The organism is Brevundimonas sp. MYb52 (assembly GCF_002979535.1).
Classification (GTDB): Bacteria; Pseudomonadota; Alphaproteobacteria; order Caulobacterales; family Caulobacteraceae; genus Brevundimonas.
Genome location: NZ_PCPB01000005.1, coordinates 1 through 115343, shown reverse-complemented (window position 1 = coordinate 115343; position 115343 = coordinate 1). Strand labels below are relative to the sequence as shown.

Annotated in this window: 99 protein-coding genes and 1 pseudogene (1 of these 100 running past the window's edge); 36 read left to right on the top strand and 64 right to left on the bottom strand. The window is 67.8% G+C overall.

Going from position 1 to position 115343, the window contains the following annotated elements:
- The 16 genes from CQ039_RS08190 to CQ039_RS08115 all read right to left on the bottom strand — a co-directional run.
- A protein-coding gene (locus CQ039_RS08190) for a hypothetical protein (RefSeq protein WP_233190267.1) crosses the window boundary here: on the bottom strand, positions 1 to 74 show its 5' end (the start). The gene continues 253 nt to the left of window position 1, outside the view; 74 of the gene's 327 nt are visible here — the first part of the coding sequence; the start codon lies at positions 72 to 74; its stop codon lies off the left edge, out of view.
- Positions 19 to 495, bottom strand: a complete 477-nt coding sequence (locus CQ039_RS08185) for a hypothetical protein (RefSeq protein ID WP_105564058.1) — start codon at positions 493 to 495, stop codon at positions 19 to 21. The genes CQ039_RS08190 and CQ039_RS08185 overlap by 56 nt, the downstream gene beginning before the upstream one ends.
- 113 nt (positions 496 to 608) lie before the next feature.
- Positions 609 to 1079: a response regulator transcription factor gene (locus tag CQ039_RS08180; RefSeq protein ID WP_233190266.1), complete on the bottom strand. Its 471-nt coding sequence runs from the start codon at positions 1077 to 1079 to the stop codon at positions 609 to 611.
- Between the two features lie 80 nt (positions 1080 to 1159).
- The gene (gene gspM, locus CQ039_RS08175) at positions 1160 to 1636 is read right to left on the bottom strand and encodes a type II secretion system protein GspM (RefSeq protein WP_105564056.1); all 477 of its coding nucleotides are present in this window, start codon (positions 1634 to 1636) and stop codon (positions 1160 to 1162) included.
- On the bottom strand, positions 1636 to 2733 hold the full coding sequence (gene gspL / locus CQ039_RS08170) for a type II secretion system protein GspL (RefSeq protein WP_105564055.1): 1098 nt from the start codon (positions 2731 to 2733) through the stop codon (positions 1636 to 1638). The genes gspM and gspL overlap by 1 nt, the downstream gene beginning before the upstream one ends.
- Positions 2730 to 3716, bottom strand: coding sequence for a type II secretion system minor pseudopilin GspK (gene gspK / locus CQ039_RS08165; RefSeq protein WP_233190265.1), 987 nt, complete (start codon positions 3714 to 3716; stop codon positions 2730 to 2732). The genes gspL and gspK overlap by 4 nt, the downstream gene beginning before the upstream one ends.
- Positions 3713 to 4303: a type II secretion system minor pseudopilin GspJ gene (gspJ, locus tag CQ039_RS08160; protein WP_105564053.1), complete on the bottom strand. Its 591-nt coding sequence runs from the start codon at positions 4301 to 4303 to the stop codon at positions 3713 to 3715. Before gspJ ends, gspK begins: the two co-directional genes overlap by 4 nt.
- Complete coding sequence (gene gspI, locus CQ039_RS08155) at positions 4300 to 4656, bottom strand: type II secretion system minor pseudopilin GspI (RefSeq protein ID WP_105564052.1); 357 nt, start codon at positions 4654 to 4656, stop codon at positions 4300 to 4302. Before gspI ends, gspJ begins: the two co-directional genes overlap by 4 nt.
- Positions 4653 to 5060, bottom strand: a complete 408-nt coding sequence (locus CQ039_RS08150) for a GspH/FimT family pseudopilin (RefSeq protein ID WP_233190264.1) — start codon at positions 5058 to 5060, stop codon at positions 4653 to 4655. The genes gspI and CQ039_RS08150 overlap by 4 nt, the downstream gene beginning before the upstream one ends.
- A gap of 124 nt (positions 5061 to 5184) precedes the next feature.
- Entirely contained in the window at positions 5185 to 5661 is a 477-nt protein-coding gene (gene gspG / locus CQ039_RS08145) for a type II secretion system major pseudopilin GspG (RefSeq protein WP_105564102.1), read from the bottom strand.
- 53 nt (positions 5662 to 5714) lie between these two features.
- Positions 5715 to 6929 (bottom strand): type II secretion system inner membrane protein GspF, encoded by a 1215-nt coding sequence (gene gspF / locus CQ039_RS08140; protein WP_105564050.1) that lies wholly within the window; start codon positions 6927 to 6929, stop codon positions 5715 to 5717.
- Positions 6929 to 8431 (bottom strand): type II secretion system ATPase GspE, encoded by a 1503-nt coding sequence (gene gspE / locus CQ039_RS08135; RefSeq protein ID WP_105564049.1) that lies wholly within the window; start codon positions 8429 to 8431, stop codon positions 6929 to 6931. The genes gspF and gspE overlap by 1 nt, the downstream gene beginning before the upstream one ends.
- A 5-nt stretch (positions 8432 to 8436) precedes the next feature.
- On the bottom strand, positions 8437 to 10548 hold the full coding sequence (gene gspD, locus CQ039_RS08130) for a type II secretion system secretin GspD (protein WP_105564048.1): 2112 nt from the start codon (positions 10546 to 10548) through the stop codon (positions 8437 to 8439).
- Positions 10548 to 11420 carry a type II secretion system protein N gene (locus CQ039_RS08125; protein ID WP_233190263.1) on the bottom strand — a complete coding sequence of 291 codons (873 nt, stop codon included), beginning with the start codon at positions 11418 to 11420 and terminating at the stop codon, positions 10548 to 10550. The genes gspD and CQ039_RS08125 overlap by 1 nt, the downstream gene beginning before the upstream one ends.
- A 124-nt stretch (positions 11421 to 11544) precedes the next feature.
- Positions 11545 to 14202: a TonB-dependent receptor domain-containing protein gene (locus CQ039_RS08120; RefSeq protein ID WP_105564047.1), complete on the bottom strand. Its 2658-nt coding sequence runs from the start codon at positions 14200 to 14202 to the stop codon at positions 11545 to 11547.
- Positions 14203 to 14299: 97 nt separating this feature from the next.
- Positions 14300 to 15790 (bottom strand): hypothetical protein, encoded by a 1491-nt coding sequence (locus CQ039_RS08115; protein WP_105564046.1) that lies wholly within the window; start codon positions 15788 to 15790, stop codon positions 14300 to 14302.
- Between the two features lie 302 nt (positions 15791 to 16092).
- On the opposite strand from CQ039_RS08115, the gene CQ039_RS08110 reads away from it, so the two are divergent.
- Positions 16093 to 16866 (top strand): A24 family peptidase, encoded by a 774-nt coding sequence (locus CQ039_RS08110; RefSeq protein WP_105564045.1) that lies wholly within the window; start codon positions 16093 to 16095, stop codon positions 16864 to 16866.
- A 1-nt stretch (position 16867) separates the two neighbouring features.
- Here CQ039_RS08110 and CQ039_RS16610 read toward each other — a convergent pair whose 3' ends face one another.
- Positions 16868 to 17686 carry a hypothetical protein gene (locus tag CQ039_RS16610; protein ID WP_158256006.1) on the bottom strand — a complete coding sequence of 273 codons (819 nt, stop codon included), beginning with the start codon at positions 17684 to 17686 and terminating at the stop codon, positions 16868 to 16870.
- 384 nt (positions 17687 to 18070) lie between these two features.
- Here CQ039_RS16610 and CQ039_RS08095 point away from each other — a divergent pair, with 384 nt between their 5' ends.
- Positions 18071 to 18643, top strand: a complete 573-nt coding sequence (locus CQ039_RS08095) for an OmpA family protein (protein WP_369831554.1) — start codon at positions 18071 to 18073, stop codon at positions 18641 to 18643.
- Positions 18644 to 18685: 42 nt separating this feature from the next.
- On the opposite strand, the gene CQ039_RS08090 is transcribed toward CQ039_RS08095, so the two are convergent.
- Both CQ039_RS08090 and CQ039_RS08085 read right to left on the bottom strand, forming a co-directional pair.
- Entirely contained in the window at positions 18686 to 20305 is a 1620-nt protein-coding gene (locus tag CQ039_RS08090; RefSeq protein ID WP_105564042.1) for an acyl-CoA dehydrogenase family protein, read from the bottom strand.
- 267 nt (positions 20306 to 20572) lie between these two features.
- Complete coding sequence (locus tag CQ039_RS08085; protein ID WP_105564100.1) at positions 20573 to 21511, bottom strand: rhodanese-related sulfurtransferase; 939 nt, start codon at positions 21509 to 21511, stop codon at positions 20573 to 20575.
- A 222-nt stretch (positions 21512 to 21733) separates the two neighbouring features.
- On the opposite strand from CQ039_RS08085, the gene CQ039_RS08080 reads away from it, so the two are divergent.
- Positions 21734 to 23401: an MFS transporter gene (locus tag CQ039_RS08080; protein WP_105690024.1), complete on the top strand. Its 1668-nt coding sequence runs from the start codon at positions 21734 to 21736 to the stop codon at positions 23399 to 23401.
- Between the two features lie 64 nt (positions 23402 to 23465).
- Here the strand turns inward: CQ039_RS08080 and CQ039_RS08075 are convergent, their stop codons facing one another.
- Positions 23466 to 24767 (bottom strand): sugar MFS transporter, encoded by a 1302-nt coding sequence (locus CQ039_RS08075; RefSeq protein WP_105563800.1) that lies wholly within the window; start codon positions 24765 to 24767, stop codon positions 23466 to 23468.
- 169 nt (positions 24768 to 24936) lie between these two features.
- Positions 24937 to 27714: a TonB-dependent receptor gene (locus CQ039_RS08070; protein ID WP_199183606.1), complete on the bottom strand. Its 2778-nt coding sequence runs from the start codon at positions 27712 to 27714 to the stop codon at positions 24937 to 24939.
- A gap of 271 nt (positions 27715 to 27985) precedes the next feature.
- Between CQ039_RS08070 and CQ039_RS08065 the strand changes: the two genes are divergently transcribed.
- Together CQ039_RS08065 and CQ039_RS08060 are read left to right on the top strand one after the other, a co-directional pair.
- Positions 27986 to 29830, top strand: coding sequence for an alpha-amylase family glycosyl hydrolase (locus CQ039_RS08065; protein WP_105563802.1), 1845 nt, complete (start codon positions 27986 to 27988; stop codon positions 29828 to 29830).
- Complete coding sequence (locus tag CQ039_RS08060) at positions 29827 to 31470, top strand: alpha-glucosidase (protein WP_105563803.1); 1644 nt, start codon at positions 29827 to 29829, stop codon at positions 31468 to 31470. Before CQ039_RS08065 ends, CQ039_RS08060 begins: the two co-directional genes overlap by 4 nt.
- Before the next feature lie 7 nt (positions 31471 to 31477).
- On the opposite strand, the gene CQ039_RS08055 is transcribed toward CQ039_RS08060, so the two are convergent.
- Positions 31478 to 32536 (bottom strand): LacI family DNA-binding transcriptional regulator, encoded by a 1059-nt coding sequence (locus tag CQ039_RS08055; protein ID WP_199183611.1) that lies wholly within the window; start codon positions 32534 to 32536, stop codon positions 31478 to 31480.
- 62 nt (positions 32537 to 32598) lie between these two features.
- On the opposite strand from CQ039_RS08055, the gene CQ039_RS08050 reads away from it, so the two are divergent.
- The 5 genes and pseudogenes from CQ039_RS08050 to CQ039_RS08030 form a co-directional block, all read left to right on the top strand.
- Positions 32599 to 34662, top strand: coding sequence for a glycoside hydrolase family 97 protein (locus CQ039_RS08050; protein ID WP_105563805.1), 2064 nt, complete (start codon positions 32599 to 32601; stop codon positions 34660 to 34662).
- 80 nt (positions 34663 to 34742) lie between these two features.
- Positions 34743 to 36209 (top strand): MFS transporter, encoded by a 1467-nt coding sequence (locus tag CQ039_RS08045; RefSeq protein ID WP_233190248.1) that lies wholly within the window; start codon positions 34743 to 34745, stop codon positions 36207 to 36209.
- Positions 36206 to 37147 carry an alpha/beta hydrolase gene (locus CQ039_RS08040; protein WP_105563807.1) on the top strand — a complete coding sequence of 314 codons (942 nt, stop codon included), beginning with the start codon at positions 36206 to 36208 and terminating at the stop codon, positions 37145 to 37147. Before CQ039_RS08045 ends, CQ039_RS08040 begins: the two co-directional genes overlap by 4 nt.
- Positions 37148 to 37162: 15 nt before the next feature.
- Positions 37163 to 39526 carry a glucan 1,4-alpha-glucosidase gene (locus tag CQ039_RS08035; protein ID WP_105563808.1) on the top strand — a complete coding sequence of 788 codons (2364 nt, stop codon included), beginning with the start codon at positions 37163 to 37165 and terminating at the stop codon, positions 39524 to 39526.
- A gap of 141 nt (positions 39527 to 39667) precedes the next feature.
- Positions 39668 to 40927, top strand: a pseudogene (locus tag CQ039_RS08030) (D-amino acid dehydrogenase); the annotation flags it as partial.
- A 65-nt stretch (positions 40928 to 40992) separates the two neighbouring features.
- Here the strand turns inward: CQ039_RS08030 and CQ039_RS08025 are convergent.
- From CQ039_RS08025 to CQ039_RS07965, 13 genes are read right to left on the bottom strand one after another with little or no spacing between them, the layout of a single operon-like run.
- Positions 40993 to 41451: a chemotaxis protein CheE gene (locus tag CQ039_RS08025; RefSeq protein ID WP_105563810.1), complete on the bottom strand. Its 459-nt coding sequence runs from the start codon at positions 41449 to 41451 to the stop codon at positions 40993 to 40995.
- A 10-nt stretch (positions 41452 to 41461) separates the two neighbouring features.
- Positions 41462 to 42052 carry a response regulator gene (locus CQ039_RS08020; RefSeq protein ID WP_105563811.1) on the bottom strand — a complete coding sequence of 197 codons (591 nt, stop codon included), beginning with the start codon at positions 42050 to 42052 and terminating at the stop codon, positions 41462 to 41464.
- The gene (locus CQ039_RS08015) at positions 42052 to 42408 is read right to left on the bottom strand and encodes a hypothetical protein (protein ID WP_105563812.1); all 357 of its coding nucleotides are present in this window, start codon (positions 42406 to 42408) and stop codon (positions 42052 to 42054) included. Before CQ039_RS08015 ends, CQ039_RS08020 begins: the two co-directional genes overlap by 1 nt.
- The gene (locus CQ039_RS08010; RefSeq protein WP_369831553.1) at positions 42408 to 42950 is read right to left on the bottom strand and encodes a chemotaxis protein CheD; all 543 of its coding nucleotides are present in this window, start codon (positions 42948 to 42950) and stop codon (positions 42408 to 42410) included. Before CQ039_RS08010 ends, CQ039_RS08015 begins: the two co-directional genes overlap by 1 nt.
- Positions 42947 to 43336: a response regulator gene (locus tag CQ039_RS08005; protein ID WP_105563813.1), complete on the bottom strand. Its 390-nt coding sequence runs from the start codon at positions 43334 to 43336 to the stop codon at positions 42947 to 42949. Before CQ039_RS08005 ends, CQ039_RS08010 begins: the two co-directional genes overlap by 4 nt.
- Before the next feature lie 9 nt (positions 43337 to 43345).
- Positions 43346 to 44386, bottom strand: coding sequence for a chemotaxis response regulator protein-glutamate methylesterase (locus tag CQ039_RS08000; protein WP_105563814.1), 1041 nt, complete (start codon positions 44384 to 44386; stop codon positions 43346 to 43348).
- The gene (locus tag CQ039_RS07995; protein ID WP_105563815.1) at positions 44383 to 45249 is read right to left on the bottom strand and encodes a protein-glutamate O-methyltransferase CheR; all 867 of its coding nucleotides are present in this window, start codon (positions 45247 to 45249) and stop codon (positions 44383 to 44385) included. The genes CQ039_RS08000 and CQ039_RS07995 overlap by 4 nt, the downstream gene beginning before the upstream one ends.
- Positions 45246 to 45719 carry a chemotaxis protein CheW gene (locus tag CQ039_RS07990; protein ID WP_105563816.1) on the bottom strand — a complete coding sequence of 158 codons (474 nt, stop codon included), beginning with the start codon at positions 45717 to 45719 and terminating at the stop codon, positions 45246 to 45248. Before CQ039_RS07990 ends, CQ039_RS07995 begins: the two co-directional genes overlap by 4 nt.
- A 5-nt stretch (positions 45720 to 45724) precedes the next feature.
- Positions 45725 to 48001, bottom strand: coding sequence for a chemotaxis protein CheA (locus CQ039_RS07985; protein WP_105563817.1), 2277 nt, complete (start codon positions 47999 to 48001; stop codon positions 45725 to 45727).
- Positions 48002 to 48011: 10 nt separating this feature from the next.
- A complete protein-coding gene (locus CQ039_RS07980) occupies positions 48012 to 48377 on the bottom strand; it encodes a response regulator (protein ID WP_105563818.1) in 366 nt (121 codons plus the stop codon).
- Positions 48374 to 48655 (bottom strand): STAS domain-containing protein, encoded by a 282-nt coding sequence (locus tag CQ039_RS07975; protein WP_105563819.1) that lies wholly within the window; start codon positions 48653 to 48655, stop codon positions 48374 to 48376. The genes CQ039_RS07980 and CQ039_RS07975 overlap by 4 nt, the downstream gene beginning before the upstream one ends.
- Entirely contained in the window at positions 48655 to 50613 is a 1959-nt protein-coding gene (locus tag CQ039_RS07970; RefSeq protein WP_105563820.1) for a methyl-accepting chemotaxis protein, read from the bottom strand. Before CQ039_RS07970 ends, CQ039_RS07975 begins: the two co-directional genes overlap by 1 nt.
- A 34-nt stretch (positions 50614 to 50647) precedes the next feature.
- Entirely contained in the window at positions 50648 to 51373 is a 726-nt protein-coding gene (locus CQ039_RS07965) for a TorF family putative porin (protein WP_105563821.1), read from the bottom strand.
- 390 nt (positions 51374 to 51763) lie between these two features.
- Here CQ039_RS07965 and CQ039_RS07960 point away from each other — a divergent pair, with 390 nt between their 5' ends.
- Positions 51764 to 53209 carry a nitrogen regulation protein NR(II) gene (locus CQ039_RS07960; RefSeq protein ID WP_158256003.1) on the top strand — a complete coding sequence of 482 codons (1446 nt, stop codon included), beginning with the start codon at positions 51764 to 51766 and terminating at the stop codon, positions 53207 to 53209.
- Positions 53206 to 53811: a response regulator transcription factor gene (locus CQ039_RS07955; protein WP_105563823.1), complete on the top strand. Its 606-nt coding sequence runs from the start codon at positions 53206 to 53208 to the stop codon at positions 53809 to 53811. The genes CQ039_RS07960 and CQ039_RS07955 overlap by 4 nt, the downstream gene beginning before the upstream one ends.
- 11 nt (positions 53812 to 53822) lie before the next feature.
- Here CQ039_RS07955 and CQ039_RS07950 read toward each other — a convergent pair whose 3' ends face one another.
- Together CQ039_RS07950 and CQ039_RS07945 are read right to left on the bottom strand one after the other, a co-directional pair.
- The gene (locus tag CQ039_RS07950; RefSeq protein ID WP_105563874.1) at positions 53823 to 57203 is read right to left on the bottom strand and encodes a PAS domain-containing hybrid sensor histidine kinase/response regulator; all 3381 of its coding nucleotides are present in this window, start codon (positions 57201 to 57203) and stop codon (positions 53823 to 53825) included.
- A gap of 256 nt (positions 57204 to 57459) precedes the next feature.
- On the bottom strand, positions 57460 to 59133 hold the full coding sequence (locus CQ039_RS07945) for an MFS transporter (protein WP_105563824.1): 1674 nt from the start codon (positions 59131 to 59133) through the stop codon (positions 57460 to 57462).
- 377 nt (positions 59134 to 59510) lie between these two features.
- Between CQ039_RS07945 and CQ039_RS16705 the strand changes: the two genes are divergently transcribed.
- Positions 59511 to 59663 (top strand): hypothetical protein, encoded by a 153-nt coding sequence (locus tag CQ039_RS16705; protein WP_199183607.1) that lies wholly within the window; start codon positions 59511 to 59513, stop codon positions 59661 to 59663.
- A 169-nt stretch (positions 59664 to 59832) separates the two neighbouring features.
- Here the strand turns inward: CQ039_RS16705 and CQ039_RS07940 are convergent, their stop codons facing one another.
- Positions 59833 to 60447 carry a response regulator transcription factor gene (locus CQ039_RS07940; RefSeq protein WP_105563825.1) on the bottom strand — a complete coding sequence of 205 codons (615 nt, stop codon included), beginning with the start codon at positions 60445 to 60447 and terminating at the stop codon, positions 59833 to 59835.
- Between the two features lie 172 nt (positions 60448 to 60619).
- Here CQ039_RS07940 and CQ039_RS07935 point away from each other — a divergent pair, with 172 nt between their 5' ends.
- The 7 genes from CQ039_RS07935 (at position 60620) to alaS (ending at position 71449) form a co-directional block, all read left to right on the top strand.
- Entirely contained in the window at positions 60620 to 61975 is a 1356-nt protein-coding gene (locus CQ039_RS07935) for a DcaP family trimeric outer membrane transporter (protein WP_105563826.1), read from the top strand.
- A 27-nt stretch (positions 61976 to 62002) separates the two neighbouring features.
- Positions 62003 to 63937, top strand: a complete 1935-nt coding sequence (acs, locus tag CQ039_RS07930; protein WP_105563827.1) for an acetate--CoA ligase — start codon at positions 62003 to 62005, stop codon at positions 63935 to 63937.
- Positions 63938 to 64060: 123 nt separating this feature from the next.
- Positions 64061 to 64810: an SDR family NAD(P)-dependent oxidoreductase gene (locus CQ039_RS07925; protein ID WP_105563828.1), complete on the top strand. Its 750-nt coding sequence runs from the start codon at positions 64061 to 64063 to the stop codon at positions 64808 to 64810.
- A gap of 240 nt (positions 64811 to 65050) precedes the next feature.
- Positions 65051 to 66562 carry a CYTH and CHAD domain-containing protein gene (locus CQ039_RS07920; RefSeq protein ID WP_105563829.1) on the top strand — a complete coding sequence of 504 codons (1512 nt, stop codon included), beginning with the start codon at positions 65051 to 65053 and terminating at the stop codon, positions 66560 to 66562.
- Between the two features lie 144 nt (positions 66563 to 66706).
- Entirely contained in the window at positions 66707 to 67786 is a 1080-nt protein-coding gene (recA, locus tag CQ039_RS07915; RefSeq protein WP_105563830.1) for a recombinase RecA, read from the top strand.
- A gap of 401 nt (positions 67787 to 68187) precedes the next feature.
- Positions 68188 to 68670, top strand: a complete 483-nt coding sequence (rraA, locus tag CQ039_RS07910) for a ribonuclease E activity regulator RraA (protein ID WP_105563831.1) — start codon at positions 68188 to 68190, stop codon at positions 68668 to 68670.
- 133 nt (positions 68671 to 68803) lie between these two features.
- A complete protein-coding gene (alaS, locus tag CQ039_RS07905) occupies positions 68804 to 71449 on the top strand; it encodes an alanine--tRNA ligase (RefSeq protein WP_105563832.1) in 2646 nt (881 codons plus the stop codon).
- Positions 71450 to 71527: 78 nt separating this feature from the next.
- Here alaS and CQ039_RS07900 read toward each other — a convergent pair whose 3' ends face one another.
- The 3 genes from CQ039_RS07900 to CQ039_RS07890 all read right to left on the bottom strand — a co-directional run bounded on the left by CQ039_RS07900 (position 71528) and on the right by CQ039_RS07890 (position 74125).
- Positions 71528 to 71875 (bottom strand): hypothetical protein, encoded by a 348-nt coding sequence (locus tag CQ039_RS07900; RefSeq protein ID WP_105563833.1) that lies wholly within the window; start codon positions 71873 to 71875, stop codon positions 71528 to 71530.
- Positions 71872 to 72423 carry a DUF2939 domain-containing protein gene (locus CQ039_RS07895; protein ID WP_105563834.1) on the bottom strand — a complete coding sequence of 184 codons (552 nt, stop codon included), beginning with the start codon at positions 72421 to 72423 and terminating at the stop codon, positions 71872 to 71874. The genes CQ039_RS07900 and CQ039_RS07895 overlap by 4 nt, the downstream gene beginning before the upstream one ends.
- Before the next feature lie 481 nt (positions 72424 to 72904).
- Complete coding sequence (locus CQ039_RS07890) at positions 72905 to 74125, bottom strand: NADP-dependent isocitrate dehydrogenase (RefSeq protein WP_105563835.1); 1221 nt, start codon at positions 74123 to 74125, stop codon at positions 72905 to 72907.
- 193 nt (positions 74126 to 74318) lie between these two features.
- Between CQ039_RS07890 and CQ039_RS07885 the strand changes: the two genes are divergently transcribed.
- Entirely contained in the window at positions 74319 to 75452 is a 1134-nt protein-coding gene (locus CQ039_RS07885; RefSeq protein ID WP_158256004.1) for a DUF1176 domain-containing protein, read from the top strand.
- A gap of 79 nt (positions 75453 to 75531) precedes the next feature.
- Here CQ039_RS07885 and CQ039_RS07880 read toward each other — a convergent pair whose 3' ends face one another.
- From CQ039_RS07880 to CQ039_RS07840, 10 genes are all read right to left on the bottom strand, one after another.
- Positions 75532 to 77322, bottom strand: a complete 1791-nt coding sequence (locus CQ039_RS07880) for a DUF885 family protein (protein ID WP_105563837.1) — start codon at positions 77320 to 77322, stop codon at positions 75532 to 75534.
- A gap of 91 nt (positions 77323 to 77413) precedes the next feature.
- Complete coding sequence (locus CQ039_RS07875) at positions 77414 to 79243, bottom strand: DUF885 family protein (RefSeq protein WP_105563838.1); 1830 nt, start codon at positions 79241 to 79243, stop codon at positions 77414 to 77416.
- A gap of 115 nt (positions 79244 to 79358) precedes the next feature.
- A complete protein-coding gene (locus CQ039_RS07870) occupies positions 79359 to 79604 on the bottom strand; it encodes a hypothetical protein (RefSeq protein WP_105563839.1) in 246 nt (81 codons plus the stop codon).
- 4 nt (positions 79605 to 79608) lie between these two features.
- A complete protein-coding gene (gene fghA, locus CQ039_RS07865; RefSeq protein WP_105563840.1) occupies positions 79609 to 80457 on the bottom strand; it encodes an S-formylglutathione hydrolase in 849 nt (282 codons plus the stop codon).
- A gap of 18 nt (positions 80458 to 80475) precedes the next feature.
- On the bottom strand, positions 80476 to 81021 hold the full coding sequence (locus tag CQ039_RS07860) for a hypothetical protein (protein WP_105563841.1): 546 nt from the start codon (positions 81019 to 81021) through the stop codon (positions 80476 to 80478).
- A gap of 11 nt (positions 81022 to 81032) precedes the next feature.
- A complete protein-coding gene (locus tag CQ039_RS07855; RefSeq protein WP_105563842.1) occupies positions 81033 to 81419 on the bottom strand; it encodes a VOC family protein in 387 nt (128 codons plus the stop codon).
- A 104-nt stretch (positions 81420 to 81523) separates the two neighbouring features.
- On the bottom strand, positions 81524 to 82024 hold the full coding sequence (locus tag CQ039_RS16530; RefSeq protein ID WP_146112117.1) for a hypothetical protein: 501 nt from the start codon (positions 82022 to 82024) through the stop codon (positions 81524 to 81526).
- 110 nt (positions 82025 to 82134) lie between these two features.
- A complete protein-coding gene (locus CQ039_RS07850; RefSeq protein WP_105563843.1) occupies positions 82135 to 82599 on the bottom strand; it encodes a GFA family protein in 465 nt (154 codons plus the stop codon).
- Between the two features lie 66 nt (positions 82600 to 82665).
- Positions 82666 to 83052, bottom strand: coding sequence for a hypothetical protein (locus tag CQ039_RS07845; RefSeq protein ID WP_105563844.1), 387 nt, complete (start codon positions 83050 to 83052; stop codon positions 82666 to 82668).
- A 31-nt stretch (positions 83053 to 83083) separates the two neighbouring features.
- Complete coding sequence (locus tag CQ039_RS07840; RefSeq protein WP_105563845.1) at positions 83084 to 84190, bottom strand: S-(hydroxymethyl)glutathione dehydrogenase/class III alcohol dehydrogenase; 1107 nt, start codon at positions 84188 to 84190, stop codon at positions 83084 to 83086.
- Positions 84191 to 84359: 169 nt separating this feature from the next.
- Between CQ039_RS07840 and CQ039_RS07835 the strand changes: the two genes are divergently transcribed.
- Positions 84360 to 85244 carry a LysR family transcriptional regulator gene (locus CQ039_RS07835; protein WP_105563846.1) on the top strand — a complete coding sequence of 295 codons (885 nt, stop codon included), beginning with the start codon at positions 84360 to 84362 and terminating at the stop codon, positions 85242 to 85244.
- Complete coding sequence (locus CQ039_RS07830) at positions 85241 to 85942, top strand: NAD-dependent deacylase (protein WP_105563847.1); 702 nt, start codon at positions 85241 to 85243, stop codon at positions 85940 to 85942. The genes CQ039_RS07835 and CQ039_RS07830 overlap by 4 nt, the downstream gene beginning before the upstream one ends.
- On the opposite strand, the gene CQ039_RS07825 is transcribed toward CQ039_RS07830, so the two are convergent.
- The 3 genes from CQ039_RS07825 to CQ039_RS07810 form a co-directional block, all read right to left on the bottom strand.
- Complete coding sequence (locus CQ039_RS07825) at positions 85939 to 86262, bottom strand: YnfA family protein (RefSeq protein WP_105563848.1); 324 nt, start codon at positions 86260 to 86262, stop codon at positions 85939 to 85941. The two genes, CQ039_RS07830 and CQ039_RS07825, sit on opposite strands and share 4 nt — an antisense overlap.
- Before the next feature lie 605 nt (positions 86263 to 86867).
- On the bottom strand, positions 86868 to 87656 hold the full coding sequence (locus CQ039_RS07815; RefSeq protein ID WP_105563849.1) for an RNA methyltransferase: 789 nt from the start codon (positions 87654 to 87656) through the stop codon (positions 86868 to 86870).
- A 166-nt stretch (positions 87657 to 87822) separates the two neighbouring features.
- Positions 87823 to 88854: a S1/P1 Nuclease gene (locus tag CQ039_RS07810; RefSeq protein WP_105563850.1), complete on the bottom strand. Its 1032-nt coding sequence runs from the start codon at positions 88852 to 88854 to the stop codon at positions 87823 to 87825.
- Positions 88855 to 89256: 402 nt separating this feature from the next.
- Between CQ039_RS07810 and CQ039_RS07805 the strand changes: the two genes are divergently transcribed.
- Positions 89257 to 89811 carry a 3D domain-containing protein gene (locus tag CQ039_RS07805; protein WP_105563851.1) on the top strand — a complete coding sequence of 185 codons (555 nt, stop codon included), beginning with the start codon at positions 89257 to 89259 and terminating at the stop codon, positions 89809 to 89811.
- A gap of 133 nt (positions 89812 to 89944) precedes the next feature.
- Here the strand turns inward: CQ039_RS07805 and CQ039_RS07800 are convergent, their stop codons facing one another.
- Positions 89945 to 90265 (bottom strand): Mpo1-like protein, encoded by a 321-nt coding sequence (locus CQ039_RS07800; RefSeq protein WP_105563852.1) that lies wholly within the window; start codon positions 90263 to 90265, stop codon positions 89945 to 89947.
- A 47-nt stretch (positions 90266 to 90312) separates the two neighbouring features.
- Entirely contained in the window at positions 90313 to 92301 is a 1989-nt protein-coding gene (locus CQ039_RS07795; RefSeq protein ID WP_105563853.1) for a DEAD/DEAH box helicase, read from the bottom strand.
- A 235-nt stretch (positions 92302 to 92536) separates the two neighbouring features.
- Between CQ039_RS07795 and CQ039_RS07790 the strand changes: the two genes are divergently transcribed.
- Entirely contained in the window at positions 92537 to 92752 is a 216-nt protein-coding gene (locus CQ039_RS07790; protein ID WP_105563854.1) for a hypothetical protein, read from the top strand.
- A gap of 54 nt (positions 92753 to 92806) precedes the next feature.
- Here the strand turns inward: CQ039_RS07790 and CQ039_RS07785 are convergent, their stop codons facing one another.
- Complete coding sequence (locus CQ039_RS07785) at positions 92807 to 93496, bottom strand: helix-turn-helix domain-containing protein (protein WP_105563855.1); 690 nt, start codon at positions 93494 to 93496, stop codon at positions 92807 to 92809.
- Between the two features lie 57 nt (positions 93497 to 93553).
- Between CQ039_RS07785 and CQ039_RS07780 the strand changes: the two genes are divergently transcribed.
- The 4 genes from CQ039_RS07780 (at position 93554) to CQ039_RS07765 (ending at position 95458) form a co-directional block, all read left to right on the top strand.
- Positions 93554 to 93997 (top strand): VOC family protein, encoded by a 444-nt coding sequence (locus tag CQ039_RS07780; protein ID WP_105563856.1) that lies wholly within the window; start codon positions 93554 to 93556, stop codon positions 93995 to 93997.
- Between the two features lie 3 nt (positions 93998 to 94000).
- Complete coding sequence (locus CQ039_RS07775) at positions 94001 to 94477, top strand: SRPBCC family protein (protein ID WP_105563857.1); 477 nt, start codon at positions 94001 to 94003, stop codon at positions 94475 to 94477.
- Positions 94474 to 94965, top strand: coding sequence for a VOC family protein (locus CQ039_RS07770; protein ID WP_105563858.1), 492 nt, complete (start codon positions 94474 to 94476; stop codon positions 94963 to 94965). Before CQ039_RS07775 ends, CQ039_RS07770 begins: the two co-directional genes overlap by 4 nt.
- Before the next feature lie 145 nt (positions 94966 to 95110).
- Entirely contained in the window at positions 95111 to 95458 is a 348-nt protein-coding gene (locus CQ039_RS07765) for a DUF1428 domain-containing protein (RefSeq protein WP_105563859.1), read from the top strand.
- 42 nt (positions 95459 to 95500) lie between these two features.
- Here the strand turns inward: CQ039_RS07765 and CQ039_RS07760 are convergent, their stop codons facing one another.
- Positions 95501 to 96475 carry a DMT family transporter gene (locus CQ039_RS07760; protein ID WP_105563860.1) on the bottom strand — a complete coding sequence of 325 codons (975 nt, stop codon included), beginning with the start codon at positions 96473 to 96475 and terminating at the stop codon, positions 95501 to 95503.
- Between the two features lie 111 nt (positions 96476 to 96586).
- Here CQ039_RS07760 and CQ039_RS07755 point away from each other — a divergent pair, with 111 nt between their 5' ends.
- Positions 96587 to 97075: an Lrp/AsnC family transcriptional regulator gene (locus tag CQ039_RS07755; RefSeq protein WP_105563861.1), complete on the top strand. Its 489-nt coding sequence runs from the start codon at positions 96587 to 96589 to the stop codon at positions 97073 to 97075.
- 81 nt (positions 97076 to 97156) lie between these two features.
- Here the strand turns inward: CQ039_RS07755 and rpoD are convergent, their stop codons facing one another.
- The 3 genes from rpoD to CQ039_RS07740 form a co-directional block, all read right to left on the bottom strand.
- Complete coding sequence (rpoD, locus tag CQ039_RS07750; protein ID WP_105563862.1) at positions 97157 to 99091, bottom strand: RNA polymerase sigma factor RpoD; 1935 nt, start codon at positions 99089 to 99091, stop codon at positions 97157 to 97159.
- 75 nt (positions 99092 to 99166) lie between these two features.
- Positions 99167 to 101053, bottom strand: coding sequence for a DNA primase (gene dnaG / locus CQ039_RS07745; protein ID WP_105563863.1), 1887 nt, complete (start codon positions 101051 to 101053; stop codon positions 99167 to 99169).
- Between the two features lie 126 nt (positions 101054 to 101179).
- Positions 101180 to 102316 carry a patatin-like phospholipase family protein gene (locus CQ039_RS07740; RefSeq protein ID WP_233190247.1) on the bottom strand — a complete coding sequence of 379 codons (1137 nt, stop codon included), beginning with the start codon at positions 102314 to 102316 and terminating at the stop codon, positions 101180 to 101182.
- Positions 102317 to 102509: 193 nt separating this feature from the next.
- Between CQ039_RS07740 and CQ039_RS07735 the strand changes: the two genes are divergently transcribed.
- Together CQ039_RS07735 and CQ039_RS07730 are read left to right on the top strand one after the other, a co-directional pair.
- Positions 102510 to 102776 (top strand): hypothetical protein, encoded by a 267-nt coding sequence (locus CQ039_RS07735; protein WP_105563864.1) that lies wholly within the window; start codon positions 102510 to 102512, stop codon positions 102774 to 102776.
- An 80-nt stretch (positions 102777 to 102856) separates the two neighbouring features.
- Positions 102857 to 103321, top strand: a complete 465-nt coding sequence (locus tag CQ039_RS07730) for a PAS domain-containing protein (RefSeq protein ID WP_105563865.1) — start codon at positions 102857 to 102859, stop codon at positions 103319 to 103321.
- 3 nt (positions 103322 to 103324) lie between these two features.
- Here the strand turns inward: CQ039_RS07730 and CQ039_RS07725 are convergent, their stop codons facing one another.
- From CQ039_RS07725 to CQ039_RS07715, 3 genes are all read right to left on the bottom strand, one after another.
- Positions 103325 to 104293: a hypothetical protein gene (locus CQ039_RS07725; protein ID WP_105563866.1), complete on the bottom strand. Its 969-nt coding sequence runs from the start codon at positions 104291 to 104293 to the stop codon at positions 103325 to 103327.
- A gap of 1 nt (position 104294) precedes the next feature.
- Entirely contained in the window at positions 104295 to 105467 is a 1173-nt protein-coding gene (carA, locus tag CQ039_RS07720) for a glutamine-hydrolyzing carbamoyl-phosphate synthase small subunit (protein WP_105563867.1), read from the bottom strand.
- An 85-nt stretch (positions 105468 to 105552) separates the two neighbouring features.
- Positions 105553 to 106848, bottom strand: coding sequence for an amino acid permease (locus CQ039_RS07715; protein ID WP_105563868.1), 1296 nt, complete (start codon positions 106846 to 106848; stop codon positions 105553 to 105555).
- Between the two features lie 236 nt (positions 106849 to 107084).
- Between CQ039_RS07715 and CQ039_RS07710 the strand changes: the two genes are divergently transcribed.
- From CQ039_RS07710 to carB, 4 genes are all read left to right on the top strand, one after another.
- Positions 107085 to 107789 (top strand): HAD family hydrolase, encoded by a 705-nt coding sequence (locus CQ039_RS07710; protein WP_105563869.1) that lies wholly within the window; start codon positions 107085 to 107087, stop codon positions 107787 to 107789.
- A 270-nt stretch (positions 107790 to 108059) separates the two neighbouring features.
- Positions 108060 to 111359, top strand: a complete 3300-nt coding sequence (locus tag CQ039_RS07705; RefSeq protein WP_158256005.1) for a TonB-dependent receptor — start codon at positions 108060 to 108062, stop codon at positions 111357 to 111359.
- A gap of 216 nt (positions 111360 to 111575) precedes the next feature.
- A complete protein-coding gene (locus tag CQ039_RS07700) occupies positions 111576 to 111851 on the top strand; it encodes a hypothetical protein (protein ID WP_105563871.1) in 276 nt (91 codons plus the stop codon).
- 9 nt (positions 111852 to 111860) lie between these two features.
- Positions 111861 to 115160, top strand: coding sequence for a carbamoyl-phosphate synthase large subunit (gene carB / locus CQ039_RS07695; RefSeq protein WP_105563872.1), 3300 nt, complete (start codon positions 111861 to 111863; stop codon positions 115158 to 115160).
- Positions 115161 to 115343 lie beyond the last annotated feature (183 nt).

The following is a 115343-nucleotide window of genomic DNA, read 5'->3' as shown; positions in this document are numbered from 1 at the left end:
GCGCTTTCGACCTTTCGGCTATTCCACTGATGCAGCAGCGCGCGCGCCGCTTCCATGGTCCATTGCTGCGCCATCACGCCCCTCCTGGGCGAAGCGTCGGGCCGCCCCAGCTTCCCAGATCCCGACGAAGGCCGTCAGGCTGACGAAGGTCCAGGCGACCCATTGCAAGGTGACCGCCGCCCATCCCAACCGCTCGTGAGCGAAAAAGGGGGCCAGATGGCTGAACACGATGATCAGCTGAAATCCGGCGCAGGCGACCAGCCACCAGCGACGACCGTGTTCAGCCAGCGCCCACAGCGCGCCGAACAAGGCCAGATCCACCAGCATCACCCCGACCCGAAAGCCGTCGATGTCCCATCCCAGGACCAGAACCGACAGGACCTGGGCCGCCGTAAGGGCGACCACGGCCAGTCGTTCGACCGTCTCGCCGCGCCACAGCAGCAGGGCGAAGGCGATCAGGTTGGCGAGGATGAGAGCGATCTGAACGGGGTGCATGGTTCGAAATCAGCCCGCGCGTCGACCGGTTCCGCCCTGGGCGGCGCCGACGACCCGTTCGGGACGTTTGCTCATTGGCCTGTCATCATCGATTACCCCGGTGAATTCCGAAGTCACCGCAGGCTTTCGATCAGTTCGAGAACCGGGTTGGCGAGGCTGGCGCCGACCGCGGCGATCAACAGCCAGGCCAGAGACCAGGCAAGGATCAGCCACAGCAGGGAGCCCCCCAGCTTCCTGGGTCGGCGCCAGCCGTCCAACGCGACATATCGTTCATAGAGCGACCGCCGCGTCCCGTTCTCGAGCATCGGCGAAGACGCTGCGGAGACAGCCGCAACTGGCTCAATCGAGACCGGCTCGGATAGGGGGAGTATTTCCCCTGAGTAGTTTTCACTCAGGCGACGCGCAGCCTGCAAACGGTCGGATACGCCCAGCTTTTCATAGGCGCGATGCAGGTGGTTCTGGACCGTGCGCGGCGACAGGTCGAGCCGCTGCGCGATCTCCTTGTCGCCCAGCCGCAGACCCGCGAGCTGGACGACTTCCAGCTCACGTTGCGTCAATTTCGGCACTGAAGATTCCTTGGCCACAGCGCAGCGTTAACGAATCCGCCCCCGTTACGTCCAGACGATAAAATGTATCGCTGATACCGAATAACCGAGTTCACGACCTAGCCGCCGACGACGCCGGTCGCATCCAGGGTCGCATCGGCGTTCTCGATCACCGTCAGGTCCACGACTTCCACGCCATACTCAGCCTTGAGGACCGCCAGCCAGCCGAACAGGGCGGTCGTGGTCACGCCCGGCGCGTCGAACCCCAGGCCGCCCGCCTCGTCCACCGACAGGGTGACGGCCAGACCCGCCGCTTCCGCCGCACTGCGCGCCGCCTGTTCGACCTCGACCAAGGGCATGCGCGCCCCCGCCCTGGCCGGCGTCCGCGCCGCCAAGCCGACCTCGATGCGGCTCAGGGCGACCGTCGCCTCGCCCCTCCGTTCCGCCGCCGCCTCGCGCCAGGCGAAGGCGGGCCGCACGACCAGAAGCCAGATCAGGACGGCCGCGATCAGCAGCCCCATGACCGCCAACATCTTCTGTTCACGCGCCGAACGGCCGCCCCACCACAGGCCGATCGACTGGATCATCCGGTTCATCAGGCGCCTCCCACGCGGACTTCCGAGACGACCTTGCCCTGGTCGTCCACGGTGCTTTCGTCGGTCAGGCTCATGCCCCGCGCGGCCATGACCTGCTGCAGGGCCTCGAGGTCCTGATAGGCGGCGTAGGTGACGGTGGCGCGCACCCCGCCCTCGTCGGCGGTCAGACTGTCCAGTTCCGCGCCTTCGACGCTCTCGACGGCGGCGAACAGGGCGGCGGCGGCGGCCGTCGTCCCGCCCGGCGGCGGGGCGGTGGTCAGGCGGCGCGTGGCCTCGGCCACCGCGTCGGCGGTTGGCGCGATGTCGGGGAAGGCCTGGCGCGCAGCGGCCTCGGCGCGCTGCTCGGCGTCGCGGGCGCGCCATTCATCATGCCCAGCGGCGGCCAGAATCAGGATCAGCGGCGAGATGAGCAGGACCCCCGCCAGCGCGCCCGCCCGCTTCCAGCCGCGTCGGTCGGCCTCGACCCGGCGCCCCGCCCCGGCCAACAGGTTGACCGGCGGGTTCAGGGCGGCGGCGGCCAGCAGGCGCTCGATCTCGTCGGCGCGATCGATGCGTTCCAGCACGCGTCCAGCAGCCACGGCCTCGGCCAGATCGGGCTGGAGGCTGAGCGCCAGTTCGCGTCCGCGCAGGGCCAGGTCGGCGCCGAAGACAGCGGCGCTCAAGGCCCCGTCCTCCGCCGGTTCGGGCAGGACCAGGCTGTCGGGGATCATGACGTCGGCCTTCAGGCCAAGGCTCGACAGATAGTCGCCCCAGGCCTGCAACAGACCGCGCCCGACCACGGCGACCAGCCGCCGCTCGCCCGGCGCCGGAACCGGCCCCAGGGCCGCGCTCAACCGGTCGGCGGGCGCGGCCAGGTCGTCGCGCAACAGATGCAGCGTCGCCGCCGCGACCTGCGCCGAACTGCCCGTGGGCAGGTCCAGCCAGCGGATCAGCACGTCGGCGCCGGGAACCACGGCGACGGTCCGCATGGGCTCGGCCGCAGGCCCGCCCAGCTCGACCACGCCGCGCGTCAGCACGCGCCCCTGCGCGTCCAGCGTCAGGCAGGTCGCCGGCAGGGCCGCCGAGGGCGGGATCAGGATCAGTCGGATGCGGCTCATTCGTCCAGGGTCCAGCGTTGGATGACAGTGCGCGCAGGCCCGACCTGAGGCAGCTCGATCAGTGCGGTGCGGACGGCCCGGCTGCCGCCGAACTCCACATCCACGCGCAGGTTGAAGAAGCGGGTCAGGACCGTCAGTTGGTCCTGCACCGGGATTGGCCATTCGACACCCCGCATCGCCCCCTGCATCAGGAAGGCGTTGGCGTCGCTCCAGCCGCTGACGGGCCGCGCGGCGATGGCGGCGCGGGCCGAGGCCAGGCTCAGCTTGCCGTCCGCCAGCATGACCAGCAGCGGCGCCTGGTCCGGCCGCAGCGTATTGGGATTGACCGGCGACAGGGCCGTGGTCGGCAGGGCGCACAGATAGGGCCTCAAGGTCGCATAGGTCTCGGCGTCCACCCCCTTCACCGCGCGCAATTCGCTGACCTCGGCCAGCAGGGTTCCGGCGGTGCGATGGGGCTTGCTCTGCCCGGCGTAGGCGGCGTCCTCGCCGCCTTGCGCGCGCGGGGTCGTGTCGGTGTCGATCCAGTCGGTCAGGGCGTCGGCGATGGCCCGCATCCGCCCCTCGGGCAGGTTCAGGACGCGGCCCAGAGCGACGAACTGCTGAACGCCTAGAGGCCGGGCGACATAGACCTCCAGTTGGCCCTCGACCACGCTGTTCAGGTTGAAGCAGGCCTGACCGTCGCTCAGACGCGCCGTGATCGAGCCGTCCTCGACCGGGAAGCTCAGCACCCGCCCGTTCCAGTCGGGCTGGATCGGCGTCTTGGCCGGATCGAGGTCGCGCAGGCGGTCGATCTGACGCCGCGCCAGGCTTTCCGCCCCCGCTGCATACCACTGGGCCTGGCTCTGGGTTTCCGCATTCATGGTGCGGCGAACCGAGAAGCGGATGTCGTCCAGCACCAGCACCGCCACCGCCGCCATCACCGCCACCAGCAGCAGGACGGTCAGCAGGGCCATGCCTTCACGGTTTCGCAGACGCGCCCTCATCGCCCGCCCCCGACCACGAACAGCTGGCGCACCGGGCCATAGCCCTCCAGCGTCAGATCCAGACGCACGGCGTCCGGCAGGGGCCGATCCGGCGACGGGATGAAGCGCGGTGTCTCGGCGCCCGCGCTGATGAAGGCCAAGCTTGGGGCGCTGACGCCTTGATAGAGGACCTGCGGCGGGCCGGGCCGGGCGCCGTCCAGATAGGGATAGACCCGCCGCTCCAGCCGATCCTCGACCAGCCGGTATTCGACCCTTTGCAACGCGGCGCGCGGGCGGCCGTCCGGGTTGCTCCACCCGGCGCGGACCAGGACCAGCAGGGGATCGCCCGGCGCCTCGGCAGCGAGGATGGGCGAGGACGCGGGCTGGCCGTTGGCCGCCCTCACCCGGCGCGGTGCGGCCTGACCCAGGTCGGCGCGCAGGGTGGCGCGCAGGCGTTGCAGCTCGGCGGTGCGGTCGGTCGCGGCCTTGACCACGAAGCGGTTGTCGATGCTCTGGCTCAGCACCAGCACCCCCGCCGCCGCCAGCAGGGCGAAGATCAGCAGGGCGATCATCACCTCGATCAGGGTGAAGCCGGAACGGGGTTTCATTGACCCGCCGCCCGGAACAGGACGCGCTCGGCCGCCTGCCCCTCGTCGTCGGAGACGCGGATGTCGATGCGCAGGATGTCGGGGTCGTCAGTGGCCGTGACCGCGCGGGTCCAGCGCCAGTCGCGACCGGCCAGGGCTTCAGACCCGTCGCTGTCGCCGGGCGCCGGGGCGGGCTCGGCGGTCATGGCCTCGACCGCCAGGTTCTCGGCCACGATGCCGCCGAGGGTCCGCGTCTCGGCGCGCGCCGCCGAACGCGTGTTCTCACCGCCGAGGTTCAGCAGGGCCAGCGCAGCCAGAGCGAACACCGCCAGCGCCACCAGAAGCTCGATCAGGGTGAAGCCCCGGCGGCTCATTTCACCCGCACCTCGCCCGCCGCATCGACGGCGACGGTCACAGCGCGCGGGCCGCGCGACAGGGTCAGGCTGGCCGCGTCGGCCACGCCGGTCGGATCGAAGACGACGCGCAGGGGCGTATCTGCCGGCAGGCCGTCTGGCCGCGCGGCGGTGTCCTCGGCCCAGTGTTCCTCACCGAACGGTCCCTCGGTCAGGGGCGACCACTGGACGCCGTCGAAGCTGGCAAAGGCATAGCCCGTCGCCGTGGCCTCGACCGCCACGGCGCGGTTGGTCAACAGGGCTTCCTCGCGCGCCCGCACCAGCCGCGCGGCGAAACGCTCGGCCTCGTCGCCGACGGGCGGGCGCGGGTCAGGCACGGCCAGAACCACCGCCGAGGCGGCCAGCCCCATGATGGCGACCACCATCAGAAGCTCGACCAGGGTGAAGCCGGACCGCGCGACGCCTCCCGCGCCTCGTTTCTGACCTGACCTGCCCTCACCCCCACCCAACCCTCCCCACTCGAGGGGGAGGGCTTTGGCGGCGGACTTCTCAGCCCTGCCAGTTGCCGATGTCGGCGTCATTGCCCTCGCCCCCTTCCTTGCCGTCGGCGCCGAAGGAGAAGACGTCGAACTGACCGCCGTGGGCGGACGGGCGGCGGTACTGGTAGGCGTTGCCCCAGGGGTCTTCAGGCAGGCGGCGGATGTAGCCGCCCTCGCGATAGCGTTCAGGACGGGCCAGACCGGCGGGCGGCGACGTCAGGGCCTGCAGGCCGCTCTGCGCATCAGGGAAGGTCAGATTATCGAGGCGATAGGTCTCGATCGCCTGTTCCAGGGTCGAGATGTCGGCCTTGGCCTTGCCGATCATGGCCTTGTCCTGGGTCGGCAGCACGTTGATCGCCACCACCGTCGCCAACAGGCCGATGATGACGATGACGACCATCAGCTCGACGAGCGTAAAGCCCTGCCGGGCTTTGCGCTGAGAGGCGCTATCGCGACGCGCGCTGCGCGTCGCTGCTTGAGCGCACATGCGGGCGCCGTCGTCGGAAAGGTGGGGTTGCGGTTGGGTCATCGGCGCCTCTTTCACCCCATCGCCAGGGTGTTGATCTGAAGGATGGGCAGAAGGATCGACAGGACGATCAGGGCGACCACGCCGCCCATGACGACGATGATCGCGGGCTCGAGGAAGCTGAGCATGACGGCGGTGAAGGCGCTGAACTCGCGCTCCAGATAGTCGGCGGCGCGTTCCATCATCGGCTCCAGACGGCCGCTGGCCTCACCGGAGGCGGTCATGTGCACCAGAATCGGCGGGAAGACGTCGGCGCGGCGCATGGCGGCGGACAGGCCCCCGCCCTCACGCACGGCGTCGGCCATCATCTCGGTCGAAGCCCGCAACGCCCGGTTGGACACGGTGCGGGCGGTGATGGTCAGGCCCTCCAGCACCGGCAGGCCCGCCGCGATCATGGTCGACAGGGTGCGCGCCATCCGCGCCCCGTGCAGGTCGCGCGTCAGCCGCCCGACGACGGGCAGGCGCAGCAGGCGACGATCGACCGCCAGCCGAAAAGCGGGGCTCCGCATCCCGACGACGAAGCCGCCGATCCCGCCCGCCAGCAGCAGGGCGATCAGCCAGCCCCAGTGTCGCATCAGGTCAGACACCCCGATCACCGCCCGCGTCAGCAGGGGCAGGGTCTGGTTCATGCTGTCGAATTGATCGACCACCTTGGGCACGACGAAGATCATCAGGGCCGTCACGACGCCGAGCGCCACCAGGGCCAGGACGGCGGGATAGACCAGGGCGGTGATGACCTTGCCGCGCACCACCTGATCGCGCTCCAACCCCTCGGCCAGCCGCTCCAGAATGGGGCCGAGCGCGCCGGACGCCTCACCCGCCGCCACGGTGGCGCGATACAGCGGCGGGAAGGCCGCGCCCTGACGGGCCATGGCTTCGGACAGGCGCTGGCCCTCGACCACGCCCGCGTGGACGCCCGACAGGACGGCGCGCACGTCGGGGCGTTCGGCTTGCAACATCAAGGTGCGCAGGGCCTCGTCCACCGGGGCGACGGTGATCAGGGTGGCCAGCTGGCGCGTGGTCAGGGCAAGAGTGCGCGAGGACAGCTTGCGGCTGCGGCGCGGGGTCTTTTCGGTCGCGGCGGCGGCGCCCGAGGTGCGGCTGAGCGACAGGGGCATCAGGCGGCGGCGGGCCAGCGCCGTCTTGGCGGCAGCCTCATCGGCGGCGGTCAGGACGCCCGCGACGGTGCGGCCCGAAACGTCCACGGCGCTGTAGTCAAAGGCGGGCATCAGGCCGCAGCCTCAGGCAGGGGATGAGCCTCGGGCGTCTCCTGACGGGTCACGCGCACCGCCTCCTCGACCGAGGTGACGCCCGCCAGCACCAGGGCGCGCGCCCGGTCCGACAGGGTTCCGCCCTTGGGGAAGGCGGCGTTGATCAGGGCCTCTTCGTCGGCCTCGGCGGCGATCAGGCGGCGGACCTTGTCGTCGATCTTCAGCGTCTCATAGACGCCGACGCGGCCGACATAGCCGGTGTGGTTGCACGATCCGCAGCCTTGCGCGCGCCAGACCGTCGCGCCCTCGACGACGCCGCACAGGCGCGCCGTGGCGGCGTCGGCGGCTTCGGACTGACGGCACTCGCCGCACAGGCGCCGCACCAGACGCTGGGCCACGATCAGGCGCAGGGTCGAGGCCAGCAGGAAGGGCTCCACCCCCATGTCGCGCAGGCGCGTCACCGCCCCGGCGGCGTCGTTGGTGTGGACGGTGGACAGGACCAGGTGCCCGGTCAGCGAGGCCTGCACCGCGACGCTGGCGGTCTCCACGTCGCGGATTTCGCCGACCATGACCACGTCCGGGTCCTGACGCAGAATGGCGCGCAGGCCCGCCGCGAAGGTCATGCCGACCTTGGGGTTCACCTGGGTCTGGCCGACGCCGTCGATGGCGTATTCGACCGGGTCCTCGACCGTCAGGATGTTGCGGGTGGCGTCGTTGAGCAGCGACAGACCGGCATAGAGGCTGGTGGTCTTGCCCGAACCCGTCGGCCCCGTGACAAGGATGATGCCGTTGGGTTCGCGCAGAGCCGTGCGGACGGCGTCATGCGCCTCGGCGTCCATGCCCAGCTGGTCCAGCGACAGGCCGGCCTGATCCTTGTCGAGGATGCGCAGCACCACCCGCTCGCCCGCTCGCGACGGCAGGGTCGAGACGCGCACGTCCAGGGTCTTGCCGCCGAGCGCCAGAGGGATGCGCCCGTCCTGCGGCACGCGCTTTTCGGCGATATCGAGCCGGGCCATGACCTTGATGCGCGACACCAGCAGCGGCGTGATGCGCGGGTTCAGGCTCAAGGCTTCGCGCAGCACGCCGTCCACGCGCATCCGCACGATCAGGGCGTTCTCATAGGGTTCCAGGTGGATGTCCGAGGCGCCGGCGCGCACAGCCTCGGCGATGATGCCGTTGATCATGCGGATAACCGGGGCGTCGTCGGCGGAATCCAGCAGGTCGGCGGCGGCGGGCAGGTCCTCGATCAAGCCGTCGAGGCCGGACGGCATGTCCATCTGGTCGTCGCCCGTCGCACTCAGATCGCCCGCATAGACGTCGGACAGGCGCCGGTCGAACTCGGCCTGATCCATGGCCTGCACCTGCAAGGGCCGCCCCAGGGCCCGGCGGGTCTCGACCAGGGCCAGAGGGTTGGCGCCGTCGCGCAGGCCCACCGAGGCGATGTCGCCCGCGTCCAGCAGGATGACGCCGTTCCGCTTGGCGAACCCATAGGGCAGGGTCGGATTGACCAGGGTGATCATGGCCCTCAGCCCTGCGGCGAGACGGCGTTGGCGGCGGGGGCCAGCGGACTGATCGTCACCTCGCCCACGGGGGCCGTCGCGCCCGGCGCCGGGTTGTCGATGGCGCGCGGCGCGACGGGCGCCTGGGTGCGCATATAGTCGCGCAGCATCTCGTCCAGACTGGGCTCGACGCCCGGCTGCGAGCGCAGTTGTTCGCCGCGCATATAGCCCCAGCGATCGGCGCTCAGCTGCTGGGCGTCGCCCGGGGTGCGGATGATGGTCGGGCGAATGAAGACCATCAGATTGGTGCGTCCGCGCTGGCGGCTGGTGGACTTGAACAGGGCGCCGAGCACCGGCACGTCGCCCAGCCCCGGCACCTTGTCGACCGACAGGCGGTCGTTCTGATCCAGCAGGCCGCCGGCCACGGCGATCTCGCCGTCATCCACGACGAGCGTCGTTTCCAGCTCGCGCTTGTTCAACACCAGATCGGAGGCGCCGCGCGTCAGGACGCCGTTGATGCTGGACACCTCCTGACGCAGGAAGAGGGTGATGGAGCCCCCCGCATTGATCTGCGGCTTGACGATCAGCTTGACCCCGATGTCCTGGCGCTGGGTCGTGCGGAAGGGGTTGGAATTACCGTCCAGCAGGGCCTCGCCGGTGGTGATCGGCACCTCCTGCCCGACCAGGATGGTGGCCTCCTCATTATCCAGCGTCATCAGGGACGGGGTCTGGAGCAGGTTGGAGCCTTCGTCCGACTTGGCCGCATTGATGATGAAGCCGAACAGGCCGTCCGAGCCGATGCGCCCGCCGCCCCCGCCGATGAAGCCGTTGGCGCCGACCAGACTGTTCAGGGCCAGGTCCTGCAGCTGCTTGCGCAGCGGATCGTCCTTGTCCAACTGACCGGCGGCGGCCCCGCCCGCGATGGGGACCAGAGGCGCGGCGCGGTCTGAGTAATTGGTCAGGCCGATGGGATTGCCGTCCGATCCGGCCAGCAGCCACTGGACCCCCAGCTCGCGCACGGCGGTGTCGCCCAGCTCGACCACGATAGCCTCGATCAGCACCTGCTGACGGCGACTGTCGAGTTGGCGAATGACCTCGGCCAGCATCCGTTGCGTATCCGCCGAGGCCGAGATGACCAGGGCGTTGGCGCCGGGGAAGCGGGCGATGCTGGCCTTCTGGCCGGGCGCCGGCGCGGCCGGCGCCGCCACGGGCTGAGCCACAGCGGCTTCGCCGGTTCCGCGCGCGGCGGCGGGCGTCGCCGTGGCGCTGGCCGCCGTCACCGGCTGGCCGACGATCTGTTGCAGCACCGGCAGCAACTGCTCGGCGTTGGCGTGTTGCAGGAAGACGACCTTGACGTCGTCCGCCGAACGGGCGCGGCGGTCGAGGTCCTCGACCAGAGGCCGCACCCGCGCCACGGCGGCCGGGTCGCCGCGCAGGATGACGGAGTTGGAGCTGGCCACCGGCGTCACCGACACCATGCCCTGCCCCGGCTGGCCGCCGGGCGGGGCCAGGACCTGGGCCAGAACCCCCGCGATCTCGGCGGCGGAGGAGTTCTCCAGCGTCACCACGTCGAACGAGGCCCGGTCCACGTCGATGCGCTGAATCAGGCTGCGGATGCGGCTCAGATTGTCGGCAAAGTCGGCGACCACAACGCTGTTGCCGCTGGGGTTGGCCAGGACCTGACCCTGAGCGCCGACCAGAGGCCGGATGGTCTCGGCGGCCGAGGCGGCGTCGATGTTGCGCAACTGGAAGACCTGGGTCGAGAAGCGTTCCGACCCGACCGTGGACGGTCCCTGCGCCGCGCCCTGGGCCGGGCTGATGCGATAGGCGCCAGAACTGGTCGGCGTCACCACCAGACCATTGGCCCGCAGGGTCGAAAGGAAGACCTCGAACAGCTCGCTCCTGTTCAGCGCCCGCTGGCTGGTCACGGTGACGTTGCCGGTCACGGCGGGGTCGACGATGAAGGTGCGGCCGGTGGTGCGGGCCACGTCCTGAATGAAGGCGCGGATGTCGGCGCCCTGAACATTCAGGGTCTGGCGCGCGCCCTCCTGAGCGAACGCAGGCGAGGCCAGCAGCGGGCCTTGAACAGCGATCAGGGCCGACAGGGCGACGGCGGCGAAAGAGCGGTGAAGGCGCATCACTGGCCGGTCCTTATGGTGGTGGTCTGCACCCGGCCGTTCCGCTCGAAGCGGATCTCGGCGGCGCTGCTGCCGGATAGGTCGCCGCCCAGTTCGGACAGGCGTTCCAGACTGTTCAGTTCGGCCCCGTTAACGGCCAGGATGACGTCGCCGGACTGCAGCCCAGCCGCCCTCAGCGCCGCCCCGTCGCCGCGCGCGGCCAGGGTGAAGCCGCGAATGCGAAGCCCGTCCATGCGAGGCCGCAAGGAAGCCTGAGCCATCAGCCGCTGCGGATCGACGACCGGCCCTGTCGGCGCAGCGGCGGAGGCCGCCGCCGAGACCGGAGCGGGCGCGCCGCTGGTCGGGCTCATGACCTGGGCGGCCGCGGGCGGTGGCGGGGGTGTCGCGGCGCCTGCGGGCGTCTCGGTGAAGACCAGTCGGCTGACCGATCCGCCGCGCGACACGGTGACGTAGTCCTCGCCGACCGAGGCCAGGGTCAGGCCGTCTGAAATGGTCTCGCCCACCCCGACCGAAACCTGTCGCCCGTCGGGCAGACCAATGATGGCCGAGCCGCCGTCAGGCCCGCCCGCCCGCACCCCGAACAGGCGCAGGGCGTCGCTATCGGCGCCCGCCGCCTCGGCCAGACTGCTCTTGTCGCCGGTGCGGAAGAAGGCGTCGAAACGCTGAAAGATGGAGGCATCTACGGGCGCGACCTCGACGCGGGCGGCGGCCGTCGTTTCCGGCTGGGGGGCGACGAAAATCCACGCCAGACGTCCGCCCTGCACCGCCAGCAGGGCGACCAGGGCGATCTCGACGCCCGCGCGAACACGCCCCGGCCGCGCAGCGACCGCCGTGCGCGTCTGACGCCCCCATTCCCCGACCCGTGCGATCACGCCCGACGCTCCGAACACCCCCGAAAACGGGAACCCCGGCTGCTTACTCCAGCAGCCGGGGTCGAAGCCTCACGTGACGATGACGGCCTTGAGACGTTGTCGTGACAACGTGGCCGTATGCGGATCAGAAGGTCGTGGACAGGCTGAGCGAGATGGTCCGACCCAGCTTGTAACCCTCGACCACGCCCTTGCCGCCGTTGGCGAAGGACTGGCTGCGCTCGTATTCCTCGCCCAGGATATTCTCGACCTTGGCGCCGAGATCATAGTCGCGGCCGCCGACGGTGAAGGTCTGGCTGGCGACCAGATCCAGCATGATCGGCGGGGTCTCGATCACGTCCGGCAGGCGGGTCGAGCCGGTGATGATGCCGGCGTCCGAAATCCGCTCGCCCTGATAGTTGACCAGCAGGGTGGCGCGGCGACGGGCGGTGGTGTTCTCGAAGCCGAGCTGCAGGTTGCCCAGCCATTCCGACTGACCTTGCAGGGCGCGGGTATAGGCGGCGTCGGTCACTTCGGAGTCCGACCAGGTGACGTTGGCGACGACGAAGACCTCGTTGTTCTGGAACCAGGTCAGGTTCGGCGCCCAGACGTCCATCGGCAGGGTGTAGTCGATCTCGGCCTCGACGCCCTTCAGCGTCGCTTCCTGCGCGTTCTGGAACGAACGGCCGAAGCCCTCGCCGATCGGCTGATAGGTGCGCTCGATCGGGTTGTCGAAGGCCTTGTAGAACAGGCCGATGGTGGCCGACTGACGCTGACCGAAATACCATTCCCAGCGCAGGTCGTAGTTCTGGATCTCGGCGATCTTCAGGTTCGGATTGCCGCGCTCCAGGGTGTTGGAATCGTCGTCCAGGAAGAGGGCGTTCGACAGTTCGCGCAGGTCGGGACGGTTGATCGTCTTGGAGTAGCCGAAGCGCAGTTGCATGTTGTCGGCGAACTCCCAGGTCGCCGTCGCCGTAGGCAGCCAGAAGTCCTGGGCCAGCTTGGCCTTGATGGGATCGCCAGCGCCGGTCTCGCCCAACGGGATGAAGCTGTTCACCTGCTGCTCGGAGTCTTCATAGCGGACGCCGGCGGTGACGCGCAGATCCTTGATGACCTCGACCTCGGCCGAGGCGTAGGCCGCGTTGATCTCCATCGTCGCGTCGAAGAAGTCCGACGGGTCGGTGATGTCGCGCAGGGTATAGCCCGCATTGCCGCCGATGTTGTCGGGGCTGAAGATGATCTCCGGCACGAAGCTGCGCAGTTCGGGCGAGATGATGACCCCCGCCGCCGGCTGGAAGGAGTAGCGACGGCTGGCGAAGTCGCGCTCGCGCTCCTGATGCAGGCCGCCGGCCTTCAGGGTGATCTCACGGTCGGCGATCATGCCGTTCAGGGTGAAGTCGAGACCGAACTCGGTGTTCTCGTCCTCCAGGGCGCTGAAGAAGGTGCGGTTGGAATCCGAACCCGGCGTCATGCGGAAGACGTTGTCCGGCTCCAGACGATAGGAGTATTCGCGGCGATAGGGCGTATCGCGCGACGCCGTCGAATAGGCCGCGCGCCAGTCGATCTGCAGCCGGTCCAGGGCCATCGGCAGCATGAAGACGTGACGACCCGACAACTGGTTCGAGTTCATCTGCTGCTCGATCCAGTTCAGGCGCTGGAAGCTGCGGATCAGGCCGGGGTCGGCCGAGAACAGGCCGCGCTCGATCAGGGCCTGCTGGCGCGTCTTGCGCAGCAGCAGGGTGGTCAGCTTCAGCTCGTGGTTCTCGTTGAACTCGATGCCGAAGGCGCCCAGCGCATTGAGGGCGTATTCCTGCTCGGTGCGCTGGAAACCGCAACCCACAGCGTTCGACAGACCGCCGGCGCTGGCGCAGGCCTCGGGGCTGATCTGATCATTGACGCCGCCGTTGACCTCAAACGAGTTGCGCACGCCCTCGCGGTTGCGGACCTGATAGTCGTAGTCCACCGCGACGAAGCCGCCGAGACGGATGCCGTTCGACAGGTCGATGATCTCGGCGCCCGACAGGTTGAAGCCGAAGTCCGGCATGTTCTTGTCGCCATCGATCGACCAGACGTTGCGCAGCGAACGGCCCGCCGCCTGCAGCATGGCCGGGTTGTTGGCGAAGGACTTCAGCGAGGGGTCGATCTTGATGAAGTTGGGCAGGTTCAGACTGTTGTCGGCGATGCCGATGTTCGACAGCTTGCCGCCCGCGTCCCAATAGAGGCCTTCCTTGCCGGTCGATTCCGTCTCCGCGCTGATCGAGGTGCCGAAGGACAGGAAGCGTTCATTGGGAATGGCGCGCGTCGACAGAGCGATCAGACCGCCGCCGAACTCGCCCGGATACTGGGCCGAATAGGTCTTCTGGATCTGGGCGTTCGAGACCAGCGAGGTCGGGAACAGGTCCAGGGGCACCACCCGCTTCAGCGGCTCGGGGCTAGGCAGGGTCGAGCCGTCCAGGATGATGCTGGAGTAGCGATCGCCGAGGCCGCGCACATAGACATAGCCGTCGCCGACGATGGACAGGCCGGTGACGCGGGCCAGGGCCTCGCCGATTTCCGAGTCGCCCGAGCGCTTGATGTCTTCCTCGGTCAGGATGTTGGCGACCGCCGAGGTCTCGCGCTTCACGTCCGGCACGAAGCGACCGCGCACGACGATGTCCTCGACCGTCGAAACGGCGGGATCTTGCGGCGCGGGGGCCGGAGCCGAAGCGGCGTCCTGGGCCCATGCCCGCGTCGGGGCCAGGGCGGGGGCGGTCAGAACCGTGCTGGCGAGCAGGCCGGCGAGGCCGATCGTGCGGGTAGGCGTCATCTCAAGAAGTCCTTCGGTGCGAGCGCCGGAGAGAAGGAGGAAGGCAAGACGGCGGGCGGCTGATCAGCCGCCCGCCGCTCAAGGATCGAGGCGACCCTTAGTCGTTCAGCCAGCGGGTCCAGTTCAGCGTCCAGTTGGAGGCCGAGTCACGGACAGCGCCGACGTAGGGGGCAGCGTCGAAGAAGGCGTCGACCGTGCGCGGATCGACCGACACGCCGGCGTTCTCGTTGACGCCGTTGATGTAGGCCTTGCCGCCCGAGACGTAGGACGACAGGGTCGAGGCGCCCGTGCGGTTGTTGGCGTCCTTGGTGAAGACGGCCTGGGCCTGGGCGCTGTGGAAGGGCGTCGCCGTCGAGATGTAGAAGGAGCGCAGCGACAGATTGCCGGCGTCCGCCTGGGCATAGGTGGCGGCGTCGTCGATGCGCAGACCGCGCTGGAAGTTCCCCGAGACGACGTGGTTGTAGAGCTTGCCGGCGGTGCCGCGGCGCAGACGCAGACCCGCGCCGGCCGTGGTGTTGCCCACCAGGGTCACGTTCGAGATGGTCGGGGCCGAGCGCGGCAGGATGTCGAAGCCCAGCTCGTTGTTGTCGGCCTCGTAACCGGCGTCGCCGGCGGCCTGCAGCGGGTTCTGGGCGATGACCACGTGCTGGACCTTGCCGTTCCAGCCGAAGGTCCAGTCCAGGCTGTCGTCGTCAGCGCCCGTCAGCACCAGGTGCTTGGCGTTGACCGAGCCGCCGAAGAACTCGACCGTGTCGTCGCCGCCGTTGTGGGCCTGGACGTAGTCGATGGTCGAACCCGATCCGACGCCCCAGAAGGCGATGGCGTTCAGTTCGTTGGTCTCGGTAAAGCGCACGCCGGCATATTCGACGCGGACATACTTCAGCGTGCCCGAGGTGTCGTTCGGCACGTTGCCGCCGTAGAGGCCCGAGCCGCCTTCGGCTTCGGCTTCACAGACAGCCGGCGCGGCCGGGCAGTTGTTGATGACGCCGCGGCCGAGCAGCGACAGGCCGCCCCACTCGCCCGAATAGGGGTCGTCGCGGACGCCGGCGGCCAGAGGCGAACGGGCGTTGGCCAGACCCAGGGTCGTGGCGTAGCCGAGCGCATCGGCGCTGGTCAGGACGATGGGCTGGGCGGCGGTGCCCTGAGCGTTGATGCGCGAGCCACGCTGGATGGCCAGCTGCGAGGTGCGCGTGCCGGCGTAGATCTTGACGCCCGGATCGATCGACAGGACGGCGGTGACGCCGCCGGCCTTCTGGCCGTCGAAGCCGACGTCCTTGCCGACCTTGACCGTGCCGTTCAGTTGATAGGCCGGGCCGGCCGTCAGGGTCAGGTTGGTGGTGATCTCGCCCGAGATGCGGCAGTGCTCCTCGGTGCCGACAGTGACCTTGGTCACATTGGGGTGGGTCGGGCAGGCGCCGTTCGAGCCGCTGCCGCCGTCGCCGCCGCCGTTGTTGCCGCCGCCCGTGCCGGGGTTGCCGCCGGTATCGCCGGGGTTCTGAAGTTCAGAGGTGCCGTCGCCGCCGCAGGCGGCCAGGGCCAGGGCGCTCGCGGCGACCGCAAGCAGGGTTTTCGTCTTGAGAGCGGTCATCGTCTGCACCGTGTCTGAGCCAATAAGACATGCAGGAGGACGTTCGGACGGATTGTCCGAAGTTGGATGATCGGCGCCCGCCTGCCCGGTGCTTCCCCTAGAAGCCGGATGTGACATGGCCGCCGCCGAACCACGACAGATCAGACGCCGTTCCGTGAAGCTGTGGCGCCGCTTGCGTGAAAAGCCGTCCCGATACGGCCTGGATTTCACAATTCATCGGGACATCGCCGACGATTGCCCCTCCCCCAAAACGCCCGCGCCCGCTAGTGCAGGACAGGAACCACGCGCCGGGGAGGCCACCCATGTTGATCCATGCCGCCTTCCTGGGGGGCGTCGGCCTGATCGTCGGCAGCTTCCTGGGCCTGGTCAGTCTGCGCCTGCCGCGCGACGAGGACGTGGTGTTCGAGCGCTCGCACTGCGGCGGCTGCGGCCAGTCGCTGAAGCCCTGGCGGATGATCCCGGTGCTCAGTTGGGCCCTGTCGCGCGGACGCTGTTCCGACTGCGGCGCGACCATCCCCGTCCGCTATCCGCTGATCGAGCTGGGATCGGGCCTGATCGGGGTCTGGGCCGGCCTGCATTCCGGCGACTTCGCTGCGGCCCTGATGACCGCAGTTCTGGGCTGGAACCTTCTGATCCTGGCCCTGGTGGACGCCGAACATTTCTGGCTGCCCGACCAGTTGACCCTGCCCTTGTTTGTCAGCGGCCTGATCGCGGCGACCCTGCTCTATCCCGGCGGTCTGGGCGCGGCCTTCCCCTCGGCCCTGATCCCGCCGCTGATCGGCGCCGCCGTGGGCTTCGGCGGGCTATGGCTTTTGGCGCGCCTCTATAGGCTGGCCCGCGGTCGCGAGGGTCTGGGCGGCGGCGACCCCTTCCTGTTCGGCGCGGGCGGGGCCTGGGTCGGCTGGATGGGCCTGCCCAGCGTCCTGTTGTGGGCCTCCGTCGCCGGGCTCAGCGTGGTGCTGGCCATGCTGATCGTGCGGCGACGCGTGTCCGCCACCGACCGCCTGCCGTTCGGGGTCTTTCTGTCCATCGGCATCTGGCTGACCTGGCTCTATGGCCCGCTCGGACTGGCCTAGATCAGCGCAGCAGGTCGCCCCAGCGCCACTGGCCGGTCCCCAGGGCCAGACGCGGCGCGCCGGGGCCGTCGCCGAGCGTCAGCAGGACATAGCCGCGCACGACCTCGGCCTTGCAGGCGCGCGGCGTGAAACCGACCGTGACGGCCACGGCCTGGCGCACGCCCGCCAGTCCCTTGCCCTCCTGGCCAGGGCTCAGCACCCAGTCGCCGTCCCAGACCAGGATGGCCCGACCGTTGGCGCCCGAGGTGCGATAGGCCTCGGTCAGAGCCGAGCGCACGCCCGGCGCGTCCCGCAGGGCGTTCTGCAGACGGCGCACCATGTCGCACGACCCGCCTGTGCCGGAGCCCGAGCCCCCGCCGCTGCCCGAGCCGCTGCCGTCGCCGGTTCCGCTGCCCGCGCCTGAACCCGCGCCGTTCCCGGCTCCGCCGCCCGCCGTCATGGCGCCGGCCAGGGCCGCGTCGCCCATGAAGACGTAGGAGACGCTGGGTTCCGGGGCGGTGATGGGCACGGGCTCCACCGTCGGCGCGCGCGGCGCCGGGCGACTGGGCCGAGGCGAGGGCCGCGTCGGCGCCGCGCGCTGAGCCTTGGCCGGTGCCTTGACCGGTGTCGGCGTGGGAACGGGCGTCGGCGCAGGGGTCGGCGCGGGCGCAGGCGAACCCCCGCCCCCTTCGTCCGGCGCCGGGACCGGAGCCGGCGGCGGAGGCGGATCGACCAGCGTCACCTCGATGGCTTCATACTCGGGCGGAAAGACCGGGGTCTTGGTCGGGCTCAGGAGGATGGCCGCCGCCACCAGCAAGTGCGCGCCGATGCTGACCGTCACGGTCAGGGCGCGCCGCCGCGCCTTGCGCCGCCCCTGCGATGAAACCGGGGATGCAAATGGAGCAGACTCGTCTTTTCTTGCGCCGCTCAAGCAGTCGGCTCCACAAGCTTCACCGCAATGAAGAATAAAATAGCCAATATAAACATCCCGGCGCGCGACCTCAGGACAGTGAGGCGATCTTTGGTAACCCTTCATCCGCGTCAGCATCATGGCGCCGCGCCTTGAATATGCCAAACTTTGCAAAACCATCGATTTCTAAAGTTTTTCTATGGTTAAGCTGAAACCATGTCCCTCGTTGCGCGTCTTTGCAGCGCCGTTCCCTGCATCTGCGGGTGCAGCAACGCGCAATCCCGGAGTAGCGCACCGGCACGAAGGAGATTCAACTTGATCAAATTGACATCTAAGGCGGTCGCGGCCAGTGCAGTGGTGGTGCTGGTGGGACTGACCGCAAGCGGGTGTGCAAGTCATCGTTTCGTGCGTGACAATGTCGCCGTGGTCGACGAACGCGTCACGCAGGTCGACAATCATCTGACCCAGGTTGAAGGCACCGCCGGCGAAGCCCTGCAGCGCGCCAACGCCGCGCACAAGCTGGCCGAAGGCAAGTTCCTGTATGAAGTGGTCCTGTCGGACGACTCGGTGAAGTTCCCGGTCAACCGCGACGCCCTGTCGCCGGAAGCCGAGCAACGCCTGGCCGAGCTGGTCCAGCGTCTGCGGGCCGAGAACCGCAACGTCTACCTGGAAATCCAGGGCCACACCGACTCCTCGGGCGACACCCAAGCCAATGAGCGCCTGGGCCAGTCGCGCGCCGAAGCCGTGCGCCGCTACCTCAGCGACCAGGGCATCGCCCTGAACCGCATGGCCACCATCTCCTATGGCGAGACCAAGCCGGTCGCGCCGAACAACACCCGCGAAGGCCGGGCGCAGAATCGCCGCGTGGCGATCGTCGTCCTCAGCTAGTCGGCGGCGGCGGTTCGCGCCCGCGAGCCGCCGCCTGTTGTTTCAGGCGGGCAAGGCGCGATCCAGGATCGCCCGCGCATCGATGACCGCCTCGAACGCGCCGTAGGCTGCGCCGCGCGGCAAAAGACGCAGACGACAGAAGGCCCCGGCGACGGGGCTTTCGTGCATCAGCAGCACCGCGGCCTGCGCCGCCAACGCCAACCGCTCGATCGCCAGACGCGCCGCCCCTTCCGATGACGGGGCGAAGTCCAGACTGTCCAGCCAGCGGTCATAGACGCCGTCGCGCCCACGCGCCGCCTCCATAAACCCGCGTAGAGCCTCGACCGCCTCCGGCTCGCGCGCCACCGCGCGCAGCACGTCCAGGGCGATGACATTGCCCGAGCCCTCCCAGATGGCGTTCAGCGGCGACTGGCGGAACAGGCGCGGCATCGGGCCGGTCTCGACATAGCCGGCGCCGCCCAGGCTCTCCATGGCCTCATAGATCATGCCCGGCGCCCGCTTGCAGACCCAGTATTTGGCGATTGGCGTCAGCAGCCGCCCGACCGGGTCGTCCCGGTCGAATATTCCGGCCAGATGCAGCGACAGGGCCGTCGCCGCCTCGCTCTCAAGCGACAAATCGGCCAGGACCGCCGCCATCATCGGCTGGTCGATCAGCCGCTTCTGGAAGGCGGTGCGGTGCTGGGCGTGCCAGATCGCCTGGGCCAATGCCCCGCGCATCTGCTGGGCCGAGCCGACGACGCAGTCCAGCCGCGTGTGCTGAACCATGCGGATGATGGTGGCCACGCCCCGCCCCTCCTCGCCCAGCCTCTGAGCGAGCGCGCCACTATACTCGACCTCGGACGAGGCGTTGGAGCGGTCGCCCATCTTGTCTTTCAGCCGGATCACCCGGAACCCGGCGTTGCGCTGACCGTCCGGCAGCCAGCGCGGCAAGAGGAAGCAGGTCAGGCCGCCCGGCGCCTGGGCCAGGGTCAGGAAGGCGTCGGACATGGGGGCCGAGCAGAACCACTTGTGCCCTGTCAGCCGATACCAGCCGTCCTCGCCCGTCGCTTCGGCGCGGGTGGTGTTGGCGCGCACGTCCGACCCGCCCTGCTTCTCGGTCATGGCCATGCCGAGGGTGACGCCGGTCTTGTCCGACGCGGGGCGAACAGCGGGGTCGTAGCGCCCGCCCCTGATCTTCTCGATCCACGAAGCGCCGACGCCCGGCTCGACCGTCAGGGCCGGGACCGAGGCATAGGTCATGGTCATGGGGCAGCTGGTGCCCGAATCCGCCTGCCCCGTCAGGAACAGGATGGCGGCGTGGGCGACGTGGCCGTTGGCCGTCCCGTCCCAGGCGACGGAAGCCAGGCCCGCCTCCAGCCCCAGTTGCATCAGCTGATGATAGGCCGGGTGAAAGGTCACCTCGTCGATGCGGCGGCCATAGCGGTCGTGGGTGTCCAGCACCGGCGGCACGCGATTGGCCTGAACGCCCCAGTCGATGACCTCGGCCGCGCCGCAGCGGGCGCCCAGCGCCGTCAGCCGCGCTTCATGCTGTCCCCCGCCCGCGCGGCGCACGGCGTCAGCCAGCGCCCGGTCGCCCGTGAACAGGTTGAGGCCCTCCAGCGGCGGCGGCTGGTTGGTCACCTCATGGGTGTCGAGGTCGGCGATAGGACGCAAGGACGACATCGGCGGGCTCCGTTCAGGCTCGGCGCAGAGCATGGCATGGGCGTCGTCCCGCCGCGAGTTCTCCCTCTCCCGATGGGAGAGGGCTTGAGCCTCCAGGAGCGAAGCGATTGGCTAGGCGAAAGGGTGAGGGTTCGCGCTTGAAGTCGGCCGAAGGCCATGGCGCGGCGGCTTACGCCGACTGAGGTCTTCGCCCCTCACCCTTTCGCGCGAGAACGATCGCTCCGCTCTCGTGCGCTCAAGCCCTCTCCCATCGGGAGAGGGCAGGTTCTATTTCGGTCCCGCCCCCACGTGACCGATCCCCAGCCGCGCGGCGATCTCCACCTGCTTGTGGCGTTCGGCATAGCCCTCGCGCTGTTCCTCCGTGCGCGTGTCGTGGCAGCGTTCGCAGCAGACGCCCTCGACATAGAGGGGCGACAGGCGCGCCTCGGGGCTGACCGGCATGCGGCAGCCGCGGCACAGGCTGTGGTCGCCCTCTTTCAGGCCGTGACCGACCGCGACCCGTTCGTCGAAGACGAAGCAGTCGCCGCGCCACAGGCTCTCGGGCTCTGGGATGGTCTCGAGGTATTTCAGGATGCCGCCTTCCAGATGGAAGACCTGCTCGACGCCCTCATTCTTGAGGAAGGCGGTGGCCTTTTCGCAGCGGATGCCGCCGGTGCAGTACATGGCGACCTTGGGCGGATTGGGCCGATCCAGCAGGGCGCGGCCCTCGGTCCGGAACCAGTCGGGAAACTCGCGGAAGGTGCGCGTATTGGGCTGGATCGCGCCCTCAAACACCCCGACCTCGACCTCATAGTCGTTGCGGGTGTCGATGACGATGGTGTCGGGATCGGCGATCAGGGCGTTCCAGTCCTGGGGCGAGACATAGGCGCCGACGCCGTCGACCGGGTCGATATCGGTCACGCCCATGGTGACGATCTCGGTCTTCAGCCGCACCTTCATGCGGTGGAACGGCATGACCTCGGCGGTCGAGTATTTCAGCTCCAGCCGGTCGAAACCGGGCATGGCGCGGATGCCGTCTACGACGCGGGCGACGGCCCCCTCGGGTCCAGCGATGGTGCCGTTGATCCCCTCGTGCGCCACCAGAAGCGTGCCGCGCACCTCGGTTCCACACAGGTCCAGCAGCCGCGCCTGCACGGCCTCGCGATCCTTGATGGTCGCAAAGCGATAGAGGGCGGCGACGCAGACGGGCGAGGCGGTTTCAGACATCGGGGCGGCGGTCCGGGTGGAGGGAAAGACGAAGAAGCGGCTTCTATAGGGGCTGCGACCGGACGCGTCATCGCCGCCCTTTTCGGCGAAGTCGTGATGAAGCGGGCGAAAGTCGTCGCCTCGCCTTGCCAAGCCGCCGCCAAAGGGGTGCAGTAGGGCATCAACCCGCAGTCACCGATCGGGCGCCGCCATCCTGATGTTCCGTTCCAGCCGGTCCGCGTCATGACCGCCCCCGAGACCGCGCCGCGCGCGCACTCCGGCGCCCTGGCCCCGCTGAACCATCCGGTCTTCCGCGCCGTCTGGATCACCAGCCTGGTGACCAATTTCGGGGGTCTGATCCAGTCGGTCGGCGCCGCCTGGATGATGTCCTCCATCGCCTCGGCCCAGATGGTGGCCCTGGTCCAGGCCTCGGTCACCCTGCCGATCATGCTGCTGTCGCTGGCGGCGGGCGCCCTGGCCGATACGGTGGACCGACGCAAGATCATGCTGGCGGCCCAGAGCTTCATGCTGCTGGTCTCGGCCGGGCTGGCGGTCATAACCTATGTCGGTTGGATCACGCCCTGGGTCCTGCTTTGCTTCACCTTCCTGATCGGCTGCGGCACGGCCTTCAACGGCCCGGCCTGGCAGGCCTCGGTCGGCGACATGGTCCCGCGTGAGGATCTGGCCGGGGCCGTGACCTTGAACTCCATGGGCTTCAACCTGGCCCGCAGCGTCGGCCCGGCCATCGGCGGCCTGATCGTGGCGGCGGCGGGGGCGGCGGCGGCCTTTGCGGTCAACGCCGTCAGCTATCTGGGCCTGCTGGTCGTCCTGTTCCGCTGGAAGCCCGATCGGCCCAAGCAGACCCTGCCGCGCGAGGGCCTGCTGGCGGCCATGGCGGGGGGCCTGCGCTACGCCTTCCTGTCACCGCGCGTGACGGCGGTCCTGCTGCGCGCCGTGGTCTTCGGCGTGGGGGCCAGCGCGGTTCAGGCCCTGATGCCCCTGGTGGCGCGCGAGGGCGGCGGCGGGCCCCTGGCCTTTGGCCTGCTGCTCGGCGCCTTCGGCATAGGCGCGGTGGGCGGCGCCCTGTTCGTCGGTCGACTGAGGGCCAAGTATGAGACCGAGACCGTGGTGCGCGTCTCCACCCTGGCCTTCGCCGGGGCGGCCGCCGTCGTCGGCTTCAGCCCCTGGCTGGCCCTGACCCTGCCGGCCCTGATGATCGCGGGCGCGGGCTGGGTGCTGACCCTGTCCAGTTTCAACGTCACGGTGCAGATGTCTGTGCCGCGCTGGGTCGTGGCGCGGGCCTTGGCGCTGTATCAGATGGCGGCCTTCGGCGGCATGGCGGGCGGCAGCTGGCTGTGGGGTTCGCTGGCCCAGAGCCAGGGTCTGGACATGGCGCTCGGCCTTTCGGCGGGGGTGCTGGTCCTGTGCGTCCTGATCGGGCTGAGGGTTCCCCTGCCCTCGACCGCCAACCTGAACATGGACCTGCTGCGGCGCTGGACCGAGCCAGAGACGCAGCTTCCGATCGAGCCGCGCAGCGGGCCGGTGGTCGTGACCATTGCCTATCGCATCCGCGAGGAAGACATCGACGCCTTCCTGGCCGTGATGGACGAGCGCCGCCGGGTGCGCCGCCGCGACGGCGCTCGCCAGTGGCACCTGATGCGCGACCTGGCCGAGCCCGACGTCTGGGTCGAGAAGTACCAGACCGCCACCTGGCTGGATTACGTCCGCCACAACCAGCGCATCACCCAGGCGGACGCCGACATCTCGCAGCGCATCTACGCCCTGCATCAGGGGCCGGACAAACCCGTGGTCCACCGCCTGATCGAGCGGACGACCGCGCCCCTGGCCGCCAACCTGCACGGCGACCGCCACTATGGCGAGCCGCTGACGGACCCGACGCGGTCATCCTGATTCCCATAAGAAAAGGCCGCGCCCGAGCGATCGGACGCGGCCCCTTCCCGTCGATGGCGCGAACCTAGTGCGGCGAAGCGACCGGGCCTTCGCTGTCGCGGCCCTTGGTGCGGGCGCAGACGATGGCGAAGACGGTCAGCAGCAGATAGCCCGCCACCGGCACGAAGAAGCCCAGATGGATGTCGCCCGAGCGGTCGGCCACCTGCGCCGCCAGCAGGGGCAGCAGAGCCCCGCCGATGATGCCGAAGACCAGCAGGCCCGAGGTCGCGGCGGCCGGCGCGCTCGACCGCTCCAGCGTCAGGGTGAAGATGCTGGGGAACATGATGGAGTTGAAGAAGCCGACAGCCAGGGCCGCATAGGCCGCCGTCACGCCGCCCGTCTGGGTGACGATCAGGCACAGGGTGGCCGCGACCACGGTGCAGATGCTCAGCAGGACGCCGGCGTGGATGCGGGTCAGCAGCCAGGAGCCGATGAAGCGGCCGACCATGGCCCCGCCCCAGTAGAGAGCGACCATCTTGCCCGCCTCATGGACCGGAATGTTCAGGATGTCGGGACCGGACAGGAAGTTGGTCAGCATGTTGCCGATGGCCACTTCGGAACCGACGTAGATGAAGATGGCCAGGGCGCCGAACAGGGCCCAGCGCGACTTCAGCGCCGACAGGATGGCGGCGGCGCCGACCGGTTCGGCCGCGTCATGGGCCGGGGCGGCGGCGTTGATCTGCTTGCGCGCCGAGAAGATGAAGGCGGCGATCAGGGCGAAGAAGGCCCCCATGCCCAGGAAGGCGATGTCGATGCTGCGCAGGGACTCGCCGCGCGTGGCCACGGTGACGACCGCGCCGGCGGCGAAGACCCCGCCGGTCAACAGGACGTGCGCGCCCAGCCACGGCCCGACCGTGGCCCCCAGGGAGTTGAAGGCCTGGGAGAAGACCAGGCGGAAGTGCGAGCTCTTCTTGGTGCCCAGCTCGGCCACCAGCGGATTGGCCGCCACCTGCAGCAGGGTCACGCCCGAGGCGATGACGAACAGGGCCAGCAGGATGCCCGGATAGAAGTCGATGATGGTGGCGACCGGCACGATCAGACAGCCCAGCACCATGGTCAGCAAGGCGGCGATGATCGAGCGGCTGTAGCCCAGACGCGTCAGCACCGCCGCCGCCGGCAGCGAGGCCACGCCATAGGCGATGAACCAGGCGAAGGTGGTCAGGAAGGATTCAGTGTAGCTGAGGTCGAACACTCGCCGCACCGCCGCGATCAGCGGGTCGATCAGCGAAGTGGCGAAACCCCAGGCGAAGAAGAGGCTGGTGACATAGGCGAAGGCGAGGCCGGTGCCGCGCACGGCTCCCCCCGTTCCACTTTGCGGTTGGCTCATGGTCGCTCCCCGAAGGACCGCGACGACAGCGCCGCGATATACAAGAACTGTCTAGGCAAGACGGCGCGGCGTCCAGAGCAGGAAGCGCGCCGAAAATCATGCTGAGGCAAAAAAGAGGGGGCCGGCCTCGAAAGACACGGCCCCCAGTCGGCTCAGAAGAGAGAAGGGATCAGAAGCGGTAGTTGACGCCGACCAGGAAGGTGCGGCCGTACTTCTGGAAGTCGATGGTGCGGCGCTCGTCGCCGTTCTCGAAGGTCTTGAACGGCTCGTCGGTCAGGTTGTTGACCTGGGCCAGGATCGACAGACCCTCGGCCGGACCCGACTGGAACTCATAGCCGATCTGGGCGTCGATGATGCTTTCCGCCGCGACCGAACGCAGGGTGCGGCCGTTGCCGAAGCCGGCGACCTCGCCCAGGAAGTCCGACCGGTAGCGGTGCGAGAGGCGGGCCTGGAAGCCGTACTTCTCGTAATAGACCGTGGTGTTGACCACCGTTTCCGACAGACCCGGCAGGGTGGTCGGAGCCTGGGTCGGATCGGGCTGGATCTCGCTGTCGGTCCAGGAGGCGCTGAACTGACCGCCGAAGCCTTCCAGCATCGGATGGATGATTTCGAACGGCGCAGACACCGCGAACTCCACCCCCTTGATCCAACCGCCGTCGCCGTTGTCCGGCGCGCCGATCAGGCCTTCACGCAGGACCGGTTCGGGGTTGCCGACGCCGATCGGATAGCCGGTGAAGTCAAAGACCTGATTGTGGTTGTAAACATAGCTCTCGAGGTTCTTGTAGTAGGCCGCCAGCGAGACATAGCCGCGACGGTTGGCGAAATACTTCTCGATCGAAATGTCGGCCACGTCGGCGATGAAGGGACGCAGTTCCGGGTTGCCGCCGCCGCCCGACCAGGGCGAACGGTTGATGTCGCCAGACTGGGCCAGGGCCGGGTTGTAGCTGTAGTTCCGCGAGGCGCGCATGTCGTCCATGCGCGGGCGAGCCAGGGTGCGGGCCGCCGCGAAGCGGACGAAGAAGTCGTCGCCCGCCTCCACGATGAAGTTGGCGCTGGGCAGGATCTCCAGGTAGTCGACGCCGCCCGCAACGGCCAGGGTCTGGGACACGCCGGGCGCCAGCTGGCTGGCCGAGAAACCGGTCGAGGCCTGGTCCGTATAGACGGCCTGAACGCCGACGTTGCCGGTCAGCGGCATGCCGAACAGATTGTGATCGATGTTGGCGCGGATGAAGGTGGTGGTGACCTTTTCCGAGACTTCCCAGTTGCCGGCGGCGACGTCGGCATTGGGGTTGCGCACCTTGGCCAGGGCGCCGCTGTTGATCACGCCCAGGGCGTCATAGCTGATGACCTTGGAGATGCCGAGGTAGCCCAGGTCGGTCGGGTCCATCAGGAACTGGGTCGGGATGGCCAGATCGCCGCCGCCCGGCACGGCCAGGTAATACTGGTCGTTGACGAAGGACTTCTCGCGTTCCGAATAGTTGACGCCGAAGTCGATCGAGCTGAACGGGCTCTGATGCAGTTGGCGGGTGGTGACGAAGCGGACCGCCTTGATCTCGTCCTCGATGGACGGGGTGTTCATGTAGCCGGCCTGGCCGCCCGGAATGACGTCGCCGCCCCAGCCCTGCGGGCTGGTGATCTTGATCAGGTTCGGATCGGAATAGTCCAGCTGGCTGGTGAAGCGGGTCACGCCGTCGCCGGTCAGTTCGAAGCCCAGGGTGTCCAGGGCGCCATTGATGTTGCGGCCGGTGCCGGCGTTGGTCTCCAGGATGATGTCGTTGCGCTCGACCTTGGAGTAGTTGAGGTCCAGGTTGAACGACCAGTCGTCATTGGCGACGAACTCGGTGTTCCAGCCCAGGGCCGTGATGTTGCTGTCGCGCTTGTTCAGGTCGTTGCGGACCACGCCCTTGATGTTGTCCCAGGTGCCGGCGACGATCATGCCGTCTTCAACGGTGTAGCCGGGGCGCAGCGACGGGCCGGGACGGCAGTCAGCGAGCGAACCGGGGCAGGCGCCGGACGATCCGCCCCAGGCCAGCGGGAACTCGATGCCGCGCAGGACCTGGGTGTTCTTGAACTCGGAATAGAAGGCGTCGATCGTCGAGTGGAAGCGATCGTTCGGGCGCCATTCCAGCACGCCCATATAGCCGTCACGCTCCAGCTCCGACGACATGACGTAGGGCTTGACCCCGCCGGTCAGCAGGTTGCCGTCGCTGTGGGTCGGATAGCCCCAGGCGTTGAAACGCTCCGACTGATAGGGCGACGTCATGTGGGCGTAGCCCAGGGCGATGCCGATGGTGTCGTCCGCGAACTGGTCGATATAGCTCAGCGTATAGCGGCTGCCGTTGTCGGTGGTGCCCGAGTTCAGGGCGCCGATGTCGTTCCACTCATAACGGGCGTTGGCCACGATGGCGCGACGACCGTAATCCAGCGGACGCACGGTCTTCATGTCCACCGTGCCGGCCAGGCCCTGACCGGTCAGGGCGGCGTCGGGCGTCTTGTAGACGATGACGCTGGACATCAGCTCCGAGGGGAACTGGTCGAATTCGACGCCGCGGTTATCGCCGGTCGTCACCATTTCGCGCCCGTTCAGCAGGGCGGTGGTGAAGTCCGGGCCGAGGCCGCGAATGGAGATCTGCTGGCTGCGGCCATCGAGGCGCTGCATGGTCACGCCGGGCAGGCGGGCCAGGGATTCAGCGATCGAGACGTCGGGCAGCTTGCCGATGTCTTCGGCCGAGATGACTTCGACGATCGAGGTGTTGCGGGCCTTGGCCGAGATCGAAGCCTCGATCGAGCGACGGATGCCGGTGACGACGATCTCGTCGACCTGGGTCGCCTGGTCGTCCTGCGAGGCGGTCTGCGCCTGGGCGCCGCCCGCCAGAGCCAGGGTCATGACAACGCCCAAGGCGCCGCCGGTCATGAGGCGCGCACGCCGGGTGAAGCCAGAAGCCATCGTCATCCTCCCATGAGTGTCGCTCTCTGATGAAGCGATCTGACGCAAACTTATGCAAATCTATGACAACCTTGCAAGCCGGTAATGTTTGAGACCGGACCATGTTCGACCAAAACACCCGTCAGATTGGCCTATATTGCGGCGCAACATGGGGGCGCGCCTGGAAAACAAGGCGAAAATGGCGCGGTTGACAGGCCCGTCCGTCGCTGCAAAAACTTGCAAATCGATCTCCCCGGCATCGCATCGGAGAGACAGGACAGGGAGGGCCGCCATGCCCAGGACGCCACGCCGCAGGAAGAGTCTGCTCGCCGCCGCCGCCGGCCTGAGTCTGCTGGGCGCCGGAGCCGCCTCGGCCCAGACGTCGGCCCAGGCGCCCGCCGCCTCGACCCTTGAGGCCATGCGTCAGCGCCCGCCGCAGGACGAGGTCATCTACTTCCTTCTGCCCGACCGCTTCGCCAACGGCGACGCCGCCAACGACCACGGCGGCTATGCGCCGGACCGGCTGATTAGCGGCTTTGATCCGTCCAGCCCCGAATTCTATCACGGCGGCGATCTGGCCGGAGTGATGCAGAAGCTGGACTATCTGCAGGGCCTGGGCGCTACCGCCATCTGGCTGGCCCCCGTCTTCAAGAACAAGCCGGTGCAGCCGACGGTCGGCCGGCCGATGGCCGGCTTCCACGGCTACTGGATCACCGACTTCACCCGCCCCGACCCGCATTTCGGCGAGCCGGAAACGATGAAGGCCCTGGTCGAGGCGGCCCATGCGCGCGGCATGAAGGTCTATCTGGACATCGTCACCAACCACACGGCCGACGTGATCCAGTATCGCGAATGCCCGAAAAACGACTGCGCCTATCGTCCCGTCGCCGACTATCCCTATACGCGGCGCGGCGGCGTGGAGGGTGCGGCGATCAATGACGGTTTCCGCGGCGACGGGGATGCGTCGGACTTCGCCCGGCTGACCGATCCGACCTGGGCCTACACGCCCTACATCCCGGCCGGCGAGGAGACGGTGAAGGTCCCAGCCTGGCTGAACGATCCCCTGCTCTATCACAACCGGGGCGACTCGACCTTCCGGGGCGAAAGCTCGACCCACGGCGACTTCGCCGGGCTGGACGACCTGTTCACCGAGAACCCGCGCGTGGTTCAGGGCATGATCGAGATCTTCGGCGACTGGATCGACGACTACGGGATCGACGGCTTCCGCATCGACACGGCCAAGCATGTGAACCCCGAGTTCTGGCAGGCCTTCGTCCCGGCCATGATGGAGCGGGCCAAGGCCCGCGGCATCCCCAACTTCCATATCTTCGGCGAGGTCTATGACCACGACCCTGCGGCCCTGGCCCAGCACACGCGGGTGGACAAGCTGCCCGCCGTGCTCGACTTCGGCTTCCAGTCGGTCGCCACCGATGTGGCCAATGGCGCCAAGGCGCCGGACGCCCTGGCCAAGCTGTTCGCCGCTGACGCCCTGTATGAAGGCGGGGCTGAGGCCGCGCTGCAGCTGCCGACCTTCCTGGGCAACCACGACATGGGTCGGATCGGCGGCTTCGTGCTGAAGGCCCATCCCCAGGCGCCGGACGCCGAACTTCTGGCCCGCACCAGCCTGGCCCACGCCCTGATGATGTTCAGCCGAGGCGTGCCCACCCTCTACTACGGCGACGAACAGGGCTTCGCCGGCGGCGGCGGCTACGGCGGCGGGCGTCAGGACATGTGGGACGGGCAGGTCGAGACCTATCGCACCGAGCAGCGCATCGGCGGCCTGCGCGACCCTTACGACCGCGGAGCGCCGCTTTATCGCGCCATCAGCGAAATGGCCCGGCTGCGCGCCGCCGACCCGGCCCTGCGTCGCGGCGAGCAGACGGTGCGCGCCGCCGCCGAGGCGCCCGGCCTGTTCGCCATCACCCGCGCCCTGCCCGGCCAGACGGGCGAGACCCTGGTGGTGTTCAACACCGGGACCGAGTCGCTGAGCGCCAACATCTTGGTCGATCCGTCCTCGACCCGCTGGACCGCCGCGCGCGGGTCCTGCCCCGCCGCTTCCGCCGCGCCAGGCGTGGTCCGCGTGACCGTGCCGCCGCTCGACTACCTGATCTGCGTATCCGAAGGCCCTGCCCAGTGACCCTTGCGACCCTCCCCGTCGTCCCCGCTCCGGAGCAGGCCCATCAGGAATGGTGGCGCGGCGCCGTCGTCTATCAGGTCTATCCGCGCAGCTTCGCCGACAGCAACGGCGACGGCGTCGGCGATCTGAACGGCATTACGGCGCATCTGGATCATATCGCCTCGCTGGGCGTAGACGCGGTGTGGATCTCGCCCTTCTACACCTCGCCGATGAAGGACTTCGGCTATGACGTGGCCGATTACTGCGACGTCGACCCCGTGTTCGGGACCCTGGCCGACTTCGACCGGCTGGTGGAGAAGGCCCACGGCCTGGGGCTGAAGGTCATCGTCGACCAGGTCTGGTCGCACACCTCTGACCAGCATGAGTGGTTCAAGGCCAGCCGCCAGGACCGCACCAATCCTCACGCCGACTGGTATGTCTGGGCCGACGCCAAGGCCGACGGCTCGCCGCCCAACAACTGGCAGTCCGTCTTCGGCGGGCCGGGCTGGACCTGGGACGCGCGGCGCGGCCAGTATTATCAGCACAACTTCCTGCCCGAGCAGCCGCAACTGAACGGCCGCAATCCGGCGGTGCAGGACGCGCTTCTGGCCGCGGGCAGGTTCTGGCTGGATCGCGGGGTGGACGGCTTCCGCCTGGACGCCATCAACTTCATGATCAACGACCCGTCGCTGAAGGACAATCCGGCCTTCCCGGCGGGCGGCAAGCGGACGCGGCCGTTCGACTTCCAGGACAAGATCTACAACCAGTCCCACCCCGACATCGCCCCCTTCCTGGAGCGGGTGCGGGCCCTGACGGACTCCTACGGCGACGGGCGCTTCACCGTGGCAGAGGTCGGCGGCGACCACGCCGACCGCGAGATGAAGGAATACACCGCCGACGATCGCCACCTGCACAGCGCCTACGGCTTCCTCTACCTCTATGCCGAGCGAATGCTGGCCGATCTGGTGAAGACCGGCGCGGCCATGTGGCCTGGCACTCAAGGAGAAGATGGGCAGGGCGAGGGCTGGCCGTCCTGGACCTTCTCCAACCACGACGCGCCGCGCGCCATCTCGCGCTGGGCCGAGGGCCGCAATGAGCGCCAGTTGGCCGAGATGCTGATGCTGCTGCTGGTGAGCCTGCGCGGCAACGTCTTCGTCTACTACGGCGAGGAGTTGGGCCTGCCGCAGGGCGAGGTGCCGTTCGATCGTCTGGTCGATCCCGAAGCCATCGCCAACTGGCCGCAGACATTAGGCCGCGACGGCGCCCGCACGCCCATGCCGTGGACGGCGAACGCCCCCTTCGCCGGCTTCTCGAGCGTCGAGCCCTGGCTGCCGGTGGACGCGCGCCATCCCCCGATGGCGGTCGATGTCCAGAACGCCGACCCCAAGTCGATGCTGAAAGCGACGCGCCGCATCCTGGCCCTGCGCCGCGCCTGTCCGGCCCTGCGCATCGGCGAGATGACGGTGCTGACCACCGCGCCGGTCCTGACCTTCACCCGCGAAGGCGGCGGCGAGGCCCTGCTGGCGGCCTTCAACCTGGGCCATGAAGCGCAGGAATGGACCGCGCCTGCGGGCTATGCCGTCGTCGACAGCGTCAACCTGAGCCAGGCTGGCGTCCTGCCGCCGCTGGGCGGCGTCCTGCTGCGCAAAGAGGCCGGCTGAGGTGGGATCAGCCGCCGCAGCTCTCGCGCACGATCAGGTCCGTCGGCACGCGCTCGGAGCGGCCGGCGGCGTCGCCGCCGTGGTCCAGCAGCTTGGACACCATCAGGCGACCGGCCTTCATCGTGTCCTGAGCAATGGTGGACAGAGCCGGGCTGGAATAGCGGCTGAAGGGGACGTTATCGAAGCCGATGACCGAGACGTCGCGCGGCACGCTGCGACCCGCGTGGGTCAGGGCGCGCACGGCGCCCAGGGCGATCTGGTCGCTGGCGCAGACCACGCCGTCGAAGTCTACGCCGCGCCGCAGCAGGGACTCGACCGAGGCCTCGGCGGACTCGACCTCGAAGTGGGCGTCCACGATCAGGGCCGGATCAACCGGCAGACCCGCGCTGGCCAAAGCATCCAGATAGCCGCGATGGCGCTGCATGGCCTCGGGCGGATCGAGGTCGCCCAGGAAGACGATGCGTTTACGCCCCAGTCGGGCCAGGTGCAGGGTCGCCCGACGCCCGCCGTTGATGTTGTCCGAGCCGATCGAGCAATAGAGCTGATCGGGCAGCTCAGCGCCCCAGACGACGAAACGCGCCTCGGTCTCGACCAGGCGGTTGAAGGCCGCGTGCAGGGTGCTCTGCCCCAGGAAGATGACGCCATCGGCGCGGCTGGTGGTCATGGCGGCGGCCACGTCTTCATAGGTCGCCGGGGCCAGATGGCTCATGATCAGGTCGCAGCCGCGCTCGCGCGCCGCCTCGCCCACCCCGGCCAGCAGTTCCAGAAAGAAGGGGTCGCTGAGACGCCCCTCGCGCCCCTGCGGACGCGGCACCACCAGGGCGATGGTCGCCTCGGCGCCGATGGGGCCCGCCGGCATGTAGCGGCGGAACGGATAGTCGTGCTCGCGCGCCAGCTTCCAGATCAGTTGCTTGGTCCGGTCGTTGACCGCCGGGTGGTCGTTCAGGGCGCGCGACGCCGTGGAAATCGAGACGCCCGCCAGTTGGGCCAGGTCTTCCAGTCGCGTGGACTTGCGGCTCAAGGGTCGCGGGCTCCGAAAACAGTCGCTGCAAAATTTGCTGCAAATCTTGCTCTCTCATGCGCCCGTCAAACGGCGTCTGGCAAGAGCCTTTGTTACAGGACGTGATTATGTTGAAACGCCGCTCCTTCCTCGCCCTCGGGACCGTCTCGGCCCTGGCCTTCGGCGCCCCCGCCGTGGCCCAGACGACCTCGAACGCGGTGCGCGCTTCGTCGCCGGGCGGGGTGCTGACGATCGAGATGGCCACCGACAACGACGGGCGCCCGACCTATGCGGTCAGCCGTCTGGGCCGCAAGGTGGTGGACACCTCCTGGCTGGGCTTCCTGCTGACCGACGCACCCATGCTGGAGCGCAACATGACCCTGTCGGCGGGCGCCCCCGTCACGGTGGACGAGACCTGGGAGCAGCCCTGGGGCGAGCGCCGCTATGTGCGCAACCACTACAACGAATGGCGGGTGTCATTCACCGAGAAGGCGGGTCTTCGCCGTCGCTTCGACGTGGTCTGCCGCCTCTATGACGACGGCCTGGGCTTCCGCTACGAATTCCCTGAGCAGGAGGGGCTGAAGACCGTCCGCATCGGCGCCGAACTGACCGAGTTCAACCTGTCCGAGGACGGCGAGGCCTGGTGGATTCCGGCCTGGGAATGGAACCGCGAGGAATACCTCTATAACCGCACCCGCATCGACGCGGTCGGCAGCGCCCAGACGCCGATGACCGTGCGCGGCGACAGCGGCCTGCACGTCTCGATCCACGAAGCGGCCCTGATCGACTATGCGGGCATGAACCTGCGTCGCGCCGAGGGACTGAAGTTCCGCGCCCAGTTGACGCCAGGCCTGACCAACGCCGCTGTGGTGCGGCAGGCCCCCTTCCACACGCCATGGCGCACTCTGCAGATCAGCGACAGCGCCGCCGGCCTGGTCGAATCCAGCCTGATCCTGAACCTGAACGAGCCCAACAAGCTGGGCGACGTCAGCTGGTTCAAGCCAATGAAGTACCTCGGCGTCTGGTGGGAAATGCACCTGGAGCTGAAGTCGTGGGGTTCCGGCCCCAAGCACGGCGCCACCACCGAGAACGCCATCAAGCACATCGACTTCGCCGCCGAGCACGGCTTCGGCGGGGTGCTGGTCGAGGGCTGGAACAAGGGCTGGGACGGCGACTGGTTCGCCAACGGCTCGGACTTCAGCTTCACCGAATCCTATCCCGACTTCGACATCGAGCGGGTGACGGCGCACGGCCGGGCCAAGGGCGTGCAGCTGATCGGCCACCACGAGACGGGCGGCAACGCCTTCCACTATGAGCAGCAGCTCGAACCGGCGATGGCCCTGTATCAGCGACTGGGGATGCACTCGGTCAAGACCGGCTATGTCGCCGACGCCGGCGGCGCGCGGGTGGCCGGACCCGACGGCCGCGCTGTCATGGCCTGGCACGAGAGCCAGCCCATGGCCCAACACCACATGCGCGTCATCGAGACGGCGGCCAAGCATCAGGTCGCGGTCAACGCCCACGAACCGTTCAAGGACACCGGCCTGCGCCGCACCTATCCCAACATGATCAGCCGCGAGGGCGCGCGGGGCATGGAGTTCAGCGCCTGGGGCCAGCCGGGCAACCCGCCCGAGCACGAGGCCAACCTGGTCTTCACCCGCCTGCTGGCCGGGCCGATGGACTATACGCCGGGCATCTTCGGCATGGAGACGCGCAGCCCCGGCGGCATCCAGACCACCTGGGCCAAACAGTTGGCCCTCTATGTCGTCATCTACAGCCCGATCCAGATGGCGGCGGACCTGCTGGTCCACTACGAGGCCAACCCCGCGCCCTTCCAGTTCATCAAGGACGTGCCGGTCGACTGGGCCGAGACCAAGGTTCTGGACGGCGAGATCGGCGACTTCGTCGTCATCGCCCGCAAGGATCGCCATTCCGACGTCTGGGCCCTGGGCGCCGTGTCGGACGAGCATCCGCGCAGCCTGAGCGCCTCGCTGAGCTTCCTCGACGCCGGTCGCCGCTATCGCGCGGAGATCTATCGCGACGGTCCCAACGCCGACTATCGCGGGAAGCGCGAGGACATCGTCATCGAGCAGCGCGAAGTCACGTCCGCTGATACCCTGACGCTGAACCTGGCCCCCGGCGGCGGCCAGGCCATCCGCTTCGTGCCGCTGGGAAGGAAGTCGCGCCGATGAGCGAAGCCGCCCCCGTCCTGTCCGCTGAAACCGGAAGGCCGCGCGCCACGCGTCCCAAGCTGCCCCGACCTCGTCTGTCGATGTGGGCGATCTGGAACATGTGCGTCGGCTTCTTCGGCATCCAGATCGGCTTTGGTCTGCAGAACGCCAACACCAGCCGCATCTTCCAGACCCTGGGCGCCGAGATCGACAGCCTGGCCATCCTGTGGATCGCCGCGCCGGTGACGGGCCTGCTGGTCCAGCCGATCATCGGCCACTTCAGCGACAAGACCTGGGGGCGGCTGGGCCGTCGTCGGCCCTACTTCCTGGTCGGGGCCCTGCTGACCTCGGCGGCTCTGGTAGCGATGCCGAACAGCCCGACGCTTTGGTTTGCGGCGGCCATGCTGTGGATCATGGACGCCTCGATCAACATCACCATGGAGCCGTTCCGCGCCTTCGTCGGCGACAACCTGCCGGAGGAGCAACGCACCACCGGCTACGCCATGCAGAGCTTCTTCATCGGGACGGGGGCGGTCTTCGCCTCGGTCCTGCCGTGGCTGCTGTCGAACGTCTTCCACGTCGCCTCGACGGCGGCGGAGGGGGCTGTGCCCCTGTCGGTCAAGATCGCCTTCTACGTCGGGGCGGCAGGCCTGCTGGCCACGGTGCTGTGGACCGTCTTCACCACCAAGGAATACAGCCCGGCCGAGATCGCCGCCTTCGACGGGGTGGCCGAGAACGACCCGGCCCCGACTTCGCCCGAACGCGGCGCGGGCCTCTATGGCCTGGGCGGCCTGACCTTCCTGGGTCTGGGCGCGGCGGTCGCCGCCGTGGTCTTCGCCTCGGGATGGGAGAAGGAGCTCTATATCCTGGCCGGCGCCCTGGCCGTCTTTGGCGCCCTGCAACTGGCGACCGCCGCCTTCCGCCGGGCGGCGCGCACCAACGGCCTGACCGAGATCCTCGACGACGTCTTCGCCATGCCGGACACCATGAAGGGTCTGGCCGTGGTCCAGTTCTTCAGCTGGTTCGCCCTGTTCGCCATGTGGATCTACACCACGGCCACGGTGACGGCGGTCCACTATGGCTCCTCCGATCCCACCAGCGCCGCCTACAACGCCGGGGCCGACTGGGTCGGGGTGCTGTTCGGCGTCTATAACGGGGTCGCGGCCCTGGCCGCCTTCCTGATCCCGGTCGTGGCCCGGCGGACAGGCCGTCGCGGCGCCCACGCCATCAATCTAGTGCTCGGCGGGCTGGGCCTGATCGGCGTCGCCATGATCCGCGATCCAGCCCTGCTGTGGCTGCCGATGATCGGGGTGGGCTTCGCCTGGGCCTCGATCCTGTCCATGCCCTACGCCATCCTGGCGGGCGCCCTGCCGGGGCGGAAGATGGGCGTCTATATGGGCGTCTTCAACATCTTCATCGTCGTGCCCCAGTTGCTGGCCGCGACCATCCTCGGCCTGATCCTCAAGCACCTGTTCGCGGGTCAGGCGGTCTACGCCCTGATCATCGGCGGCGTCAGCTTCTTCATCGCCGCCGTCTCGGCCCTGTTCGTGCGGGAGCACAAGGCATGAGCCAGGAGACGAAGCTGTCGCGCCGCATGACCCTGGGCCTGCTGGCCGCCCTGCCCTTCGCGGGCCAGGCCGCGGCCGACATCCCGGTCGATGGGAAACTGGTCGAACACCCGGACTTCGCCTCCGCCCACGTCCAGCCCCGCAACGTCACTGTCTGGCTGCCGCCCGGCTATGAAGCGGGGTCGCAGCGCCATCCCGTTCTCTACATGCACGACGGCCAGAACCTGTTTGACGCCTCCAAGGCCAATTTCGGCGAGTGGGGCGTGGACGAGCATCTGGGCCGACTGATCGCCAACGGCCAGGTCCGCGCCCCCATCGTCGTCGGCATCTGGAACACGCCGCTGCGTCTGCGTGAGTATGTCCCCGCCGACCTGATCAAGGCCCTGCCCGCAGACGTCCGCGACGACGTCCAGGCCATCTATGGCGGCGCGCCGCTGTCGGATGAGTATCTGCGCTTCATGGTCGAGGAGCTGAAGCCCTTCATCGATCAGACCTATCGCACCTTGGCCGGACCGACGGACACCTTGGTCAGCGGCTCCAGCATGGGCGGCCTGATCTCGCTCTATGCGGTGATGAAACACCCGCAGGTCTTCGGCACCGCCGCCTGTCTGTCGACCCACTGGCCCCTGCGCATCGACGGTCTGGACGACCCAGCGGCCCTGGCCGTCTGGCGCGACAAGGTGGTCGGGGCCTGGACCCGCGTGGTGGCCGAGGGCCTGCCAACACCCGGCTCGCACCGCTTCTATTTCGATCGCGGCGACGAGACCCTGGATCAGTTCTACGCGACCTTCCAGAGCCGCATCGACGCCGTCTTCCGCGAGGGGGGCTATGGCCCGCGCGACTTCCAGACCCTGTTGTTCCCCGGCGCCCAGCACAATGAGGCGTCGTGGAACGGCCGCCTCGACGTGCCGCTGAAATTCCTGCTGACGCCTGCCTGAGTGAGAGATTTTCCCATGCGTGTTTTCAAGAGCCTGATCCTCGCCGGCGCCGCCGCCTCCGTCCTGACCGGCGCCGCCTCGGCGCAAACCGCTCCGGGCGCGCCCGGCGAGACCCCGACCTGGGCCTATGCCGCCAAGGTGGGCGCAGGCACGGCCTATGAGGCCTATGTCGACGGCGCCTATCGCGACGGCGGGCCGACCGGGACCGTGTCCAAGGTCTGGTTCTCCATCGCCGACGGGGTGCTGACCGAGACCATGTACGGCCTGATCCATGAGGCCCAGATCAAGCAGCTGCGTCTGGCCGTCGTCACCGACAGCGGCCTGGCGGTCGAAGGCGCCGACACCGACTTCACCATCGACTATCTGCACAAGGACGCCGAGGGTCGCCCCCTGTCGCCCGCCTACACGGTGACGACGACGGACAAGGCCGGGCGCTTCGCCATCGACAAGCAGGTCTTCACCGATCCGGACGGCCAGGCCCTGATCCTGCGCGTCACCGTGCGGGCGCTGAAGGGCGGCGTGACCCCCTATGTCCTGCTGGAGCCGCATATGGCCAACACCGGCGTGGACGACCGGGGCGAGGCGGCCGCGACCGGCCTCTACGCCCACGAAGGCGACGTCCATCTTTCCTTGCGTCCCAGCGCCCCGTTCGAGGCCGCCAGCGTCGGCTTCATGGGCGCCTCCGACGGTCTGACCGGGCTGAAGGCCGGCGCCCTGCCCGCCTATTCGACCACGGGGGATGCGGGCGGCAACATCATGCTGACCGGCGCTCTGCCGCATCTGGAACAGGGCCAAACCGTCAGCCGCGACTTCGTCATCGGCTTCGGCGACAGCCGCGCCGCCGCTGAAGCCCAGGCCGACGCCGCCCTGACGACCGGACTGGACGAGGTGCTGAAACGCTTCAACGGCGAGGGCGAGCGGGCGGGCTGGGAAGACTATCTCGCCTCCCTGAGCGAACTGCCCCGCGTCGCGGCCCAAGCGACCGACGGCGGCAAGCTGGCCTATGCCTCGGCCCTGATGATCAAGTCGCTGGAGGACCACACCCACGCCGGCGCCCTGATCGCGTCATTGTCCAATCCGTGGGGCGACACGGTGGACGCGTCCAAGCCTTCGACCGGCTACAAGGCCGTCTGGCCGCGCGACTTCTATCAGGTGGCGATGGCCTTTGCCGCCCTGGGTGACAAGGACACCCCGCTGGCGGCCTTCCACTACCTGCCCCAGGTCCAGGTCGGGCCGAACACCCCCGGCAACAAGGGCGCCGGCGGCTGGTTCCTGCAAAAGACCCACGTCGACGGCACGCTGGAATGGATGGCGGTCCAGTTGGACCAGACGGCCATGCCCATCATGCTGGGCCATCGCCTGTGGACCCTCGGCTGGCTGTCCGACGCCGACATGACCGACATGTACGCCAAGATGCTGAAGCCCGCCGCCGACTTCCTGGTCGATGGCGGTCAGGTGGACATCGACTGGAACCAGAACGAGATCCGCCCGCCCTTCACCCAGCAGGAACGCTGGGAGGAGCAGCAGGGCTATTCCCCGTCCAGCACCGCCGCCGTCGTGGCCGGTCTGACGGTCGCCGCCGAGATGGCCCGCGCCGCGAACGACGCCCCGAGCGCCGCCCGCTATCAGGCCGCCGCCGACCGCTATGCCGGTCAGATCGAGGCCAGCATGTTCACCACCAACGGCGACTTCGGCGACGGGCGCTACTACGTCCGCATCAGCCGCAACACCAACCCCAATGACAAGGCCCCCATCGGCGAGGCCAACGGCCAGATCGCGCCGGCCGAGGACCGGGTCATCGACGGCGGCTTCCTGGAACTGGTGCGCTATGGCGTACGGGCGGCGAATGACGAGCACGTGGTCGCGACCCTGGGCGAATACGACGACACGGCGCGCGAGGACCTGTATCGCGTCCGCTACGACTTCGGTCCGGCGGGCGACCAGACGCCCGGCTGGCGCCGCTATGGCGTCGACGGCTATGGCGAGGACGTGTCGGACGGCAAGGGCTACGGCGTCGGCGGGATCATGGCGCCGGGCCAGCGCGGCCGGGTCTGGCCCTTCTTCACCGGCGAGCGCGGCCACTATGAACTGGCCCGCGTGCTTCAGGCCGGGACCGCCGACGCGGCGTCGCTGAGCGCCATCCGCCAGACCTATGTGCGCGGCATGGAGCGCTTCGCCAACGCCGGCCTGCTGCTGCCCGAACAGGTCTGGGACGGCGTGGGCGCCCCGACCCGCCACAACGAGGCCATGGGCGAAGGCACCAACTCGGCCACCCCCCTGGCCTGGACCCACGCCGAATACCTGAAGCTGCTGCGCTCGCTGGCGGACAAGGCGGTCTGGGACCGCTACGCCCCGGTCGAGACGCGCTTCATAAAGTGAGCAAATAATCGGCCCGGATCAGCGCGATCCGGGCCGAACTGTTTCAACAAGGCGACATGCTGCAGCGCACACGCGCGGCGATGGCTCGACAAACGCAAAAACTGGTCTAGGGATCGACGCGCGGAAGGTTCGCGTAAGGTCAAGACCATGAAGATCGCAGTCCTGGGCGCCGGCGTCATTGGCGTGACGACGGCCCACTATCTGGCCAAGGCCGGCCACGAGGTCACGGTGATCGACCGCCAGAGCGGCCCGGCGCTGGAGACCAGCTTCGCCAACGCCGGCGAGATCTCGCCCGGTTACTCCTCGCCCTGGGCCGCGCCGGGCATCCCGGCCAAGGCGGTCAAGTGGCTGTTCATGCGCCACGCCCCGCTGATCCTGCATCCCCATGCGAACATCGCCACGGTACGCTGGCTGCTGGCCCTGCTGCGCAACTGCACCTCGGCCCGCTATGCGCTGAACAAGGCGCGGATGGTGCGCCTGGCCGAATACAGCCAGGAGGTTCAGACCGCCCTGAACGTCGAGCTGGGCCTGGAATACGACCACCGCACCCAGGGCACCTTGCAACTGTTCCGCACGCAGAAACAGCTGGACGGCATCTACAAGGACACCCAGGTCCTGCGCGAAGGCGGCGTGCCGTTCGAGGTGCTGGATCAGGACGGCTGCGTCGCCGCCGAGCCGGGCCTGAAGGCCACGCGCGACCTGTTCGTCGGGGGCCTGCGCCTGCCCAAGGACGAGACCGGCGACTGCTTCAAGTTCACCAACGCCCTGGCCGATACGGCGACGGGGCAAGGCGTGACCTTCCTGTGGGACACCGCCATCAAGGCTCTGATCACCGACAAGGGCCGCATCTCGGGCGTCCAGACCGACAAGGGCGTGATCACCGCCGACGCCTATGTCCTGGCCCTGGGCTCCTATTCGCCGCAGATGGTCAAGCCGCTGGGCATGACCCTGCCGGTCTATCCGGTGAAGGGCTATTCGATCACCGCCCCGATCATCAATGAGCCCGCCGCCCCCGTCTCGACCATCATGGACGAGAGCTACAAGGTAGCCATCACGCGTCTGGGCGACCGCATCCGCGTCGGCGGCATGGCCGAGATCTCGGGCTACAACAACGTCCTGCCGGAACAGCGCCGCAATACGCTGGAGCACTCGGTGGGGTCGCTGTTCCCCGGCGCGGGCGACCTCAAGGCGGCGTCCTACTGGTCCGGCCTGCGGCCCATGACGCCGGACGGCACCCCGGTCATCGGCGGAACCAAGTTCGACAACCTGTTCCTGAACACCGGCCACGGGACGCTGGGCTGGACCATGGCCTGCGGCTCGGCCCGCGTCATCGCCGACATCGTCAGCGGCAAGGCGCCCGACATCGAGACGGCTGACCTGGGCATCGCGCGCTACGGGTGACCGCGCTCAAGCAGCCTGAAGGACGTTAGCGCACTAAAATCCTTCTCCCCTTGCGGGAGAAGGAATTATGCCTCCTGCCGCGCTTTCGCCGCCACGGAGCGCAGGCCCAGCAGCAGAGCCTCGGTCGTGGCGTCGGCCTTGCATCCGCCCGTCAGGATCAGGCGCATGGCCTGGACGTGGACGGCGACCGTGGGCCAGTTCCAGGCGCCGTTAGCCTGCATCCGGTCGGCCACGTCGCACAGGCTGTAGCCCGCATCATAGAGCGGCCCGGTGTCGAAGAAGCCGGCCGTGTCCAGCAGGGACGAAGCCAGGCGATAGACCTGAGGCTCGCTGTCCGGCGCTGCGGCGGCGACGACCAGTTCCAGCTCGGTGATCGTGCCGGCGATGGTGGTCATGACGTCGTCGCGATGCCGCTCCAGCCGCTCGTTGGCGCGGCGTTCCACGTCGGCGATGGTGCGCCCGCCCGGCTGAGCCATCTGACGCGCCAGGGTGGTCTTGATCTTCAGGGTGCGGGCTTCGGTCACTTGGCGGTGCTCACAGGGCGACTCTTTGCGGCTTCATCAGCATGTCGATGTCGGACTGATCCATGTTCTCCTCGACGGCGGCGCCGACGTGGGCCGAGAGGTCGTCCTTGCGGCGTCCGGCCATGCCCAGGGGCGGGCCAAAGTTGCGCACGCGCCGGTCCGGGCCGACATAGGTCTCGCACTCGACGAACTCGCGCTCGTCGCCCGCCAGCCACAGGATGCGTTTCAGCAGCACCGCCGGGGTCAGAGGCTTGGTGACCACGAAGCTGACGCCGCAGTCGCGCCCCTCGCGCACCTTGGCCTGGGAGGCGTGGCCGGTCAGCAGGATAACGGGGATGAAGCGCAGAGGCGCTGGGGTCTCGCGGCGCAACCAGCGGGCGAAGGCGTAGCTGTCCATCTCGGGATCGGCGCAGTCGATGACGATCAGGTCGACGGCGCGGTTCTGGATGACGCGCACCCCTTCGGTCGCCGAGGCGCACTTGATCTGCTCCTTGACGCCGAAGCCCTGGAAGACCGAGCTGAGCATGTCCAGCGCCTGGGGATTGTCGTCGATCAGCAGGACCGTCGACTGCTCCAGATTGACGCGGTCGGTCGCGCTCATCAGTCGAACAGCAGCAGGTCGCCGGACACGGCGGCGGGCGCAGCCGGCGACGACGGCTTCACGCGATAGGTCAGTTCGCGCAGGCGGTCGGCCATCTCCGCCAGAGGCAGGGCGGCCAGGGCGGTGTCCATCGGCTGATCGGCGGCCAGGGCCCCGGCCAGGCCCGACAAGGCGTCGACGCGCTGGCTCAGGACGTCAAAGGCCTGCATCCGTGTCAGGAAGGTCAGGCGCTGCTCGGGCGGGGCCAGACGCAGCAGCTCGGAGACCAGGCCACCGGCCTCGTCCACGCCCGCGCGGATGTCGGCCAGTTCGGCGGCGACCGCGCTCAGCAGGCCCCTGGCGTCGTCGTCGGTCATCAGAACAGCTCCAGCGCGCCGGCGTCGACGGGCGGCGGCGGCGGCGCCGGACGCGGGGCGACCGCATCCGTGACCGCGCGTTGCAGCGCCCGACCGGTCACCGGCCAGTAATGCAGTCGACGCCCCCCGGCGCCCCTCAGGCTGGAGCCGACGACGGGAATCCCCTCGTCGGCCAGAAAACGCTCGGCAAAGTCGGCGTTGGACGCGCCCACGTCCTTCAAGGCGTCGAACATGCGGCCGCCGCCGAACAGCTTGGCCTCCAGCCGGTCGCGCCGACCGCCCGCCTTCAGCACGTCGTTGATCAGCAGTTCCATCGCATAGGCGCCGTAGCGACGCCCCGCGTCGGTCCCCGCCCCCGCGCCTTCGGGCAGCAGGAAATGGTTCATGCCGCCGACCCCGGCGACGGGATCGCGCAGGCACATGGCGACGCAGCTGCCGAGCACGGTCGAGAGCACGACGTCGGGATCGGACGTCACAAGGTGCTCGCCCTGGCCGACATGGACGCGCCTTTCGGCCGTCAGCTGATCGCCGGCGCGGATCACGTCAGCGGGCCGAACACGCCTTCCAGCTTCTCTTTCAGCTGGGCGGTGGTGAAGGGTTTGACCAGATAGTTGTTCACGCCGAACTGGACGGCGCGCTGCACCAGTTCGCGATCGGCGCGGCCGGTCAGCATGATGAAGGCGGTCTTGGAGGTCGGCGGGTGGGCGCGGATGGCCCGCAGCAGGCCCAGGCCGTCCAGGTTCGGCATGTTGAAGTCGGAGATGACCAGGTGGACCGGCTTGGTGATGATCGAGCGCAGGGCCAGCTCGCCGTCGGCGGCCTCGGAAATCTCGCGCACGCCGATCTGCTGCAGGCTGTTGCGGATCAGGGACCGCATGGTCAGTTGGTCGTCGACGACCAGGACATTGAGAGCGGAGGCGGCAGGCATAGGCGGTCCTTACGCAACAGGCTTTGAGACGTGGGCGCCGGCGGCGCACAGCTCGAGAATGGCGGGGGCGAGACGGGGCAACGACAACTGACGCTCCACGGCGCCCAGCTCGAAGGCGGCGCGCGGCATGCCGTAAACGACGCTGGAGGCCTCGTCCTGGCCGAGCGTCCGCGCGCCGGCCTGACGCATGGCCAGCAAGCCCCTGGCCCCGTCCTTGCCCATGCCGGTCAGGATAACCCCGGTCATGGGACGCCCCAGACGGGCGACCGCGTTGAACAGGACGTCCACCGAGGGGCGATGGCCGTTGACGGTGTCAGCGGCGACCAGGCGGCAGCGCCCGCCCGCGACTTCCAGATGGGTCTCGCCGCCGGGAGCGATATAGACGTGGCCCGGCATCAGCGGAGCGCCGTCCACGGCCTCGGTGACGGTGGCGCCGGACGCCTTGTCCAGCCGGGCGGCGAAGCTCTTGGTGAAGGTGGCGGGCATGTGCTGCGTCACCACGGTCGCCGGGCAGTTGGCCGGGAAGGCCGACAGGATGTTCAGCAGGGCCTCGACCCCGCCGGTCGAGGCGCCGATGGCCAGGATGTGGTTGGGGTCAGCGCGATAGGCGCCGTCGACTGCGCGCGCCTCCCGCGTTTCCAGCGGGCGAACCCGCGACCGGGCGGCGATCTTCACCTTTTCCGCCAGGTCAGCGAAGGCTTCCTGGGCGGGCACGCCGGGCGCGGGCTTGGCCACGGCATCCACGGCCCCGACCTCCAGCGCCGCCAGGGTTACGTCGGTCCCCGCCTGGGTCAGGGTCGAGACCATGACCACCGGCATGGGCCGCAACCGCATGATCTTCTCGAGGAATTCCAGCCCGTTCATATTGGGCATCTCGACGTCGAGGGTGATGACGTCGGGGTTCAACTCCTTGATGGCCGCACGGGCCTCCAGAGGATCGGCGGCCGTGCCGACGACCGAGATCTCGGGATCGCGACGCAGGACGGCGCTGATCAGGCTGCGCATGGTGGCGCTGTCGTCAACGATCAGGACGCGGACGGGATTGCTCATGCCCGGCCTCCCAGGCGATAGGCCGTCAGGCCGCAGGTCTGCAGTTGGGCCGTCGCCGGGCCGCTGACGCGCTCGGAATGGCCGATGTAGAGGGTGGCGCCAGGGGCCATGATCGGGGTGAAGCGGCCCCAGACCATTTCCTGGGTCGCGTCGTCGAAATAGATGACCACGTTGCGGCAGAAGATTACGTCGAACTTGCCGCGCATGGGCCAGTCGCCGATCAGGTTCAGCTCGCGGAAGGACACCAGACGGCGCAGGGTCTCGTCGGCGCTGAACAGGCCGGGTCGGCCCGCGACCGGCGTGAAATGCTTGCGACCGGCGGCCGGGACCGGCGACAGCAGTTCGTCGGAATAGACGCCCGCCGCCCCCTCGGCGACCATGTTGGGGTCGATGTCGGTGGCCAGGATGCGCACGTCCAGATCAGCCGCTTCCGGCAGGACGTCCAGCACGGTCAGGGCCATGGAATAGGGCTCCTGTCCGTTGGAGCAGGCCGCCGACCACAGACGCACGCGCCCGCCCGCCCGCGCCCGCGCCGCCAGTTCCGGCATGACCTGGTCGCGCAGGTGATCGAAGTGGTGCGGCTCGCGGTAGAAACGGGTGACGTTGGTGGTCAGGGCCGCAGTCATGGCCTGACGCTCATCAACGCCCTCGACGCCCTCGATCAGGGCGCAGTAGTCACGGAAACTGCGCAGGCCCAACAGACGCAGGCGCTTGGCCAGGCGGGAATAGACCAGGGCGGCCTTGCCCTCGCTCAGGGCGATGCCGGCGTGGGCGTGCAGGGTCTGGGCGATGTGGCGGAAGTCCTCGGCGGTGAAGACGAACTCGCCTTCGACCAGGGACGCCCGCCCTGAGGCGGTGGTCATGCGGCTTCGGCTTCGCTTTCGGCCGGCAGAACGTGGTTGAGATCGATCAGGCTGATCATGCGGCCGCCCTCGACGGCGAAGATGCCCTGGACGAAGGTCTTCACGTGGTCGCTGGCGACGTCAGGCGTCGGCTGGATGGTCGAGTCCGTCAGTTGCACGATGTCCGACACGGCATCGACCAGCAGGCCGACCAGGCGGTTGCCGATATGGGCCACCATGATGACGTGGCGGGCGGTCGGCTCGTTCGTGGCCAGACCGAAGCGGGCGCCCAGGTCGATGATCGGCAGGACGATGCCGCGCAGGTTGATCACGCCCTTCATATAGGACGGCGAGCGCGGCAGCGGGGTCGCCGGGGTCCAGCCGCGGATCTCGCGGACGCTCATGATGTCGACGCAGAATTCCTGTTCGCCGATGCGGAAGGCGATCAGTTCGCGGTCGGCGCCGGCGACGTTGGAGGTGACTTCGGTCATGGGTCTCAGCTCGCCATCTTCAGTTCAGGACGATTGGGTTTGCGGCGCCCGGCGGTGACCAGGGCGTCGATGTCGAGGATCAGGGCGACGCTGCCGTCGCCCAGGATGGTCGCGGCGGAGACGCCGTCGACGTGGCGATAGTGGGTTTCCAGGCTCTTGATGACGACCTGGCGCTGGCCGTTGATGGCGTCCACCAGCAGGGCGGCGCGCGCACCGGCCTCGGTCTCGACGATCATGACCACCCCGCCGCTCAGAGGCGTGGCGTCGTCACGGAAGCCCATGACCCGACCCACGTCCACCAGAGGCACGAACGCCTCGCGGAAGCGGATGACGGCGTCATGGCCGCCGACATAGTGGATGTCCTCGACGCGCGGGGTCAGGCTCTCGACGATGGCCGACAGCGGCGCCACCAGGGTCTGTTCGGCGGCGTCCACCACCATGCCGTCCAGCACGGCGAGCGTCAGCGGCAGGCTGAGGGTGAAGGTCGAACCCTTGCCCGGCGCCGAACTGATCGAGATGCGGCCGCCCAGGGCCTGAATGGAACGCTTGACCACGTCCATGCCGACGCCCCGGCCCGAGACGTCGGTGACGGTCTCTGCGGTCGAGAACCCAGGCAAGAATATTAGATTGTCGACCTCGTCGTCGGTCAGGACGGCGTCTTCGGCGATCAGGCCGCGATCCACGGCGATGCCGCGCACGCGGGGGCGGTTGATGCCCTTGCCGTCATCAGCGATCTCGATGACGATGCGGCCCGAGCGGTGCAGGGCGGCCAGGCGCACCGTGCCCTCGGCGGGCTTGCCGGCGGCCTCGCGCTCCTCCGGGCTTTCCAGCCCGTGGTCGATGGCGTTGCGCAGCATGTGGGTGATCGGCTCGGCCAGGCGTTCGACCACGGTCTTGTCGACCTCGGTGTCCTCGCCGGACGTGACCAGACGCACGCGCTTGCCGGTCATGTCGGCGACTTCGCGAACCAGACGCGGCATCCGCTGGAACACCGACTTCACCGGCTGGGCGCGGATGGCCATGACGCTGTCCTGAATATCGCGCGTCAGCAGTTCCAGGTCTTCCAGACCCAGGGCGATGTCGGACGAACGGGCCAGGCCGCTTTCCATCACGCGCTGGGCCAGCATGGCCTGCTGGATGACCAGTTCGCCGACCACGTTGATCAGGCGGTCAACGCGGTCCAGGTCGACGCGGATGGTCACCGGGGCGGCGGCGGCGGGAGCCGAAGGCGCAGCAGGGGCCGGAGCGGCATGCGCAACCGGCTTGGGCGCGGCGGCGACCGGCGCGGGCGCGACGGGGGCCGGGGTGGCGACGACCGGAGCGGGCGCAGGCGCCTCTACGGGCGCGGCGGCCTTGGCCAGCAGGGCGGCGATGTCGAACTCGGGTTCGGCGGGGGCGGCGTCCGGCACCGGCAGCGGCGGCAGATCGGTCTCGACCACGGCGTCGCCCAGGGCGGTGATGCTCAGGTCGCAGTCCATCTCGACGAAGTCGAAGACGTCGCGCACGGCGGCCTCGGACGCGTCGCCCGAAAGCGTGATGGTCCAGATCAGATGGGCGTCCTCAGCGTCGAGGGCGTCCAGCATGGGCAGGCCGCTGTCGTCCAGCTCGACCGAGGTCGGCCCCAGACGCGTCAGTTCGCGCAGCAGCAGGCTGACGTCGTTGGCGCTGGCGTATAGGCGCGGATGCGGGCGGAAGACGATGCGCCAACCCACGGTCGGGGGGGCGGCGCTCGACGCGGTCAGGTCGGGCAGGTCGAGCGGCGGCAGATCCAGCGACGGCAGTTCGGCGGGCGCGCCGAAGTCGGCCAGGTCCAGCGTCAGGGGGGTGAAGCCGAAGTCGTCTTCATCAGCGGCTGCGGCGACCGGCGCAGGGGCGACCGAGGCGGCGACGCCGTGGGTCAGGACCTCCAGCTCGGCCACCAGACCGGCGGAACGCGCGGCGTCAACCGGCGCGCCGGTTCCTTGTGCGGCGGCGATGTGGTCGGCCAGGACATCGGAGGCGCGCAGCAGGGTCTTGACCGTAACGTCGTCGCAATCCTTCCGACCCGAGCGCAGTTCGTCCATCAGGGTCTCGAAGACATGAGCGAAGCGAACCAGATCTTCCAGACCAAAGGCCCCTGCCCCGCCCTTGACCGAATGGACGGCGCGGAAGACGGCGTTGATCGTCTCGGCGTCGCCCTGGCCGGTCTCGAGCGCCAGCAGATTGGCTTCCAGGTCGCCCAGCAGTTCGCTGCACTCCTGGAAGAAGGTGACCTTGATGGCCTCGAACGGATCGTCGCTCATCTGGGGGTCCTCAGGCCGCGACGCGACGGACGGCGTCGACCAGCTTGGCCGGGTCGAAGGGTTTGACGATCCAGCCGGTGGCCCCGGCCTCGCGGGCGCGCTGCTTCTTGGCGGCGTCGCTCTCGGTGGTCAGGACCAGGACCGGGGTCGCCTTGTGGTTGGGGTCGGCGCGCATGCCCTCGATGAAGCCGAAGCCGTCCATGCGGGGCATGTTGATGTCGGTGATGACGATGTCCGGGCGCTCGGCCTGGAGCACTTCCAGACCGTGGACGCCGTCCTCGGCCTGAACCACCCGATAGCCGGCGTCCTTCAACGCCAGCATCAGCATGTCGCGCATGGTGCGCGAATCATCGACGGTCAGAATGGTCTTGGTCATGCAACTTGGCCTTGTGCGGCAAGATCAGAGGCAGAAGCCCCGAGGGCGCTCCATTGCGCGATCATAGGCTCGGAAACATTGACGAAGCTCAAAGACTTCCCATCAGAACGCCAGGTCTGAAGCGCCGAGAGCAGAACCTGCAGACACAGGCCGCCCAGCCGCTCAACGGCCGAGGCGTCCAGCGTCGCCGCCTGACCGCGCACAGCCAAGAGTTGCATTTTCAAAGGCTCGGCGGCGCGCAGGTCGAGCACCGCCGGCAGGGCGATCAGGGTCGACATCAGAACTCCTCCCAGCCGTCTTCGACGACCTGCGGCTTCAGGGCGGCGCCGCCGTGGCCCACGGTTTTCAGCGCGGCGATGGTCTGGGCCACCGGCTGCGCGGTGCGGACCGGGGCGGCCTGGGCCGGAGCGGCGGCGACCGGCGCGGGCTTGCGGGCGACGACGGGCGCGGCGGCCTGAGCGGTGCGGAAGCGCGACACCGAGGCGGCCAGGACGTCGGCCTCCTGAGCCAGAGAATGGCTGGCGGCGGTCGACTGCTCGACCATTGCGGCGTTCTGCTGGGTGACCTGATCCATCTGGTTCACGGCGGTGTTGACCTGTTGCAGGCCGGTGGCCTGCTCCTGGGCCGAGGCCGAGATCTCCGACACCAGGCCGTCGATTTCGGCCACGCGACCGACGATGCGTTGCAGGGCCTCGCCCGTCTGACCGACCAGATTGACGCCCTCGCCGACCTGACGACCCGAGGCCGAGATCAGGGTCTTGATCTCCTTGGCGGCTTCGGCCGAGCGCTGGGCCAGGGCCCGGACTTCCGAGGCGACCACGGCGAAGCCGCGACCCGCGTCACCGGCTCGGGCGGCTTCGACCCCGGCGTTCAGGGCCAGAAGATTGGTCTGGAAGGCGATCTCGTCGATCACGCCGATGATGTTGCCGATCTGGGCCGACGACTGCTCGATGGCGGTCATGGCGGCCACGGCGTCGCGCACGACATTGCCGCTGGCCTCGGCGTCGCCGCGCGCGGCCTGCACCACGCTGGAGGCCTGACGCGCGCCGTCGGCGGTCTTGTTCACCGTGGCGGTGATCTCGTCCAGGGCGGCGGCCGTTTCTTCCAGGCTGGCGGCCTGCTGCTCGGTGCGACGCGACAGATCGTCAGAGGCCTGCGAAATCTCGCCCGAACCCGAGCGGATGGCGGCGACGTTGGTGACGACGACGGCCACAGCCTGTTCCAGTTGCGAGATGGCGGCGTTGAAGTCCGCCTTCAGTTGCTCGGCCTTGGGCGCGACCTGGGCCGTCATGCGGTGGGTCAGGTCGCCGCCGGCCATGGCCTGCAGGCCCTCGGCCAGGGCGGTAATGGCGACGCGGTCCTCTTCGGCGGCGCGCGCCTTCTCAGCCTCGACGCGGGCGCGCTCGTCCTCAGCGGCCTGACGCTGGGCCACGGCCTCGGCTTCCAGACGGGCGTTGGCGATGGCGGCGTCCTTGAAGGCCGTCACGGCCGAAGCCATCTGGCCGACCTCATCCTTGCGGCCCATGGCCGGCACGAGGATCGAGGTGTCGCCTGCGGCCAGGCGGCGCATGGCCGAGGTCATGGCCAGCAGCGGCTTGCCCAGCATGTTGGTCAGCATGAAGGCCATGGCTGCGGCGATGATCAGGGCCAGGATGACGCCGCCGATCAGCACCATCCGCACCGACTTGGCGACGGAGTCCTGAATCTCGCCATAGACGCGGCTTTGCTGGGCCTTTTCTTCCACCAGGGTTTCCAGCGCGTCCTCGGCCGGACTGATGTACTTATCCGCCGCGCCTTCGCGACCGACCATGGCGACGGCCTGGGCGTAGGTGGCGGGATCAGCGACCAGGACGCGGCCTGTCTCGACCACGTTCTTGGTCCACTCAGCGGCGGCGGCGCGGGCGGCGCGCACCTCATCCTCGCTGGTGCGGTCCAGTTGAGCGATGCGATCGAGGCTCTTGCCGAAGTTCTCGCCGTGCGCGGCCAGACGCTCCAGATAATAGGGGTCCCGCGACAGCAGGAAGCCGCGATAGCTGCTTTCCTGACGCGCCAGATAGAATTTGGCCGTCTCGGCCTCGCGCTGGGTCGCCGAGGCGCGGACGCGATCCATCCGCGCGCCTTCCAGCGCGTTCACCTGCACGAACACCGTCACGCCCATGGCGACGATGGCCAGGATGACGACGGCGAAGGCCGCCATCAACTTCTTCTCGATCTTCAGATCGCTCAACATGCTCATGTGACTTCTCCCCCCGGATTACTGTTCAATCGACTCAGAGCGCGAACGTCAGCGCGCCCACCAGGCGGCCGTCGTAGTTGTCGCCCAAGGCGTGGCTATCGGTGTCATACCAGCGCACATCCAGCGCCAGCTTGTCGGTCAGCTTGTGCTTCACGCCGAGGTTCCAGGCGGCGTATTCAGCGCCCCCGTCAGCGGTGCGATCGGCGACGGCGACCGAGGCCTTGGTCTTGGGGCCAACCGAAACCGTCCCCTGCAGCTCGACCCACCAGGCTTCCCTGGTCCCCGCGAAACCGTCGGGCGTATAGTTGACGCGCAGGCGGGTGTTGATCGGGCCCAGCTTGCGCGAGGCGTCGGCCTGATATTCCCAGTAGTTGGCGTCGACGCCGGCGCGCGTGCCCGGCAGGTCGCGGTTCACCACCGACAGGTCGAACTTGTAGCCGGCGGCTTCGGGACGCCAGCCGATGGCGCTGACGATCTCGGCGTCCGAGCCCTGCGACAGCTTGGCCGTCGAGGCGAAGACGCTGGCATAGAAGGCCCCGCCCGACACCTCGACCGAGCCGTTGACGCTGGGATCCCCGGCGCTCTTGCCCAGCCCCTTGCCGACATATTCGCTGGCGACGCCGACCTGGGCGTCGATGACATGGGCCTGAACAGCCCCGGCCGCCACAAGGGTGACCAGACCGCCCGCAACCGGGCCGATGATGCGGGAAATGTGACGCGCGCCGTTCTGACGCCCATTGCCATTCATTTTGAAGAGCATTTTTACCTCAGTGATCCTGAGGCCTTCTTGGACGAACAAACGTAGATTTCTGTAAATCCGCCTCTACGTAAAAACCCGCATAGTTCGGAAGGTTCTCCACGCGTCGTCGATGTTCGATCGGACCCCGCTGTCGCTTGCGACAGCTCAAGACACGTCAAGTATCAACAGGATAGAAACTACAGTAACCGCCATTTTTTCGCCTCTATACCTGAACGAAAGCCAGCGACTGAAGGGCGTCAGTTCAAGGTTAATCGCTCAATTGCATTCATCGCATTCAATCTATAGAAGGCCCGCCGTGGCTCGATTCTGTAGAACCCCGTCCGCAGACCTAGCCGGTCTGAGGTTCCAGCAATCCGAGAGGAAGATCCCATTCATCCTGCGATGAAAGACATGCTGGACGCCGTCGCGAGGGCGTCGCGCGGACGCTGGGGCGGATTGCTGCTGGCGGTGATCGCTGTCGGCGTGGCCGTGGCGGCGCGATCCCTGCTCGAGGGGCTGGGCCGCTTCTACTATCTGCCGATGCTGCCGGCCGTGATCGTCACCGCCCTGCTGGCCCGACGCACGGCCGTGGCCCTGGCCATTATCCTTTCGATCGCGCTCAACCTTGCGCTGGTTACGCGCGAAAGTCTCGGCGACGCCGCAACGAACGCCCTGCTGTTCGCCGCCGTGGCCTGGGGCGTGGCCGAGGTCTGCCTGGCCGTGCGCCGACTGAAGGACCGCGCCGACCTCATGGCGCAAAAGCTGGCGGCCCAGGACGCCCTGCTGAACACCGTCCTGACCACCGTGCCGGTCGTCACCCTGCATCTCGACGGGTCGGTCCACCGGATGAACCCCGCCGCGGCCCAGTTGTTCGGCGTCGATGCGGACGCGGTTCAGGGCCGCGCCTTCAACAGCCTGGTGCCGGCCTTCGACGCGGCTGCGGCCTCGCATGACGATCAGGCGGACGGCGTCCTCACCTCCGCCGAGGGGCACTGGAACGGCGTTCGCGCCGATGGCGCGACCTTCCCCCTGAATATCCAGAGCGGCCGGGTGCCCGGTCCTGACGGCCCGGACCTGATCGCCCTGTGCCTGACCGACCTCAGCCGCTGGCACGCCGCCGACGCCCAGGCTCGCGAACTGCACACCCAGTTGAACAAGGTCTGGCGCTTGAACTCGCTGGGCGAGATGGCCGCCACCCTGGCCCACGAACTGAACCAGCCCCTCAGCGCCGCCGCCACCTATCTGCACGCCAGCCAGATGGACATGGAGAAGGCGGGCGCCCTGGGCGACAGCGCCTTGCGCACCACCGAACTGGCCAAGGCGCAACTGTTGCGCGCCGGCGCCATCATCCGCCGGATGCGCGAGCTTCTGTCGCTGGAGGTTCGCCGCCTGGACACCGAGCGCGCCTCCTCGATGATCGAGGATCTGGGGCCGGTCCTGAGCATGATGGGATCGGCCAAGGGGGTGACCATCCGTATGGATCTGCATGCCGAAGCCGATACCGTCCGCGCCGAGCGCATCCAGTTTCAGCAGGCCATCGTCAACCTGGTTCGCAACGCAGTCGAGGCCGTCAGCGACGCGCCCGAGGCCGATGTCGTCATCGTCGGCCGCGCTTTGTCGGACACCCACTATGCGATCAGCGTCGAGGACAATGGTCCCGGCATCGCCGCCGATCAGGTGGAGCGCATGTTCCAGCCGATGACCTCGACCAAGTCCGGCGGCATGGGCCTGGGCCTGTCCGTCACCCGCACCATTGTCGAAAGCCACGGGGGGCGGCTGGTCGTGGCAAAAAGCGCGTTGGGGGGCGCTGCTTTCTCGTTTAACCTGATCCGTGAAACGGTCGGCGAGCATCCATGAGTCTCCACTCCGTATTCATTATCGACGACGACGCAGCGGTTCGCGATTCCCTGCTCGTTCTGCTGCGAGGCGTCGGCATCCGCGCGCGCGGCTTCTCCAGCGGCCGGGACTTCTTTGACGCCCTGCCCGAAGACGCCACGGCCTGCGTCATCACCGACATGCGCATGCCCGACATGGACGGCGCCGACGTGGTGCGCCGCATTCGCGAACTGCGCGGCGCTGCCTGGCCCGTCATCGTCATCACTGGCCATGCCGACGTGCCCATGGTGGTGCAGATGATGAAGGCCGGCGTCGTCGACTTCATCGAAAAGCCCTTCGATCCGCCGCGCCTGATCGAGACGGTGCGCGGCTGCCTGGCCCGTCTGTCCGACCTGGACCAGGCCCAGGGCGCCCGCATCGCGGTCCAGGGCCGCATGGCCCGTCTGACGCCGCGCGAACGCCAGGTCTTCGACGCCCTGATCCACGGCCGCTCCAACAAGGAGATCGCCCTGGACCTCGAGATCAGCCCCCGCACGGTCGAGGTCTTCCGCGCCAAGGTCATGACCAAGATGGAGGCCGACAGCCTCTCGGCCCTGGTCCGCATGGGGCTGACCCTGGGTTAGGCGTTCGCCGGCTAACCCGACAGAAACGCCTTCAGCGCCGCCGGCTTGACCGGCTTGGGCAGCAGGGTCGCGCCCGCCGCCGTGGCCGTCTCCTTCAGCCCCTCGCGGGTGTCCGCCGTCACCAGGCCGATGCGGCGCAGCCCCCGCGCCCGCAGGGCGTCGACCACGCTCAATCCGTCCGCGCCGTCGCCCAGATGCAGGTCGACCAGGGCCGCGTCGAACGGCCCCTGCGCCGCGATGCCCTCGGCCACCGACCGCGCCGTGGTCGTCTGCGCCCCCCAGCGGCTCAGTAGCGCGGTCAGGGCGTCGAGGATGGCCGGCTCATTGTCCACGCACAGCACCCGCAGGCCCGCCAGCGGCAGGCGGGCGTCGCCCTCGACCGGAACGGCGGGCACAAGACGGGCGGCGGCGCGCGGCGCGCTGACGCGGAAGGTCGTGCCGCGCCCGACGCGCGACGCCATCGACAGCGGATGGCGCAGCAGATCCGACAGCTTCTGCACGATGGCCAGACCCAGGCCTGCCCCCGGTTCGTCCACCGGGGCGCCGGGCAGGCGCACGAACTCGCCGAAGACGGTCTCGCGATCGGCGTCGGGAATGCCGCGCCCGGTGTCGCAGACCAGCATCCGCACCGTCTCGCCGTCGCGTCTGGCGCCGACCAGAACCCGCCCCCGGTCCGTGTAGCGGATGGCGTTGGCGGTCAGATTCTGCAGCATGGAGCGCAACAGGTCGGGGTCCGAGGCGACCCACAGGCCCGACGACACGACCGTCAGCCGCAGCCCCTTGGCGCGGGCCATGGGCGCGAACTCGCGGCGCAGTTCGGCGAACAGGGCGTCCAGCGACAGGGGGGCCACGGCGGGCTGGACCCCGCCCGCCTCCAGCTTGGACAGGTTCAGCAGGGCGGTCAGCAGGCGGTGGGCGCTGTCGATCGAACGGTCGGCGTTGGTGGCCAGCCCGCGCCCGGCGGACCCCGGCGCCAGCGACGGTTCCTCCTTCAGGGCGGCGATGAACAGGCGCGCGGCGTGCAGCGGCTGCAACAGGTCGTGGCTGGCGGCGGCGAGGAAGCGGGTCTTGGACGCCGTGGCGTCCTCGGCCAGACGACGGGCCTCCTCCAGCCGTTCGGTGCGGTCGGCGACGCGGGCCTCCAGCCGCTCGTTGGCCTCTTCCAGATCCCGCGCGGCGCGGCGCAGGGCGGTGATGTCGGTATAGCTGGTGGCATAGCCGCCGCCGGGGATGGGCGCCCCGGAGGAGCGCAGGATGCGGCCGTCGGGCTGCTCGCGCTCGTGGTCGTGCGGGATGCGGCGCGACAGGGCCTCCAGCCGTCGTTCGATCCAGGCCTCGATGTCGCCCGCCACGGCGTCGGTCTCGCCGCGTTCGGCGTTCAGGCGATAGACGGCGGCGATGGGCAGGCCGACGTGGACGAAGCCGGGGGGCAGGCCGAACATCTCGACATAGCGCCGGTTCCAGGCGGTCAGACGCAGGTCCTCGTCCACCACGCTGACGCCCTGGTCGATGTTGTCCAGCGTGGTTTGCAACAGGTCGCGGTTGAACTGAACCGCCTGCGAAGCCTCGTCCAGCATCCGCACCACGTCCTCAGGCGCGCGGCCGCCGGCGGCCAGGGCGGCGGCGATGACGCGCCGCGCCGAGGCGGCGCCGATGGCCCCCGCCAGCATCCGCTCGGCGGCGCGGGCCAGGCCTGCGTCAGCGGGGTCGGCGTCGCGCAGCTTCACCTCCGTCTCGCGCGCCCAGGCGGCGAAGGCGCGCTCGGCCCGTTCGTCGCCGATGAAGCGGGCGACCAGAGCCTTCAGATCGCCGACCGAGGCCCCGGCCGAACCGCCGCGCCCCTCCATCCAGTCCGGCCCCAGCCGGTCGACAAAGGCGCGGGCCTGGACCTGATCGATCAGGCGCGGTCGGCTCAGTTTGGATACGGCGATGAAGACCGTCAGGTTCAGCGCCAGACTGAGGAAGACCCCCGCTGCGAACGGGTCGCTCAGCCCCAGCATGGCCGGGATGTTGAGGCCGAAACCGGGGGCCATCTGCGGCGCCGCCAGCATGACCAGCCAGACCGCCATGCCGACCGCCAACCCCGCCAGGGCTCCGCGCGAACGCCCGCCGCGCCACAGCACCGCGCCGAACAGGGCGGGGGCCAACTGGGCCAGAGCGGCGAAGGACACCAGCCCCATGGCCGCCAGACCGCTGGACTGGTCCATGGCCTGATAATAGACCCAGGCCATCAGCAGCAGGGCGACGATGGCCACCCGGCGGATATTCAGGATGGCGCGCGCCATGTCGCCCGCCCGCTCGCCTCGCCTACGGCGCTCAGACGCCAGCAGCGGCAAGACCAGGTTGTTGGACACCATGGCCGACAGGGCCACGGCCTCGACGATGACCATGGCGGTCGCCGCCGAGAAACCGCCGACGAAGACGATGGCGGTCAGGGCCGAATGGCCGGCGTTCAGCGGCAGGGCCAGCACCAGCAGGTCGGGATTGACGTGGGGGGCGAACAGGCCGCCCGCCGCCACCAGAGGCAGGACCGCCAGACTGGTCAGCAGCAGATAGAGGGGAAAGATCCAGCGCGCCCGCTTCACCTGGGCCGGATCGCCGCCCTCGACAAAGGCGACATGGAACTGACGCGGCAGACAGAAGATGGCCAGGGTCGCCACCAGAACAATGGCCCAGAAGCGTCCGTCCAGATCGGGCCAGCGGGCCAGGTCGCCGAGGCTGGCCGTCACGTCGGCGGAGGTCGGGGCGCGGGTCAGAAGGATCAGGGCGAAGACGGCCACGGCCAGCAGGGCGCCCAGCTTGACGATGGACTCGATGCCGATGGCCTGGATCAGGCCGCGGTTGTGCTCGGTCAGGTCGGGGCGTCGCGCCCCGAACAGGATGGCGAACCCGGCCAGCACCCCGGCCATGACCAGAACCGTCAGGCTCTCGGAGCCCGCCACCGGCGTCCCCTCGGTCAGCATCTCGCCAGCCATCGACAGGGATTTCAGCTGCAGGGCGATATAGGGCAGCGACCCCAGAATGGCGACGGCCGCCACCGCCGCGCCCAGCGCCGGGCTCTTGCCGTAGCGCGACGAGATGAAGTCGGCCATCGAGCCGACGTTCTCGCGCCGGGCCGCCGCCGCGATCCGCTTCCACAGCGGAAACAGCACCGTCACCCCCAGGGCCGGGCCCACATAGATGGGCAGGTATTCCCATGCCGACCGCGCCGCCGTCCCCACCGCCCCGTAATAGGTCCACGAGGTGCAATAGATGGCCAGCGACAGGGCATAGAGCGACGGCCCCAAGGCCCCGCCGCGCGTCTTGATCGACGGCCGCTCATACCACCAGGCCACCGCGAACAGGGTCGCCATATAGGCGGCCACCAGGGCCAGGGTCGCGAGGCTGAACATGACCGGCATCTGGGACGGAGCGGGGCTTTGGGACAAGAACAAAAAGAAGGGCGGTCCGACCGAAGCCGAACCGCCCGCAGGTCGAGGATCGCAACCCTCTCCCTCCCCTTCATGGGGAGGGTGGTCGCGCAGCGACCGGGTGGGGAGGGCCAGGTGATGTTGGGCTCGGCGCTTGAACAGCCTCGCCGCCCCCACCCGGCCTCGCCCTTCGGGCTCAGCCACCCTCCCCATAAAGGGGAGGGAGAACATCAGGACCTTACGCGTTCAGGTCGACGTCCTTGCCTTCCTTGACCAGCAGGAAGCCCAGCACGACCGTCGCCAGCGCCACCACGATCGGATACCACAGGCCGTAGTAGATATTGCCTGTGGCCGCGACCATGGCGAAGGCGGTGGTCGGCAGGAAGCCGCCGAACCAGCCGTTGCCGATATGATAGGGCAGCGACATCGAGGTGTAGCGGATCTTGGTCGGGAACATCTCCACCAGGGCCGCCGCGATCGGCCCGTAGACCATGGTCACGTAGAAGCCGAGGATGAAGAGGATCAGCACCACCATCGGCTTGTTGACCAGGGCGCTGTCGGCCTTGGCGGGATAGCCGGCGGTGGACAGGGCCTCGCCCAGACCCGTTTCCCAGATCTTCTTCTGCGCGGCGAAGTCAGCGGCGGGCATGGCGTCGCCGCGGAAGCTGGTGACGACCGCCTGATCGCCGATGCGGACCTCGGCCACGGTCCCGGCGGGCGCCGCGACATTGGTATAGGTCACGCCGGCCTTGGCCAGATAGGACTTGGCCACGTCGCAGGAGTGGTTGAACACCGTCTTGCCCACCGGGTCGAACTGCAGGTGACAGTCGGCGGGGTCGGCATAGACGGTGACCGGAGCCGAGGCGGCGGCGGCGGCCAGACGCGGGTTGGCCGCTTCGGTCAGGGCGTTGAACAGCGGGAAGTAGGTGATCGCCGCCAGCAGACAGCCGGCCAGGATGATCGGCTTGCGCCCCACCTTGTCCGACAGCCAGCCCCAGAAGATGAAGAAGGGCGAGGCCAGCAGCAGGGCGATGGCCAGCATGATGTAGACCAGCGAGGCGTCGACCCGCAGCACCCGCTCCAGGAAGAAGAGGGCGTAGAACTGACCCGTGTACCAGATGACCGCCTGACCCGCCGTCAGACCGACCAGGGCGATCAGCACCAGCTTCAGGTTCGGCCACTTCATGAAGCTGTCCTTCAGGGGCGTAGTCGAGCCCTTGCCTTCAGCCTTCATCTTCTTGAACGAGGGGCTCTCGGCCAGCTTCAGGCGGATCCACAAAGAGACGCCCAGCAGCAGGATCGAGACCAGGAAGGGAATGCGCCAGCCCCAGTCGAGGAAGGCTTCCTCGCCCACGGCGTAGCGGACGCCCAGGATGACGGCCAGGCTGAGCACCAGACCGGCGGTGGCCGTGATCTGGATGAAGGAGGTGTAGAAGCCGCGCTTGCCATGCGGGGCGTGCTCGGCGACGTAGGTGGCGGCGCCGCCGTATTCACCGCCGAGCGCCAGCCCCTGAATCAGACGCATCAGCACCAGGATGATCGGCGCGGCGATGCCGATGGCGGCATAGGGCGGCAGCAGGCCGACCACGAAGGTCGACAGACCCATCAGCAGCATGGTGACGAGGAAGGTGTTCTTGCGTCCCCACAGGTCGCCCAACCGCCCGAAGACGATGGCGCCGAAGGGCCGGACCGCAAAGCCCGCGGCGAAGGCCATCAGGGCGAAGATATAGCCGGTGGTCTCGTTCACGCCCGAGAAGAACTGGGTGGTGATGATCGCGGCCAGCGAGCCGTAGAGATAGAAGTCGTACCATTCGATGACGGTGCCGACGGACGACGCCAGAATCACGAGCCGGTCGTTCTTGTCGACCGTGTGCTCCGCGCCCTCCGCCGCACCCACGGTGCGGTCGGTCATGGGCAGTCCCTTCCTTTAGGGTCGCGTGGCGCGACCGTTTCCTCGCGATCCTGTTGCCGGATCGTCGAGGATGAGACTGACAGCAGGGCGACGGATTTGCAGAGAGCGACTTTGGTCGAACGGCGGCGTGTCTTTCAGAACCCGCTCATCCCGGCGGACGCCGGGATCCAGTGAGAGCCTCGGACGCTACGGTTGGATAGAGCCTTCCGGCCCGTGCCTTTGGCCAAAGCACGGGGCCCCGGCATCCGCCGGGGTGAGCGGGAGAACTGATGTGCAAATAATGGCCCCGCCGCCGTTTCACGGTTGTCGCAGCGGGCGACAGAGGCCACATGAAGGTTTGACGTCGCCGTTCGGCGGCCCGGCGCGAGAGGACATCAATGGCCCGTAAGCCCAACTACAGTTTCGAACGGCAGGAGCGCGAACGCGCTGAGGCCAAGAAGGCCGAAGCCAAGGCTGCCGCGAAAGCCGCCAAGAAGGCCGCCAAGGCCGCCGGTCTGACCGAGGAAGACGCCGAGCCGTCCGAGGACTGATCGTCTGACGAAACTGCGGGTCCTCAGGCCCTGACAAAATCTGCAGCTCAAGGTCATCCTTGACGCCGCGGCTGGCGTCTTCGCGCCCCAGGCTGGATTGATCTGATTCCGCCGAGGGGTGCGACGGCCCAGACCGCCCGGCCTTTTCAGGCGGCCCTGGCCTCCAAAATCAAAGATCGATCGACTGGGCCAGGATCACGGCCTGGGTGCGGTTGTGCACGCCCAGCTTGCGAAAGACGCTGGTCAGATGGGCCTTGATCGTGGCCTCGGTGACGCCGAGGTCGAAGGCGATCTGCTTGTTCAGCCGCCCGGCCTTCAGGCCTTCGAGGATGCGCAACTGCGACGGCGTCAGGCTGGCGATGCGGGCTTCCAGATCACCCTCCTCGGCCCCCGCTTCGCCCACGTCCGGCGCCCAGTTGTCGCCCGACAGTATGGCCTGGATGGCCTCGACCATGACCGGCAGGGCGGCGGATTTCGGAATGAAGCCGGCGGCGCCCAGGGTCAGGGCGCGGCGCACGGTCGGCGGCTCCTCGCTGGCCGAGACCACGGCGACGGGCACGGCCGGATAGTCGGCGCGGATGCGGGTCAGGCCGCCCATGCCCTCGCTATCCGACAGCTTCAGGTCCAGCAGGACCAGATCCGAAACGCCCTCGCCTAGCGTCGCCAGAACCTCGGCCAGACTGGCGCATTCCGCAATCACGGCGCCGGGCGCGGCCTTTTCGACGGCCGATCTCAACGCCGCCCGAAACAGAGGGTGGTCGTCGGCGACGACGATGCGATCCATGAAAATCCTTCCCGCGCGCGGTTCTTTTTCGGGTCGAGGCCGCGCTGTGACGACACCATGCCGCGCCTCGACTTTGGTCGAAACTAGACCAATGGCTAATGGCCGCAAACTGCCTCCGCGCGGAATGCTGCGGTCTCGAGGTTCGCATCAGATGAACCCGGGAGGACATGACATGGGAAGATACCGCCTGCTGGGCGGCGCGGCTGCGGCTGCGCTGCTGTTCGCCCCCGGCGCCGTCCTGGCCCAGGACGCCAATGCGGCCCTCGAGGCGCGCATCGCCCAGCTCGAAGCCGAGCTGAACAGCCTGAAATCCGAGGTCGCCGCCGCGCGCACGCAGCAGACGACCCAGTCTCAGGCCATGGCGCAGGACATCATCCGGCTGGAAACGCGACCGGCCGCTACGCCCGTCTCGGCCCCCGCCGTGCGCGAGGAAGGCTTCCGCATCGGCGACCACACCGTGAAGTTCGGCGGCTTCATCAAGGTCGACGCCTCGGCCTCGAACTATTCCGGCGGCGATCCGGCCAACGGCGACCTGCTGCGCGACTATCACCTGCCCGGCTCCATCCCGGTCGGCGGGGCCGAGGAAGACGCGGCGCTGGACTTCAACGCGCGTCAGACCCGCTTCTGGCTGACCACCGACGGTCTGGTCGGCGGCCACAAGGTCGGCACCCGGCTGGAGATGGACTTCCAGAGCCTGCCCGGAACCGGCGATCAGCGCATCACCAGCGCCTCCAACCCCGCCCTGCGCCGCGCCTTCGTCACCATCGACAACTGGCTGATCGGTCAGGAGTGGACCAACTTCCAGAACACCGCCGTCCTGCCGGAATCGGCAGACTTCGTCGGCGCCGCCGAAGGCACGGTCTTCGCCCGTCAAGTGCAGGTCCGTTACACGCGCGGTCCCTTCTCGGTCTCGGTCGAGAACCCCGAGACCACCGTCACCCCCTTCGGCGGCGGCGCCCGCGTCATCGCCGACGACAACAGCCTGCCCGACCTGACCGCGCGCTACGCCATCAGCCGTCCCTGGGGCGACCTGCAGTTCGCCGGCCTGCTGCGTCAGTTGAAGTATGAGAACCCGGCCAGCGCCATCGACGACACGGCGACCGGCTGGGGCCTGTCCGCCTCGACCAAGATCAAGGTCGGCGCCCAAGACGACATCCGCCTGATGCTGACCGGCGGCGAAGGCATCGGCCGCTACGTCGGCCTCAACTTCTCCAACGACGCGGTGCTGGACGCCTCGGGCCAGTTGGACGCCATCGGCGTGATCGCCGGTTTCGCCGCCTATCGCCACGTCTGGACGCCGGGCTGGCGCTCCAGCCTCATCTGGTCGGCGCAGAAGGTGGACAACGACGTCCTGCTGACCGGGACCGGCGCCAACCGTTCGGCCCAGAGCATCCACGCCAACCTGATCTGGTCGCCGGTCACGGCGTTTGATGTCGGCGCCGAACTGATGTTCGCTGACCGCAAGCTGGAATCGGGACTGGACGGCGACATGACCCGTCTGATCCTGTTCGCCAAATACGGCTTCTAAAAACGCACCACTGGGAGGAAAGCGCGCGTGTCTGATCCGGAACTCTATCCCGTCCCCGCCGACCTGGCCGCCCGCGCCCACATGGACCGCGCCGGCTATGACGCGGCCCGGATCGCGGCGCGCGAAACCCCCGACGCCTATTGGGGGCAGCAGGCCAAACGCCTCGACTGGATGACTTTCCCGTCCAGGATCAAGGACGTGTCGTTCAACAAGGCCGACTTCCGCATCCGCTGGTTCGAGGACGGGGTGCTGAACGTCTCGGCCAACTGCATCGACCGCCACCTGCCCCAGCGCGAAAACGATACGGCCATCATCTGGGAAGGCGACGAGCCGACCGACAGCGAGCACGTCACCTACGGCCAGCTTCATGACCGCGTCTGCCGCATGGCCAATGTGCTCAAGGCCAACGGCGTCCAGAAGGGCGACCGCGTCACCATCTATCTGCCCATGATCCCCGAGGCCGCCTACGCCATGCTGGCCTGCGCCCGCATCGGCGCGGTCCACTCAGTCATCTTCGGCGGCTTTTCCCCGGACAGCATCGCCGGGCGCATCGAGGACTGCGGCTCGACCTTCGTCATCACCGCCGACGAGGGATGCCGCGGCGGCAAGAAGGTCCCGCTGAAGGCCAATGTCGACAAGGCGCTGGAAAAGGTGACCGTCGACGGCGTCCTGCTGATCCGCCACACCGGCGCGGATGTAGCCTTCGTCGAGGGCCGCGACCGGGACTATGAGACCGAGGTCGCCAAGGTCAGCAACCACTGCCACCCCGAGCCGATGCAGGCGGAAGACCCGCTCTTCATCCTCTACACCTCGGGCTCGACCGGCAAACCCAAGGGCGTGCTGCACACCACCGGCGGCTATCTGTTCTGGGCCAGCTGGACCCACGAACTCGTCTTCGACTATCGCCCCGGCGAGGTCTTCTGGTGCACGGCCGACGTGGGCTGGGTCACGGGCCACTCCTATGGAATTTACGGCCCTCTGGCCAATGGCGCGACGACCCTGCTGTTCGAGGGCGTGCCTAACTATCCGACCGTCAGCCGCTTCTGGGAGGTCATCGACCAGCACAAGGTCGAGATCTTCTACACCGCCCCCACCGCCCTGCGCTCGCTGATGCGTGAAGGCGACGCGCCGGTGAAGGCCACCAGCCGCAAGAGCCTGCGCCTGCTGGGCAGCGTCGGCGAACCGATCAACCCTGAGGCCTGGCGCTGGTATCACGAGGTGGTCGGCGAGGGCCGTCTGCCCATTGTCGACACCTGGTGGCAGACGGAAACCGGCGGCGTCCTGATCTCGCCCCTGCCCGGCGCGACGGACCTCAAGCCCGGCTCGGCCACCAGGCCCCTGCCCGGCGTCGAGCTGCAGATCGTCGACGCCGAAGGCGGCGTTCTGGACGGCGCGACCGAAGGCAACCTGTGCATCACCGACAGCTGGCCGGGCCAGATGCGCACCGTCTATGGCGACCACGGCCGCTTCTTCGACACCTATTTTTCGACCTATCCGGGCAAGTATTTCACCGGCGACGGCTGCCGCCGCGACGCCGACGGCTACTACTGGATCACCGGTCGGGTCGATGACGTCATCAACGTCTCGGGCCACCGCATGGGCACGGCCGAGGTCGAGAGCGCCCTGGTCCTGCACGACGACGTGGCCGAGGCCGCCGTCGTCGGCTTCCCCCACGACATCAAGGGTCAGGGCATCTACGCCTATGTCACCCTGAACAAGGGGGTCGAGGCGACCGAGGCCCTGCGCAAGGCCCTGGTCGCCCAGGTGCGCGAAGAGATCGGCCCCATCGCCGCCCCCGACGTCATCCAGTGGGCGCCCGGCCTGCCCAAGACCCGCTCGGGCAAGATCATGCGCCGCATCCTGCGCAAGATCGCCGAGAACGAGATCGGCGCCCTGGGCGACACCTCGACCCTGGCCGACCCCTCGGTCGTCGACGACCTGGTGAAGAACCGGGCCGCCTGACGCCCCCACCGCCTCTCCCCGGAGCAAGCGGCCGGCGTTCCGAAAGGGGCGTCGGCCGTTTCGTTGTTGGAACCGGGGCCACAGCGGCGCTAGACAACCGACGACAGCGAACAGGAGCAGACCATGAGCGGAACCGTCCTCATCACCGGCGCCACGGCGGGCATTGGACAGGCGGCGGCGCGCCGCTTCGCCTCGGCGGGCTGGAAGATCATCGCCACCGGCCGCCGCGCCGAGCGTCTGAACGAACTGGTGACTGAGCTGGGCGCCGACGTGGTCCATCCCCTCGTCTTCGACATCCGCGACGAGGCCGCCATCGATGCCGCTCTGGACGCCCTGCCCGAGGGTTTCCGCGACATCGACGTCCTGATCAACAACGCCGGCCTCGCGCTCGGCACCGCCGCCGCCCAGGACGCCGATCTGGACCAGTGGCGTCAGATGATCGACACCAACATCACCGGCTTGGTGACCATCACCCGGCGCCTGCTGCCGCGCCTGATCGCGCGCAAGGGCGCCATCCTGAACATCAGCTCGGTGGCCGCCAGCTATCCCTACAAGGGCGGCAACGCCTATGGCGGCACCAAGGCCTTCGTGCGCCAGTTCTCGCTGGGCCTGCGCTCCGACCTGCACGGCACCGGGGTCCGCGTCACCTCCATAGAGCCCGGCATGACCGAGACCGAGTTCACCCTGGTCCGCACCAGCGGCGATCAAGCGGCCTCGGACGCCCTCTACGGCGGCGCCCAGCCGATGACCGGCGAAGACATCGCCGAGACCCTGTTCTGGGTCGCGACCCTGCCGCCCCACCTGAACATCAACGCCCTGGAGCTGATGCCGGTCAGCCAGTCGTTCGCCGGTTTCCAGGTGGCGCGGGGTTAGCGCCTTCAATCCTCCCCCGTTCACGGGGGAGGGGGACCGCCGCAGGCGGTGGAGGGGGCGGATGCAGACGCCACCCCTCGACCCATTGTCCATGCCGTCCTGCCCGCCTTCTCGACGAAGCGCGCCTGATCTCGCCCCCTCCACCATGCTGCGCATGGTCCCCCTCCCCCGCTGCGCAGGGGAGGATCACTCACAGCTTCGCCGCTTCCGGGATGACCGCGAGAGGCCTAAACTCCCCTCATGGCCTCGCCCGCGACCGAAACCGAGCTGAAGTTCCGCCTCGGCCCCGGCGCGGTGGTGCGTCTGTCAGGCCATCCTGCGCTGCAGGGACCGCAGACCACGCAGTCCCTGCGCTCGGTCTATTTCGACACCCCCGACGGCGTTCTGCGCGCGGCGGGATGCAGCCTGCGGGTGCGGACCACGCCGGACGGCTTCGTCCAGACCCTGAAGCGCCAGACCGCCCCCGGCCAGACCGCCCGCGACGAGTGGGAGGTCCCGGTCGCCTCCGAGGCCCTCGACCTCGTCGCGCTGAAAGCCACGCCCGCGCACTGGCTACTGAAGGGTCGCCGCCGCGATCTGTCGCCCCGCTTCGCCTCGACCGTGGTGCGCCGCATCCGCATGGTCGAGTGGGACGGCGCCCGGATCGAGGTCGCCTTCGACGCCGGCGAGTTGTCGGCGGGCGAGAAGCGCGAGCCCATCTACGAGCTGGAACTTGAACTGAAGGCCGGCGATCCCGCCGCCCTCTTCGCCCTGGCCCGCCGGCTGGCGCGCGACCTGGCCATCGTCCCGGTGTTCGAAAGCAAGTCCGAGCGCGGCTGGCGTCTGGCGTCGGGCGACAGCCGCAAGCCCCGCGCCGCCGCGCCCACGCCCCTGTCGCCCGAGGCCACGACCGGAGAGGCCTTCCGCCTTATCAGCATGGCCTGTCTGGCCCAGGTCTCGGCCAATGCCGAACTGCTGCGCGTCGTGCGCCGCCCCGAGGCCGTGCATCAGATGCGGGTGGGCCTGCGTCGCCTGCGCGCCGCCGTCGGCGTCTTCAAGCCCCTGCTGGCCGCGCCGGAGCGCCAACGCATCGAGACCGAGTTGAAATGGCTGGCGCGCGAAAGCGACGCCGCCCGCGATCTGGACGTCTTCATCCGCGACGTCTTCCACCCCACGGCTCTGGAGGCCTCCTCGCCCGGTCTGGCGGCCCTGGGCCGTCATCTGCTGACCGCGCGGGGTCAGGCCTATGACCGCGTCCTGACGGCCATCTCCTCGCCCCGCTACGCCCTGCTGATGCTGGAGACGACGGCCTGGATCGAGACGGCGGCCCTGCCGGACGCCCCCGTCGCGCCCTTCGCCGCCGAGGCCCTGACCCGGCTGCATCATCAGGTCGAGACACGCGCCCGCGACCTGTCAGACCTCGACGCCGAGGCCCGCCACCACCTGCGCATCCGCACCAAGCGCCTGCGCTACGCCGCCGAGTTCTTCGCCGACCTCTTTCCCGCCCGTCGCCGCCGCGCTCGCTATCTGAAGGCGCTAGAGCGATTGCAGGACCGGCTGGGCGCACTGAACGACCTGGCCGTGGCGCGCGACCGAATCCCCGGCGAGGCCCATCTGGACGACCCCGAGGTGGCCTTTTCGGCAGGTCGCGTCATCGGCCGGCGTGAGCGCGACGAAGCCGCCCTGCTGACCGCTGCGGTCAAGGTCTGGGGGCGTTTTCATGACGCACGGCCCTTCTGGATCGGACGAAAGTCACGTCAGAAACGGTCGTAGATCGCATTTTGTTCTCGCCGCGCAAATGAGAACATCTTGTGAACCAGAACAAACCATGCACATAGTCCGTCTCACAGAGGGAGCGGGTCCTGGCGGGTCTCTCCCAAAGCCCAGAATGGAATCATGGCAAGGGAGAGAAAACCAATGGCACAGGCGGCATTGAAGCTCGTGGGTAAAGAAGACGGCGAAAAGCAACGCGCTCTTGAGGCGGCGATCGCACAGATCGATCGCGCCTTCGGCAAGGGCTCGGTGATGAAACTCGGCAAGGCCGGGCAGGTGAACGAAATCGAGAGCGTCTCGACCGGCTCGCTGGGTCTGGACATGGCGCTCGGCATCGGCGGCCTGCCGGTCGGGCGGGTGATCGAGGTGTTCGGCCCGGAATCCTCGGGCAAGACGACCCTGGCCCTGCACACCGTGGCCGAAGTCCAGAAGAAGGGCGGCGTGGCCGCCTTCGTCGACGCCGAACACGCGCTGGACCCGGTCTATGCTCAGAAGCTGGGCGTCAACCTCGACGACCTGCTGGTGTCGCAGCCCGACACGGGCGAACAGGCCCTGGAGATCGTCGACACCCTGGTGCGCTCGGGCGCCGTGGACATCGTGGTGGTCGACTCGGTCGCCGCCCTGACGCCGCGCGCGGAAATCGAAGGCGAGATGGGCGACAGCCTGCCCGGCCTCCAGGCCCGTCTGATGTCGCAGGCCCTGCGCAAGCTGACGGCCTCGATCTCCAAGTCGAAATGCATCGTCCTGTTCATCAACCAGATCCGTCACAAGATCGGCGTCATGTACGGCTCGCCGGAAACGACGACGGGCGGCAATGCGCTGAAGTTCTACGCCTCGGTCCGCCTCGACATCCGCCGCACCGGCGCGATCAAGAACCGCGACGAGGTCGTCGGCAACACCACCCGCGTCAAGGTGGTCAAGAACAAGGTCGCCCCGCCGTTCCGCGAGGTCATCTTCGACATCATGTACGGCGAAGGCATCTCCAAGATCGGTGAGATCATCGACCTGGGGGTCAAGGCCAACATCATCGAGAAGTCCGGCTCCTGGTTCTCCTACGACTCCACCCGCATCGGTCAGGGTCGCGAGAACGCCAAGGAGTTCCTCAAGAACAACCCCGACATGGCTCTCGCCATCGAGAAGGCCGTTCGCCAGTCCACGGCCAAGATCGCCGACGACATGCTGGGCGCGCCCGAGCCTGATGAAGGTCAAGATCTGGAGGGCTGATCCCCCTCCGACCACGCTTCCGTCCGTCGTCCCCGCGACCCGCCTACCGACCCCGCGGGGTCGGTCGGACGGAGCCGGCCCGCCCGAGCACCTCGGGCGGGCCTCTTTTTTGTTTGGGACATGGCCGCCCGAGTTCCTCGGGCGGGCCTCTTTTTGTCTTGGGACATGGCCGCCCGATCTGCTGCCTATTCGCCGTCACCCCGGACGCCCCGAAGGGCGATCCGGGGTCCAAGCGCCGGCCTCATGGCAGGGGCGGCGAAAACTCGTCGCCTAGGTTCCGGGTTCGCTTCGCGCCCCGGAATGACGGCAATCAGTGACGGCGCGCCTTTTTCTGTCCGCGCCGACTGTTCCTGCCATCCCTCGCCGGGCAAACTTGACTGCAAAGAACCGGAGCCTCCCCGATGACCACCGCCACCGCCGACCTCTGCGACGCCCACGCCGACGTGGTGAAGGTCTGCCAGATTCCCTTCCGCAGCTTCGGCCAGGTCGCCAGCTTCCACGGCCCGATCCGCACCCTCAGCGTGCTGGACGACAACGCCCTGGTCCGTCAGCTGCTGGAGCGCCCCGGTCAGGGCGCGGTTCTGGTGGTCAACGGTGGCGGGTCGCTGAAGCGGGCGCTCGTGGGCGACAACCTGGCCAAGCTGGCCATCGACAACGGCTGGGCCGGAATCATTGTCCACGCCGCCATCCGCGACAGCGCCGTCATCGCCGCCATGCCCGTGGGCATCAAGGCCGTCGGGACCACGCCCCTGCGCGCCGACCGCGACGCCATCGGCGAGATCGACATCCCCACCAGCTTCGGCGGCGTCATCTTCACCCCCGGCGACTGGCTCTACGCCGACGCGGACGGGGTCATCGTCGCGCCGCACCGTCTGCACGATTAGAGCCCGCCGGGCGGGAAAAGCGCGCACTGGCGCCCCCGATCACGCGCCAGTGATGCGTTCGGCGCAAAATCCCTATATGAGGCGCGTTCCGATCTTCTCCCCGCGCGCCCGAATTCCTTAGAGCGATACGCCCATGACCAGCCTGAAACAGATCCGCTCCACCTTCCTCGACTACTTCGCGGCCGACGGCCACGAGAAGGTGCAGTCGGCTCCGCTGGTGCCGCAGAACGACCCGACCCTGCTGTTCGTCAACGCGGGCATGGTGCCGTTCAAGGACTACTTCACGGGCGCCGCCGTCCCGCCCTACAAGCGCGCCACCTCGTCGCAGAAATGCGTGCGCGCCGGCGGCAAGCACAACGACCTGGACAACGTCGGCTATACCGCGCGTCACCACACCTTCTTTGAAATGCTGGGCAATTTCTCGTTCGGCGACTACTTCAAGGACCACGCCATCGAGAGCGCGTGGAACCTGCTGACCAAGGAGTTCGGCCTCGACGCCAACCGCCTGCTGGTCACCGTCTATCACACCGACGACGAAGCCTTCGACATCTGGAAGAAGGTCACCGGCTTTGCCGACGAGAAGATCATCCGCATCCCCACGGCCGACAACTTCTGGGCCATGGGCGACAGCGGCCCGAGCGGCCCCTGCACCGAAATCTTCTACGACCACGGCGACCACATCTTCGGCGGCCCTCCGGGCAGCCCCGATGAGGACGGCGACCGCTTCGTCGAGATCTGGAACAACGTGTTCATGCAGTTCGAGAAGGAGAACGACAAGATCGTTCGCGAACTTCCCAAGAAGTCGGTCGACACCGGCATGGGTCTGGAGCGCATCGCCGCCGTCCTGCAGGGCGTCCACTCCAACTATGACGTCGACCTGTTCAAGACCCTGATCAACGCCTCGGAAGAACTGACCAGCACGAAGGCCGAGGGCGAGCGCGCCCCGTCGCACCGGGTCATCGCCGACCACCTGCGCTCGGCCTCCTTCCTGATCGCCGACGGCGTGACCCCGTCGAACGAAGGCCGGGGCTATGTCCTGCGCCGCATCATGCGCCGCGCCATGCGCCACGCCCACCTGCTGGGTTCGACCGATCCCCTGATGCACCGCCTGGTGCCGACCCTGGTTCAGGAAATGGGCGAGGCCTATCCAGAGCTCGGCCGCGCCCAGGCCTTCATCGAGGACACGCTGAAGCAGGAAGAGATCCGCTTCCGCACCACGCTCGGCCGCGGCATGAACCTGTTCGACCAGGCCACGACCGACTTCAAGGCCGGCGACATGCTGGACGGCCAGACGGCCTTCACCCTCTATGACACCTATGGCTTCCCGCTGGACCTGACCCAGGACGAGGCCCGTCGTCGCGGCTTCTCGGTCAATGTCGACGGCTTCCAGAGCGCCATGGAAGAACAGCGCGCCCGCTCGCGCGAACACTGGACTGGCTCGGGCCAGACGGCCTCGGCTGGCGCCTGGCTGGCCCTGCGCGACCAGCACGGCGTGACCCAGTTCACCGGCTATGAATCCGAAACCGGCGAAGGCACGGTCGTCGCCATCCTGAAGGACGGCGTGGCGGTTGACGGCGCCGAGGCCGGCGAGGTGGTCGAGGTGGTGCTGAACCAGACCCCCTTCTACGGCGAGGGCGGCGGTCAGGCCGGCGACAAGGGCGGCTTGGTCTGGACCAACGGCGAAGGCCGCGTCCTGGACACCAAGAAGCACGCCGACCTGTTCGTCCACACGGTCCAGGTGGCCCAGGGCGCGGCCCTGACGGTCGGCGCCGTGGTGACGGCTACGGTCGAGCCGGGCTCGCGTCCGACCACTCGCGCCAACCACTCGGCCGCCCACCTGCTGCACGCCGCGCTGAAGAACGTGCTCGGCCCGCATGTCGCCCAGAAGGGCCAGATGGTCGATGCCGAGCGCATGCGCTTCGACTTCAGCCATAACGCCCCGCTGACGGACGAGGAGATCGCCCGCCTCGAGGACGAGGTGAACGCGGTCATCCGCCAGAACATCCCGACCACCACCCAACTGATGAACCCCGAGGCCGCCATCGAGGCCGGCGCCGTGGCCCTGTTCGGCGAGAAGTATGGCGACGAGGTCCGCGTCCTGACCCTGGGTCACGCCCTGTCGGGAGACGGCGCCTATTCGGTCGAACTGTGCGGCGGCACCCACGTGCATCGGACCGGCGACATCGCCCTGTTCAAGATCGTGTCGGAAGGCGGCGTCGCCGCCGGCGTGCGCCGCATCGAGGCCCTGACCGGCGACGCGGCCCGTCGCTTCCTGCTGGATCAGGCCAATGTCGCCCGCCAACTGGCGCAGAGCTTCAAGATCCAGACCGCCGACGTCCCGGCGCGGGTCGAGGCCCTGAGCGCTGAACGCAAGGCGCTGGAGAAGCAGGTCGCCGACCTGAAGAAGCAACTGGCCCTGGGCGGCGGCGCAGGCGCCAATGCGGCCCCGGAAACCATCAACGGCGTCACCCTGATCGCCCGCGTCCTCGACGGCGTGGACGGCAAGGGCCTGCGCGGCGTGGCCGAGGACTTCAAGAAGCAGATCGGGTCAGGCGTCGTCGCCCTAGTCGGCGTCACTGACGGCAAGGCGGCCATCACGGTCGCCGCGACCCCGGACATGGCCGGCAAGGTCAACGCGGCCGACCTGGCGCGCGACGCCGTCATCGCCATGGGCGGCAAGGGCGCCGGCGGCAAGCCCGACTTCGCCCAGGGCGGCGCCCCCGACGGCGCCAAGGCCGAGGCCGGTCTGGACGCCATCCGGGCCGCGCTGAAGGGCTAAGCCTTCTCGCAGCTGAAACAGGAAAGGGCGGCGCATCCGATGCGCCGCCCTTTTTTTGGCTCGGATCAGGCTGGTTGCTTAAGCAGACGTCGCATCCGGCGAAGGAAGTTCATTCAGAAACGCCTCAGAGAAGGCGCTGCCGGGCTCATGATCTTCATCCCAGACATCGAACAGAGTCTCGTTGTAGCGATAGACCTCAATCCGATCGGCAAAGACCTCCAGCTTCAGGTTTTCTACGTCTGCTAAATCCCAATCGACGCAGAACGTCGGCCAATAGCCGGGCCAGATGTTTGGGGCCGGTCGCCCGGTCTGTTGCAGCAGTCCCAAAATATCGTTCATGACGGCCACGGTCGCCGACTTATACTCGCTAGGCCGCTCGGCGATGCAGCTCTCAACCTCGCGCCGCGCCCGCTCCCATTCGGTCACGGGTTCGGCTGGCTCAGATCAATCCCCGCCAGCTTCCAGCCGAACAGGTTGCGGCGCTTCATCAGCAGGGAGACCTGCTCGTCCGGCTGATCATCCCGCTTCAAGGTGACGGCGAAGGTGTCGAGGTCACGATAGCCCCAGGACTGGCGCACCTTCTGGCTCTCCGATTTCGGCTCGACGTCTGGCTCGACCTTGGCCAGGTCGGGTTTGGGCACCTTGCCCTCCTGCACCATGGCCGAGATGGCCTGGGGCGTGACGAAGGCGTCCACCGCGCCCGACACCAGGGTCGGGGCCAGCAGCATGCCCAGACCGGACAGGCCGCCCAGACGATCGTCCTTGCGCATCTCTGAGACCATGCGGGCGCTCAGTTCATCCTTCAGACTGGCGCGGAAGGCGGGAAAGTCGACCTGGCGCTCCAGCGCCTGCGCGTTTCCGGTCTTGGCCGCCTGCACCAGGGACCGCGCCGCCAGCAGGGGCGACGCGGCATAGGCCAGAACGAACGCCGCCACGGCGGCGCCCCCCAGGCGAATAATCAGTTTCTGGTTCATCGGCCCTCCCCTGCCTTACGAACGCGACGGGTAAGCGACATGGCGTGACACGACCTCGAAAACCCCCAAGGACATTAAGGGCATGGTTCGAAGGGGGGCTCAAGGGCGTCGTTAACCCTCAGTGTAATTGCGGGCGCGCAAACCGAACCCGCTGAATTTCATATTCAAGTGTTGTCACCCTTCCCCCTCGAGGGGGGAAGGGCCGGGGATGGGGGTGCTGAGCGCGACATGCCCAATGGAGCGCATGAGGCGAAGGCGAAGACCCAGTCTTCAGCGCCCCACGCGATAGGACCTGCCAACACCCCCACCCAACCCTCCCCCCTCGAGGGGGAGGGCTCTTGAAGCAGTCAGCAAAAAGGCCCGCCGGATTTCTCCGGCGGGCCCATTCTTGGTGCGTAACGCGCTTCGCGCTGCTTGAGCGCGTCAGGCCGCGTCGGGTCGAAAAGGCGGAGCCTTTTGACCGCGGCCCAACAAAGAAGCCTTAGCCGATGTTCGGCAGGGCCTTGCGCAGGTTCTCGGACACCTTGTCCAGGAAGCCTTCGGTGGTCAGCCACGACTGCTGGTCGCCGACCAGCAGGGCCAGGTCCTTGGTCATGAAGCCCGACTCGACGGTTTCGACCACGACGCGTTCCAGCGTCTCGGCGAACTCGAGCAGCGCACCGTTGTTGTCCAGCTTGGCGCGGTGCTTGAAGCCGGCCGACCATGCGAAGATCGAAGCGATCGAGTTGGTCGAGGTCGCTTCACCCTTCTGGTGCTGACGGTAGTGGCGGGTCACCGTGCCGTGGGCGGCTTCGGTTTCCATGATCTGGCCATCCGGGGTCATCAGGACCGAGGTCATCAGACCCAGCGAGCCGAAGCCTTGAGCCACGATGTCCGACTGCACGTCGCCGTCGTAGTTCTTGCACGCCCAGACGAAACCACCCGACCACTTGATGGCGGCGGCCACCATGTCGTCGATCAGACGGTGTTCGTAGGTCAGGCCGCGGGCCTTGAACTCTTCGGCGTAGTCGGCGTCGAACACTTCCTGGAAGATGTCCTTGAAGCGACCGTCATAGGCTTTCAGGATGGTGTTCTTGGTCGACAGATAGACCGGGTAGTTACGGGCCAGGCCGTAGCTGAACGAGGCGTGGGCGAAGTCACGGATCGACGAGTCGAGGTTGTACATGCCCATGGCCACGCCAGCCGACGGGGACTTGAACACTTCGTGCTCGATCACTGCGCCGTCTTCACCGACGAACTTGATCGACAGCGTGCCCTTGCCCGGGAACAGGAAGTCGGTGGCCTTGTATTGGTCGCCAAAGGCGTGACGGCCGACGACGATCGGCTGGGTCCAGCCCGGAACCAGACGCGGCACGTTCTTGCAGATGATCGGCTCGCGGAAGACCACGCCGCCCAGGATGTTGCGGATGGTGCCGTTCGGCGACTTCCACATCTTCTTCAGGCCGAACTCGGCGACGCGGGCTTCGTCCGGCGTGATGGTGGCGCACTTGACGCCGACGCCGTGCTTCTGGATGGCGTGAGCCGCGTCGATGGTGATCTGGTCGTCCGTGGCGTCACGGCTTTCCATGCCCAGGTCGTAGTAGTCCAGCTCCAGATCAAGGTAAGGGAAGACCAGCTTGTCCTTGATCCACTGCCAGATGATCCGGGTCATTTCGTCGCCGTCGATGTCCACGATGGGATTGGCGACCTTGATCTTGGCCATGCTCTGCCTCTGTCTCTAACTCAGGGAAGGAATATCGTGCGGGCGGTATAGCGAGACGCGCGCGCGGGCGCAAAGGCTGAGCGGTCTGATCGGCCTTGCGGCGTAAAATGCCCCACATGACTTGAACCCGCGGCCAGCTTGACCGTTCATGGAGCCCGCCTATCGCTCCCCTCTCGCCGATGAGACGCCAGACATGACGCTTCGCAGCCTGTTGCTGACCGCTTCCGCCGCCCTGACCCTGCCGCTGGTGCTGGGGGCCTGTGGATCGAAGGAAGGCGAGGCGCCGGCCTCGACGCCCGCCGCAGCCGGCTCTGCGGTCGAGACAGCCGCAACCGCGCCGGCCGCCGCGGTCCAGGCGTCGGCCAATCCGCCCAGCATGACGCGCGAGTTCCGCGACTGGACCGCCACCTGCGACAACACCAACCACTGCGTCGCCTTCGGCCCGGCGCATGAGAATATGGGCTTCGTCCTGGTCTCCCTGGCCCCCGGCCCCGAGGCCCGGCCCGTCGTCCACATGGGCGGCTGGGGTCTGGAGGACGGTCAGGGTTCCGTCCACGCCGTCATCGATGGTCGCCGCTATGCGGGCGAAAACGCCAAGATGGACGAGGAAGGCGACGTCATCGCCTTCAAGACCCCCTCGTCCCAACTGCTGCACGACCTGGGCAACGGCGCCTTCATGGCGCTGAAGCGCGGCGACCAGCAAATGAAGGTCAGCCTGGGCGGGGCGGCCGCCGCCTTCCTCTGGATCGACGAGCGTCAGGGCCGGCTGAATACGCCGACCGCCCTGATCCGGCGCGGCGACCGCCCGGCCGCCGAGGTGCCTGCCGCCCCCGCCGCGCCGCGCGTCAGCGTCGCCGCCGCCATCGCCCAGAACGGCCTGGTGCAGGACGACCTGTCCCCGGCCCTGCTGGCCCACCCCAAGGTCAAGGAATGCCTGGCCGAAACCCGCAGGGGCGAGCGGTTCGAGCCGAACGTCGAGGTCTTCCGCCTGGCCAATGACAAGCTGCTGTGGGCCGTGCCCTGCGGCGAGGGCGCCTATAATTTCAACCAGACCTACTTCATCACCCCGGCCGACGGGACCGCGCCCCAGCCGGTTGTCTTCCCCACGGCGACAGGCAACGAGCAGGACCTGGTCAACAGCCGCTATGACCCCAAGACCCGCACCCTGTTCGCCTTCGGCAAGGGGCGCGGCATCGGCGATTGCGGCCGCATGGGGACCTGGGCCTGGACCGGAGAGCGCTTCGCCCTGCTGGACGAGAAGGCCATGCCGAGTTGCACGGCCGTGCCCCAGGACCTGTGGCCGACCACCTGGCGCACAGCGACCTGATCGCCGGTCAGAGCCAATTTGAAAACGGCCCGGACATGCGAACGTCCGGGCCGTCTTTCTTTCAGTCCTGCGCGGCGCCTCAGCCCCGCATCTGGGCTTCCAGCACGGCCAGCGGCAGGGAGCCGTTCACCAACACCTTGTCGTGGAAGGCGCGCAGGTCGAAGCCAGGCCTGGCCTCGGCCTCGGCCCGCAGGCGGGCGATGACGGTGTGGCCGACCTTGTAGGCGCAGGCCTGGCCCGGCCAGACGCAGTAACGGTTGATCTCGCTGTTCGAGGCGTCCAGCGGCTTGGCGCCCGAGGCCGCCATGTATTCGACCGCCCGCTCGCGGCTCCAGCGCTCCGAGTGCAGGCCGGTGTCGACCACCAGACGCACGGCCCGGAACAGATAGGACATCAGGAAGCCGACCCGGCCCAGCGGGTTGTCAGCATAGGCGTGCAGGTCGTTGGCGGCGACCGCCTCGGCATAGAGGGCCCAGCCCTCATTATAGGCCGAGAAACCGCCCGCCCGGCGCCACTGCGGCAGTTCGCCCGACTCGCGCTGCAGGGCGACCTGCAGGTGGTGGCCCGGCGAGGCCTCGTGATAGGTCAGGGTCGGCAGGGCGAACTTGGGCCAGTTCCCACTGTCGCGCAGGTTGATGTAGTAGGCGCCCGGCCGCGAGCCATCCAGCGGCGGCCCCTGATAATAGCCGCCCGGCGCGCCCGACTGGATCGACACCGGCACGCGGCGGATCTCGACATGGGTCTTGGGCAGTCGACCGAAGACGGACGGCAGCTTGGGCTCCAGCGCCGCGACCTGCTGGTTCAGCCAGGCCAGCAGTTCTTCCTTGCCCGCGTCGGTGTTGGGGAAGAGTTGAGCTGGGTCCTTGTTCAGGGCCTGAATGCGTTCGCCGACCGTCCCTTGCGTATAGCCCTGCGACTTCAGGATCAGGTCGATCTCGGCGCTGATTTCGGCGACCTGCTCCTGACCCATCTTGTGGATTTCGGCGGCGCTCAGGGTGGTGGTCGTGTTGGACTTCAGACCGTTGGCGTAGAAGGCCTCGCCCTCGGGCAGGCGCCAGACCCCGGCGTCGTGGGTCGCCTGCGGGCGGATCGCCTCCAGGGCCGCGATCTGGCGAGCCAGGGCCGGCTTGACCTTCTGATCGACGATGGCGGCGGCGCGGGCGTCATAGCCGCTCAGGTTCAGCGCAGCGGTCTTGCGGACCAGCGACTTGACCATGGCCAGCTCGGCGGCAGGCGTGTCGCGCAGGGTGCGGACCTGCGGCAGCATGCGGTCAATGATGAAGTCCGGCGGGATGACGCCCTGCCCTGCGTCCTCACGCACCTTTTCGGTCTCTCCGTCCAGCACGCCGGCGAAGGCTTCCAGCCGCGACAGGAAGGCCTCGGCCCCCGCCGCGTCCTCGACCCGGTGCTGGTTGTCCATGAAGTCCGGCGTCTCGAAATAGGCGCCCGAGAGCTGGGTCACGATATAGGGCGACGGACGGCCCGGCCCCGAGCCGTAGGCGAAGCGCGAGGTCTCGGCCGAGGTCTCGCGACCGAAGGCGGCGATGGCGTAGTTCAGGGCGCCGGCCTCGCTGAGCCCCGTCTGGTCGAAAGCGCGCAGGGTGGACCAGCGGCTGATGGCCTTGTCCCGGTCGGCGCGGATGGCGTCGGGACTGATGGCCGTCAGCTTGGATGACAGACTAGAGCGCGCGCCACGATCCAGACCAAGGTTGGTCGCATATTCGGGGTTGTCGTCGATGTCGGCCTCGAACCAGCCGTCCAGCAGGGCGTTCAGCCGCCCGTCGGCATCATTGGCGGCGGCGTGGGCCAGCGAGGGCGCGACGGCGGCCGTGGCGGCGGCGGTCAGCAACAGGCGGCGGCGGTCGATCATGGTCCAAACTCCCCAAAGAGGCGGGCGCGACGCCGCGCGCCCCCTCAATACTCAGACAATCGTCGGGCCGGCGCGCCCGTAGCTCAGTCGGTCAGGCGGGCGTCCAGGCGTTCATGGTCCGCTCCAGCACCGTCAGCGGCACACCGCCCAGGTTCAGGCCGGTGTCATGGAAGCCCTTGATGTCGAAGCGGTCGCCCAGACGCTTCTTGGCGTCTTCGCGCAGCCTGACCCAGGTGGTGTGGCCGACCTTGTAGCTGGAGGCCTGGCCCGGCCAGACGCAGTAGCGCTCGACCTCGGTGGCGATGCTCGATTCCTGGTCGCCCAGGGTGTCGACCATGTAGCGGATGCCCTGCTCGCGGCTCCAGCGCTTGTGGTGCAGACCAGAGTCGACCACCAGACGCGCGGCGCGGAACATCAGCGACTGCAGATAGCCGACCTGACCGAAGGGGTCGTTCTCATAGAGACCGATTTCGTCGGCCAGCTGTTCCGAATAGAGGCCCCAGCCTTCTGAATAGGCCGAGAAGCCCATGACCTTCATCAGCAGCGGGGTGTCCGGCTGCTCCTGCTGCAGGGCGATCTGGAAGTGATGGCCCGGCACCGCCTCGTGATAGGTCAGGGTCGGCAGGGTCCACTTGGGCCATTCCGCCGTGTCGCGCAGGTTGATGTAGTATGCGCCCGGACGCGATCCATCCAGGGCCGGCGACTGATAATAGCCGCCCGGCGCCCCGGCCTCGATGGCCTTGGGCACGCGGCGGATGTCGCACGGCGACTTGGGCAGACGGCCGAAGTATTCCGGCATACGGGCCTGAACGGCGACCATCTGCTCGTTCAGGGCCTTCAGCAGCTCTTCCTTGGCTTCGTCCGTGTTGGGATAGACGAAGCGCGGGTCCTTGCCGAGGGCGGCGATGCGCTCGCCGACCGTGCCCTGGGTCAAGCCTTGCGCCTTCAACACGGCGTCGGCGCGGGCCGAAATCTCGGCCACCTGCTCCAGCCCCATCTGATGCACCTCGTCCGGCGTCATCGAGGAGGTGGTGTAGTACTGCAGACCGAAGCGGTAGTAGTCCTCGCCCTGCGGCAGACGCCAGACGCCGCCGTCGTGGGTCGCGCCGGGGCGCACGGCCTTCAACGCATCCGCCTGACGCTGGATGGCCGGATAGACCTCCGCCGTCAGAATGGCCTGAGCGCGCGCGGCCCAGTCGCCGGGGATGTTCTTCTCGGCGGTGCGGCGGGCCAGCGACTGGCTCATGACCGAGTCGGCCACCGCCGTGCCGGTGATGGCGCCCATCTGGGTCAGGGTGCGATCGATGACGAAGTCGGGCGGCACGGCGCCGGCGGCGAAGTCCGCCTGCATCCGCGCCCGCTCGTGGTCCAAGCCCTTGGCGAAGTCCGACAGGCGCGACAGATAGGCGTCGGCGTCCTCGGCGCTCTCGATGCGGTGCTGGCTGTCGAGGAAGTCGGGGATCTGCTGATAGGCGCCGCCCAGTTGGCTGACCGTATAGGGCGACGGATACATGCCGCCGCCATAGGGGAAGCCGTCGCCCTTCATCAGGGTGTCGCCGAAGAATTCCAGCGAGTCGTAATAGGTCTGCTCCGTCGCGGTCAGCTGGCTCTTGTCGATGGCCTTCAGGTCCGACATCGACGCCTTGAACTGAGCCTTGTCGGCATCGATCTTGGCCTGTGAACGGTCGCTCAGCTTGAAGCGGGCGCCAGCCATCGGCCCGCGGTCCATGCCCAATGCCGTCAGGGTCTCGGGATCGGACAGGATCATCTCCTGCGCGATCTTGTCCAGCAGGGCCAGGAACTGGGCCGAGGTCGGGCCAGCGGCAGGCGCGGCGGCTTGCGCCAGAGCACGGGCGGCGCCCGAGGTCGCGAACGCGCCTCCCAGGGCAGCGGTCATCAACAGGCGGCGACGGTCCATCATCGGGGCTTCCTCCCAAAAGCAATGGGAGGGGACACTATCGAAGCGACGCCGCCCCGCAAGGCGTCACTGTCCTGCGGCGGACGAAGTTTCGTTCATCCGCCGCCTGGAGTTCAGATCAGCCCGGCTGAACGTGGGCCTTCAAGCAGTCGCGAACGGCCTTCTTCAGGTCGCCCGGCGCATTGGGTTCGTCCACGCCCTCGGCGGCCAGCACGGCCTTCATCGCCGCATCCAGACCCTTGGGCAGGGCCGCGATCACCTTCTTCTGACCCTTGTCATGCAGGCAGAAGCCCACCTCGCTGCACAGGGCGGCGAACATCTCGTCGAAGTCCACGTGGTCGAAGTTGGAAGCGGCGTCAGTCATAGTCTCAGGCTTTCAGGCGGGTCGCATGGAAGGCGACGTGGTCATCCACGAAGCTGGCCATGAAGAAGTAGGAGTGATCATAGCCCGGCTGCATCCGCAGGGTAAGCCGCTGTCCCACAGCCTTGGCCGCCGCGACCAACAGTTCGGGTTTGAGCTGGTCGGTCAGGAAGGGGTCGGCGTCGCCCTGATCCACCAGGATGTCGTCGAAACGGCCCTTTCCATCTGCGTCTTGGGCCGCGCCGCCTTCGATCAGCAGGGCCGCGTCGTGTTTGGCCCATTCGGCGCGATCCTCGCCCAGATAGGCGCCAAACGCCTTCTCGCCCCAGGCGCAGCGCGTCGGCGACGAGATCGGCGCAAAGGCCGAGACGGAGGTGAACATTTCGGGATGGCGCAGGGCCAGGGTCAGCGCCCCGTGCCCGCCCATCGAGTGACCGAAGATGGAGCGCGTTTTCGTCGTGGGGAACTCGGCGTCGATCAGGGCGATCAGTTCGTCGGTGACATAGGTTTCCAGGCGGAAGTGCGGCGCCCACGGCGCTTGCGTCGCGTCGACGTAGAAGCCCGCGCCCTGTCCCAGGTCATAGGCCGGATCATCGGCGACCCCTTCCCCGCGCGGGCTGGTGTCCGGCGCGACGATGATGACGCCCTGTTCGGCGGCGGCCTTGTAGGCCCCGGCCTTGGTGGTGAAATTGTCCTCGGTGCAGGTCAGGCCCGACAGCCAGATCAGGACCGGGAAAGGCCCTTCGCCTGCGGGGACGAAGACCGACAGGGTCATGGGCGTGCCGGTCGTGGCGCTGTCGTGCTTCAGATAGCGCAGGGTCCCGCCGTGAACGACATGGCTCTTGGTGGTTTCCATCAACTCAAACTCCAGAAATCAGTCGGGCCAGACGCGGGCCATGAAGGCGTCGTCCAGTCGGCCGCCGTCCTTCGCAAAATGTGCATACCAGTCGCGCGGGATGGGCGGGCTGGCCCCGGCGGGCGGCGCGCCGCCGCCCCAGGCGTCAAAGCCGACGCCGACCAGGATCGGCCCCTCGCGCACGGCGGGCGCAGGCACGGCCTCGACCGCCTTGACCACCGCCGCAACGGTTTCAGACGAAGGCGCCGGTTCCCCGGTCACGACCCAGGCCTTGGCCCGCCCGCCCGGCTTGACCATCAGCAGCAACATGCCCGAGGCGCCGGGCTGGGCCGGCGCGGCGCGCACCGCCCCCTCGGCCGCAAGCGTCGCGGCGTTGACGTAGGGCGACAGGGCTGCGACCTCGACCCGCGCCTTCATGATGGGATCGGGCAGATAGAGGACCACGTCCTTGCCGACCCAGGCCTCGGCCTTGGCCGCTACGGGCGCGGGCTCGCCCCGATTGCAGGCGGCGAGGCCCATGACGACCGCAAGGGCCATGATCGACGCAGTCGCCGCCTTCTTCATCGCCTCAGTCCTCAGCCCGGCCGGTGAACGGCGCAGATCTTGTTGCCCGACGGGTCGCGCAGATAGGCCAGATGCATGGCGCCGAAGGGGGTTTCGCGCGGACCCGCGGGATCTTCAATCGCCGTGCCGCCCGCCGCCACGCCGGCCTCGGCGAAGGCGAGCACGGCCTCAGGGCTGGCCGCCGCAAAACCGATGGTGCCGCCGTTGGCGTGACAGGCCGCCTCGCCGTCGCGCGGGGTGACCACGCCCAGCATCCCGCGCGACGTCCTGTACCAGACGCCGGGGCGAGGCTGATCCGTGAAGGTTCCCGCTTCGTGGCCCAGGGCCCCGAGCACCGCGTCATAAAACTTGCGCGACGCCTCGACATCGTTGGCCCCGAGCGTGACGTGAGTGAACATGTATTTTCTCCCTGACGCCGCTCCGGCAACCGGCGGCTCGTTTCCATCTAGGTTGATAAAGTTTCTTTTGGCAACGAACCCAATAGCATTCCTATGAAGACAGATCACTCCGCCTTGCAGGAAGTCGGTCTCAATGAGGCCGCGACGGCATCGGCAAGTGCTCGCCTCGCATCATGCTCCCGAGGGTCCGGCGTGGAGGAAACGAAATCAATCCCAGCCCATGATCCGATCTCGATATCGGCTGTGCATTTTCGTTTCCAGATATAGCCGACCACATGCCGCTCGCCATCGGCCTCGATGCGAGAAACAACACGAGGATTATCGCGTACTGAGCTGATGGTTTCCCCCTCTTCCAAGGGTAGCATCTCTCCCGAAGGCCAAACCATAACATCGACAAGCGTGCCGATTTTAGGATCGACTACCCGGTACTCGATCTTCTCTCCACCAACCGCTCGCTTCAGAAATGTCGCACCCTCCGGCATCTTCAAAGTGAAGCCGTCACCCGATACCTCCGCGCCAAGGCGCGGCGCATCCGCTTCCCATGGTGCGCTGCACGCTGAGACTGCCGCCAGCGCAACGCAAGCAAGGTATCGGGAAAGAGCCATCTAGAAAACGAACACCGAGCGGCTCTTGCCCTCACACATCAGCTCCAAGCCCTCGTGAATGCGCCCCAGAGGCAGCGCGCGCGTGATCATGGTCTCTCCTGCAGACGCAATCACCCCGGCCTGGCCCCGTCACGCGCATAGCCTTCCATCAGTCCGGCATAGTCCTCGACCGGCGGGAACTCGGGATAGTGCACCACTGCGCCGGACTGGACGCCCGGCAGGCGTTCCGTCGCCCAGGTGTCCGCATAGGGGACGACCCAGCCCCCGTCATCCAGCAGGCTGGGCCGCAGGTTGACGAAGGCCCCACCGGCGATGCCGCGCGTGAACAGCCAGGTCTTGCACGAGGAACAGAAGTGATGCTCGGGCACAGGATTATGCAGGCCGCCGATCTCGGTCTCGCCCTCGACCGACAGCCCCGAGGCCGGCAGCATCAGGCTGAGCGAATAGGCCCCGCCCGTCAGCTTCTGACAGGCGCGACAGTGACAGGCGGCGGCGACAACCGGCGCCTCGGTGACTCGAACGCGCACCTGCCCGCACAGGCAGGCGCCGGTCCACGGCAGCTTCCAGTCACTCATAGGCCAGCCCTTCCTTGTTAAAAGACGATCACCGAACGGATGCTCATCTACAGTCAGCGCGCCCGCTCAGACATCTGGTCGCCAGACAGAGCCGTCGCCACTGACATCATAGAACCCCACGCCATGCCGCTTGGCGAGGGTGAGCGCCAACTCCTGCGCCACATCAGCGCGGCTCCAGGCAAACCCCGCGTAGATGGCGCTGGGCGCACAGGTGATGTCTGCGGAATCGGACGGCCTGAGCCACGGCCCTGTTCGCGAGGCATGTGGGCCGTTCAACGCCCAGAATCGCCGCCGCATCCCCGCTTCCCAGCGTTGTAGAGCGGGCGAACAGACGGCGGGATCATTGTAATTCCACGCACCGTCCCAACGCATGAAGGCGTCATACCAGGCCTGAAACGCGTCACGCTCGACCGGAGCGGCGGCGGGCTCGAACACCAGAAGATCGTAGCTCATCGCTGCCCCGCCGCCTCATTTCACCAGTCTGTTAAAAGACGATCACCGAGCGGATGCTCTTGCCCTCATGCATCAGGTCAAAGGCCTCGTTGATGCGTTCCAGCGGCAGAGTGTGCGTGATCATGGGATCGATCTCAATCTTGCCGTCCATGTACCAGTCGACGATCTTCGGCGTGTCAGTACGCCCGCGCGCGCCGCCGAAGGCCGAGCCCTTCCAGACGCGGCCGGTGACCAGCTGGAACGGACGGGTGGCGATCTCCTTGCCCGCCTCGGCCACGCCGATGACGATGCTCTCGCCCCAGCCGCGATGGCAGGCTTCCAGCGCCTGACGCATGACCACGGTGTTGCCGGTGCAGTCGAAGGTGTAGTCGGCGCCGCCGTCGGTCAGTTCGACCAGATGGGCCACCACGTCCGACACCTCTTTCGGGTTGACGAAGTGGGTCATGCCGAAGCGACGGCCCCATTCTTCCTTGTCGCCGTTGATGTCGACGCCGACGATCATGTCGGCCCCGACCAGCTTCAGCCCCTGGATGACGTTCAGGCCGATGCCGCCCAGACCGAAGACCACGGCCTTGGCGCCCGGCTCGACCTTGGCCGTGTTGACCACGGCGCCCACGCCCGTCGTCACGCCGCAGCCGATGTAGCAGGCCTTGTCGAACGGCGCGTCCTTGCGGATCTTGGCCAGGGCGATCTCGGGCAGGACCGTGTAGTTCGAGAAGGTCGAGCAGCCCATGTAGTGGGCGATCGGCTGACCCTTGTAGGAAAAGCGCGAGGTGCCGTCGGGCATCAGGCCCTTGCCCTGGGTCGAGCGGATCGAGGTGCACAGGTTGGTCTTGCGGCTCAGGCACGACTTACACTGGCGGCATTCCGGGGTGTAGAGCGGGATGACGTGGTCGCCGACAGCCAGCGAGGTCACGCCCGGTCCGACCTCGACCACCACGCCCGCGCCCTCGTGGCCCAGGATCGAGGGGAAGATGCCCTCGGAGTCCAGACCGTCCAGCGTATAGGCGTCAGTGTGGCAGACGCCGGTCGCCTTGATCTCGATCAGCACCTCGCCGGCGCGCGGGCCTTCCAGATCGACCTCGACGATCTCGAGCGGGCGTTTGGCTTCGAACGCAACGGCGGCGCGGGTTTTCATGATGTAGGTCCTTCGGACGTCCCTATCGCTCGCGACGCGGTCGCTCGCTGCTTCAGGGACAGGCGGTGGCTGAATTGGCGTCAGTTCTACGCCGCACCGCGCTTGGCCGAAACGGCGACAACCGCAAAACATTATTGTCGTGTTGCAACAATCATGATCGAACGTCCCGATGAGCCGCTGGGACGGGATCGACGAATTCACCGCTGTCGCCGAACAGGCCAGCTTCTCGGCCGCCGCCCGACGGCTGGGCCTTTCGACCTCGGCGGTCAGCCGCGAGATCGCGCGGCTGGAGGACCGGCTGCAGACCCGCCTGCTCCACCGCACCACCCGCCGGGTCGAGCTGACCGACGCGGGCCGCGAATTCCTCGCCCGTTGCCGTCGCCTGATCGACGAACGCGACGAGGCCCTGGCCGCCGTCCAGCCGGACGATCAGGCCCCGCGCGGCCTGCTGCGCATGACCTGTTCCGTCTCCTATGGCGAGCGGTTCATCGCCCCCGCCGTCAACGCCTTCGCGCGCCAGAACCCGGAGCTGAGGATCGAGCTGGACCTCGACAATCGGCTGCGCGATCTGGTCGGCGACGGCTATGATCTAGCGGTGCGCTTCGGCCACCTGACCGACTCGCGGCTGATGGCGCGGCGGCTGGCCTCACGAAGGCTGATCCTGTGCACCAGCCCCGACTATCTGGCCCGGCGCGGCGCCCCGCGTGACCTGTCCGAGATCGCAAGCCACGATGGCCTGATCGGCTCGGCCGAGCACTGGCGCTTCACCGAGGCCGGGCGCGAGGTCGCCCTTCGCCCCTCCGGCCGCTGGCGCTGCAACTCCGGCGCGGCGGTGCTGGATGCGGCCCTGCAAGGCCTCGGCCTGTGCCAGCTGCCCGACTTCTATGTCGCCGAGGCGCTGAGCTCCGGCGCCCTCGTCTCGCTGCTGGACGAGGCCCGCCCGCCCGACGAAGGCGTCTGGGCCGTCCATCCCCACCCCCGCCACGTCCCGCCCAAGGTCCGCGCCATGATCGACTGGCTGCATGACCGTCTCGCCCAGAGGAGCCCCGCATGAACCTCGTCGTCCTGACCGGCGCCGGCGTCTCAGCCGAGAGCGGCGTGCCGACCTTTCGCGCCTCGGACGGGCTGTGGGAGGGGCATCGCATCCAGGATGTAGCGACGCCCGAGGGCTTCGCGGCCAACCCGGCCCTGGTGCAGGACTTCTACAACCAGCGGCGGCGGCATCTGGCCAGGGTTCAGCCCAACGCCGCGCACCAGGCATTGGCCGATCTGGCGGCGCGGTGGCGGGGCGACTTCCTGCTGGTGACGCAGAACGTCGACGACCTGCACGACCGTGCGCACATGGACACGCCGCCCGCCTCGGGGTTCGAGCTGATCCATATGCATGGCGAGTTGAACAAGGCGCGTTGCACCGCCTCCGGCGTCGTCTGCGACTGGACCGACGATCTGGAGATCGCGCACGCCTCGCCGCATCATCCGCAGGGAACTTTACGTCCGCACATCGTCTGGTTCGGGGAGATGCCGCTTCAGATGGAGCGGATCGAGGCGGCGCTGGAGCGGTGCGACCTGTTCGTCTCCATCGGCACCTCGGGCGCCGTCTATCCGGCGGCGGGCTTTGTGCAACAGGCGCGCATGGCCGGGGCGCGGACGGTGGAGATCAATCTGGAGCCGACGCAAGGCGCCCGCCTGTTCGACGAGGGCGTCTATGGCCCCGCCACCGAGGCCGTGCCGGGGTTCTTCGCGGACCTCTAGCCGCGCGGGCCGAACAGGATGACCCCCGCCCCGATCAGGCAGACCGCCCCGCCGATCAGGTCCCAGCGGTCCGGCGTCGTCTTCTCGACCAGCGCCATCCAGGCCAGCGAGGCGCAGATATAGACCCCGCCATAGGCCGCAAACGCCCGCCCCGCCGTCTCGGCCGGAACCAGCGTCAGCAACCAGGCGAAGGCGATCAGGCTGACCACGCCCGGAACCAGCCAGACCGGCGACCGATCCAGCTTCAGCCAGGCCCAGAAGGCGAAGCAGCCGCCGATCTCGGCCAGGGCGGCCAGCGGGTAAATGAGGGCGAGTTTCATTCTATCTCCGTCATTCCGGGGCGGCGCAGCCGAACCCGGAACCCAGACCGTTCAACACGCGGGGCGGCTACAGGACAAGGCGCGACCCGATCAACCGCCTGGGTCCCGGGTTCGCTTCGCGCCCCGGGATGACGGCATGAGGGGTCAGCCATACCAATCCGCCGCCAGGTCTTCCCATACCGGATTGGCGGCTTCGATCAGCGCCAGCTTCCATGCGCGTCGCCACTTCTTGATCTGCTTCTCGCGGGTGATGGCTTCGGTCATGCCCAGATGAGGCTCGAACCACGCCCCTTGCAGCCGTGATCATCGGTGAAGCCCGTAAACGTCCCGAGTTTGTGCTTCCACACTCGGGCATGAAGGTCGCTGGTGACGCCCGTGTAGATCGTGCCATTACGGCGACTGGCCATGATGTAGGCGGCGATGATCGCGTCTGGGTTTCGCAACACCCCCTCCTCCCCTGCCGTCATTCCGGGGCAGCGCAGCCGAACCCGGAACCCAGACCATTCAGCACGCAAGGCGCGAACAGGACAAGGCGGCGCTCGCTCAACCGTCTGGGTCCCCGGGTTCGGCTGCGCCGCCCCGAGGATGACGGACGGGGGGCGAGCCTATTCGCCGCCCTTCTTCGCTTCCGCCGCGCGCTTCTCGGCCAGCTTGGCCAGCACCCGGCCGCGGCCCTTGGCCAGGGCGTGGATGGCGCCGCGCATGGTGGCGACTTCCTGCTCGGTGAAGGCGGCGCGGCCCAGCATGACGCGCAGGTTCTGGCTCATGGACGGCTTCTTCTCGGGCGGGTGGAAGAAGCCGCCAGCCTCAAGCTCGGCCTCGAAGTGCTCGTACATCCCGACCAGCAGTTCGTTCGACGCGGGCGGCTCGCCTTCGCGGAAGCGCGGCGGCGGGGCGTCGAGGATCAGGGTGCGCCACTCATAGGCGTTGATGGCCACGGCCTGGGCCAGGTTCAGCGAATGGTGGCGCGGGTCGATGGGGATGGTGGTGATCCCGGCGCACAGGGCGATGTCGGTGGTCTCCAGCCCCGCCCGTTCGCCGCCGAACAGCAGGCCGGTCTTCAGCCCCGAGGCCGTGTCGTCATAGAGGATGCGGGCGCTTTCACGCGGGGTGCGCACCGGCTGGCGCGTCTCGCGCGGGCGGGCGGTGGTGGCGAAGACGGTGTTCAGGTCGCGGATCGCCTCGGCCACGCTGTCGAAGACCTTGACCCCCTCCAGCACCCAGTCGGCGCCCGATGCGGTGGCCCAGGCGCGTTCCTGGGGCCAGCCGTCGCGCGGGCTGACCAGCCGCAGTTCCGTCAGGCCGAAGTTCGCCATGACGCGAGCGACCGCGCCGATGTTCTCGGCCATCTGGGACTTGTCGAGGATGACGACGGGGGGCGTGAGTTCAGTCATGGGGCGGTCTTTAGTCCTTCTCCCCTTGCGGGAGAAGGTGGCCCGCAGGGCCGGATGAGGGGTTTCTCATCAGTCGACAAGAATGACGCGGCCAGCCGCAGCGTGACCCCTCATCCGTCAGGCTTCGCCTGCCACCTTCTCCCACAAGGGGAGAAGGAAGGCGGGATCAGTCCTCGCCGATCATCGAGGTCCAGGGGTCGACCGTGCCGGCTTCGACCTCGGCCACCTTGACGGCGGGCCAGCCGATGGAGGCCGTGCCGCTCTCGCGCCAACTGAGGATGATCAGGTCGCGCAGTTCGGACGCGCCCGCCGCCAGACGCTCGGTGACGAAGGCTGCGCCGCGCGGGTCGGCGTCGCGGAAGCCGCCCGCCTTCTCCAGGCGATAGAAGGGAATGACCGTGCCCAGGGTGGTCTTCAGATAGCCGGCGGTGCGGGCGCGCAGGTCCAGGCTTGCGACCTGAGGCTGGCTCATGGCCGCCTCGACCGTGTCCAGACGAGCGACGCGCGAGGTGAACTCGCCCTCGAAGATGCCATGGGTCCGACGCGAGTTGGTGAAGCCCTCAGGGTTGGGATAGTCGCCCCAGCCGTTGAAGTGGATCGAGGTGTGGTGCGGCTGCGAGCCGTCGCCGACGTAGTGGGCCAGCACGCCGATGTCGCGCAGGATCAGGGCCTCGCGGCGCTCGCGGTCGGCGCGATACCAGGCCTTCCTGCCGGGGTCCGTCTCACGGCCCTCGGCGGCGGTCAGCACACGCCAGTAGGCGAAGTCGCGACCCAGGTTCTGATAGGCGTCCATCAGGGCGTAGGGCAGATAGCCGACCTCGTCGATCTTGATCCCCGCCTGCACCAGGGCGGTGTCGAAGTCCGACTTCAGGCGCGGCAGGGCATCGATGGACGGGCCGTTCGCCTTCATCGCAAAGCCGTTGTCGTCGAAGTCGATGAAGTGGGCCGTGTCGCGCTCGCGGTCGTGCGGCTGACCGGCCCCCTTCCAGCGGTCAGGCTCGCGCGCCAGTTCGCCGACATCGGCGATGGCGCCCGGCGTGCGTAAGAAGGCGGGCAGGTCGTCGCTGAGGGCGCGCATGGCGGCGACGCCGATCAGACGGTGGCCGGTGTTTCCCCAGGCGTCGACCTGAACGGCGGGGGCCGCGACCAGCATCAGGGCGGCGGCGGAGATCATCAGGCGTTTGACTTGACGCTTCATCGGGGGACACCGGCGGAAAATTTCGAAGGGAAACGACCGCTTATCCCATTCCCGCCGCCGCCTCCAGCCACGCCGCTCAGGGCGTGGCCGGGCGATCACGCCGCCGTTATCTTGAACCGAAACGCAGACATTCTTCGCAATAAAGTGTTACGCGTCCAGACTTAGGTGTTAACCGGACAGCTGATCCGAACAGTATAGAAGCCATGACGAATGAATACTGATTTCGTTGCTGCCACATATGCTGTGACATTTGGGCGATATGCTCATGGACCTGTGGACTAATCGAACGATGATCGTGACGCAGATGCGCGCCTGATCTCAAGCAACACGTTTTTGCCACAATTGGAGGTCAAAAACCCGCTGCCGGATCGTGTCGGGACCGGTGCTTCCTGAGTCTGTTCGATGCTGAACACAGCCGCTGCGCTTGCCATGTTCTGGGCTATGGCCTTCTCCGGTTCCGGAGAGCCTCAGCCCTATGAAGCCGTTGTCGCGATCGAAACGGCTGCAATGGAAACCGCCGCGGCGGCTGAAAGTTCCGTCGATGCCTCCGCCCTCTCCGCCGAACAGGCCGAGCTGATGGCGGGCGATCCCGACTGGCGCGCCTCGGCCCGCCTCTATCATGCAGGCGGCGGCGGCGCGACGGGCAACGACTCGCTGGGTTGCCGTCCCATCGCCATGCGCACGGTCGCCGTCGATCCCCGCGTCATCCCGCGCCGCACCAAGCTGTTCATCCGCGAGACGGTCGGCATGCGCCTGGCCGACGGCGGCGTCCACGACGGCTACTGGTACGCCTCGGACACCGGCGGCGCGATCAAAGGCGCCAAGATCGACCTCTACACCGGCCACGGCCGCGGCTCGATGCGCCAGGCCATGAGCCTGAACATGAAGACCCTGACCATCGCTGACGCCGGCGACTTCGACGGCTGCCCCCCGGCCTGGGAAACGGCCTCGAACTAAGGGGTTTCCGCCTCACCGACAAAAAAGGCGACCGGAGCGATCCGGTCGCCTTTTTGTTTGAGCGCTAATAGCTGCGTCGCCCCTCCACCGCTTCGCGGTCCCCCTCCCCACAAAGTGGGGAGGAAAGAGGCGGCTAGAACCTCCGCCGCCCCGTCACCGTCTCGAAGAAGAGGCGGAAATCCCCCATCAGGCTCCACAGCGGATATTTGAAGGTCGCCGGCCGGTTCTTCTCGAAGAAGAAATGCCCGACCCAGGCGAAGCCGTAGCCGACCAGGGGCATGGCCAGCAGCCACCAGGCGTTCAGCGAGACGCAAAAGGCCAGAAAGGCGGCGATCACCAGCCCTGTTCCGACCACATGGATGCGGCGGCAGGTCCGGTTGGAATGCTCATGGATGTAGTTGGGGTAAAACGCCTCGAACGAGGCGTATCGGCCTTGAGGATGTTCGGTGCTCATGGCCGCAGCCTGCCCCCGGATCGAACCGGGGGCAAGTCAGGGATCAATCAGTCGAAGCGCTTGCCGGGCTTGCCGGCCTTGTTGAACGGCTTGGCGCCGGGCTTGCCCGCCGGCTTGAAGCCCGGCTTGCCGCCGGCCTTGAAGTCCGACTTGGGCTTGAACGGCTTCTTGGCGCCCGGCCCCTTGGGGAAACCGCCTTCGGCGCGTTCGCCATCGGCGCGCGGGGCGTAGGGCTTCTTGTTGAAGGCCGGACGCTCGGCCCCGCCTTCACCCTCGCGCGGCTGCCACGGCTTCTTCTTGAACGGCGGGCGCTCGCCCTCGCCGCCCTCGTCGCGGCGGAAGGGCTTCTTGGCGTAGGGACGCTCGCCGCCTTCGTCGCGGCGGTTGCGCGCGCCGCCCTTGAACATGCCCGAATGCGGAGCCTCCGAAGGCGAGATGTTCGCCTCGTTGGTGTTCATGGCCGCCAGTTTCCTGAAGGCCTCGACGTGGGTGTTGGCGATCTCGAAGCGGGTCTCTTCGGGGAAGGTCTTGATCGCGCCGATCTGCTGCTTGGTGATGCCGCCGATGCGGCAGATCATGGGGATCAGCCACTTGGGGTCGGCGTTTTGGTTGCGGCCGATGTCCATGCGGAACCACGAGACCTGATCCGGCTGCAGACGCTCGAAGGGCGAGGCGCCGGCGGCGAAGGCGTCGCCGCTCTCGCCGCGCGGCTTACGCTGCGGGCCCTGGCCGGGATCGACCAGGTCTTCGGGGGCCGGCAGGTCCTTGCGCAGCAGGACCAGCAGGGCGCGGGCCAGATCCTCAGACGTGCGCTCGGCCACCAGCTTGGCGATCAGGCCGGCGTCGTCCTCATTGCCTTCCTGAGCGAAGACGGGCGCAGCCAGCAGGCGCTGCTCGTCCTTGGCCAGGATCTCGTCGGCGGTCGGGGCGCCGGCCCAGGTCGCTTCGACGCCTGCCGAGCCCAGCAGCATCTCGGCCTTGCGGCGGCGACTGCTCGGCACCAGCAGGATGGAGGTGCCCTTCTTGCCCGCGCGGCCGGTGCGGCCCGAGCGGTGCAGCATGGTCGCCTTGTTGATCGGCAGTTCGGCGTGGATCACCAGACCCAGGTCGGGCAGGTCCAGACCGCGCGCGGCCACGTCGGTGGCGACGCAGACGCGGGCGCGACCGTCACGCAGAGCCTGCAGGGCGTCGGTGCGCTCGCGCTGGCCCATTTCGCCGGAGAGGGCCACGGTCGCGAAACCGCGCTCCAGCAGCGACGACTGCAGGTGACGCACGCTGTCGCGCGTCGAGCAGAAGACCAGAGCGCCCGGCGCCTCATAGAAGCGCAGCACGTTGACGACCGCGTGCTCGATCTCGTTCGGGGCGATGCGCAGGGCGCGATATTCGATGTCGCTGTGCGGCTGGCTGCGGTCGACGGTGTCGATGCGCACGGCGTCGCGCTGATAGCGCTTGGCCATCATGGCGATGTCGCGGGCGATGGTCGCCGAGAACAGCAGGGTGCGGCGTTCCGCCGGCGACTGCTCGAGGATGTATTCCAGGTCCTCGCGGAAGCCCATGTCGAGCATCTCGTCGGCCTCGTCGAGCACCAGCACCTTCAGCGCCGACAGATCGAGGTTGCCGCGGTCGATGTGGTCCTTCAGGCGGCCGGGGGTGCCGACCACGATGTGGATGCCGAAGTTCAGGGCGCGCGCTTCCTTGCGGGCGTCCATGCCGCCGACGCAGGTGGTGATCTTGGCGCCCGACTGGCCGTACAGCCATTCCAGCTCGGCCGAGACCTGCAGCGCCAGTTCACGCGTCGGCGCGATCGCCAGCATCAGCGGCGCGTCAGCGGGACCGAAGCTTTCATTGTCGCCGAGCAGGGACGAAGCGGCCGCCAGGCCGAAGGCCACCGTCTTGCCCGATCCGGTCTGGGCCGAAACCAGCATGTCGGCCTCGCCGTGGTTGTCCAGAACCGCCGCCTGGACCGGCGTGGGCTCGGCATAGCCCTTGTTGGCGAGAGCGCGGTCTAGCGCGGGGTGGATCGCGGGAAAGGGCATATACGACCTGAAAAAGAGCATGGCGGCCGTAAAACGACCGCGCCCGGCCAAGGCGAACAGCCGGCCGGGCGATGAGGAGGCGGTCTCTATACACCAATAACGGCCCCGATGCGGCGGATTTCCGCAAAAAGACCGCCGTTCACCACGCTTGTTCAGGCGCCGTTGACCGCAAAGCCACGATCCTGACCGTTCGCCGGGCTCCCTTTCCGCCCGGAGACCGCCCCCGGAGACTCTTATGACGATCCCGCCCCTGAGCATCGCCGCTGTCGGAATGCAGAACGCCGCCAACCGCTTCGAAGCCAGCGCCCGCCGCACGGCGACCGGCTCGCTGGACAATCTGGCGGTCGAGGCGGTCGAGCAGATTCGCGCCAGGCAGGACTTTTCCGCCAACGCCGCCGTGGCGCGCACAGCGGACGAGATGACGGGCACGTTGCTGGATATTCTGGTCTGATCCGACTTCCGTTCACCCCCGCGGAGGCGGGGATGAGCGGGCTTTCGTGGCGTTTTACCCCGCCTTCTCCGGCAGGTGGAAGAAGTCGATAAAGCGGGCGAACACCTCGCGGTCGCCCTCGAGGATCATCGCCCCCTCGCCTTCCAGCGCCGCTAGCGGAACCTTGCCATAGACGGCGGCGGCCACGACCGGCGGCGCAGCACGCACCACGACGTCGCAGCCCTCGACCTCGCCGCGTCGGGTCGTGATCTCGCCGCCGCCCACGGTCACGACCATGCGGTCCTCGTCCAGGGCAAAGCCCAGACGCATGACGGCGCCATCCGCCCGGGCCGGATCGAACATGGTCTCGAACGACTGCATGATGGACACGGCGCTGATCGGCAGGGTCGGGTCGTGCAGGGGCGAGCGCGCGGCCCAGCGGCCCAGGACCATGAAGACCGGCTTGATCTCATAGCCCCAGTCGGTCAGCTCATAGACTTGGACCGAGGCGGGCGGCGGCAGCTTGCGGCGCTGCACGATGCCCGAGGCCTCCAGCCCTTCCAGCCTCTGGGTCAGGACGTTGGCCGATATGCCGCACAAATCCTTGCGCAGATCGCTGAAACGGCGCGGCCCCATCATGAGTTCTCGTATCACCAGCAGCGCCCAACGCTCGCCGATCAGGTCGAGCCCGTGCGCGGCGCCGCAGGCGTCGTGGTAGCGGCGCGACCGGCCAACAGCCTCTTTAGTTATCTTTTCTAACTTCATAGTTGACTAACATAACACAGAGACGCAAGACTGCCATCATCAGAGAGGGAGAACGCCATGTCCAAGCTTGTCTTCATCAACCTTCCCGTCACCGACCTGCCCCGCTCGACCGCCTTCTATGAGGCCGTGGGCGCCGCCAAGAACCCCATGTTCTCGGACGACACCGCCGCCTGCATGGTGTTTTCCGACACCATCCACGCCATGCTGCTGACTCACGAGAAGTTCGCCAGCTTCACCGACCGCGCCATTCCAGACGCGCACAAAACGGCCCAGGTGCTGATCTGCGTCTCGGAAGACAGCCGTGATGCGGTCGACGCCGTGATCGACCGCGCCGCCAAGGCCGGGGGCCAGGCCGATCCCAACGCCAAGCAGGACTATGGCTTCATGTACGGTCGCAGCTACGCCGACCCGGACGGCCACATCTGGGAAGTCATGTGGATGGACCCCGAAGCCGCCGCCGAGGGCCCCGAGGCCTTCGCCGCCCAGGTCGGAGGCGGCTGAGCCATGAGCGACCTGTTTGAACTGAGCGTCAGCCGCGTCTTCAAGGCCGCGCCGGACACCGTGTGGCGGGCCTTCACCCAGCACGGGACCGAGTGGTTCACGCCCCGCCCCTGGACCACCCCCTCGGTCGATTTTGACCTGCGCCCTGGCGGTCGCGCCGACATCGTCATGCAGTCGCCCGAGGGCGAGCGGCATGAGTATCGCGGCGTGGTGCTGGAGATCGAACCGGGTCGCCGCCTCGTCACCACCGGCGCCATGACCGAAGGCTGGGTCCCGCAGGCCGGCGAGATGAACTTCGTGCGCATCGACACGTTCGAGCCCGAGGGCGACGGCACGCGTTACACCAGCCGCGCCCGCCACTGGGACGACAAGGCCATGCAGACCCACGCCGAAATGGGCTTCGAGCCCGGCTGGGGCGCCGCCGCCGATCAACTGGGCGAGGTGGCCGAGCGTCTCGCCGCACAGGAGAGGACGCCGTGACCGACAAGATCATTCCCTGCATCTGGTACGACCTGGGCCAGGCGAAGAAGGCCGCCGACTTCTACGTCTCGCTGGGCCTGCCCGACAGCCGCATCGACCGGGTGGTCGCCAGCCCCGCTGACAATCCGTCCAGCCCCGAAGGCGCCGAGCTGGTGGTGGAGTTCACCCTGGCGGGCAGATCCTATGTCGGGCTGAACGGCGGGCCGAACTTCCCCCAGACCGAGGCCGTCTCCTTCATGATCATGACCGATGATCAGGCCGAGACCGATCGCCTGTGGGACGCCATCGTCGGCAATGGCGGCGGCGAAAGCGCCTGCGGCTGGTGCAAGGACCGCTGGGGCGTCAACTGGCAGATCACCCCGCGCCGCCTGATGGCCTTCTACGCCGACCCCAACCCCGCCCGCGCCAAGGCCGCCTTCGAGGCCATGATGACGATGCACAAGATCGACATCGGGGCCATCGAGACCGCTGCTGACAAGGCTGGGTAAGCGATCAAGCTAAGCTGTCCGCCTGCCCTGTCGCTTTCGACCAAGACACGATCCACGCCGACCACCGACCATCCCCACCCGCCCCTCAGCAGCAAGCCGCCGCGCGGCGAGCGATAGGGGCCAAACCTCCGAAGGAGACACCAAGATGGCCTACATCACCGGCTTCCTGACCCCCGTGAAGACCGAGAACAAGGACCGCTACATCGAGTCCGCCCGCAAGTCCTGGCCCCTGTTCAAGGGCTATGGCGCCACCGCCCAGATCGAGAACTGGGGCGTGGACGTGCCCGACGGCAAAGTCACCAGCTTCCCCATGGCCGTAAAGCTTGAGGACGGCGAGGCCGTGGTCTTCTCCTGGCTGGTCTGGCCCGACAAGAAGACCGCCGACGACGCCTGGGCCAAGATGCAGGAAGACCCCGCCATGGCCGACATGGACATGCCGTTTGACGGCAAGCGCATGATGTGGGGCGGCTTCGAGACCATCTTCCAGAACTGATCCCACAGCGTCGGGGCCGGTCACGCGCCGGCCCCGACCCTTCTATGCGCCTTCGTGCGCGACGCCGGGCCGCCCCCGATGAGCGCGCAGGCAGGTCGCGACGCTGAGCACCACCAGGACGAAGGCCAGCGCCTCCATCGCCGTCGGCGGGCGTTGCTCCCAGGCGAAGCCGTAGATCAGGGCGAACAGGGTCTCGAACAGAATCATCTGGCCGACCAGGGTCAGCGGCAGCAGGCGGCTCATCCGGTTCCACAGGTTGTTGCCGACGATCGAGGCCAGCACGGCCACGCCGACCGAAACTCCCGCCAGGCGCATCCAGTCAGCCGCCTCATGCTGCGCCCCGGCGGCGAAGAGCAGGGCCACAGGCAGCAGCAGCAGGCTCTGCGCCCCGGTGACGATCCCGGTCAGCAGGTTCCAGTCATGGGCGGACACGCCCTCCAACCGGCGCAGCCGCCGGGCGTTCCGAACCGCGAAGAAGGTCCATGAGGCCAGGGCGCCGACGGCGCAGGCGAAGCCGGTAAATCGCGTCATGTGCGAGGTCTCGGCCGGGGCGGCCAGGGCCTGCCAGCCGATGCAGACCGCTCCGGCGATGCAGAGCAACAAGGGCAGATAAAGTTGCGTCAGCGGCACGGCGCCGTGGTCGCGGCTGCCGATGATGGTCACCGCCACCGGCAGAAAGCCGATGACCAGGGAGGTCATGGCGATGCCGCCCGTCTGCACCGCCCCCGACAGCAGGATGTAGTAGAGGGTGTTGCCGGTGAGAGCGAGCCAGAACAGGGTCAGCCAGTCGCGCCGCCCGATCCACGCCATCACCGCCTTCCAGCGCGGCGCCAGCAACAGTCCGGCGATCAGGCCATAGGCGAGGTAGCGCCCGACCGTCAGTTGCAGCGGATTGAAGTCCCGCGCCAGCTCCGGCGCCAAGAAGACCAGACCCCACAGGGCGCCCGCCCCGATGCCGCAGGCGACGCCGACCGTCGTCCGGTTGTTGCGCCCCTGATCAATGATGTCCGTCGTCATTTCCGGTTCCCGCTTGGTTCGGCGGCGAGCTATACCAAGGGGCGGACGGGGCGTTTCCTCTCGATCACAGGCCCAAACGCAACAAAAACTCGCGCAAATCAAAGACCGCCGATGGCCGCACGCCCTGCTTCCCCACAACGCCCGCTGGACAGCTTTGATCGCGCGATCCTGCGCATCGTCCAGCGCGACGCCCGGACGCCGCAACGCGCCATCGCCGACGCCGTCAACCTGTCCGCCGCCGCCGTCCAGCGACGCATCGCGGCCATGGAGGCCAGCGGCGTCATTCGCGGCAATGTCGCCCTGGTGGACCCGAAGTCGATCCCCCTGACCATCACCTCCATCGTCGAGGTCTATCTGCAGGACGAGCGGGCCGAGACGGTGCAGAGCGCCAAGGCCCGCTTCCAGAGCGAGCCGGAGGTGCAGCAGTGCTACTACGTCACCGGCGGAACCAGCTTCATCCTGATCGTCGTCACCACCGACATGGCGGCCTATCAGGCGCTGACGCAGCGGCTGTTCGAAGAGAACGACAGCATCAACCGCTTCCGCTCCCTGATCGCCCTGGAGCGGGTGAAGACGGACGCCGCACTGATCATCCCCTGAAGGCCCGAGAGGGCGCCTAGAACGAAAAACGCCGGCGAGGTCGAAACCCCGCCGGCGCTGATCTTCAGGCGATCGGACCGATCAACTGTCCAGGAAGGAGCGCAGCTTGCGCGACCGCGAGGGGTGCTTCAGCTTGCGCAGGGCCTTGGCCTCGATCTGACGGATGCGTTCGCGGGTCACGCTGAACTGCTGGCCGACTTCTTCCAGGGTGTGGTCGGTGTTCATGCCGATGCCGAAGCGCATCCGCAGAACCCGCTCCTCGCGCGGGGTCAACGACGCGAGCACGCGCGTCGTTGTTTCGCGAAGATTGCTCTGAATCGCGGCGTCGATCGGCAGGACGGCGTTCTTGTCCTCGATGAAGTCGCCCAGGTGGCTGTCTTCCTCGTCGCCGATGGGGGTTTCCAGCGAGATCGGCTCCTTGGCGATCTTCAGGACCTTGCGGACCTTCTCCAGCGGCATGGCCAGCTTTTCGGCCAGTTCTTCCGGGGTCGGCTCGCGGCCGATCTCGTGCAGCATCTGACGCGACGTGCGGACGATCTTGTTGATCGTCTCGATCATGTGCACCGGGATGCGGATGGTCCGCGCCTGGTCCGCGATCGAGCGGGTGATCGCCTGACGGATCCACCAGGTGGCGTAGGTCGAGAACTTGTAGCCGCGACGGTACTCGAACTTGTCGACCGCCTTCATCAGGCCGATGTTGCCCTCCTGGATCAGGTCCAGGAACTGCAGGCCGCGGTTGGTGTATTTCTTGGCGATGGAGATGACGAGGCGCAGGTTGGCCTCGACCATTTCCTTCTTGGCCTGGCGGGCTTCGCGCTCGCCCTTCTGGACCGTCTGAACGATGCGGCGATAGTCGTCGATCGGCAGGCCGGCCTCAGTCGCCACGGCGGCGACGTCGGCGCGGATCTTGGCGATCTGGGCGGCTTCGTTGTCGCTGAACTTGGTCCAGCGCACGCCCATTTCCTTGACGCGTTCCGACCAGTTGGGGTCCAGCTCCGAGCCGAAATAGGACTTCAGGAACTCGGGGCGCGAAATGCCGTAGCTGTCGGCCAGGCGCAGCAGGCGGCCTTCCAGACCGATCAGGCGCTTGTTGATCGCATACAGTTGCTCGACCAGGGCCTCGATGCGGTTGTTGTTCAGCTTCATCGTCTTCAGACGATCGCTGATGGCCGCGGTCAGGGTCTCATAGGCCTTGTGGTCCTTGGCGCTCAGCACCTCGCCCTTCAGGCGTGCCTCGACCAGCTTGTCCTGCAGCTTGCGGAAGCCGCCGAAGTCCGAAGCGATGGCGTCCAGCACTTCCATGACGCCGTCGCGCAACTCGGCTTCCAGGGCCGAGATCGACATGCCGCCGCCGTCGTCGAAGTCGTCCTCGTCCTCGTCTTCGCCTTCACCCTCGGGCTTCTCGGCGCCGGGCGCGGGGGCCTCGCCAGCGGGGGGCTGGTTGTGCGGCAGGGAAGAGGGATTCAGGATGCCGTAGGTGGCGTCCAGGTCGATCACTTCGCGCAGAAGAATGCGGTTGTTGGCCAGCTCTTCGCGCCAGACCATGATGGCCTCGAAGGTCAGGGCGCTTTCGCACAGGCCCGAGATCATGGCGTCGCGGCCGGCCTCGATCCGCTTGGCGATGGCGATTTCGCCCTCGCGGCTCAGCAGCTCGACCGAACCCATTTCGCGCAGATACATGCGCACGGGGTCGTCGGTGCGGTCATAAGCGGACTTGGCCGGGGTCTCGGCCACGGCGGTCTCGGCGGCGGCGGTCACGTCGGTGCCAGTCGCCTCTGCGGCGTCCTCTTCGGCCTCGACGACGTTGACGCCCATTTCCGACAGCATGGCCAGGGTGTCTTCGATGGCGTCCGGGGTCACTTCCTCGGACGGGAGGACCTTGTTCAGTTCCTCCATCGTGACATAGCCGCGCGCCTTGGCCTGCTTGATGAACTTCTTGACGCCGGCGTCCGTCAGATCGAGCAGGGGCCCGTCGGTATTGGCTTCGGTGTCCTGCGTCTCGGTCTGCGCGCTCATTCAGTCTGTCTCCACGACCGCTCGGGGGTGATCAGTCCCCTGCGGCGAAAATACAACGCCCGACGACTTCGTTGGTTACGAAGAAGCCGCGTCTTCCCAAATCGTTCCGGTCTTGATGGCCCGTCGCAATGCATCGCGCTCGGCTTTCACCAGGGTGAAGGCCGAGTTGTCGAACGCCTTGTGGGCATCCGACTTTGCTGACGCCAGCGCCTGCTCCAACGCCGCTACGCGGGTCAGAGCGTCGAACGCCTGCGACCACCGGATCCTCGCCTCGCCGAGGGGCTTGTCTGCAGCCAGGAAGGGCGCGCCGGACTTTGCCGCCGCCTTCTCGACCTCGTGCATCAAGGCATCATGACCCGAGTGGGCCAGATGGCGTCGGATCGCGGCAGAGTCAAGGCTCTGGCCGGAAAAGCGTAACCGGACCAGTTCCTGGGCCAGTCCGTCCAGCCCCGGATCGCCGAAACCGTGCCGGGCGATGGCCTCCAGATGGTCGTCCATCCGTTCGGGGTCATCGACCGCGCCGTGGGCCAGGGCCGCGGCCACCGGTTCAATGGAGCGAAACAGGGCGTGCATGGCCTGGGCGCCCTCGGTCGTCTGACCCAATTTCGGCGGCGGACCGCGCCAGCGCCCGCCGGGACCTGGACGCCCGCCCTGCTGCGGCTGAAATTGTTGCTGCTGCGACTGACGCGGGAACAGGGCGTCGAAACGCTCGAACAGGTCGCGCCGATATTGCTCGGCCAGGTCCTTGTCCTGAATGGCCGACGCCGCCTGACGCAGCCGCCCCTTCAGGCCCGCCTTGCGCTCGGGCGTGTCCAGCGGTTCGGCCTCGGCCTCGCGGCGGAACAGGACCTCGATGAAGGGCCGGACGTTGGACAGGGCCTGACGCAGGGCCGGCGCCCCCTTGTCGCGCAGGATGTCGTCCGGGTCCTGACCCGCGTCCAGCAGGGCAAAGCGGAAGGACCGGCCCGACTTCAGCAGGGGCAGCGACCGCTCGATCGAACGATAGGCGGCGCGAAGCCCTGCCGCGTCGCCGTCGAAGCAGAGCACCGGCTCGGCCGAGACGCGCCACAAACGCTCCATCTGCTCTTCGGTCAGGGCCGTGCCCATGGGCGCCACGGCCGGCAGGCCCGCGCGCTGGCAGGCGATGACGTCCATATAGCCTTCGACGACGATGATGCCCTGCTCGCCCCGGCTCTCGGCCCCCAGGATGCGGCGCGCCTCGGGCAGGCCGTAGAGGGTGGCGCCCTTGTGAAACAGCGGGCTTTCCGGCCCGTTCAGATACTTGGCCCGGTCGTCGGGGTTCATGGCCCGCCCGCCGAAGCTGACGATCCGCCCACGCGCGTCCAGGATGGGGAACATCAGCCGATCGCGGAACCGGTCATAGGGGGCGCCGCCGCTGTCGGGCGAGATCAGCATCCCCGCCTCGACCAGATCACCCGGCTTGGCCCCGCGCTGGATCAGGGCGTTCTTCAGGCCCTCGCGGTCGTTGGGGGCATAGCCCAGACCAAAACGCTCCCACTGGTCCTCGGGCAGGCCGCGCTTTTCCAGATATTCGCGCGCCGCCTTGCCGACCGAGCGGCGCAGGTTGGCGGCGAACCATTTCTGGGACAGGTCCATCCAGTCGGTCAGACCCTGCTTCTTGGCCTCGCGTTCCGCCGACTGCGGGTCCTCGGCGGGAAGCTGCATCCCCGCCTCGCCCGCCAGCCGCTGCACCGCCTCGACGAAGCTGAGCCGCTCGGTCTCCTGCAGGAAGCTGATGATGTCGCCGTGCTTGCCGGACGAGAAATCGTGGAAGAAGCCCTTGTCGTCGTTGACGAAGAAGCTGGGCGACCGCTCCTTGGAGAAGGGGCTGAGGCCGACATATTCGCGCCCCTGCCGCTTGAGCTTCACCGTCCGGCCGATGACATCGGACGGGCGAAGGCGGGCCTTCAGTTCTTCAAGGAAACGATCGTCAAAACGCACGATCCCAGTCACTCCGGCGCGGCGATGAGGGGAAGGGTCGCCGCACCGTCAGACATGGCCATCCCCGACTCAGTTTTCCACAGCCTGTGAAGATTGAGGATGGAAAGCGTCGGTTTCGGACGCCGCCTACTTCCACGCCTCGCCCGTGCGGCCCAGGGCCTCGCCCAGGTCATAGACGGCCTGCATCGAGGCCTGGTTGAAGTCCAGGCTGTTGGCGCCGTCGAAGTCCTCGGGGATGGCGGCGACATGGAATTCCAGTCCGTTGCGGACGGCAAAGGCCCGGTTGGCGGCGATGGTGGCGCGAAGCTGGCCGCCCAGCACCGCATCCAGACTGCGGGTCAGGACCGGGATGGCGGCGTCGCGGGTGACGGAAAAGCGCGGCGCATCCTTGCCGTTGACCACCACGTGCAGGCGCGCGCCCTGGAACACCCCGGCGACGTCGTCCCAGTTCCACATGATCTGCGGCAGGGCGACAAAGGGGTTCATCACCCCGCCGTCGACGTGCATCTCCTCGAACACCGCGCCCTGCCCTTGCGAGCGGATCATGACGGGCGGAAAGGCGCCGGGAATGCTGGCCGAGGCGATCAGCACGTCGCGGAACAGGGACAGGGCCTCCGGCCCGCCGCGCTCGGCGATGGCCCCCATGTTCCAGATGACGCCGCGCTGGGCGTCCAGATCCGTGGTGGCGACCAGCAGCATCCTTCCCTTGGCGTGTTCGGCGGCGATCTCGGCCAGCATGGCCTCATCGACATTGCTCTCGACCAGTTGGCGCAGCGGCAGGCCGCTGAACACGCCCGACCCGACCAGGGCGCGCACGCCCCGGCTTTTCAACAGGCCGGTCGCCTGACCGCTGGTATAGGCCTCCTTCAGACGCCCATCCCAGCGCGGCCCCAGGAAGACAAAGGGCGCGGCCAGGGCGCCGGTGGACACCCCGGTCACCACCTCGAAATCAGGCCGCTTGCCGCTGGCGGTCCAGCCGTTGATCAGGCCGGCGGTGAAGGCGCCGTTGGCTCCGCCGCCGGACAGGGCGATCAGGTCGAAGTGGCCGTCCGGGCCCTTGGGCACGCCCTCGCCCAGTTGCTGCTCGATCTTCTGCGCCGCCGCCTCGTCCTCGACGGAGAAGCGGACATTGGCAAAGCCCACGGGCGAGGCCGCCTCGCGCTCGTTCAGGCCGAAGTCGCTGCGCGCGCCGCTGGCGCAGGCCGACAACAGCAGACCAGCGCTCAGAACGACAGCGACCGTCCGCATCAGGCTGAAACTCATGAGCATCCTCCAAGGTCGACCACCTTAGGCGGGATCGATGACAGATGAAAAAGGACCGCCCCTAAAAAACGACGTTAGGTTTTCATTAACCAAGAAGGCCGCCCCAGCCCCGACATCGTCCGAATGCGAACGAAATGCCGCGCGACAACGGCATTATCCACAGCCTGTGGATTGATTCGTTGAAGGACGTTCCATGTTCATCGCCATCGCCCGCCCGGCGGTGGAGCCTCAAGGCCCCGACGCCGTCGCCGTCCCCGGCTCCCCCGCCATTCCGTTCCTGACGCCCCGCGCCCTGCACGCGCGCCTGCTGGACAACGCCGCCGCGCGTCGTCGCCGTGGTCAGGAGCGCAAGTCGGCTCACAGGAGCGACGACGCCGCCTACTGGATCTCGGCCGCGCCGATAGCTGTGCGCAAGGCCTGCGAACTGCGACGGGATTCGACTTTCGTCGTACTGCCCTGACCCCTTCGTAACCGACGAGATTACAGAAAAATTCAGAGATTGGGCGCACACCGTTCCGGACGTTTCGCCTGAGTCGCTCCATGTCTGCTGACGCCCTCCACCCCCACGCCGTCTTTCTTCGTCCGCTTCTCGAAGTCATGGCCGAAAGACTGGGCGGGGCGGTCATTCTGCACGCCGCGCCCAGCGGCGAAGTCCTGGCGGTGACCGGCGGAGTGCCGGGACTGAACATCCGCGACCCAATCGGCGCCCGCCCTGAAGACTATGCCGACCGCTTCCAGGTCTTCGCCCAGGACGGGTCCGTGGCGCGGTTCGAGGATCTGCCGGTTGTTCGGGCGATGAAGACTGGCGAAGCCATCACGGACGAGGTCTGGCTGCTCGGCGCCGAGGCCGGTCCCGTCCCGGTCTTCGTGGATTCCTACCCGCTGAAGAGTGACGACGGCGCCGTCATCGGCGTGGTCGCCACCGCCACAGATCCCAAGCGCTGGAGCCAGCGCGCAGAGCGGCTCAAGCAGTCGATCTCGATCCGCGACGGTTTTGTCGGCTGACCGTCAGCGCAGTTCCGGCAGGCGGCGCAGGACGGAGTCCTTCAGCTTGCGGCGGCGCTGGGCGGCGCTCTGGGGTCGCACGCGTTCGCGTCGTTCCAGCCCGTCACCCCATCGCGCATAGGCCGCTTCCAGCAGATGAGGATGGCGGTCATGCTGGTGGACGACGGCGCTGACGCCGCCGTCGGGATTGACGATGCGCCCGTCCGCGACCGTCAGTTGCTGTCCAGGCGTCAGGCCGAGGGTGGCCACCCGGCCGTAGTTGGGTTTCACCTCGCCCTCGATCATGCCGAGATGAAGCGCGATGTTGCAGGCCGCCTGATCGGCGCCGAAGGCGCCCCCGATCTCCGACCGGGGAATGGCCGCCAGCATCAGCAGGGTTCGGCAGAAACGCATCATGGCGTCACGGGCGCCGACCACGGTGCCGACGCAGACGCACGGCCTGTCGGACAGGGCGCGGGCGATGTCCTCGCCGCCGACGCCGCGCAGATACTTCATGTTGAAGGCGTGATCGGCCAGCGTCCCCTCGTCATATTCCGAGAAGAACTCCGAGCCCTGGGGCGCGGGGAAGAAGGGATCGGCCTGGAACACCACGTCGCGAACATCGGTCATCAGGACGTGTCGCGCCCAGGGACGCTCGGCCATCAGGGCGTCAAAGGCGGCGAAACGGGCCATGACGGCATGGGGCGCCCAGGCGCCTGCGCCGACCGAACGCGGCGCCACGCCCTCGACCTCATGGTCCGCCAGGAAGGCCAGCATGGCCGGGTCCTGATCCACCACCAGAACCAGAGGCCCGCCCCAGACCGCGCGCAGAGACCGCACGAAGGGCGCCACGTCGGCGACGTCATAGCCGGTGGCGTAGCCCAGGATCAGATCGCTGGGCGCCCTGGTCGCGGTCGCGGCGACGCCCCTCGCCCCCGTGATCGCATCCGCAACCCAGCCGAGATAGGCCGATTTCGCCGCCGGCCCCGACATCTCAGGCCCTCATCGACTCGGCGAAGCGATTGAACAGATAGAGGCTGTCGGTCGGCCCCGGCGAGGCCTCGGGGTGGTGCTGGACGCTGAAGATCGGCTTGTCCTTGACCGCGATGCCGCAGTTGGTGCCGTCGAACAGGCTGACGTGGGTTTCGACCACGGCGTCCGGCAGGCTGTCGCGGTCCACGGTGAAGCCGTGGTTCATCGACACGATCTCGACCTTGCCGGTCGTCAGATCCTTGACCGGATGGTTGGCGCCGTGGTGGCCCTGCTCCATCTTGACCGTCTGGGCGCCCAGGGCGATGGCCAGCATCTGGTGACCCAGGCAGATGCCCATGAGGGGCTTGCCGCTGGCGACCAGCTTCTTGATCTCGGGCACAGCATATTCGCCGGTCGCGGCCGGATCGCCCGGACCGTTCGACAGGACTACGCCGTCAGGATTGCGGGCCAGGATGTCCTCGGCCGAGGTGGTGGCCGGAACCACGGTGATCTTGGCGCCGGTCGAGGCCAGGGCGCGCAGGATGTTGCGCTTGACGCCATAGTCCACGACCACGACATTCTTGTCCGCAGCTTCCACGCGCGGATAGCCGGCGGGCCATTCCCACACGCCCTCGTTCCAGTCGAAGGCCTGAAGCGTCGAGGCGTCCTTGGCCAGGTCCAGGCCGACCAGGCCGGTCCAGGCCTTGGCCTGGGCCACCAGGGCCTCCAGGTCGAACTGGCCGTCCGGGTGGTGGGCGATGACGGCGTGGGGCGCGCCCTTGTCACGGATGATCTTGGTCAGGGCGCGGGTGTCCACGCCCGACAGGCCGACCACGCCGCGACGTTTCATCCAGGCGTCGAGGTCGCCGCCCGCCCCCTCGCTCGCGCGCCAGTTGGCCGGATCGGTCGGGGCGTCGCGGAAGATGGCGCCGCGCGCCGAGGTGCCCGAGCCGTCGCCGATCTGCTCCACGTCCTCGACGTTGACGCCGACATTGCCGACGTGCGGGAAGGTGAAGGCCAGGATCTGGCTCATGTAGGAGGGGTCGGTCAGGATTTCCTGATAGCCCGTCATGGCGGTGTTGAAGACCACCTCGCCGAGGGCCGTGCCGACGGCGCCGACGCCGATGCCTTGCAGGATGGTGCCGTCAGCGAGCGCGAGGACGCCAGTGGCGCCGGACAGAATCTGGGTCGTCATGGCGCAGGCTCCTAACAATGAATACGGGCAGACAAACGGCGGCTGACTAAAGAGATGCAGGGGCGGGGTCAACACGCCCCGGAGATTAAACCTTCTGACCTTTTCGCACCCAGACCCAGGCCAGGCTGGTCAGGGCGAAGAATCCGACGCTGGGCAGGATGTAACCGCCCGCAGCCGCCGCCACCGCAAAGGCAGAGAAGACCACGCCGATCACGGCCAGGACGCGCCAAGCGGTCTTGGTCGTCAGCTTCCACAGCGTCATCGAACATAGGGCATAAAGACACAGCGTCAGGACCGAGGTGACGCCGATCAGGACGCCGAACTGCTGGCCCAGGGTCGGTTGGGCGCTGGCGATCACCAGAACGCTCATGACGACGCAGTTCAGGATGGGGTTGCTCAGCGGCGCCTTGCCCTTTTGCGCCCCGCCGAACCAGCGCGGCATCCAGCCGGCCTCGGCGGCCCCGCGCGAGGTCTCGCCCGCCAGCATGGTCCAGCCGGCGATGGTGCCAAGCACCTTGATGACGGCGCAGGCCGCGACCAGACCGGCCACCGACGAGCCCATGACCCGCGCCACCAGATCGGCATAGGGGCTGGTCGAATGGACCAGAACATCGGCCGGAATGACGCCGAAGACGGCGATGCTGGCGGCGACATAGACCACGAAGGCCAGAGCCACGCCGCCCAGCGAGGCGCGGCCCACGTCGACCGACGGGTTCTTGACCAGGCTGGACAGGGCCGCGGCGCTCTCCACGCCCAGGAAGGCCCAGAAAATGATGGCCAGCGAGGCCGGGACCGTCTTCAGCAGGGGCTGATCGCCGGGACTCCACGACCCCATGAAGGTGTCGCCGCTGAAAGCCATGGCCCCGGCGATGATGGCCAGGACAATGGGGATCAGGCCGAGGCCGAGCGTAATGGCGCCGAACCGCGCCGCCGTCTTGGCGCCCGAGGCATAGGCCGCCGTCGTCAGCCAGATCAGGGCCAGATTGCTGACCGCCGCCCACAAGGGCTCTTTCAGCGCCGGAATAAAGAAGGCCAGATAGCCCGTGCCCGCCACCGCCAGGGCCACGTTCCCGGCCAGGCAGGCGGCCCAGTAGGCCAGCCCCGTCTGATAGCCGATGAAGCGGCCCATGCCGCGCCGGGTGAAGTCCGACAGACCGTCGGCGTCGGGCTGCATCCGCCCCAGACCGCCGAACACCAGAGCCAGGGTCACCGCGCCCAGACCGCAAATCAGCCAGCCGATGATGCTGCTGCTGCCCGTCGGCGCCAGGGTCGCGGGCAGCAGATAGACTCCCGAACCGATCATGTTGCCGGCCACCACCAGGGCGGCGAGCGCCCATCCGATGCGGTGCGGCGGGTCAGGCAGGATTTCCGTCTGGGTCATCTTCGCCGCATAGACCGAAATGTCGCACCCGTCGCCTCTTTCTCTCGTCATCCTCCGGCAAGCCGCGCAGCGGCGCCGACCGGGGGACCCAGCGGCGCCCGTCAGGGCGAAACCCCACGCACCACACCCGCCTGAAAGATCGCCTTCGGCGCCGCTGGGTCCCCCGGTCTCGCGATGCTCGCCGGAGGATGACGGATGATGCTAAAGCCCCGCCCCAGATTTGCGGAGCCCTCCCCATGACCATCACCACGGTCGGCCTCGATGCCGACGACACCCTGTGGCACAACGAGACCATCTTCCGTCTCAGCCAGAAACGGTTCGTGGACCTGCTGGCCGATCACGCTGACGAACCGGTGATGATGGAGCGCCTGTCCCAGGTCGAGCGGCGCAACCTGCGTCTCTATGGCTACGGGGTGAAGGGCTTCACCCTGTCGATGCTGGAGACGGCGATGGAGTTGTGCGACGGCGCCGCCCCGCCCCACATCATCCGCGAAATCCTGGCCGCCGGTCGCGAGATGCTGGCCCACCCGGTCGAGACCCTGCCCGGCGTCGATGAGGTGCTGGCCGAACTGTCCGAGAAATACCGCCTGGTCCTGATCACCAAGGGCGACCTGATGGACCAGGAGCGCAAGCTGGCGGCTTCGGGTCTGGGCGAGTTGTTCGCCGCCGTCGAGATCGTGTCCGAGAAGGACCGTTCGACCTATGACCGCATCTTCGCCCGCCATGGCACCGGCGCCGCCGAGGCCGTCATGGCCGGCAATTCGATGAAGTCCGACGTCCTGCCCGCGATCGAGGCCGGCGCCTTCGCCTGCCACATCCCCTATCACATCACCTGGGCGCATGAATTGGCGGACGCGCCCGAAGGCCATCCCCGCTACGTCAGCCTCAGCCGCATCGGCGAACTGCCCGACTGGATTTCGGCCATCGACCACCCCGAGTAGATTTCAGCGTTTCGGGAACAGAAATATAAATTTCAAAGAACAGTGTAGCGAGAACACTGTAACTCCACATTGCGAAACGAAGATCGTCTTAATTGTGTCTTGTTTGCACCACCCGCGAAACAAGTCGTCGATTCGTCCACACTTTGACCAAAACCGGACAAACTCAGCCCCATTTCGGCCACACCTTGGGGAATGTGTGGCCGCTTCCGGCTTTTTTGTGTCAGGTGTATTATAGTAATGAGAGCATTCCTCCTCGGTTCGACGGTGTTGGTGAGCGCAATCGCGCTGACGGCTCCGGCTTTCGCCCAATCGGCCGACGCCGCGCAGCCCGTTTCCCAATCCGACGTGGCCACCGAAGTTGGCGAGATCGTCGTCACGGGTTCGCGCATCCGTCGCGACCCGACCAACGCCCCGACCCCGCTGATCCAAGTCCAGCGCGAAGCGCTGCTGACCACGGGTCAGACGACCGTCATGGACTACCTGGCCACCATCCCGGCCCTGGGCAACTCGGTCGTTCCGTCGGACACGACGGGCACGGGCCTGAATGACGGCGGCCTGTCGCTGCCGAACCTGCGTTCGCTGGGCTCCAACCGCACCCTGACCCTGGTCGACGGCCGTCGCCACGTCGGTTCGTCGGGCGGCTCGCTGGCGGTCGACATCGACACCATCCCGCGCCTGCTGATCCAGAACATCGAAATCGTCACGGGCGGCGCCTCGTCGGTCTACGGCGCCGATGCTGTTTCGGGCGTGCTGAACTTCGTGATGCGCAAGGACTTCGAAGGTCTGGAAGTCGACGCCAACTACGGCATGATCAACCAGGACGGCGAAGCCTCGAAGCGCGTCTCGGCCCTGATCGGCAAGAACTTCTTCGACGACCGTCTGAACGTCTATGCTCACGCTGAATACGAGCAGATCGACGAAGTCACCTCGATGGACATCGACTGGCTCCGTCGCGCGCCGGTCCGCCTCGGCATCGACGCCGACCCGACCAACAACCCGTATGACGGCGCGCTGGACGCCCAAATGTTCTACGGCGTCAACCGCATCGACCTGCCGCGTTGGGGCCAGACCACCCTGGCCAACGTCCAGCGTCCCAGCGACCTGACGAACCCGAACGTCGACTACCACAACTGCTTCTCGGGCGCCGGCGGCGCGTTCGCCTTCAGCGCCAACTGCTTCGGCGTCACCCCCGGCAAGACCTATTGGTACGAGAACGGCGGCGCTCGCCTGGCTGACTTCGGCGAACGCGTCGGCAACGTCGGCATCAACCGCCCGTACAACGTCGGCGGCGACGGTGAAAATCCGGCCAACTTCTCGACCGGCTCGCGCGTGCCCCGTTCGGAATCGCAGCGCTACCAGGTCGGCTCGACCTTCAAGCTGACCGACAACATCGACCTGTACGGCGAAGCCAAGTACGTCACGGAAGACACGTTCGACCGTAGCCAGCCGACCTTCTTCGACATCGATCTGATCAACTCGTACAGCGCGACCGAGGTCAACCCGATCCTGGCCACCAGCCGCTTCCAACTGCGCTGGGACGACAACGCCTTCCTGCCGTCGATCGTCAAGGACGCCATCCGCGACAACATCGTCACGCCCTACGGCCGCCCGACGGCCGACGCCGCCGGCGCCGCCCTGCCGGGCGTCAACGTGCAGACCGCCCGTCACTCCATGTTCGGTCCCGACCGGACGCAGGACAACACCCGCGAACTGCAACGCTACGTCATCGGCGCCCGTGGCACGCATGACCAGTTCGGCTTCGTCAAGGACATCGCCTGGGACCTGGGCTACACCTACGGCAAGGTCGAGATTGAAAACCGCGAACGCGGCGTCGACATTCAACGCTTCGCCCTGGCCGCCGACGCCGTCGTCGACACCGCCGGCATCGTCAACGGCCAAGCCGGCCAGATCGTCTGCCGCTCGCAACTGCTGAACGCTCAGGGCGTGCCTTCCGGCGACCTGGCCGACTACCAGCGCGGCGGCGACCTGCGTGATACGGCATATGGCCGTGACTCGATCGCCCAGTGCACCCCGCTGAACGTCTTCGGCAAGGGCAACCAGAGCGCAGAATCGCTCGAGTACGTCGACGCCGTCATCGGCATCAAGGAGCGTAACGAGCAGCAACAACTGCTGGGTTCGATCTCCGGCAATCTGTGGGACTTCTGGGGCGCCGGCGCCATCGGCCTGGCCATCGGCGGCGAATACCGCAAGGAATCGACGGAAGCGACCGGTCGCGACGCCGACGCCGACGGTCGTCTGCTGTTCCTGAACTCGGGCCCGGCCTTCCCTGAAGCTTCCTACGAATCCAAGGAAGTCTTCACCGAGCTGTCGATCCCGCTGTTCCGCGACAGCTTCCTGGGCGAGTACGCCGAGCTGAGCGGTTCGTACCGCTACGCCGACTATTCGACCGTGGGCAACGTCGACGTTTACGGCCTGAACCTGATCTATCGTCCGATCCCGGACATCACGTTCAAGACCAGCTACAACACCTCGGTTCGCGTGCCTGATCTGGGTGAAAACTTCTCGCCCTACAGCGAGACCTTCCTGAACAGCTTCACCGACCCGTGCGCCACCAAGGCCATCTCGAACGTCGCCGAAGCCGACAAGAAGGCCAACCGGATCAAGAACTGCACCGCCTTGGCGGCGCAAAAGGGTCTGACCTTCGACTTCGCCGGCGCTACGGCCGAAAACACGGATGACTTCAACCCGATCTACACCTCGGGCATCTCCGGCTCCGCTGGCGGCAACCCGAACCTGAAGCCGGAAGAATCGACCAGCTTCACCTTCTCGACGGTGCTGAAGCCCCGCTTCATCCCGAACTTCTCGCTGGTCCTCGACTACTACGAAGTTGAAATCGAGCAGGTCATCTCGGCGGTCACGGCTGCCAAGGCGGCTGAAAACTGCGTCAGCGGCACGACGCTGGACGAGGCGGCCTGCGCCACCGTGTTCCGCAACAACCCGGATATCGAGTTCGGCATCGGCGCCCCCAACGGCGATCCGATCGGCGGCTTCATCCAGGGTTCGCTCAACTACGCCAAGCTGCAGACCCGCGGCCTGGACGTGACGGCGCGCTACGGCTTCGACTTCGACGAGATGCTGGGCCGCAACTGGGGTCGTCTGGACTACTCGCTGTCGGGCAACTGGCTGATCGAGCAGAAGAACTTCCTGAACGTCTCGAACCCGAGCGACTACACGGAACTGGCCAGCACCCTGGTCACCGGCGGCAACGCCTACCCGCGCGTCCGCCTGTCCTCGTCGCTGACCTGGACGCCGAACGAAGTCTGGAGCGTCAACTGGACCGCCGACTGGCAAGCCGCCACGGACATCGTCCAGCTGCGTGACTTTGTGCTGAACGCCGACTCGCGTTCGACGGACCAGCTCGACACGGACAACTTCGTCCGCAACGACTTCACCGTCCGTTGGAACGTCCGCGACGACCTGTCGCTGCGCGCCGGCGTGGTGAACGCCTTCGACGCCGAACAGGCGCCGTACCTGGGCACGACCCTGTACTCGAACTTCGACCCCTACGGTCGTCGCTTCTTCCTCGGCCTGAACTACCGTCCCTGGTAATTCCGGTCTGAAGACAGGTTGAAGGGCGGCCCGCGAGGGCCGCCCTTTTTCTTTGCCTCCTGCAAGGCTTTCCAGGTCTTGTCAGCGGGGGTCCGGCTCTCTAAACGGACCGCTTAACCGACAACCTGAACGGATCGGTCGCGGGCCTCGCCCTGCGTCCGGTTTCTTCGCGCGCGTGGAGCCCCGCCGCTGACCAGTCATGAGGAAAAGGATGCTATGGTGCGCGCTGCTCTGGCCGAGCAGGGCGACAGCGGGATCACCCCGCGCCATACGCTGTTCTATTTCTATGGCGACGGCGACCACGGCGACCTCAACGAGGTGGCCCGCCGCGCAGGGTTCCTGACACGGGGCCAGGACGATCTGACCGTTCTGGAGACGACCATAGCGGTCGACGAGGCGTCGTTTTCGCCTGTGTCGGCCATGATGCAATCCTGGGCCGCGGCCTTCCAGCTCGATTACGACGGCTGGGAGTGCGCGGTCGTGACGAACTGAGTAACGCCGATGCCCAAGCGCACAGACATCCAGTCCATCCTGATCATCGGCGCCGGCCCGATCGTCATCGGCCAGGCGTGTGAGTTCGACTATTCCGGCGTTCAGGCCTGCAAGGCGCTGAAGGCCGAGGGCTACCGGGTCATCCTGGTCAACTCGAACCCCGCCACCATCATGACCGACCCGGAGGTGGCCGACGCCACCTATATCGAGCCGATCACCCCGGACATCGTCGAAAAGATCATCGCCAAGGAGCGCCCCGACGCCCTCCTGCCGACCATGGGCGGCCAGACCGCGCTGAACACGGCCCTGGCCCTGAACGCCTCGGGCGCCCTGGCCAAGTACGGCGTCGAAATGATCGGCGCCAAGGCCGAGGTCATCGACAAGGCCGAGGACCGTCAGAAGTTCCGTGACGCCATGGACAAGCTGGGCCTTGAATCGCCCCGCTCGCGCGCCATCCACCACATTGAGGAAGCCGACGACGCCCTGGCCTTCGTCGGCCTGCCCGCCATCATTCGCCCCAGCTTCACCCTGGCCGGCACCGGCGGCGGCATCGCCTACAACATCGAGGAGTTCCACGAGATCGTGGAGCGCGGCCTCGACCTGTCGCCGACCACCGAGGTCCTGATCGAAGAGTCGGTCCTGGGCTGGAAGGAATACGAGATGGAGGTCGTCCGCGACACGGCGGACAACTGCATCATCATCTGCTCGATCGAAAACATCGACCCGATGGGCGTCCACACGGGCGACAGCATCACCGTCGCCCCGGCCCTGACGCTGACCGACAAAGAATATCAGCTGATGCGCACCGGCTCGATCAACGTCCTGCGCGAGATCGGCGTCGAGACCGGCGGCTCCAACGTCCAGTGGGCGATCAACCCGGCCGACGGCCGCATGGTCGTCATCGAGATGAACCCGCGCGTGTCGCGCTCCTCGGCCCTGGCCTCCAAGGCCACCGGCTTCCCCATCGCCAAGGTCGCCGCCCGTCTGGCCGTCGGCTACACCCTGGACGAGCTTCAGAACGACATCACCCAGGTGACGCCGGCCAGCTTCGAGCCGAGCATCGACTATGTCGTCACCAAGATTCCGCGCTTCGCGTTTGAAAAGTATCCGGGTTCGGAACCGCACCTGACCACGGCCATGAAGTCGGTCGGCGAGGTCATGGCCATCGGCCGCACCTTCCAGGAATCCATGCAGAAGGCCCTGCGTGGTCTGGAAACCGGCCTGAACGGCTTTGACGAAATCGAGATCGAGGGCGTCGCCGACGCCGACGACGACGCGGGCGCCCGCGCCGCCGTCATCCGCGCCCTGGGCGAACCGACCCCGGACCGCATCCGCGTCATCGCCCAGGCCTTCCGCCATGGCCTGACGGTCGAGGAAGTCCACGCCGCCTGCTTCTACGAACCCTGGTTCCTGCGTCAGATCGCCGACCTGATCCGCACCGAGGGTCATGTCCGCGTCCAGGGCCTGCCCGCGTCCGACATCGACTTCCGCAAGCTGAAGGCCAAGGGCTTCTCCGACGCCCGCCTGGCGGCCCTGACCGGCAAGACCGAGGCCGAGGTTCGCGCCGCCCGTCGTCACCTGAAGGTGCGCCCGGTGTTCAAGCGCATCGACACCTGCGCCGCCGAGTTCGCCTCCGCCACCGCCTATATGTATTCGACTTATGAGACCGGCGCTCTGGGCCAAATCCCCGAGTGCGAGGCCGAGCCGTCGGACAAGAAGAAGGCCATCATCCTCGGCGGCGGTCCCAACCGCATCGGCCAGGGCATCGAGTTCGACTACTGCTGCTGCCACGCGGCCTTCGCCTTTGCCGACATCGGCGTCGAGTCGATCATGGTCAACTGCAACCCCGAGACCGTCTCGACCGACTACGACACCTCCGACCGCCTCTATTTCGAGCCCCTGACGGGCGAGGACGTGCTGGAGCTGATCGATGTCGAACGCTCCAAGGGCGACCTGATCGGCGTCGTGGTGCAGTTCGGCGGCCAGACCCCGCTGAAGCTGGCCCACGCCCTGCAAGAAGACGGCGTGCCGATCCTGGGCACCAGCGTCGACTCGATCGACCTGGCCGAGGACCGCGAACGCTTCCAGCAGATGCTGCAGGCCATCGGCCTGCAACAGCCGCCGAACGGCCTGGCTCGCAGCGCCGAAGAAGCCGCGCAGAAGGCCGAGGAAGTCGGCTATCCCGTCGTCCTGCGCCCCTCCTATGTGCTGGGCGGCCGCGGCATGATGATCGTCCACGACCGCGAGCAGCTGGACCGCTACGTCCATGAGGCCATGCGCGTCTCGGGCGATGATCCGGTGCTGATCGACCACTATCTGAACCGCGCCACCGAGGTGGACGTGGACGCCCTGTGCGACGACGAGACCGTCTTCGTCGCCGGCGTGCTGGAACACATCGAAGAAGCCGGCGTCCACTCGGGCGACAGCGCCTGCTCCATGCCGCCCTTCTCGCTGCGTCCCGAGATCGTCACCGAGCTGAAGCGTCAGACCACGGCCATGGCCAAGGCCCTGAAGGTGCGCGGCCTGATGAACGTGCAGTTCGCCATCGAGGAGCCGCACAGCGACAACCCGCGCATCTTCGTGCTGGAAGTGAACCCGCGCGCCAGCCGCACGGCGCCCTTCGTGGCCAAGACCATCGGCCAGCCGGTCGCCGCCATCGCCGCCAAGGTCATGGCCGGGGTTCCGCTGAAGTCCTTCGGTCTGGTGGACAAGGAACTGGAGCATATCGCGGTCAAGGAAGCCGTCTTCCCGTTCGCGCGCTTTGCCGGCGTCGACACCATCCTGGGCCCGGAAATGCGTTCGACCGGCGAGGTCATGGGTCTGGACTGGAAACGTGAGGGCGAGGCCGATCTGGCCCCCGCCTTCGCCCGCGCCTTCGCCAAGTCGCAGATCGGCGGCGGCACCGTCCTGCCGACCGAGGGCTGCGCCTTCGTCTCGGTCAAGGAGGCTGACAAGCCCTTCATCGTCGAGGCCGTCCGCTCGCTGCTGGAGCAGGGCTTCTCCGTGATCGCCACCTCCGGCACCCACGACTACCTGAAGGCCCAGGGCCTTGAGGTCGGTCTGGTCAAGAAGGTGCTGGAAGGTCGCCCCAACATCGTCGACGCCATGAAGAACGGCGAGGTCCAGCTGGTCTTCAACACCACGGACGGCAAGCAGGCCCTGGCCGACAGCTTCTCCATCCGTCGCACGGCCCTGATGATGAAGATCCCCTACTACACCACCGCCGCCGGTTCGCTGGCTGCGGCGCAAGGGATCGCCGCCATTCGCGCCGGCGAACTGGATGTCCGCCCGGTGCAGTCCTACAACTGAGCCCTCACGGTTTCAGCCTGATCCAGCCCCCGGCGTTCCGACGCCGGGGGCTTTTTCGTGAACTAGGCCAAAGCCCTCCCCCTCGAGGGGGGAGGGTTGGGTGGGGGTGCAGGCAGACCGTTCATTTGAAGGCAAGGAGACGCCGCCGCCTCATGCGTCTGCATCGGTGAAGTCGCGCCCTCA

Bases quoted from the DNA above. Each gene is read 5' to 3' on its own strand.
- gspF (WP_105564050.1), bottom strand. From the start codon at position 6,929: ATGCCCGCCTTTGACTACAGCGCCGTGGACGTTTCGGGCCGCACCGTC.
- CQ039_RS07710 (WP_105563869.1), top strand. From the start codon at position 107,085: ATGACCATCACCACGGTCGGCCTCGATGCCGACGACACCCTGTGGCAC.
- gspE (WP_105564049.1), bottom strand. From the start codon at position 8,431: ATGATCACCCTGGTCAATCCGACCCTGCCCTATGGGTTCGCCAAGCGG.
- carB (WP_105563872.1), top strand. From the start codon at position 111,861: ATGCCCAAGCGCACAGACATCCAGTCCATCCTGATCATCGGCGCCGGC.
- CQ039_RS07860 (WP_105563841.1), bottom strand. From the start codon at position 81,021: ATGAAGAAGGCGGCGACTGCGTCGATCATGGCCCTTGCGGTCGTCATG.
- CQ039_RS07955 (WP_105563823.1), top strand. From the start codon at position 53,206: ATGAGTCTCCACTCCGTATTCATTATCGACGACGACGCAGCGGTTCGC.
- CQ039_RS07880 (WP_105563837.1), bottom strand. From the start codon at position 77,322: ATGATCGACCGCCGCCGCCTGTTGCTGACCGCCGCCGCCACGGCCGCC.
- CQ039_RS16705 (WP_199183607.1), top strand. From the start codon at position 59,511: ATGGCCCGTAAGCCCAACTACAGTTTCGAACGGCAGGAGCGCGAACGC.
- CQ039_RS08185 (WP_105564058.1), bottom strand. From the start codon at position 495: ATGCACCCCGTTCAGATCGCTCTCATCCTCGCCAACCTGATCGCCTTC.
- CQ039_RS07840 (WP_105563845.1), bottom strand. From the start codon at position 84,190: ATGAAAACCCGCGCCGCCGTTGCGTTCGAAGCCAAACGCCCGCTCGAG.
- CQ039_RS08050 (WP_105563805.1), top strand. From the start codon at position 32,599: ATGTTGAAACGCCGCTCCTTCCTCGCCCTCGGGACCGTCTCGGCCCTG.
- rpoD (WP_105563862.1), bottom strand. From the start codon at position 99,091: ATGAGCGCGCAGACCGAGACGCAGGACACCGAAGCCAATACCGACGGG.
- CQ039_RS07785 (WP_105563855.1), bottom strand. From the start codon at position 93,496: ATGAAGTTAGAAAAGATAACTAAAGAGGCTGTTGGCCGGTCGCGCCGC.
- CQ039_RS08070 (WP_199183606.1), bottom strand. From the start codon at position 27,714: ATGGCTTCTGGCTTCACCCGGCGTGCGCGCCTCATGACCGGCGGCGCC.
- gspI (WP_105564052.1), bottom strand. From the start codon at position 4,656: ATGAGCCGCCGGGGCTTCACCCTGATCGAGCTTCTGGTGGCGCTGGCG.
- CQ039_RS07800 (WP_105563852.1), bottom strand. From the start codon at position 90,265: ATGAGCACCGAACATCCTCAAGGCCGATACGCCTCGTTCGAGGCGTTT.
- recA (WP_105563830.1), top strand. From the start codon at position 66,707: ATGGCACAGGCGGCATTGAAGCTCGTGGGTAAAGAAGACGGCGAAAAG.
- CQ039_RS07870 (WP_105563839.1), bottom strand. From the start codon at position 79,604: ATGACTGACGCCGCTTCCAACTTCGACCACGTGGACTTCGACGAGATG.
- gspK (WP_233190265.1), bottom strand. From the start codon at position 3,716: ATGAGGGCGCGTCTGCGAAACCGTGAAGGCATGGCCCTGCTGACCGTC.
- CQ039_RS07830 (WP_105563847.1), top strand. From the start codon at position 85,241: ATGAACCTCGTCGTCCTGACCGGCGCCGGCGTCTCAGCCGAGAGCGGC.
- CQ039_RS07935 (WP_105563826.1), top strand. From the start codon at position 60,620: ATGGGAAGATACCGCCTGCTGGGCGGCGCGGCTGCGGCTGCGCTGCTG.
- CQ039_RS07975 (WP_105563819.1), bottom strand. From the start codon at position 48,655: ATGTCGACCCTGATCGCCCTGCCGGCGGTGCTCGACCTGCGCGCCGCC.
- CQ039_RS07715 (WP_105563868.1), bottom strand. From the start codon at position 106,848: ATGACCCAGACGGAAATCCTGCCTGACCCGCCGCACCGCATCGGATGG.
- CQ039_RS07875 (WP_105563838.1), bottom strand. From the start codon at position 79,243: ATGATGGACCGTCGCCGCCTGTTGATGACCGCTGCCCTGGGAGGCGCG.
- CQ039_RS07735 (WP_105563864.1), top strand. From the start codon at position 102,510: ATGTTCATCGCCATCGCCCGCCCGGCGGTGGAGCCTCAAGGCCCCGAC.
- CQ039_RS08110 (WP_105564045.1), top strand. From the start codon at position 16,093: ATGTTGATCCATGCCGCCTTCCTGGGGGGCGTCGGCCTGATCGTCGGC.
- CQ039_RS08085 (WP_105564100.1), bottom strand. From the start codon at position 21,511: ATGTCTGAAACCGCCTCGCCCGTCTGCGTCGCCGCCCTCTATCGCTTT.
- CQ039_RS07845 (WP_105563844.1), bottom strand. From the start codon at position 83,052: ATGAGCTACGATCTTCTGGTGTTCGAGCCCGCCGCCGCTCCGGTCGAG.
- gspJ (WP_105564053.1), bottom strand. From the start codon at position 4,303: ATGAAACCCCGTTCCGGCTTCACCCTGATCGAGGTGATGATCGCCCTG.
- CQ039_RS07835 (WP_105563846.1), top strand. From the start codon at position 84,360: ATGAGCCGCTGGGACGGGATCGACGAATTCACCGCTGTCGCCGAACAG.
- CQ039_RS07920 (WP_105563829.1), top strand. From the start codon at position 65,051: ATGGCCTCGCCCGCGACCGAAACCGAGCTGAAGTTCCGCCTCGGCCCC.
- CQ039_RS08020 (WP_105563811.1), bottom strand. From the start codon at position 42,052: ATGAGCGCGACCGACCGCGTCAATCTGGAGCAGTCGACGGTCCTGCTG.
- CQ039_RS07740 (WP_233190247.1), bottom strand. From the start codon at position 102,316: ATGAGTTTCAGCCTGATGCGGACGGTCGCTGTCGTTCTGAGCGCTGGT.
- CQ039_RS08015 (WP_105563812.1), bottom strand. From the start codon at position 42,408: ATGACCGACGACGACGCCAGGGGCCTGCTGAGCGCGGTCGCCGCCGAA.
- CQ039_RS07890 (WP_105563835.1), bottom strand. From the start codon at position 74,125: ATGGCCAAGATCAAGGTCGCCAATCCCATCGTGGACATCGACGGCGAC.
- CQ039_RS07805 (WP_105563851.1), top strand. From the start codon at position 89,257: ATGCTGAACACAGCCGCTGCGCTTGCCATGTTCTGGGCTATGGCCTTC.
- CQ039_RS07700 (WP_105563871.1), top strand. From the start codon at position 111,576: ATGGTGCGCGCTGCTCTGGCCGAGCAGGGCGACAGCGGGATCACCCCG.
- CQ039_RS07995 (WP_105563815.1), bottom strand. From the start codon at position 45,249: ATGACCACCGCCTCAGGGCGGGCGTCCCTGGTCGAAGGCGAGTTCGTC.
- CQ039_RS07970 (WP_105563820.1), bottom strand. From the start codon at position 50,613: ATGAGCATGTTGAGCGATCTGAAGATCGAGAAGAAGTTGATGGCGGCC.
- CQ039_RS07755 (WP_105563861.1), top strand. From the start codon at position 96,587: ATGGCCGCACGCCCTGCTTCCCCACAACGCCCGCTGGACAGCTTTGAT.
- CQ039_RS08035 (WP_105563808.1), top strand. From the start codon at position 37,163: ATGCGTGTTTTCAAGAGCCTGATCCTCGCCGGCGCCGCCGCCTCCGTC.
- CQ039_RS07765 (WP_105563859.1), top strand. From the start codon at position 95,111: ATGGCCTACATCACCGGCTTCCTGACCCCCGTGAAGACCGAGAACAAG.
- CQ039_RS16530 (WP_146112117.1), bottom strand. From the start codon at position 82,024: ATGGCTCTTTCCCGATACCTTGCTTGCGTTGCGCTGGCGGCAGTCTCA.
- CQ039_RS07965 (WP_105563821.1), bottom strand. From the start codon at position 51,373: ATGCTCTTCAAAATGAATGGCAATGGGCGTCAGAACGGCGCGCGTCAC.
- CQ039_RS07885 (WP_158256004.1), top strand. From the start codon at position 74,319: ATGACGCTTCGCAGCCTGTTGCTGACCGCTTCCGCCGCCCTGACCCTG.
- CQ039_RS07850 (WP_105563843.1), bottom strand. From the start codon at position 82,599: ATGAGTGACTGGAAGCTGCCGTGGACCGGCGCCTGCCTGTGCGGGCAG.
- gspL (WP_105564055.1), bottom strand. From the start codon at position 2,733: ATGAGCCGCATCCGACTGATCCTGATCCCGCCCTCGGCGGCCCTGCCG.
- CQ039_RS08150 (WP_233190264.1), bottom strand. From the start codon at position 5,060: ATGGTGGTCGCCATCATGGGGCTGGCCGCCTCGGCGGTGGTTCTGGCC.
- CQ039_RS08115 (WP_105564046.1), bottom strand. From the start codon at position 15,790: ATGACCGCTCTCAAGACGAAAACCCTGCTTGCGGTCGCCGCGAGCGCC.
- carA (WP_105563867.1), bottom strand. From the start codon at position 105,467: ATGACGACCCAGATTCTGTCCGGCGCCACTGGCGTCCTCGCGCTCGCT.
- CQ039_RS07960 (WP_158256003.1), top strand. From the start codon at position 51,764: ATGCTGGACGCCGTCGCGAGGGCGTCGCGCGGACGCTGGGGCGGATTG.
- CQ039_RS08005 (WP_105563813.1), bottom strand. From the start codon at position 43,336: ATGCCTGCCGCCTCCGCTCTCAATGTCCTGGTCGTCGACGACCAACTG.
- CQ039_RS07945 (WP_105563824.1), bottom strand. From the start codon at position 59,133: ATGACCGACCGCACCGTGGGTGCGGCGGAGGGCGCGGAGCACACGGTC.
- CQ039_RS07780 (WP_105563856.1), top strand. From the start codon at position 93,554: ATGTCCAAGCTTGTCTTCATCAACCTTCCCGTCACCGACCTGCCCCGC.
- alaS (WP_105563832.1), top strand. From the start codon at position 68,804: ATGACCAGCCTGAAACAGATCCGCTCCACCTTCCTCGACTACTTCGCG.
- CQ039_RS07925 (WP_105563828.1), top strand. From the start codon at position 64,061: ATGAGCGGAACCGTCCTCATCACCGGCGCCACGGCGGGCATTGGACAG.
- CQ039_RS07810 (WP_105563850.1), bottom strand. From the start codon at position 88,854: ATGAAGCGTCAAGTCAAACGCCTGATGATCTCCGCCGCCGCCCTGATG.
- CQ039_RS08045 (WP_233190248.1), top strand. From the start codon at position 34,743: ATGTGGGCGATCTGGAACATGTGCGTCGGCTTCTTCGGCATCCAGATC.
- CQ039_RS07895 (WP_105563834.1), bottom strand. From the start codon at position 72,423: ATGAACCAGAAACTGATTATTCGCCTGGGGGGCGCCGCCGTGGCGGCG.
- CQ039_RS07950 (WP_105563874.1), bottom strand. From the start codon at position 57,203: ATGTTCAGCCTCGCGACCCTGGCCCTGGTGGCCGCCTATATGGCGACC.
- CQ039_RS08040 (WP_105563807.1), top strand. From the start codon at position 36,206: ATGAGCCAGGAGACGAAGCTGTCGCGCCGCATGACCCTGGGCCTGCTG.
- gspD (WP_105564048.1), bottom strand. From the start codon at position 10,548: ATGCGCCTTCACCGCTCTTTCGCCGCCGTCGCCCTGTCGGCCCTGATC.
- CQ039_RS07795 (WP_105563853.1), bottom strand. From the start codon at position 92,301: ATGCCCTTTCCCGCGATCCACCCCGCGCTAGACCGCGCTCTCGCCAAC.
- CQ039_RS07985 (WP_105563817.1), bottom strand. From the start codon at position 48,001: ATGAGCGACGATCCGTTCGAGGCCATCAAGGTCACCTTCTTCCAGGAG.
- CQ039_RS07815 (WP_105563849.1), bottom strand. From the start codon at position 87,656: ATGACTGAACTCACGCCCCCCGTCGTCATCCTCGACAAGTCCCAGATG.
- CQ039_RS08000 (WP_105563814.1), bottom strand. From the start codon at position 44,386: ATGAGCAATCCCGTCCGCGTCCTGATCGTTGACGACAGCGCCACCATG.
- CQ039_RS07855 (WP_105563842.1), bottom strand. From the start codon at position 81,419: ATGTTCACTCACGTCACGCTCGGGGCCAACGATGTCGAGGCGTCGCGC.
- CQ039_RS07990 (WP_105563816.1), bottom strand. From the start codon at position 45,719: ATGACCGAAGTCACCTCCAACGTCGCCGGCGCCGACCGCGAACTGATC.
- gspM (WP_105564056.1), bottom strand. From the start codon at position 1,636: ATGAACCGGATGATCCAGTCGATCGGCCTGTGGTGGGGCGGCCGTTCG.
- CQ039_RS08075 (WP_105563800.1), bottom strand. From the start codon at position 24,767: ATGAGCCAACCGCAAAGTGGAACGGGGGGAGCCGTGCGCGGCACCGGC.
- CQ039_RS07825 (WP_105563848.1), bottom strand. From the start codon at position 86,262: ATGAAACTCGCCCTCATTTACCCGCTGGCCGCCCTGGCCGAGATCGGC.
- CQ039_RS07775 (WP_105563857.1), top strand. From the start codon at position 94,001: ATGAGCGACCTGTTTGAACTGAGCGTCAGCCGCGTCTTCAAGGCCGCG.
- rraA (WP_105563831.1), top strand. From the start codon at position 68,188: ATGACCACCGCCACCGCCGACCTCTGCGACGCCCACGCCGACGTGGTG.
- gspG (WP_105564102.1), bottom strand. From the start codon at position 5,661: ATGTGCGCTCAAGCAGCGACGCGCAGCGCGCGTCGCGATAGCGCCTCT.
- CQ039_RS07730 (WP_105563865.1), top strand. From the start codon at position 102,857: ATGTCTGCTGACGCCCTCCACCCCCACGCCGTCTTTCTTCGTCCGCTT.
- CQ039_RS07790 (WP_105563854.1), top strand. From the start codon at position 92,537: ATGACGATCCCGCCCCTGAGCATCGCCGCTGTCGGAATGCAGAACGCC.
- CQ039_RS07980 (WP_105563818.1), bottom strand. From the start codon at position 48,377: ATGACCAAGACCATTCTGACCGTCGATGATTCGCGCACCATGCGCGAC.
- CQ039_RS08120 (WP_105564047.1), bottom strand. From the start codon at position 14,202: ATGACGCCTACCCGCACGATCGGCCTCGCCGGCCTGCTCGCCAGCACG.
- CQ039_RS07940 (WP_105563825.1), bottom strand. From the start codon at position 60,447: ATGGATCGCATCGTCGTCGCCGACGACCACCCTCTGTTTCGGGCGGCG.
- CQ039_RS08080 (WP_105690024.1), top strand. From the start codon at position 21,734: ATGACCGCCCCCGAGACCGCGCCGCGCGCGCACTCCGGCGCCCTGGCC.
- CQ039_RS07760 (WP_105563860.1), bottom strand. From the start codon at position 96,475: ATGACGACGGACATCATTGATCAGGGGCGCAACAACCGGACGACGGTC.
- CQ039_RS08065 (WP_105563802.1), top strand. From the start codon at position 27,986: ATGCCCAGGACGCCACGCCGCAGGAAGAGTCTGCTCGCCGCCGCCGCC.
- CQ039_RS08090 (WP_105564042.1), bottom strand. From the start codon at position 20,305: ATGTCGTCCTTGCGTCCTATCGCCGACCTCGACACCCATGAGGTGACC.
- fghA (WP_105563840.1), bottom strand. From the start codon at position 80,457: ATGGAAACCACCAAGAGCCATGTCGTTCACGGCGGGACCCTGCGCTAT.
- CQ039_RS07725 (WP_105563866.1), bottom strand. From the start codon at position 104,293: ATGTCGGGGCCGGCGGCGAAATCGGCCTATCTCGGCTGGGTTGCGGAT.